The following is a 115061-nucleotide window of genomic DNA, read 5'->3' on the forward strand; positions in this document are numbered from 1 at the left end:
GTCAGGACGTCGGTCGCCGCGAGGGCGGTCAGGGCCCCGGTGGACGGATCCACGGCCGCGGTGATGACACCGCGGCCGCCCCCCGAGGTGAACGAGCCGATGTAGGCCCGGTGTCCGCCGCCGTGGTCCGTACCGTTCGTACCGTCCGTACCCCGCGCGCCGCTCACAGGTGCCTCTCTCCGCCGTCCCGGATCCTTCCGAAACGGTAACAGAAGGTCTAGACCAAGTCCCGTCTCCTGGCCCGTTCCTGGGCCCCTTCGTGGTGCACGTACGCGGTGGTGCTGGGCCGGTCCTCGTAGGTCCGGTGGAATACCGGGGTCGCGGAACCGGAGATCGGCGGGACGATCCACGACCAATCGGCGCCCACCTCGCGGCCCTTGCGCTCCTCCCGCTCCAGGTGGGACAGGAAGCGCCGGGACTCGCTGTGGTGGTCGGCGATGGTGACGCCGGCCCGGTCGAAGGAGTCCAGCACCGCCCGGTTGAGCTCGACGAGCGCGCGGTCCCGCCAGAGGGAACGCTCGCTGGACAGGTCCAGTCCGAGCCGACGGGCCACCGCCGGCAGGAGGTTGTAGCGGTCGGTGTCGGCCAGGTTGCGGGCGCCGATCTCGGTACCCATGTACCAGCCGTTGAAGGGCGCGGCCGGGTAGTGGATCCCGCCGATCTCCAGGCACATGTTGGAGATGGCCGGAACCGCGTGCCAGCGCAGGCTCCAGTCCGACCAGTCGTCCTGGGGGTCGGGGTGCCGGATCGGCACCTCCAGCACGGCGTCCGCCGGGGTGTCGAACCAGCGGGGCTTGTCGTCGACACCCTGGACCACCAGCGGAAGGAGGTCGAAGGGGGTACCGGCGCCACCGGACCACCCGAGCCGCAGGAGGGCCTCGGTGAGTTCGGCGTTGCGGGCGTCGCCCACGGTGACGGAGTGGTGGTCTCCGTAGCCGGCGTAGCGCACGAGCTGCTCGCTCCAGATCAGCGGGCCCGGGCGGCCCGGCGCGTCCGGGGCGAAGACGGTGATGGTGGGGCGGACACGGCCCCCGTTGGTCGCCTCCCGCAGGTGCTCGAAGCACTCGGCGGCGATCTCCGACCCCTCGGTCAGGCCCCGGCGGTCGCGCACCCGCAGGGAGTTCCAGTAGAGCCGGCCTATGCAGCGGTTGCTGTTGCGCCAGGCCACCCGGGCGCCGTGGACCAGCTCCTGCGGGGTGTGCCGGTAGGTGCCGGTCTCCGCCAGCTCGGCCCGTACGGCGGCGAGTCGGGCACGCGGATCACCGGCTTCCCGGTTCTCCCGATGGAAGAGCCCGATGAACTCCTCGGCTTCCTCCCACACCCGAGCGGTGTCGGAGTGCTGTTGAAGTATTTCCATTCCGGGCGGTTACCCCCTGTCCGACCAGATCCACCCTGTACGTGCCGGATGAACGTGCAATGAACACTCACCCGTTGTACATGCCGCAGGTCAGCGCCGTGCCCGTGCAAGGCCCGCTCCACACCTCCGGGTGATCTCGCTCCGTTGGACTGCGCGGAGCCTGTGAGCGCCGTATCATCCCCGCCGGTCCGGGAGTTGGGGTCGATGGGCGTCCGGACCGTGTACGTGCCGCGCCCCGAACCCGCTCAGCAGGGACGACTCATGAACAGGGCCTGCTCCCCGGCGGCCGGGGTGCCGTCGTAGAGGGTCGTGTCGAGTCCGCACAGGGTGAAGCCCATCCGACGGTAGGCGTGCACGGCCGGGGCGTTGACCGTGCTGACCTCCAGCCACAGGTGCGCCGCGCCGCGCTCGCGGGCGAAGTCGGCGGCGAGCTCCATCAGGGAGCGGCCGATGCCGCGGCCGCGGTGGGTCGGGGCGATCTCGATGTCCTCGACGACCAGGCGGCGGTTCCAGGCGGAGTGGGCGACGGCGACGAAGCCGCACAGGACGCCGCCGTCGAGGGCGACGAAGGTCCGGCGGTCCGCGTCACCGGCGTCGTCGTCGCCGTCCGCTTCGTCGTCCGGCTCGTCGTCCTGCGGGAACACCTTGCGCACCGGCGGGTCGACCGGGACCTCGCGCAGGACGAAACCGTCCTCCGGGCTGGTCACTTCGAAGACGCTGCGGGTGACGAAGGACCCGTCGAGGGCCTCGATGGCGGCGCGGTCTTCGGGGCGGGCGGTGCGGTACGCGACGGACGGGTCGGCTGTGGTGGTCATCCCGCGACGGTACCCGCGCGGGCCGGCCCCCGGGCCCTTCCCGGGGAAGGGGGGCGGGGGCCGGCCCGGGCTCAGGCGTCGACCAGCGGGGAGGGCCGGGAGCTGCGCAGCGGGTGGGCGAGGTCGACGAGGGCGCGTTCCAGGCCGTGCAGGTGCGCGAGGGCGCCTGCCGCCTCCGGGGCGTGCGGGTGCTGCTCGGGGGCGGGGGCGCCGGGGCCGCCGGCGGTGAGGGCCTCGACGGCGGCCTCGACGCGCCAGCACGCGGCGGCCAGGCGGGCGTCGTGGGAGGCGTCCGGGTCGGCGGCGACGGCGACGAGTCCGCGCACCTCGCGGGAGCAGTCGTCGAGCAGGGCGATCACCCGGCGGGCGCGGGCCTTGCGGGCGGGGAAGGGGCTGAGCGGGTGGACGAGCGGGGCGAGCGCCATCCGGACGCGGGCGAGCAGGGCCTCCAGCTCGGCGGCGTGCGGGGCGGGGTCCGCGGTCGGTGAGCCGGCGAGGCGCGCGGTGGCCTCGGCGGTCGCGGCGTGCACGCGGCGCAGGGCCCGCTGGATCCAGGCGTCGTTGGTGGCGTGGGTGGTGACGGGGAGGATCAGGACCACGGCGAGCGCGGCGCCGATCGCGCCGACGGCGGTCTCCTGGAAGCGCAGGAGGAGCAGGCCGGGGTGCAGGACGCCGAGGAGGCCGTAGAGGAGCCCCGCCATGACGGTGACGAAGAACATCATCCAGGAGTAGGAGGGGGCCGCGGTGTAGAAGATCCCGAAGACGCAGACGGCGACGAGGGCGGCGGTGGGGGCCGGAGCTCCGTGCAGGGGGACGGCGATCAGCAGTCCGGCGGCGATGCCGATCACGGTGCCGAGGACCCGGCGGAAGCCGCGGACCAGGGTCTCGCCGCGCGAGGCGGTGTTGACGAAGATCCACCAGGCGGTGCCGACGGCCCAGTACCAGCGGTCCTCGGACAGGGCCTGGCCGATGGCCAGGGCGAAGCCGCAGGCGGCGGTGGCCTGGAAGGCCTGTCGGGTGGTGGGGCGGCGCAGCCCGGTGCCGGGCAGGCCGGGCGGGGCCGGGGCGGGCGGGGTGCGGCGTTCGATGGGCCAGAGCAGGAAGCGCACCGCGCCGGACGCGACGAGGGCCAGTCCGACGGCGGCGTACAGCTCGGGGAGCTGGGCGGGGACCGCGTGCAGGAACTGGGTGACGAAGAACATCATGAAGCCGAAGATGCCGAGGGCGTGGCCGCGCGGGCCCCAGCGGCGGGCGTATACCCCGGCGAAGACCACGGCGAGGAAGGCCGCGTCGCGCAGGGGCGGCGTCCCGTGGAGGGTGGTGGCGAGGGCCAGGACGGGGAAGCCGGCGACGGGCAGCAGGGCGGTGGTCACGCGCTGGGCGCGGACGGTGGGGTCCAGGACGGTGAACAGGGCCAGCAGCGCGGCGAGCCCGCCGGTGATGGAGGCGGTGAGGGAGAGTCCCGCCAGTTCGGCGACGGCGACGGCGAGTCCCACGCCGACGACCGCGCGCAGTGAGTTCCTGAGTCTCAGGCGCCCCGGGTCCGGAGCCACGAACATCCTCTTCACGGCGGTGTGCCGCCCCCCTCGCGATGGAGCACGCCGGGCCGCCTTCCGCCCGGGGGTGGTGGGCGGTGTGGGGGCACGGCGAAGGCGCCACGGTCCGGATCGGCCTCGTTGCCGTCCGGCGCCGCGTGGCGCCGTAAGTACATGGATGGTGCACAGAAAACCATCCGGGGGTGCTTTGGCTCAAGTGACGCGGTCATGGGTGGGCCATTGGTCCAGTCCGGGCGGGGGTTCCTCGGCCGGCGGCGGGCCAGTGGACGGCCGGCGGCGGAGCGGGCCGGCCCGGCCCCGCGTGCGGGGCCGGGCCGGTGCTGCGCGTGTTCGTCGGTCGGTCGGGTGTGCGTCAGCTCACGTCGAGGGCGACGTCGTCCACGACGAAGGAGGTCTGGAGCGACTGGTCCTCCACGCCGTTGAACTTCAGGGTGACGCTCTGGCCCGCGAAGGACGCCAGGTCGTAGGTCTTCAGGGTGTAGCCGGAGTTCGCGTCCACGTTGGACAGCGTCTCCAGGGTCCGGCCGCCGACGGAGACGGTGAAGCGGTCGTAGACCACGTTCTCGGTCTCGTCGGTGTCGATGTGCAGGTGGAAGGAGAGGCGGTACGAGGAGCAGCCGGCGGGCACGGTCAGCGTCTGGGCGGCGCTGTCGGTGCGCGGCGAGCCCCAGCCGTTGAGCCACGCCTTGTAGCTGCCGCCGTGCGGGGGCTGCCCGGCCTGGTTGGTGATCACGCCCGAGGTGGTGGTCCACGGGCTGGTGCCGCTCTCGAAGCCGCCGTTGACGACGAGCTGGCGCGGGGTGCAGGTGCCGCCCCCGCCGGTGACGGTCAGGGTGTAGGTGGTGGTGTGGCTGACGGTGCCCGCACCGGTGACGGTGAGGGTGTACGTGCCGGGTACGGCACTGGCGCCGACCTGCACGGTGAGGGTCGCGGAGTCGCCGGACTGGACGGAGGCGGGGCTGACGGAGGCGCTGACGCCGGCCGGGGCGCCGGAGACGCTCAGGGCGACGGTCTGGGGGCTTCCGCTGAGGGTGGTGGTGTTCACGGTGGCGGTGGTGGACCCGCCGGGGGCGGCGCTGCCGGCGGCGGGGCTGGTGGCGAGGGAGAAGTCGCGGGCGGGGGTCTCGCCGCCGACGGCCTGCTTCCAGATCGTGTGGGCGACGCCGTCGGCGCTGCGGTCCAGGACGGTGGCGTTGATGTTGTTCGTGGTGTCGCAGGCGCTGTGGTAGCAGGGGTCGTAGGCGGCGTTCGCGGTGCCGCCCCACTTGCCGGCCTGCGCCGAGGTCTTGCGGGCGGAGGCGCCGGCCGCGTAGCCGGAGGTGGGGATGCCGGCCTGCTGGAAGGAGTAGTCGTCGCTGCGGCCCTGTCCTTCGGTGTTCTCCTCGGGGGCGAGGTTCAGCGAGGTCCAGTAGGCCTTGAGCGGGGCGGCGGCGGTGGAGTTCAGGTTGTTGATGAAGTAGCCGCCGTTGGTGGAGCCCACCATGTCGAAGTTGTAGTAGGCCTTGATGGCGGTGCGCTGGGCGGCGCTCAGCTGGCTGACGTAGAACCGGGATCCGTTGAGGCCCTGCTCCTCGTCGGTCCACCACGCGAAGCGGACGTGCTTGGTGAGGGTGGGGTTGCGCTGGGCGAGGGCGAGGGCGTTCTCCAGCAGGGTCGCGGAGCCGGAGCCGTTGTCGTTGATGCCGGGTCCGGCCGACACGCCGTCGAGGTGCGCGCCGAACATGACGGTCTGGTCGGCGGGGCCGCCCGGCCAGTCGGCGATCAGGTTGTTCGACGGGTAGGTGCAGTTCGTGCAGGTCTGCTCGGTGACCGTGTAGCCGGCGGCCTGGAGCTTGCCCTTCACGTAGGCCAGCGACTGCGTGTAGCCGGCGCTGCCGGCCCGGCGGTGGCCGCCGTTCTGCGAGGCGATGGTGTTGAACTGGGTGAGGTGCGCGCGGACGGCCGCGACGTCGATGTTCGGCGGATCGTTGCCGGGCGTGGTGCCGCCGACGTTGAGCGCGAAGTCCACGGTGTGGGAGAGGGCGGTGCCCTGGCCCTTGACGACGACGGTGGACGCGCCCGGTGCCGCGTTGGCGGTGGCGGTCAGGGTGAGGACGGAGGACTGTCCGGCCTGGACGGTGGCCGGGTTGAAGGAGGCGCTGACGCCGGCGGGGAGGCCGGAGGCGGTCAGCGTCACCGACTGGGCGACGCCGGTGGTGACCGTCGTGCCGACGGTGGTGGTGAGGGAGGCGCCCTGCTGCACGGTGCCCGAGGCGGGGTTCAGCGCGAGCGAGAAGTCGTTGTTCTGCCCGCTCGGGGTGCAGGTGGGGTCGGCGGTCTGGGCGGGGACGGTGATGGCGTCCCAGGCGGCCTTGGTCTTGAGGAACAGCTCGCAGGTGGCGTCGAGCGACTTGGCCGAGCTGAGGGTGGCCGTGCGGTACTTCTTGTACGACATGCCGCTGGTCTTGAGGAGCATGCCGCCGTAGAAGATCTTGCCGGCGTTCTGGATGCCGACGCCGGTCAGCGTGCTCTGGTTGCAGGTGCTGCTGTTCGGCTTGCCCCCGCCGGGGCTGGTGCCCTCGGCGAGCAGGTAGAACCAGTGGTTGAGCGGGCCCGCGGCGGCGTGGACCTCGGTGCCGGGTATCGCGGAGCTGTAGCAGGCCGGGTCGTTGTTGACGGCCGGCGGGTTGTACATGTTGCGGATGGGGCCGCGGCCCTGGAGGTTGATGACCTCGCCGACGGTGTAGTCGGGGACGTCGTAGGGGGCGGGCTGGTTGACGTAGGCCTCGGTGAGCGCGCCGAAGATGTCGCCGGTGCCTTCGCCGAGTCCGGCCTCCTGGCCGCTGGTGCCGCCGGGGGTGTTGCTGTCGATGGCGTGCCCGTACTCGTGGGCCACCACGTCGATGCCGGCGATCCACTCGTTCGCGCTGTTGCGGCCGATGGTGACGGAGCTGCCGTCCCAGTAGGCGTTGAGGTCGCTCAGTCCGACCTTGGCCGGGAAGGATCGGCCGTTGCCGCTGACGCCGTTGCGGCCCAGCCACTGCCCGAGCATGTCCCACTGCTTCTGGGCGGCGAACATCAGGTCGACGCAGCCGGTCTCCTTGCTCGTGGGGTTGCCGGTGCCCCAGGAGTCGGAGGACTTGGTGAAGACCGTGCCGGTGCTGTAGTCGGCGCAGCTCAGTCCGGTGCGGTTCGGGTCGCGCAGGGTGTACGTGGAGCCGGAGTTGGTGGTGTCGATGGTGATCGGGCCGGGACCGTTCCACTTGCTGTTGCCGGTGCCCGCGACCACGTCGTCGTAGGTGTCGACCACCGCGCCGGTGCGGGCGTCGACGAAGACGTGCATCCTGCTGGGCGCGTGGTCGGTGCGGCCCGAGAGGACGGTCTCCCAGGCCAGGACCGGCTTGTCGTCCTTGAGGCGGACGACCAGGCGGCTGCTGTCGACCTTGTCGACGGCGGCCAGCCTGCCGCGCGAGGTGTTCTCGGCGGTCTTGGCGGTGACCTCGGGGGCGGTCGCCACGTCGATGCGGACGGCGGAGGCGGACTGCAGGGCGCGCACCCTGCCCGCTCCGTCGGCCAGGACGACGGCGTCGCCGCCGACGACCGGCAGGCCGCGGTAGCTGCGTTCGTAGGCGACCGAGTACAGGTCCTGCACCCAGGGGGTCACCAGGCGGCGCTCGTACTGTTCCTGGGAGGAGTTGACCAGGGTGTCCAGGCCGCTGCGGACGGCCTGGTCGGCGGCGGCGACGGCGCGCGAGGCGGGGGTGTCCTGCGCGGCGGCCCGTGGGGTGGGCTGGGCGGCCGAGGCGGTGGTGGCCGCCAGGGCGCCGGCGAGGCTCGCGGTCAGCGCCATCGCCGCCACGCTCGCCGTCCATCTGTTGGGGTGCACGTCCACTCCGTTCGTGGGGGGGGGTGAGTGCTCGTTCGCCGCAGTATGGGCGTGGACATGGCGAGATTGGGACATATCGGCAGGCATAAGGCCGGAGTTATGGTCGGCGGTGCGGCGCTCTCGTACGCTGCCGGGATGCAGCTGGAGTTGAGACATCTGCAAGCCGTCTGCCGGATCGCGGAAGCGGGCAGCCTGGGGGGCGCGGCACGCCGGCTCGGCGTGTCACAGCCGGCGCTCTCGGCCCAACTGCGGCGCATCGAGCGGGTCACCGGCGGGGAGTTGTTCGTCCGGGGCCGGGCCGGCGTCGAGCCCACGGCACTGGGCCAGTTCGTCCTCGCCAAGGCGCGCCGGGTGTTGAACGAGATGGACGCGCTGGGCGCGGAGGCCCGGGCGGTGGCCGACGGCACACCGCTGCGGCTGGGATGCATCCTGCTGGTGCTGCTCGACGGTCTCCTCGCGCAGACGGACCGGTCCATGTCCGGCCGGGAGATCACCGTCGACCTGGAGGACTCGGTGACGACGCTGACCCGGATGCTGGGCGCCGGGCGGTACGACGCCATCGTGTACGGGGAGGTGGGCGACCACGAGGTGCCGCTGCCGGAAGGCGCCCGGGCCCGGACCCTGGTCGCCAAGGAGCCGTTCTGCATCCGCGTCTCGGCCCGCCACCCGCTCGCCGCCCTGGACCGCATCGCCCTGCCCGACCTGGCCGGGGAGACCTGGATGGCCCTCGTCGAGGACGACGACGGCGGCCCCGAGGCCCTGTCCGCCGCCTGCGCCGCGGCGGGGTTCACCCCGCTGCTGCGCCACCGGATCACGGACCGCAAGATGCACTACGACCTGATCGCGGCGGGCCGGGCCGTCTCCCTGAGCCAGCCCACGGCCCCCGACGTTCCCGGCACGGTGATGCGACCGCTGGTCGGCTCCCCCGTCACGGGCCGCATCCGGCTCGCCTGGATGCGCTCCGCGCTGTCGGCGGAACAGGCGGCGCTGCTCTACCGCGCCGCCGCCCGGGCCCACCTCGCCAACGTCGGCAACCACCCCTTCCACCAGGCGTGGTGGAACGCCCACCCCGAGGCGCATCCGGCGCTCGACTGACCGGGCGCGCGGGCCCCGCCGGCCCCCGCACCGCACTGCGGTGGCCGCCGCCGGCGGGCGAGGCCACCATGGAAGGGTGCACGGCGAGACGGCGGACGTACTGGTCGCGGGTGCGGGCCCGGTGGGCCTGACCGCGGCGGTGGAACTGCGTCGGCGGGGGGTGGCCTGCCGCCTGGTGGACCGGCTGCCCGCGCGGCTGCCGTACGCGAAGGCCGTCGGCGTACAACCGCGCACGCTGGAACTGTGGGACCGCGCGGGCCTGGTCCGGGAGGCGCTGGAGGTGGCCGTCCCGCTGCGCGGGCAGCTCCTGTACGTGGGCGGCGTCGAACGCGGCCGGATCGAGCTCGCCCTGCCGCCCGAGGTGCCCTACGGGTTCGCGGCGATGCCGCAGTACGAGACCGAACGGATCCTGGAGGAGTTCCTCGCCCGGTTCGGGACCCGGATCGAGCGCGGCACCGAACTCGTCGGGTTCGCGCAGGACGCCGACGGGGTCACCGCCCGACTCCTGGGCCCCGACGGGGAGGAGGAGCTGCGCACCCGCTACCTCGTGGGCTGCGACGGGGCGCACAGCACCGTCCGCAAGGGGCTGGGCCTGGACTTCGCCGGCGGGGCCTTCCCCGAGGAGTACATGCTCGGGGACGTGGAGGTCGACTGGGACCTGCCCGACGGCTGGGCGCTGCGCTCCACGCACCTCGACCACCGCGACCGCCCCGACGACGTGTTGGTGTGCGTCCCGCTGCCCGGACCGGGGCGCTACCGGATGTCGATGATGGTGCCGCCCGAGCTGGCCCCCGCGCAGGCGCCCCCGGCCGGCGGGGACGGCGTCGTACACGGCCTGGAGGGCGACCGGGCCCCCGGACTCCCCCACATCCAGGCCGTTCTGGACCGGCTGTCACCGCAGCCGGTGACCGCGCGGAACCTGCGCTGGGCCTCCGTCTTCCGGATCAGCCACCGGATCGTGGACCGGTACGGGCGGGGCCGCGTCTTCGTCGCCGGGGACGCGGCGCACATCCATCCCCCGACGGGCGCGCAGGGCATGAACACCGGGATCCAGGACGCCTGGAACCTGGCCTGGAAGCTCGCGCTCGCCGTCGAGGGGTCCGCCCGCGCGGACCTGCCCGACAGCTACGACGCCGAGCGCCGGCCCGTCGGCGAGGAGGTGGTCGGGCGGACCGTGCGCCACGCCCGCGAGGGCATGGACGTCGACCCGGCGGACGCGACCACCCCGCTGCTGCGCGAGGCGCAGCTCCTGGTCGGCTACCCCGACGGCCCGCTCGTCCCCCCGGAACCCGACGGCGACGGGCCCGCCGGGCCCGGTCCGCGGCCCGGCGCGCGCGCCCCCGACTGCGGCGGGCTGCGCGGCGCGATCCCCGCCTTCCCCCTGCGCCTGCACGACCTGCTGCGCGACCGTGATCACGTGTTGCTGCTGTACACGGACGGCGCACCGGACCCCCGGCTCCCGGAACTCGCCGCGTGGGCGGCCGGGTTGCCGCCGGGACGGCTCACGGCGTACGCGGTCCTCACCGAGGGCGGGACCGCGCCCGCCGGGGCTGCCGCGTTCCCCGTGTACCGCGACGCCCGGGGCGAGTTCGCCCGCGCCTACGGGGTGAACGGGCCGACCGCGTTCGTGGTGCGCCCGGACGGCTACGTCGGCGCCCGCGTCCATCCTCCGACGGCCGAGGGCGTGGCCGCGTACCTGGCCCGCGTCTTCGCGGACTGACTCCCGCCGGCCGGCGCGCGGCGGGCATGCTGCACAATCGGCCTTTCGAAACGATCGACGGGGGCGGGAACGGCATGCGCGTGGTGGGTATCGGCGGAGCGGCACGGCGGGTGGCGGGCTTCGCCGTGGGTGCGGCCCTGGTGGCCGCGACGGCCGGATGCGCGGGGGGCTCGGAGCCCGCCGCGGCCGGGGCCCCGGCGACGCCGGCCGCGGCGGGCGGCGGTGCGAGCGCCGCCGCGAGCCCCTCGGCCCCGGCGAGCCCGAGCCCCGTCGGCACCCCGGGCCCGGCCGCGGACCGGCTGAAGGAACTGCTGGTGGCGCCGGCGACCCGGATCGGCCGCTACCAGGTCTCCGAGCCGGTCCTCGACGAGCCCTTCAGCGAGATGTACGAGGCCGTCCCGGTCGTGTGCACGCCCCTGAGCACCCTGAGCAAGGCGGGCCACACGGCCCAGGCGTACGGCACCGTGCTCGTCCCCGAGAAGCCGCTGGAGGTGGGCACGGCGATCCTGCTGCGCTCCTACCCGCACGAGACCGCGGCCAAGGCGGCCCTGGCCTCGCTGGCGGAGGCCGGCAGGCAGTGCGCGGGCGGCTACACCGAGGACCGGGCCCTGGCCGAGGCCAAGGTGCTGCGCGTCGAGGAGGTCAAGGCCCCCGCGATCGGCGACGAGGCCCGCGCCTACCGGATCGTGACGCAGGACCTGAAGGACGAGAAGATCTCCCTGTACCAGTACCTGACGGTGGTCCGCACCGGTTCGGTGACCCTGTCCTTCGACTCCAGCATCATCGCCACGCACGACTTCGGCGGGGTCCCGCAGGAGATCGTCACGGCGCAGTGGAAGAAGCTCTCCGAGGGACTCGCCGCCTAGGTGTACTGCCCAGGGCCCCTGGCGCCCGCGGCGCGCCGCGCTACGGCTCCTCGGTCGGCACGCACAGCACCGGCACCCGGGACAGGTGCAGGAGCTTGTGCGGGGTCGAGCCGAGCAGGGCGCCGCGCAGCGGGCTGTCGCCCCAGCTGCCGACGATGATGACCCGGCCCCCGTGGCGTTCGGCGGCGTCGAGCAGGGCCTGCGCCGGCTTCTCGTCGACCACCTCGACGGTCGAGGGCACCCCGGCCTCGTCGGCGGCGGCGACGGCCCGCGCGAGGGCGCTGCGCCCGGCCTGGCGGACGGCCTCCTGGTGGGCGCGGTACTCCTCCCCGCCGGAGCCGGGGGCGGCGGCGCCGTAGACGAGGACCAGCGGTTCCCCGAAGGCGGAGGCCACCTCCAGGGCCACCCTCAGGGCGCGTTCGGCGCCCGGTGATTCGTCGTATCCCAGGACCACGGACATCGGGTCTCCTCGGCTCCTCGGTCGTGATCGGGGTCGTGATCGGGGTCGTGGTCTGCCGCGCGTCAGGTCTTCCTGCGGTGCACCAGCGCCGGGTCGACGACGCCGCGCCGCTCCTGCCAGAACCGGCCGTCGCGGACCCGCCAGAAGCACATGAGGAGCACGCCGACGACGGCGATGCCGATCCCGATGACGAGCGGCGGCCCGAGTCCGAACCAGGCCACGCCGCCGGCCGAGTTCTCCGGGTTCGACATGTCGCCGATGGACTCGACGAGCAGCCAGGCCAGCAGACCGGCGCCGACGAGGGGGCCGACGCCGATCAGCAGCAGGTTGTGCGCGCTCTCCAGCAGGTGGCGGCGGTAGTAGACGGCGCAGGCCAGGCCGGTGAGCGCGTAGTAGAAGGCGATGAGCAGGGAGAGCGCCGTCAGGGAGTCCAGGAGGGCGTTCTCGCTGATCCGGTTGACGACGACGTACCAGGCGATGGCGATGCCGGCCACCCACCAGGTGCTGACCTCGGGGGTGCGGAAGCGCGGGTGGATGTGGGCCAGCCGCGGGGGCAGCGCGTGGCGGCGGGCCATGGACAGCGCGGTCCGCGAGGCGGGGATGATCGTCGTCTGGGTGGAGGCGAGCGCGGAGGTGCAGACCGCGAGGAGCACCACCCAGTCCCAGCCGCCCATGACCTCGTGGGCGAGGACGGCGAAGACGGCCTCCTCCTCGCCGGCGTTCTCGGCGAGGAATCGGGTGCCCGCGTAGGCGACGACCGCGTAGCCGACGGACAGGTAGGTGACCAGGAGGACCACGGTCGACCAGATGCCCGCCTTGCCGGGGGCGGTCGCGGAGTCGTGGACCTCCTCGGTGAGGTTCACGGCCGACTCCCAGCCCCAGTAGATGAAGACGCCGAGCAGCAGGCCGCCGGTGAGGGCGGTGCCGCCGGCGCCGAAGGGGTTGAGCCATCCGAGGGAGGGGGTGGTGCCGTCGAGGGTGTCGGTGCCGGCGTAGACCCGGTAGAGGGCGACCACGGCGAAGACCAGCAGGAAGAACACCTGGGCCAGGATCAGGACGTCCTGGAGGCGGGCGGACATCTCGGTACCGATGACGCAGACGGCGGTCATGGCGAGGATCACCGCGACCGTGAGGCCCTGGCGGATCCACTCGTTCGCGGCCCAGCCGTCGAGGCCGGCGGCGAGCAGTCCGAAGTGCACGGCCACGTCGGCGAGCGAGCCGATGACCAGGACGCCGGTCATCGTGATGGCCCAACCGCCGAGCCAGCCCGCCCAGGGCCCCATGGCGCGGGTCACCCAGGAGAAGGTGGTCCCGCAGTCCTGGTCGACCTTGTTCAGGTAGTAGAACGCGGCGGCGATCAGCAGCATCGGGACGAAGGACGCGAGCATCACGCCGGGCGCGTAGACCCCGGCCAGGGCCACGATGGGGCCGATGACCGCGGCCAGGGAGTAGGCCGGGGAGGTGGAGTTGAGGCCGATGACCAACGCGTCGAGGAAGCCGATCGCGTCCGCCTTCAGGCCGGGCTCGGCCTCGGGTGGGGGCAGCCGGTCGGCGGTGCCCCGGCCCGGCCCGCCGCCTGCGCCGTCGTCGTCCATGTAGGCATCGTCGGGTACGCGGCCCCGCCGCGCGAGGCGGGGCCGCCCGACGGGCGACGTGCGGCGGCCTCAGTCGATGGACTGGGCGAAGCGGAAGAAGCGGTGCGGGTCGTAGGTCCGCTTGACGCTCTGCAGGCGGGCGTAGTTGCGGCCGTAGTAGGCCTCGCGCCAGTTGGTGAGCGCCGGGTCCATGTAGTTCTGGTACGAGCGGCGGCTGGAGCGCGGGTAGAGGGTTCCGTAGCCGCCGTCCACCCAGGCCTGGGCCCGTTCGCGCTGCTCTCGGGCCGGGTCGGGGACGGTGAGCCCGACCTGGAAGCCCGCCTCGAACAGCACGTCGCGGTGGACGAAGGCGGTGGCGCCGGGCGCGACGTCGTTGATCCGGCCGCCGTAGGAGAACAGGCCCAGGAAGCGGAACTGGCCGGGCTGGGGGTCGGTGTGCAGGACGGCCAGCGCGGCTTCGGCCGTGGCGCGGCTCCACCGCTGGTTGAAGTAGACGTTGCGGTAGGTCGCGTAGTTCTCGCGGGGCAGGCGGGCGCGGGGTGAGTAGCCGATGCGGTGGCACTCCTCGACGGTGGCGTCCCAGCAGCCGTACACCTTCATCATGGCCCGCTGGTACGGGAGCTCCGTGACCTCGCGGCTCGCGGTGGGCCGGCCGGCGGCCCGGACGAGGCGGTCCAGGTGGCGGTCGGCGACGTTCTGCGCGCCCAGGTACGCGCCGGAGACCACGACGGTCGGGGCGGTGCCCTCGGGCGAGTCCTCGGGGAGCAGGACGAGCAGTTCGGAGGCCAGCTCGCGGGGGCCCTCGGTGATCCAGTCCTGCCAGGCGAGGATCACGTCGGCGGCGTGGGCCCCGTCGAAGGTGAGGTTGTACACGCTCATGGAGGGCACGGAGACGGGGCGCAGCTCGACGTCGGTGAGCACGCCGAAGTTGCCTCCGCCGCCCCCGCGCAGGGCCCAGTACAGGTCGGGGTGGGAGTCGGCGGACGCGTCGACGATCGAGCCGTCGGCCAGGACGACCCGGGCGGACACCAGCCGGTCGCTGCCCATGCCGAAGGCACGGGCGGTCAGTCCGAGGCCGCCGCCCTGGACCCAGCCGCCGACGGCGACGGTGGGGCAGGTTCCGGAGCCGAGCTGGAGGCCGAGGGGGGCGAGGGTGTTGAGGATGTCGACGCCCTGGCTGCCGGGGCCGAGGCGGACGGTGCCGCGGCCGGGGCGGATGGAGTTGAGCCGGGAGACGTCGATGACGAGGCCGGTGGTGGTCGAGTAGCCGGCCTGGCTGTGGCCGCCGCTGCGGACGGCGACGGGCAGGCCGTGGTCCTGGGCGAAGCGGACGCAGTGGACGACGTCGGCGCTGTTGGCGCAGTAGGCGACGGCCTGCGGGCGGATCACGTCGTAGCGCGCCATCTGGAGCTGCTTGGCCTGGTCGTAGCCGGCGTCGGTCGGCAGGACGAGGGTGCCGGTCAGCCGGGCGCGCAGGGTGGCGAGCGGGGCGGGACCACCGGCGAAGGCCGCGCCGGCGAAGGCCATGCCGGAGGCGGCGAAGGCGGTGGCGCCGGTCGCGGCGCCGGCTCTGAGGACGGTCCGTCTGCTGATCATGTGCGGGTCTCCGGGTTCTCGTGAAGGGCCGTGCGGGGTGGGTGGGTGGTGCGGGTGCGGGTGGTGCGGGTGCGGGTGGTGCGGGTGGTGCGCTCGGGGGCACGCCGGTTCGGGGCGTGCCCCTTCGCGGGGTTCGGGGGGTGGGTCGCGGGGGCCTCGGGGGGCTCGGGGGCGGACCTCGGGGCGGTGGCTCGGGCGTTGGCTCAGGCGGTGGCGGCGCGGCGGGTGCGGAAGGCCGGGTCCGCCTGGCGCAGGAGTTCCTCGGCGTCGTCCATCGGCGGCCTGATCCACTGGGCGGTCAGGGTCCGCTTGAGGGTCTTGGCCTCGGGGCCGGTCAGCCGTACGGTGCGTTCCCAGCCGGTGGTGGACACCGCGCCCGCGGCACCGAGGTCCAGGGTGGTGACGTAGGGGGCGGGGGCGAAGGGCAGCGGCGCGGCGCCGGTGAGGTCCGCGGCGGCGTTGTGCCCGGCGTGCTTGCCGAGCGGGATGGCGTACTGGCAGCTCGGCAGCGTGGTGTGGCCGGAGTCGGCGCGCGCGGCGGCGGTGTCCCCGGCCGCGTACACCCCGGGGACGCCGCGGACCCGCAGGAACGCGTCGACCTCCAGGCGTCCGAGCGCGTCCCGGCCGGCCGGGAGCAGGGCGGTCAGGGCGCTGGCGCGGACCCCGCCGGTCCACACGACGGTACGGGCGGGCAGCCGGGTGCCGTCGGACAGGACGGCGGCGTCGGGTTCGACCCGGGCCAACGAGGTGTTCAGCCGGGTTTCGACGTCGAGGGTCTCCAGCGCCCCGGCGATCACCGGGCGGGGCCCGGGGCCGAGGCCGGGCGCGAGGGTGTCGGCGCGTTCGAGGAGCAGCACGCGGACCTCGGCGGCGGCTCCGTGCGGGGCGGCGAGCGCCCGCAGCCGGCCGACGAGTTCGGTGGCCGTCTCCAGGCCGGTGAAGCCGGAGCCGACGACCACGGCCGTGTACCGGCCGGGCCCGGGGCCGAGTGCGGGCAGGCCGCGCAGGTGGGTGTCGAGGGCGGTGGCGGTCTCCAGGGAGTCCACGTCGAACAGCAGGTCGGCGCCGGGCAGGGCCGGTCTTTCCAGTCGGCTCCCGCTGGCCAGGACGAGCCGCTCGTAGCGCAGGCCGAGGGCGCGGCCGCTCGCGTCGAGGGCGGTGATCCGGCGCCCGTCGGTGTCGAGGCCCGTGACGGTCGCGGAGGTGCGGCGGACCCCGACGGGGCCCAGGACGCGGTCGAGCGGGACGCGCATGGTGTGGGGTTCGGCTTCGTACAGGCGCGGGCGCAGGACGAGGTCGTCCCCGGGGCTGACCAGGCCGACGCTGTGGTCGGCGCCCGCCGCGCGCAGGGCGCGGACGGCCGCGGCGGCGGCCCACACCCCGGCGAACCCCCCGCCGACGACGAGGATGTCCGGCATCGGCCTCAGCCTCCCGCGCGGGCGGCGTGGAGGGCGGCGGGCCGGGTGATCAGGTCCAGCAGGGCGTGCGCCTCGTCCACGGCCCCGACGGTCGCGGGGTCGGCGCCGGGGCCCGTGAGCAGGGGCAACAGGGATCCCAGCAGGCCGGCCAGGCGGCCGTCGTTCTCGTGGATCAGGGTCATGGTCCCCTCGGCGAGCGCGGCCCGCACCCGGGGGGCGGTGAGGGTGCCGTCGCCGGCGGAGGCGGTGAGCAGCAGCTCGCAGAGCCGGTGTTCGAGGGGCGTGGGCGTCCAGTGGGCGGCCTCGATGTCCTTGCGCAGGGCCCGGACGAGGACGCGGACGCGGTCGGGTGCGGCGGTCCGCGACGCGGGGGTGCGGCGGGCCGTGGCGGAAACGTGCTGGTTCATGTGGGTCAGCGTGGGGGGCCTCGCGCAGGGCGTGACCAAGAACCGGCAAGGACCGGGAAGGGCGGGCGGGTGTGGCCGGTTATCGGCCGGCGCCCGGCGCCCCGTTGGTGTCGACGGCGAAGTGCAGGGCCCTGATGGTCAGCGCGTGCCGGTGGTAGAACCGGTGGGCGCGCTGGTTGGTGACGCCCGAGTCCAGTTCGATCCGTACGCAGTCCCGGGCGCGGGCCAACGACTTCAGCTCGTCGAGGAGCCGTTCGCCGATGCCCGCGGAGCGCAGTCGGGGGTCGGTGACGAGGTCGTCGACGAACAGCACCCGGCCGCGGCTGGTGGCGAGGACGCGGTGGCCGGCGACGCCGAGGCAGCGGTCGGACTCGTCGTAGGCGGCGGTGAACTCCAGGCCCTGTGCCTGGGCTTCGGCGCTGAAGCGCTCGAAGCCCTCGGCGTCGAGCGCGGGCCGCAGGGTCCTGATGAGCGGGCCGACGTCGGAGCCGATCCTGGGGTCGCCGGCGGGAAGCCGGCGCAGGGTCACGGGCGTGGTCATGTCGGCAGGCTAGGAGGGTCGGCCGGACGGGCGCTGGAGCGCCGACCGCGTGCGACTTGACGTGTTCCGACGGGACTTGACGGAACCGGGACGGCCGGCGGGGGCGCCGGGGCGGGGAGGTGACACACCAGCGCCGGGGAGGTGACGGACCTCGGGCGTTGATCGGCTCCGGCCACCCCGGGGCGCCTTTTCGCCACCAGACTCCGGGACATGCGAGCTGCCTACATAGATGAACTCGGCCCTCCGGACGTCATCCGCCACGGCGAACTGCCCCCGCCCGTGCCCGGAGACGACGAGGTGCTGGTCGACGTCGAGGTCACGGCCGTCAACCACGTGGACACCTTCGTGCGTTCGGGTGCCTGGCGGACGCCGGTGCCGTTCCCCTTCGTCATCGGGCGGGACCTGGTGGGCACCGTGGTGGCGGCGGGCCCGGAGGCGCCGGGCTTCGCCCCGGGCGACCGGGTCTGGTGCAACAGCCTCGGGCACGCGGGCCGGCAGGGCGCGGCGGCGGAGCGGGTGGTCGTCCCCGCGGACCGGCTGTACCACCTGCCGCCGGGCGTGGACGCCGTCGACGCGGTGGCCCTCGCCCATCCCGCGGCCACCGCCCACCTGGCCCTGTTCACGCACGGGCGGGTCCGGGCCGGCGAGACGGTGCTCGTCCTCGGGGCCGCCGGGAACGTGGGCAGCGCCGCGGTGGTGATGGGCGTACGGGCGGGTGCCCGGGTGATCGCGGTCGCCTCCGGGCGGGACGCCGCGTACGTCCGCTCGCTCGGCGCCTCGCACGTGGTCGACTACCGGACGCAGGACGTGCCGGCCGAGGTGCGACGGTTCGCGCCGGACGGGGTGGACCTGCACATCGACACCTCGGGCCGCAACGACCTGGAGACGGCGGTGGACCTGCTGGCCTCGCGCGGCCGGATCGTGATCCTCGCGGGGCTGCGCACGCGGCCGGTGCTGCCGGCCGGGGCCCTGTACCTCCAGGACCGTTCGGTGCACGGGTTCGCCATCTCCCACGCCCGGGCCCCGGAGCTGGCCGACGCGGCGGCGAACATCAACCGGCTGCTGGCCGAGGGGGTGTTGAAGCCGCACGCGACCGAGGTGCTGCCGCTGAGCGAGGCGGGTACGGCGCACCGCCGGCTCGACGAGGGTCGGGTGCGCGGGAAGCTCGTCCTGCGCGTCTCCTGAAACCACCGCGAACCCCCGGAACCTCCCCTGAGAATTCATTCCCTCTTGCGATGCACTTCCCCGGAAAAACGAACCTGACGGATCTCGTTTTCGCCCGTTGACCGCCCCGATGGATAAAGACAGGATTTCAGCCATGACGAACATCATCGAAACCTCCCCGCTCTTCGAACTCGACGCCCGCATTCACGTGAACGCCACCCCCGAAGAGGTCTACGCGGTCGTCAGCGACCTGCCGCGCAGCGCCGAGTGGAGCCCGGAGTGCATGGGCGGCGAGTGGATCTCCGGCGAGCCGTCGCAGGTCGGCTCCATCTTCCGCGGCGAGAACCTCCGCAGCGAGCAGGTCGTCGCCTGGGCCCCGCTGGTCCGCGGCACCTGGTACACCGACGCCCGCGTCACGGCGGCCGAGCAGGGCCGGACCTTCCGCTGGATGATGCTGACGCACGCCCAGGAGGACCAGGAGAGCATCTGGGGCTTCGACGTCGAGGCCGACGGCTCGGGCACCACGCTCACCCACCACTTCCGCATGGGCAAGGCGACCGCCGGCATCCACAAGATCGTCGCCGACCTCGACGAGGACGGCCGCAGGCGTTTCGTGGAGGACTGGACCGCGAAGCTGGAGAAGGACCTCGACGCCACTCTCGTCCGCATTCGGGACGTCATCGAGAAGGGCTGAACGGAATCGGGTTCCCGCCGGCGGGAATCCCGTTCCTCGACGGCCTGCACATGACCACCGAATTTCTTCGAAGATCCCCGTAGAGAATTCGCCACCGGGAATTCAAACACGAGAGAGTGACGGATGTTTCTCCAGCGCATAGGTAACAAGGGAATTCGCCTCGGCACGCTGTTCGACCGCGCCGCCGCCCGGCACCCCGGCAACTTCGTGGTCCTCGACCACGACCTCGACATCGCCCCGGAGTTCGGTCGGCGGGCCACGCTCACCGAGGTGTCCGAGCTGGTGGCCGAACTGGCCTCCCGACTGTGGTCGGTGGAGGTCCGCCCCGGCGACCACGTCGTGGTGCACAAGGGCGACGGCTTCGACATCACCCTGCTGGCCTGCGCGATCGCCCGCATCGGCGCGGTCCCGGTCCTGCTGTCGCCCAAGCTCGACGGGGCGACGGTCGCCGAACTGCTGCGCCGCGTGGGACGGCCCTTCCTGGTGACCGACCAGGAGAAGCTGGAGAACTCGCTGCCGGCCGAGGTGCTCACCCTCTCCCGCAAGGTGCTGCTCGCCTCCGGCGAGTTCGACGGCGCGACCACCTTCGCGTCGCTCGCCGGAGCCCCCCGGGTGCCGGCGGTCGCCATGCCTGCCGACCACCCCACCCTGATCACGCACACCTCCGGCACCACCGGCACCCCGAAGCTCGCCGTGCACACCGGCACCAGCTTCCAGGCCCGCTACCGGCCGCAGGCGACCGTCGTCGCCTCCGCGGTCCGGCGCAGCGAACCGATCGCGGTGCACGTGTCGTTCGTCCACTCGCGGATGTTCACGGCGATGCCCATCGCCGTCCTCCAGGGACACCCCCTGATCGTGCTGCGCGACGACGACCCGGAGACGGTCGGCGAGCTGTTCAGCCAGGTGCCGCCCGGCTTCATCGAGGCGCACCCCAACACCTTCCTGCGCTGGGAGGTGCTCGCCGAGGACCCGCGCCGGCCGCTGGCCAACGTCAAGTACTTCTCCAGCACCTTCGACGCGATCCACCCCCGGACCGTCAACCGGTTGCTCCAGGCCTCCGCCCGCAAGAACCGCCGCTTCGCCCAGGCCTACGGCCAGAGCGAGGTCGGCCCGATCGCCGCCCGTACGTACTCCCCCAAGGACGGCGCCGACTTCAACGGCCGCTGCATGGGCGTCCCCTTCCCCGGCATGACGGGCGTACGGGTCGTCAGCCGCGACGGCAACCCGCCGGACCGGGACAACCCGGGCTGGATCGAGGTCCGCAGCGACGGACGGATCATCAGCTACCTCGGCGAGCACGCGCGCTGGGAGAAGCAGGTCAACGACGGCTGGTGGCGCATGGGCGACGTCGGCTACCGCACCAAGTGGGGTTGCCTGCACCTGCTGGACCGCGAGGTCGACGAGATCCCGGGGGTCCGCAGCACCCTGGAGATCGAGGACAAGCTCTTCACCCGCGTGCCCGAGCTGGTCGAGGTCATCATCATCCCCGGCCCCGACGGCACCGCCGTGCCCGTGGTGAGCACCCGCGACGACAAGCCGCTCGACGCGGTCGCCTGGAAGGCGGCCGTGGCCGACCTGCCGCCGTTGGCAGAGCCCGTGCAGTGGCGGCTGGAGGACCTTCCGCAGACCGCCACCACCAAGATCAAGCGCCTGGAGCTGGCCCGCCTGCTCGGCGACCGGGAATCCGCCCACTGACGCCTCGCGCACCGACGCGGGAAAGGAGCACCCCCACATGACTGCCAAGAAGAGCCGGATCGAGCTCGCCGTCATCGGCGCCGGGCCGCGCGGACTGTCGGTCCTGGAGCGGCTGATGGCCGCCGAGCGGACCGCGCCCTCGCGCGAAGCCGTCGTCATCCACGTCGTGGACCCCTCGGCGCCGGGCGCCGGGACCGTGTGGCGCACCGCCCAGTCCCGGCAGCTGCTGATGAACACCGTCGCCTCGCAGATCACCGTGTTCACGGACGACAGCGTGCGCATCGACGGCCCCATCGAGCCGGGGCCGAGCCTCTACGAGTGGGCGCAGGGCCTGGCGCTGCTCGGCGACCGCGAGAGCCACGACGAGGCCACCCTCGCCGAGGCCCGCCGGATGGGCCCCAACACGTACCCGACGCGGGCCTTCTACGGGACCTACCTCGCCGACTGCTTCCGGCGGGTCGTCGAGGGCGCCCCGGGCCACGTCACCGTGCACGTGCACCGCACCCGGGCCGTGGCCATGGCCGACACCCACGGCGTGCCCGGCGGCCCGCAGGGCGTCCGACTGGAGGACGGGGTCCGCCTGAACGCCCTGGACGCCATCGTGATGGCCCAGGGGCACGTGGCGGCCCGACTGACCAGCCGCGAGGCCCGCACCGCGAGCCTGGCCCGGATCCACCACCTGACGTACCTGACCCCGGCCAACCCGGCCGACCTCGACCTGAGCGGCATCCAGGCCGGCCAGAACGTCCTGCTGCGCGGTCTGGGACTGAACTTCTTCGACCACATGGCGCTGCTGACGGCGGGCCGCGGCGGGGAGTTCGTCCGCGAGGGCGAGCGGCTCGTCTACCGGGCCTCGGGGCAGGAGCCCCGGCTGTACGCCTTCTCCCGGCGCGGGATCCCTTACCACGCGCGCGGCGAGAACGAGAAGGGCGCCCACGGGCGCTACCACCCGAGGCTGCTCACCCCCGAGTTCATCGCCGCGCTCAAGCGCGACGCCGCGGACGGCACGCCCGTCACCTTCGGCGGCGACCTGTGGCCGTTGATCTCCCGCGAGGTCGAGAGCGTCTACTACGCCACCCTCCTGGAGCGGCGCGGACGGGCCTCGGCGCGCGAGGCGTTCACCGAGGCCTACCTCGCGCTGGAGCCCGACGCCGACCCGGCGCCCCTGCTGGCCGGCCACGGCATCGAGGCGGCGGACCACTGGGACTGGGAGCGGCTCTCGCGCCCGTACGGCGACCGGGAGTTCACCGGCCGCGAGGACTTCACGGCCTGGCTGCTGGAGTACCTGGCGCGCGACGTCGTCGCCGCGAAGGAGGGCAACGTCAGCGGTCCCGTGAAGGCGGCCCTCGACGTCCTGCGCGACCTGCGCAACGAGATCCGCCTCGCCGTCGACCACGGCGGGTTGGAGGGCACCTCGCACCGCGACGACCTGGAGGGCTGGTACACCCCGCTCAACGCCTTCCTGTCGATCGGCCCGCCGGCCTCGCGCATCGAGGAGATGGCCGCGCTGATCGAGGCCGGTGTCCTGACGATCCTCGGCCCCGGCGTGCAGGTGCGCATCGACACCACCGCGCAGCTCTACGTCGCCGAGTCCTCCGTGGTGCCCGGCCCGGCGATCCGCGCGACCGCGCTGATCGAGGCCCGACTGCCCGAGCCGGACCTGCGGCGCACCGCCGACCCGCTGCTGCGCCACCTGCTCGACACCGACCAGGCGACCCCGTACCGCATCGAGGCCCAGCAGGGCGGCAGCTACGAGACCGGCGGCCTCGCCGTCACCGAGCGGCCGTTCCACATGCTCGACGCGCGCGGCCGGGCGCACCCGAGGCGGTTCGCCTACGGGGTGCCCACCGAATCCGTGCACTGGGTGACGGCGGCCGGCATCCGTCCGGGCGTCGACTCGGTCACCCTCGGCGACTCGGACGCCATCGCCCGCGCGGTGCTGTCGCTGCCGACGGTCACGCACGTGCCCACCGGGCTGGCGCCGGTGGACGCGGGCACCGACCTCACGGGAGTGATCGTCTGATGCCGGGCGGCCTGGGCGGTACGGGCGGGCTGCGCCTGGTGGGCGCGGCCGGGTCCACGGGGCCCGCCGGCTCCCGCGGCGCCGGGGGCGTCCGGGCGACGGGAAGTCCCGACGGGGTCGCGACCGCGGCCGGTCCGACCGGCCCGGCCGTCGCCCCCGACGCGGGGCTCCTGTCACCGGTGCGCGCCGGCACCCCCGTCGAGGCGGCGACCGGCGACCCGGCCTGGCTCCAGGCCATGCTGGACGCCGAGGCCGCCCTCGCCCGGGCCCAGGCCCGGCTGGGCACCCTGCCGTGGCCGGCCGCCGACGCCATCACGGAGGCGGCCCGCGCCGAACGGCTGGACCTGCGCGCCCTGGCCCTGGCAGCCCGGGAGACCGCGAACCCGGTCGTCGGGCTGGTCCGGGCGCTGACGGCGGTGGTCGCCTCCGACGCCCCGGAGGCCGCCGAGTACGTCCACCGGGGCTCCACCAGCCAGGACATCTTCGACACCGGGGCCATGCTGGTGGCGTTCCGCGCCCTGGCCCTCGTACGGGACGACCTGGAACGCACCGCCAAGGCGCTGGCCGTCCTCGCCGGGGAACACCGCGACACCCTGATCGCGGGCCGGACCATGGCCCTCCAGGCCGTGCCGACCACCTTCGGTCTGAAGGCGGCGGGCTGGCTGCGGCTGGTCAAGGAGGCCGAGCAGCGCCTGATCCGGGTCCAGGAGCAGGGACTGCCCGTCTCCCTGGGCGGCGCGGCCGGCACGGTGGCCGGGTACGTCCAGTACGCGGTGCTCGACGCCGCGGACGGCCCCGGCGGCCTGCACGAGCCGGGCTCCTACTACGACCGGCTGACCGCCGCGTACGCCGCCGAGACGGGTCTGGCGCGGCCGGTGCTTCCCTGGCACAGCCTGCGCACCCCGCTCGCGGACCTGGCGGCGGCGCTGGCCTTCACCGCGGGCGCCCTCGGCAAGATCGCCGTGGACGTCCAGGGGATGGCCCGCACCGAGGTCGGCGAGGTCGCCGAGCCGGGCGGCGCCGGACGGGGCAGCTCCTCCGCCATGCCCCACAAGCGCAACCCCGTGCTGTCCACGCTGATCCGCAGCGCGGCCCTCCAGGTGCCGGCGCTCGCGGGGGCCCTGACGGCCTCGCTGGTGTCGGAGGACGAGCGCTCGGCGGGCGCCTGGCACGCCGAGTGGCTGCTGCTGCGCGAGTGTCTGCGCCTGGTCGGCGGGGCCTCGTACACCGCGGCCGAGCTGGCCGAGGGGCTGGAGGTCCGGCCGGACCGGATGCGCGCCAACCTCGACCTGACCGGTGGCCAGGTCGTCTCGGAGCGGGTCGCCGCCGTCCTCGCACCCCGGTTGGGCAAGGCCGAGGCGCGGAGGCTGCTGAACGAGGCCGCCGCCACGGCCGCCGACGAGGGCCGGCCGCTGGCCGAGGTGTTGGCCGGCTCCGCCGAACTCGTGGGGGTGCTGAGCCCCGAGGCCGTGGCCGCCCTGTGCGACCCGGCCGGGTACACCGGCGCGGCGGGCGCCCTCGTCGACCGGGCGCTGCGGTCCTGACCGTCCCCGACGGCCCCGTCCCCGCCCGGCGTGCCGTGCGGACCCCGTCCGGTCCGCACGGCACGCCCGTGCCGTCCCCCCTTTCGCCGTGCCCCTTGCCATCCCCTTTTGCCATCCCCCCTTTTTGCCATCACCCCTTTGAGCGAGCCGAGGAGACCGAGGAGACCATGAAGACCCGACGACCCGCTTCCGGGCGGTGGATCGAAGGCTGGGACCCGGAGAACGAGGAGCAGTGGGAACGCTCCGGTCGCCGGATCGCCCGCCGCAACCTGGTGCTGTCGGTGCTCTCCGAGCACATCGGTTTCTCGGTGTGGAGCATGTGGTCGGTCCTGGTGCTGTTCATGTCACCGGAGATCGGCCTCGGGTTCACCCCCGGGGAGAAGTTCCTCCTGGTGGTCGTGCCCACCCTGGTGGGGGCGGTGCTGCGGCTGCCCTACAGCTACGCGGTGACCCGCTTCGGGGGCCGCAACTGGACGGTGTTCGCCTCGACCGTCCTGCTCGTGCCGGCCGTCCTCGCCTTCGTGTTCGTCCAGCGCCCCGGCACCCCGCTGTGGGTGTTCCTGCTGATCGGGGCCACGGCCGGGGCGGGCGGGGCCAACTTCGCCTCCTCGATGACGAACATCACCACCTTCTTCCCGCAGCGCCGGCAGGGCTGGGCCCTCGGTGTCAACGCGGGCGGAGGCAATCTCGGGGTCGCGGTGGTGCAACTGCTGGGCCTGCTGGTCATCTCCACCGTCGGCGACACCCACCCCGCCTACGTGGCGGCCGTCTACCTGCCTCTGATCGCGGTCTCGGCGCTGCTGTCGGCCCTGCTGATGGACAACGTCGACGCGGTCCGCGCGGAGCCCGGCGCCCTGCGGGAGGCCGCCGCCAACCGACACACCTGGTGGATCTCCTTCCTCTACATCGGCACCTTCGGCTCCTTCATCGGCTACGGCTTCGCCTTCGGCCTGGTGCTCCGCTACGAGTTCGGCTCGACCCCGCTGGAAGCGGCCTCGTACACCTTCATCGGCCCCCTCCTCGGCTCGGTCTCGCGCCCGCTGGGCGGCAAACTGGCCGACCGGTGGGGCGGCGCCCGCGTCACCCTGTGGTCCTTCGTGGCCCTGGCCCTCGGCACCGCCGGACTGCTGCTGGCCTCGTGGGCGCAGTCCTTCGGGGCGTTCGTCGCCGCGTTCACGGTGCTGTTCGTGCTCAGCGGCCTCGGCAACGGCTCGACGTACAAGCTGATCCCGGCCGCGGCGGCCGCCGAGGCCGAGGCCACCATCACCTCGGGCGGCGAGGCCACGGCGGCGTTCGCCCGCGCCCGCCGGATCTCCGGCGCCACCATCGGCATCGCCGGCGCGGTCGGCGCCCTCGGCGGCGTCGCCATCAACCTGGCCTTCCGTTCCGCCTACGAGGGCGAGGGCGGCAGCGGCACGGTCGCCTTCGCCTGCTTCCTCGGCTACTACGCCCTGTGCATGGCCGTCACCTGGTACGTGTACCTGCGCCCCGCGCGGCGTACGCCCGGCGTCCCGGCGCCGGCGCGGGAACCGAGGCCGGCCCATGTCCGTTGACCTGACAGCCTCCGTCCCCGTCCCCGCTCCCGCCGCCGGCACCGCCGTCGGGCCCGACACCGCCGGCACCGCGACGCACTGCGCGTACTGCGCGCTCCAGTGCGCGACCGTCCTCGCCCGCGAGGGCGACGGGGTCACCGTGCGGCCCGCCGACCCCGCCGAGGGCGGCCTGTGCCGCAAGGGCTGGACGGCCCCCGAGGTGCTGCGCGCCCCGGACCGCCTGCGCACCCCGCTGCTGCGCGGCCCCGACGGGGAACTGGCCCCCACCGACTGGGACACCGCGCTGGACTTCGTCGCGGACCGGCTGCGCGCGCTGCGCGCCGGGCACGGCGCCGACGCGGTGGCCGTGTTCGGCAGCGGCGGCCTGACCAACGAGAAGGCCTACCAGCTGGGCAAGTTCGCCCGGGTCGCCCTGGGCACCAGTCGGATCGACTACAACGGACGCTTCTGCATGTCCTCGGCCGCGGCGGCCGGGAACGCCGCCTTCGGGCTCGACCGGGGCCTGCCGTTCCCCACCGCCGACCTCGGCCGGGCCGACGTGATCATGCTGGCGGGCGCCAACCCCGCCGAGACGATGCCGCCGTTGATGCGGCACCTGACGCGCGCCGACCTCATCGTCATCGACCCGCGCCGCACCCGTACCGCCGAACTGGCCGCACTGCACCTCCAGCCGGTGCCCGGCACCGACCTGGCCCTGGCCCTGGGCCTGTTCCACCTCGCCGTCACCGAGGGCCTGCTCGACCGGGCCTACCTCGACGAGCGCACCTCCGGCTTCGACGCGGCCTGGCAACGCGCCCTGCCCTGGTGGCCCGAACGCGTCGAGGCCGTCACCGGGGTCCCCGTCGCCGACATGCGGCGGGCCGTCACCATGCTGGCCGGGGCCGGACGCCGCTACGTGCTCACCGGGCGCGGCGCCGAACAGCACAGCCGGGGCACCGACACCGTCGCCGCCTTCGTCAACCTGTCGCTGGCCCTGGGCCTGCCCGGCCGCGAGGGCAGCGGCTACGGCTGCCTGACCGGCCAGGGAAACGGGCAGGGCGGGCGCGAGCACGGGCAGAAGGCCGACCAGCTGCCCGGCTACCGGACGATCACCGACCCCGCCGCGCGGGCCCACGTCGCCGGCGTGTGGGGCGTGGACCCCGACTCGCTGCCCGGACCGGGACTCGACGCCTACCGTCTCCTCGACTCCCTCGGAACCCCCGGCGGACCGAAGGCCCTGCTGGTCTTCGGCTCCAACCCCGCCGTGTCCGCCCCCCGCGCCGGCCACGTCGGCGAGCGGCTGGCCGCCCTGGACCTGCTCGTCGTCGCCGACTTCGTCCCCTCGGAGACGGCCCTCCTGGCCGACGTGGTCCTCCCCGTGACCCAGTGGGCCGAGGAGGAGGGCACCCTGACCAACATGGAGGGCCGGGTCCTGCGCCGCCGACCCGTCCTGCCCCCGCCGCCGGGGGTGCGCACCGACCTGGAGGTGCTGCGCGAACTGGCGGTGCGCCTCGGGCAGGATCCCGCGCGCTTCCCCGCCGCCCCGCGCCTCGTCTTCGAGGAGCTGCGCCGGGCCTCGGCCGGGGGCCGCGCCGACTACGCGGGCGTCAGCTGGGAACGGCTGGACGCGGGCGAGGAGTTGCACTGGCCCTGCCCCGCACCCGACGCCTCCGGCACCCCGCACCCGGGCACGCCCCGGATGTTCCTGGACCGCTTCGCGCACCCCGACGGACGGGCCCGCTTCGCGCCCGTCGAGTACCGGGGGTCCGCCGAGGAACCGAACGCCGAGCTGCCGCTGTACGCGACGACGGGCCGCGTGCTCGCCCACTACCAGTCCGGGGCCCAGACCCGCCGGGTGCCCGAACTGGCCGCCGCCGCACCGGAGGCCTTCGTCGAGGTGCACCCCGACACGGCCGGCCGCCACGGGCTCACCGAGGGCGCCCTCGCCCGGGTCGTCTCGGCGCACGGGGCCGTCGTCGCCCGCGTCCGACACGCCCCCGACCTGCGCACCGACACCGTCTTCGTGCCCTTCCACTTCCCGGGCGAGGGTCGGGCCAACCTGGTGACCGGGGCCGCGCTGGACCCCGTGAGCGCCATGCCCGAGTTCAAGCTCGCCGCCGTGCGCGTCGAACCGCTGCGGGGGGCGTCGTGAGCACCACCGCCGCCGTGCCGTCGGCCGGAGCGGGGGCGGGGACCGGGGCCGGGGCCGTGGTCGTCGTCGGCAACGGGCCCGCCGCCCACCGGTTCGTGGAGGCCCTGCGCCGCCGGGGCCACCGGGGGCCGGTGACCGTGCTCGGGGCCGAGCCCACCCCCGCCTACCACCGGCCCCTGCTGCTCTCGGTCCTCGACGGCACGCTGCCGGCGGGGGCCCTGGCCCTCGCCCCGCCCCCGGACGGCGTGAGCGTGCGCACCTCGACCGCCGTGACCGGCGTCGACCGGCGCCGCCGCCTGGTGCGCACCGCCGACGGCGCCGACCACCCCTACGACACGCTCGTGTTGGCCACCGGCTCCCGGCCCCGGTCTCCCGGCTTCGAGGGCCCCGACGTGCGCGTCGCGCGCACCCTCGACGGGGCCGCGCCGCCCGCCGAGGGCCCCGTGGTGATCGCCGGCGGCGGCCTGCGCGGCATCGCGACCGCCGCCGCCCTGCGGCGCGCCGGGCACGAGGTCACCCTCGTCCACCCCGACCCGCGCCTCGCCCACCGCGACCTGGACGCGGCCGCCTCCGCCGTCGTCGCCGCGGCCCTGGAACGGGCCGGGGTGGTGCTCGAGACGGGGCGGCGGGTCGTCGGCCGGGAGGAGGGCAAGGCCCTCCTGGACGACGGCCGGCTGTCCGCCGCTTCGACCCTGCTGGTGTGCGCCGGCGAGGTCCCCGAGACGGGGCCCGCCCGGGCCGCGGGCCTGCCGGTGCGCCGGGGCGTCCTGGTGGACGAACGGCTGCGCACCGCGGACCCGTACGTCCGCGCCATCGGCGACTGCGCCGAGCCCGCCGGACCGTACCCGGAGGCGGCCGCGGGCCCCTCCCTGGCTTCCGCGTGGGAGCAGGCCGAGGCCCTCGCGACGCTCCTCACCGGCGGCGACGCCGCCCACCGGCCGGCCCGCCGCGTGCTGCGCCCGGACATCGCGGGCCTGGACCTGACGGTGGTCGGGCCGCGCGGCGCCCTGCTCGCCGAACCGGAGCCGGGCGAGGAGAGCGTGACCCTGTCCGACCCCGCCCGCGGCCGCTACGCCCGCCTCCTGCTGCGCGGGGAGCGGATCCACGCCGGGATCGTCGTCGGCCTCCCGCGCGCCGGCGCCGCCGTCGGACGGCTGTACTCCGAGGACCGCCCCGTGCAGAGCGACCGACTGGCGCTGCTCCTCGGCACCGCCGGGGGCTACGCCGCGTCCGGGGAGCTCCCGGACACGGCCGTGGTCTGCCAGTGCAACGGCGTGACCGTGGGCACCCTGAAGCTCGCCTGGCGCGAGGGCGCGCGCGAGCCGGCCGACCTGGCCGCGGCCACCCGCGCCACCACCGGCTGCGGCACCTGCGGACCGGCGGTGGGCCGGCTGTGCGAGCGACTCGCCCGCACCCCCGGCGCAGCCGGGACCGCCGAAGCCGAGGCCGGCGACACCCCCGACACCGGCGCGGACCCCGCACACCCCACGGAAGGACGCGCGAGCGCATGAAACGCACCCTGGTCGTCGTCGGGTACGGGATGACGGCGCACCGGCTCGTCGAACACCTGCGGGCCGGTGACCGCTCCGCCCGGTGGCGGGTCGTCGTGGCCGCCGAGGAATCGCGCCCCGCGTACGACCGCGTGGCGCTGTCCTCGTACCTGGACGGCAAGAGCGCCGAGGACCTCACCCTGGCCGGCCCCGACGTGGGCCTCGACCCGCGGATCGACGTCCGGCTGTCCTCCCCCGTCGTCTCCGTGGACCAGGGGGCCCGTACGGTCACCTTCGCCGACGGCTCCCTCGTCCGCTACGACGCGCTCGTCCTGGCCACCGGATCGCGGCCCTTCGTCCCGCCGGTGCCGGGCCACGACCTGCCCGGCACGTTCACGTACCGCACCTTCGACGACCTCGACGCCCTGCGCGAGGCCTCCGCGCCCGGTGAGGCCGGAGTGGTCATCGGCGGCGGACTCCTCGGGCTGGAGGCGGCCCAGGCGCTGCGCTCCCTGGGCATGCGCCCGCACGTGGTGGAGCTCTCCCCGCACCTGATGCCCCTCCAGATCGACGAGGGCGGCGGCGCGGTGCTGGCCCGGCTCGTCGGGGAGCTGGGCATGCGGGTGCACTGCGGGGTGAGCGTCGCCTCCGTGGACGCCGGCCCGGACGGCCGGGTGCGCGGGGTGACCCTCTCCGACGGCACGGTCCTGGAGGCCCGGGCCGTGGTGTTCTCGGCGGGGGTGCGCCCCCGCGACGAACTCGCGGAGCCGGCCGGTCTGGAGCGCGGCGAGCGCGGGGGCTTCCTGGTGGACGCCTTCTGCCGCACCGCCGACGCCCGCGTCTGGGCGATCGGCGAGTGCGCGGCCGTCCTGGGGCGCTGCCACGGGCTGGTGGCCCCCGGCTACCTGATGGCCGAGAGCGTGGCCCGTCAGCTCCTGGCGGGGCCGCCCGCGGCGCCGTTCCCGGGCGCGGACACCTCGGCGAAGCTGAAGGTGTTCGGGGTGGAGGTGGCCGGTTTCGGCGACGTCCACGGCCGTACGGAGGGCGCGTTGTCCTTCGTACGGGAGGACCGGGCGGCGGCCACGTACGCCAAGCTGGTCCTCTCCCCCGACGGCCGTACCCTGCTCGGCGGCGTCCTGGCCGGTGACGCGCACGCCTACGGCGAGCTGCGCGCGATGCTGGGCCACGAGCTCACCGGCCCGCCGGAACTGTTGCTGGCCTGACCCGAACGCCCCGAAGCGGCGCCCCCCTTGTGCGACGGGGGCGCCGCTTCGGCATGTCCGGACCCGCTCCGCGGGCGCCGGCCGGCCGGGGAACCGGGCCCCGAAGGCCCCGGGAAGGCCCGGGAAGGCCTCTCTACGCGCCGGCGACCACCAGACGGTAGCCGTAGTCGACGGCCTCCCGGTCGAGGAGCCCGGCGTGCCGGCGGTGCCACAGGCCCGAGTCGAGGTCCGCGCGCAGCCGGTCCATCGCCGGTTCCACGACGGACGGCGGCAGTTGGGCGAAGGTGGAGCTCGCCAGGCGGATCGCGGGGTCGAGGTAGGACTCGGGCCGGCGCCAGTGGGCGGTCTGGAAGGCGTCGGTGAAGTCGTGCGGGATCGGGAAGGGCAGCACGGTGTGCGCGTCCAGCGCGTCGACGATCTCGGCCAGGGGCGTACAGCGGGCCTCGTCGAGCGCGCCGATCTCCGGTAGGTACTCCTCCAGCCACAGCCATGGCCGGTGGGCGGGGTCCCAGGTGAAGACGACCTGTTTGCGGGCCACCCGCCGCAACTCGGCGAGCCCGCGGTGCGGATCGGTCCAGTGGTGGACGGTCAGGACCGCCATGGCCGCGTCGAAGGCGCCGTCGGTGAAGGGCAGTCGTTCCGCCCGCGCCTTGATCCTCGCCGGCCCCGGGTGCTGGTCGAGCATGACCCCGGAGGGGTCGACGGCCGTGACGTCGGTGCCCTCGGGTTCGTAGGAACCGGCGCCCGCGCCGACGTTCACGATGCGGCGGGCCCCCTCCAACGCCTTTCCGATCAGGGCGTGCAGGCGGGGGTCGGGGCGCCGGACCCGGCTGTAGCCGGTCCCGATGCGGTCGTAGACGGCCCGCGTCGGGCCGGGTGTGGTGGTGTCCATGGGGCAAGCCCACCACGGCGGCCCCGCCGGGCGACGGGCCTGTGACGCGAACCTCACGACCCGCGGCGCGACCGGGGCCCGGACACGCGAAAGGGCCGGACGCGACTTCGGTGTCGAAGTCGCGTCCGGCTGTCCGCCCCGCCCGCGGGGGACGGTGGTGTACGGGGCGGACGATCAGTGGGCGGCCGCGGTCTCGCGCTCCGCGGCCTGGTCGGTGGCGGCGGCGGGGGTTCCGCCGCGGCGACCGACGAACAGGAGGGTGACGAGGGCCAGACCGGCGCCGATGTACAGGACGCTGACGGTGGCCAGGTTGTCCACCGCGAAGCCGCCGAAGAGGGCGCCGAGGGCGATGGAGAGGTTGAAGGTGGAGACGTAGAGGGAGGACGCGGCCTCGGTCGCCTCGGGGGCGGCGTCGAGGATCCAGGTCTGGAAGGTCACCGGCACGGCGCCGTAGCCCAGGCCCCACAGGACCAGGATGATCGCGGCCGTCAGGGTGGTGTTGCCGACGAAGGCGAGGAGCAGCATGGCCACGGTGAGGACCACCGCGATGCCGACGACCGTCTGCCGCAGCCGCTTGGCGATCAGGGCGCCGGCGATGAAGTTGCCCGTGATGCCGGCGATGCCGAAGACCAGGAGCAGGACGCCGATCATGCTGTCGCTGACGCCGTCGTCCTGGAGGAGCGGACGGACGAAGGTGTAGGCGAGGAAGTGGCCGGTGATGACGAGGAAGGTGATGGCGATGCCGATGCGGACGCCGGCGTTGGACTTCCAGACCTTGGGCAGGTCGCCGAAGGTGATGGTGCGCTCGGCGGGGACCTTCGGCATCAGGAACAGCATGGCGACGAGGGCGACCAGGCCCAGTCCGCCGACGGCGGCGAAGGCGGTGCGCCAGCCGGAGAGGTCGCCGAGGAAGGTGCCGGTGGGCACGCCGAGGACGGACGCGGTCTCGACGCCGCCGAAGATGACGGCGGTGGCGCGGGCCACGTGTCGTTCGGGCACGAGGCGCAGGGCGATGCCGCCGGCGATGGACCAGAAGCCACCGACGCTGATGCCGATGAGGAAGCGGGCGACGAGGACGACGGCGAAGCTGGTCGCGAAGGCGGAGGCGAGGTTCGCCAGGCCCACGATGGCGATCAGGATGACCAGGACGAGCCTTCGGTCGAACTTCCCGGTGGCGACGGTCACCAGGGGGGCCGAGATCGCGGCGACCAGACCGGGGATGGTCACCATGAGGGCCGCGGTGCCCTCGGAGACGTCGAGGGCGGAGCCGACCGGCGTGAGCAGGCCCACGGGCAGCAGCTCGGAGGTCATCAGGGAGAAGATGCCGAGGGTCACCGCCAGGACGGCGAGCCAGCCGCGGAGCGCGGACGGCTCCTTCTGGGGGGTGTTCGGTACGGATTCGAGCGTGGTCACGGTGTCATTCCTTCGTCGGCGGTCCCCCTCAGGTGCCGGGAGACGGAATTCGGGGTGGTGCGCGGGGACGGGTGGTGCGGGGGTGCGTGGAGCGGGGGTGCGTCGTACGGGGGCGGGTCGCGCGGAGGCGTTCCGTTCGGCGGTCCGCGGTGGGTGGTCGCGTCCCGCGGGGGTGTGCGGGCATGACGGGGGCGGTGGCCTGGCCGATCAGGCGGAGGCCACCGCCCTGGTGCGTCGTTATGGGGTCTGGAAGGGTCGTGGACCGGGTGGCCTACTCGGTTCCGGGGGTCTTGCGGGTGGTGGCGTTCATCCGGTTCCACACGTTGGTGGTGAAGATGAGGGCGATGATGTGGGCCAGCTCCTCCTCGCCGAAGTGGCGGGCGGCCTCGTCGTAGACGGAGTCCGGGACACCGTGGGGCAGGAGGGTGACGGCCTCGGTCAGGGCGAGGGCCGCGCGCTCCTTGACGGTGAAGAGGCTCGACTCCTCCCACGCGCTGAGCTGGTAGATCCGCTCCTCGGACTCGCCGCCCTTGCGGGCGTCGCCCGTGTGGTAGTCGATGCAGTACGCACAGCGGTTGATCTGCGAGGCGCGGATCTGGATGAGCTCCAGGAGGACCGGGTCGATGCCCTGGCGGGAGGCCCCGTCGAGGGCCAGGACGGCCTTGAAGATCTTGGGGGCGACGGCGGAGAAGTTCATTCGCTCAGGAACCTGAAAAGTTGTCATGTGAAGAATCTAAGGGCCCAATCGGCCCCGAGTAGGGTTCATTCCCATGCAGAGATCATGGGTCAATTCCCCTTCCGACGAACCCTCCGAACAGCCCGCCGAGGACCCCGCCGAAACGGCCTCCGCCCCGCTGACCCGGGCCGCCGCGCAGGCCCTTCCGGAGCCCCCCGGCACCGGCAGTGACCTGCACCTGGAGCTGACCGGCGAGGGCAGTCTGCGCAACCGGCTGATGCACGCGTTACGCGAGGCCATCCACTCGGGCCGGCTGGCCCCCGGCACCCGGTTGCCGCCCTACCGGGCCCTGGCCGTCGACCTCGGGATCGCCCGCAACACCGTCGCCGACGCCTACGCCGAGCTGGTCGAGGAGGGCTGGCTGTCCGCCCGCCAGGGCTCCGGGACCCGGGTCGCCAAGCGGGCGACGCCGCTGCGGGGCGACACCGCGCGCGGCCCGGCCCGGCCCACCCACCGGCGTACCGTCCACGACCTGATGCCCAGCTCGCCCGACGCCTCCGCCTTCCCCCGCACCGCGTGGATCGGCGCCGCCCGCAGGGCCCTGGCCGCCGCCCCGCACGACGCCTTCGGGGTCGGCGACCCGCGCGGCCGGATCGAGCTGCGCCGCACGCTGACGGAGTACCTCGCACGGGTCAGGGGCGTACGGACCTCCGCGGACCGGATCGTGCTGTGCGCCGGGTTCGCGCACGGACTGGGGCTGCTCGGGCAGGTGTTGGAGGGGCCGATCGCCGTGGAGTCGTACGGGCTGGGCTTCCACCGGGAGGTGCTGGAGGGGGTCGGGCTGGAGACCGTGCCGCTGACCGTGGACGACAGCGGGGCGTGCGTCGAGGAACTCCCGGGGACGAAGGCCCGCGCGGTGCTCCTGACCCCGGCCCACCAGTTCCCCACCGGCGGGCCGCTGCACCCCGAGCGCAGGGCGGCGGTGGTGGACTGGGCACGGGCGAGCGGTGGAGTGGTGGTCGAGGACGACTACGACGGCGAGTTCCGCTACGACCGCCAGCCGGTCGGCGCCGTCCAGGGCCTGGACCCGGACCGGATCGTGTACATCGGCTCCGTCAGCAAGAGCCTGTCGCCGGCGCTGCGGCTGGGCTGGATGGTGCTGCCGGGGTGGCTCGTGGACGACGTGCTGGCCGTCAAGGGCTCGCGCGAGATGTGGTCCGGGGTGACGGACCAGCTCACCCTCGCGGAGTTCATCTCCTCGGGCGGCTACGACCGCCACCTGCGCCGGATGCGGCAGATCTACCGGCGCCGGCGCGACCTGCTGGCGGCCCGGCTCGCGGCGGAGGCGCCGCACGTCAACGTGAGCGGGGTCGCGGCCGGGCTGCACGCCGTGCTGGAGCTTCCCCCGGACACCGAGGAGGCCGCCCTGCGCGCGGCCCGCAGGCAGGGCCTGGCCCTGGACGGGCTGAAGCCCTACCTGCACCCGGACAGCTCCATGACCCCGCGCGACGGGTTGGTCATCGGCTACGGCACCCCGCCCGACCACGCCTTCGCCGCGGCCCTGGACGCGCTGTGCCTGGCCCTGCCCGATCCGCCGCAGGGGCCGGAGGAGCCCGACGAGCCGGTGCCGGTGCGCCGGCGGGGCTGAGGGGCCGCGCGCGGGCGGCCAGCCGGGGAGGCCGCCCCGGGGCTGCCGCGCGGCCGCCGGAGGGCCGTCAAGAGGCGCCGGAAGGCCGGTGCGAGGCGCCCAGGGGCTTGCGCGCGGCCCGGGGCCGCCGGGGGGGGGCTGCCGCCGGGCACCCGGAGGCTTGCCGCGAGGTGCCGCGAGGCCGCCGGAGCGCGTTCGAGGGGCCCGTGAACGCGCGAGCGCCGCCTCCCGGTGTTCGGGGAGGCGGCGCTCGGGGCGGTGCGGTCGTACGGCGGTGCGGTCGTACGGCGGTGCGGCGGTGCGCGCGGGGATCAGGCCTTCAGGAGTGCCTGGCCCAGTTCCGCGTCGAGGCGGTCGAGGTCCTCGGTGTGCCCGTGGGCCGCGATGTGGCCGTCGGGGCGGATCAGGAGGTAGCCCGGGTGGTCGCACAGGGCTCCCGCGCCGGGCAGGGCCGGGGTGGCCCGCAGGATCCGCAGGCCCGGCCAGGGCGCCGCGGCCGCCTCCGCGGCGGCCGCCCAGGCGGTGTCACGGGCGGGCGGGCGCAGCAACAGCGTCCAGCCGGCGGGTTCCGTGCCCGGCCCGGCGAGGCCCAGGGCGAGGGCGGCCGGGCGGGGGAAGACGGAGCCCGCTCCGAGCCCGCCGGGCAGGCGGTCGCGTACCCGACAGGCACCGGTCGAGGGCCCCTGTGTGGGGCGGACCGGGGTGTAGGCCAGCCGCCGCCCGGCCATGACCGGGGCGTAGAGGCGGGCCGCGGCCCCCGAGTGGTCGAGCAGCCGCATGGCGGCGTCGCGCAGGACGACGCGGCGGCGGGTGCGGGCGGTGAGGGCCCGCGTGTGCAGGTCGGTGTCGCGGACGATCCGGCCGGTGGCCTCGATCCGCTCCCGGCCGTAGCTCTCCAGGAGGCTCGCGGGGGCTTCCCCGGCGAGGACGGCGGCGAGCTTCCAGGCCAGGTTGTGCGCGTCCTGGAGGCCGTTGTTCATGCCCTGCCCGCCGGCCGGGCTGTGCACGTGGGCGGAGTCCCCGGCCAGGAAGACCCGGCCGCGCTGGAACTCGGTGGCCCGTCGGGCGTGCACCCGGAAGACGGTCTCCCACACCGGTTCGGTGATCCGTACCCCGTGCGGGCCCCGGGTGTCGATCAGGGCCTGCATGTCGGCGCGGGTCAGGCGGGTGCCCTCGGGCATGACGGACAGGAACCGGAAGACGCCGTCGGGCTGCGGGACGACGACCAGGGTGCCGGAGGTGCTCTGGTAGTAGGAGATCTCGTCCGGCGGCAGGTACCCGTCGATGCGGGTGTCCAGCAGCGCGAAGGCCATCTCGTACGTGGACCCCTCGAAGCCGATGCCCAGCTGCCGGCGGACGTCGCTGCCGGCGCCGTCGGCGCCGATGACGAACGGGGCGGCGAACCGTTCGACGAGGCCGTCGCCGTGTTCCAGGACGGCCGTCACGGTGCCCCCGGGCTCGATCCGCCCGGAGTAGTCGACGTCCTCCAGGCACAGCAGGCGCACGCCGCGTTCGATCTTCCCGCCGAGGGAGTGCAGCCGCTCGGTGAGGATGCGCTCGGTCTCGGGCTGCGGGAGTTGGCGGGCGGCCAGCGCGTCGGTGAAGGTCAGCGAGGCGACGGGCTGCCGGTCGGAGAAGTAGCGGAACGCCCGGACGGGGACGGAGGCCGCCTCGACATCCTCACCGACGCCGAGGTCGGTGAGGATGTCGCGGACCCGGGGCCACAGGGACAGGGCCTTGGGGACGGAGGCCGCCTCCGCGGCCCGGTCGACGATGCGGACCCGTACGCCGCGCCGCAGCAGTTCGCAGGCGGCCAGCAGACCGGTGGGGCCGGCTCCGACGACCAGGACGTCCACGTCGGCGGGGGTGCTCACCGGGCGGCCTGTCGCTTGAGGCGCGCGCTCAGCTCGATGCGCTGGACCTTCATGGTGGCGGTGCGGGGCAGCTCGGAGAGCTTCATCTGGACGGGGGCGGCGAGCTGGGGCCATTCGGCGACGGCGGTGCGCCAGCGGTCCAGGTCGAGCGGCAGGTCGTCGCGGGTGCTGACGACGGGGACGCCGATCTCCCCCGGGCCGGGGACGACGACGAGTTCGGTGATCTCGTCGAGCCGGCCGATGACGGTGTCCTCGATCTCCAGGGTGGAGGCGATGCCGGGGATGGAGTCGACCTCGCGGTCCAGCAGGTGCAGGCAGCCCTCGTCGGTGCGGTAGCCGAGGTCCATGCCGCGCCACCAACCGCCGTGCACCTGGGTGTCGTAGCGCTCGCGCTCGCCGAAGTAGCCGAGGGCCCGGCCGGCGGCCTGGACGTCGATGTAGCCGGGGTTCTCGCGGGTGACAGGCTGTCCGTTGCGGCTGACGAGACGGAACTTGGTGTCGGAGGGGAAGGAGTGGCCCTGGCAGCGGCCGTCGGCGCCGAGGGCGGTGGCGCGGGTGAAGCCGCGGCCGACGAGCGGGCCCGTCTCGCTCTGCCCGTAGATCTGGTAGAAGAGCGGCGAGCTGCGGTCGGTGGCGTGCAGCAGCTTGTGCATGGTGCTGGGGTGGATGGCGTCGAAGGTGGTGCTGAAGTACTTGACGTTGGCCAGGGGACGCAGCGGGTGCTCGGTGAGGACCTCCCACTCCATGAAGGAGTTGGGGTGCGACTCGATGAAGCCGGGGCGGGTCTCGGCCCACAGCTTCGCGGCGTGCTCGGGCTCGGCGTCGTTCATGATGACCATCGGGTTGCCGCGGGGCAGCAGCACGGCGAGGGCCAGCGGCATGCGGGAGTGGACGTAGCTGACGTGCAGCGCGACCGTCTCGTGCTCGCGGATCATGTCGAAGAGCTTGGCCTGGGGGCGGTAGCGGCCGTGCAGGGTGCGGGCGGAGTGGACGACGAGCTTGGGCAGGCCGGTGGTGCCCGAGGTGTGCGTCATCAGCGCCGGCAGGTCGAGGTGCGGGACGACGGGGGCCTGGCGCGGGGAGCCCGCGAGGTCGGCGAGGGAGACGGTGCCGGGGCGCGAGCCCGCGACGATGATCACCTGGGCGGTGATCTCGGCCAGGGGGGCGTCGGCGAAGGAGCCGTCCAGCTTGTCGGTGTCGGTGACCAGGAAGGGGGCGCCGAGGCGGCGCAGCAGGGCGAGCACGCTGTCGGCGTCGAGGTAGGGCGAGAGCTGGACCGGCACCGCGCCGAGGCGGGCCACGGCGGAGGAGACGATGTTGATGTCGAAGCCGTTGGACTTGTGGATGGCGACGTGCTCGCCGCGGCGCACGCCCGCCGCGTACAGCCGGGCGGCGGTGTCGTCGATGTGCTCGGCGAGTTCGGCGAAGGTCATGCGGCGGCCGGCGTCGGGGAGCAGGTCCAGGTCGTGGTCGAGGATGATCAGCTGGTCGCCGTGGTCCTCGGCGGCGCGCTCGGCCACGAGTCCCATGTAGAGGCCCTTGTCACTGCCGTTGACGGGAAGCATTGCGGAGCTCCTTCGGTGCGGGGTGCGCGGTGGAATGGGTCGGTGTACGGGGTGTACGGGGTGTACGGGTCAGACGAGGTCGTTGAGCAGGGACTCGACGATGCGGACGCCGTCCCGCGTGAGTACGGACTCGGGGTGGAACTGGACGGAGGCGAAGTGGGGTCCGCGCAGGGCGTGGACCTCGTCGGTGGCGGGGTCGCGGCTGACCTCGACGACGCCGACGCCCTCGCACTCGACCTTCTCCTCGGCGCTGCGGGCGGCGAAGGTGTTGTAGAAGCCGACGTGTTCGGTGTGGCCGAACAGCTTGATCTTTCGCTGGACGCCCTGGTTGGGGGTGTCGCGGCGGGCGAGTTCGAGGCCCAGTCGGCGGGAGAGGACCTGGTGGCTGAGGCAGACGGCGAGGAAGGGCCGCTGTCCGGCGAGGAGCCGGTGGATGTCGCCGGTCAGCCGGTCGATCTTGGGGTGGGCGGTGTCGCGGGGGTCGCCGGGGCCGGGGCCCATGACGACGAGGTCGTGCGCCTCCAGCTCGTAGGGCTCGTCGAACCGGCTGACCGTCACCTTCAGCCCCATGGAGCGCAGTTGGTGGGCGATCATCGAGGTGAAGGTGTCCTCGGCGTCCACGACGAGCACGGACCGGCCGGCCAGTCGGGCCCGGGGCAGGGCCCGGTCGGCCTCGCCGGCGAGCCAGTAGCCGGCGATGGAGTCGTTGCGGCGGGCGAGGGCGGCCCGTACGTCGGGGTGGGTGGAGAACCCGCCGACGCGGTCGGCCTCCAGGGCGGCGAGCAGGCCGGCCGCCTTGGCCTTGGTCTCGGCGACCTCGGACTCGGGGTCGGAGTGGCGCACGAGGGTGGCGCCGACGCCGATCCGGACCCGGCCGGAGTCGTCGATGTCGGCGGTGCGGATGAGGATGGCCGAGTCGAGCGCGGGCGCGCCGTCGTCGTCGCGGCCGATGAGGGCGGCGACGCCGCTGTAGTAGCCGCGTCCCTGGGGTTCGTAGCGGCTGATGACCCGGGAGGCGCTCTCCAGGGGGCTGCCGGTGACGGTGGGGGCGAACATGGTCTCGCGGAGGATCTCGCGCGGGTCCCGGGTGGTGTGGCCCTCGATCAGGTACTCGGTGTGCGCGAGGCGGGCCATCTCCTTGAGGTAGGGGCCGACGACGCGGCCACCCCCCTCGCAGATGCGGGCCATCATCTTCAGTTCCTCGTCGACGACCATGTACAGCTCGTCGGTCTCCTTGCGGTCCGCGAGGAAGTCCATGACCTGCGGCAGCGTGGGGCCGGTGGCGGGGTAGCGGTAGGTTCCGCTGATGGGGTTCATGACGGCGGTGCCGGCGTGGACGCTGATGTGCCGTTCGGGGGTGGCGCCGACGAAGGTGCGGCCCCCGGTGTGGGCGACGAAGGTCCAGTAGCCGCCGGACTCCCGCTCGAGCAGCCGGCGGAAGAGGGTGAGCGCGTCGTACGGGGTGTAGCCGTCGATCTCGGTGGTGAAGGAGCGCTTGATGACGAAGTTGGCGCCCTCGCCGGTGCCGATCTCGTCCGCGATGACGCGGCGCACGATGTCGGCGTACTCGGCGTCGTCGATGTCGAAGCCGCCTCCGGAGAGCCGGATGGGCCGGTCCTCGATGCGGGCGACGGCCTCGGCGAGGGGGAGGCGTTCCTGGGCGGTGACGGTCAGGGCGATCAGCGGGGAGCCGTCGTCGGGGGCCTCGAAGCCGCGTTCGGTGATCTGTCGGAACGGTACGAGGACCAGTGCCTCGTGCCGGCCGCCGGAGCCGGGGGCGGGCGGGGTCTCGTCCAGGGGGACGGCGGCCAGGGTCTCGGGGTGGGACACCTCGCCCACCAGGATCTCCAGGATCCCGGGCCCGGTGGTCTCGGGGCGGTGCAGCAGGGCGAACGGTGGTGGCTCGGGGGCCAGGATCCGGGCGAGGAGGTCCTGTCGGTCGGCGCTCACGCGAGGACCTCCTTGGCGGTGGTGACCACGGCGCAGCGCTGGGCGGCGTAGGTGAGGGTCCGGTGGTGGTCCTCCTCGGTGAAGTCGGCGAGGGCGTCGGCGACGAGGAAGGTCTCGATGTCGTGGCTGAAGGATTCGACGGCGGTGGCCAGCACCCCGACGTGGGCGTACACCCCGCACACCACCAGCTGGTCGCGGCCCGAGTCGCGCATGCGGGCCAGCAGGTCGGTGTGGTGGAAGGCGCTGTAGCGCCACTTGGTGAGCATCCAGTCGTCGGGGCGGGGGGCGAGGGGGTCGACGATCTCGCGGTCGGACCGCGAGGTGCGCATCCCCGGTCCCCAGAAGTCCTTGAGCAGTCCGCGCTGTCGGTCGGTCATCCCGCCCGGCTGGGCGGTGTAGGCGACGGGGACGCCGAGTGCGGCGCAACGCTCGCGCAGCAGGGTGGCGTTGTCGACGAGCTCGGTGCGCAGGGGCTCGGGCAGGGGGGCCAGGAAGTAGCGCTGCATGTCGTGGACCAGCAACACGGCGCGGTCCGGGTCCACGGACCAGGTGGCGGTGTTGAGGGGCAGGTCCCCCGATGTCGGCATCGGGTAGGCCTCGATGGTCGGGATGCCGGCCATGGCCGTCCTCTCGTTGTCTCGTGAAGAACGCGGAAGGAAGGGGGGCGGTCAGGCGCCGAGGGTGGCGCCGCCGTCGACGGTGAGCGTGTGCAGGGTGATGTGCGAGGCCTCGTCGGACAGCAGGAAGACGACGGCGTCGGCGATGTGCCAGGGCTGGGCGAGGCGGCCGAGCGGGATGCCCACGCGGAACGTCTCGCCGTTGCCCTGGATGGAGGCCGTGGGTCCGGACTCGTCGTGCCACATCGAGCGGAGCATCGGGGTGTCGGTGGAGCCGGGGGCGACCACGTTGCAGCGGATGCCGTGGCGGGCGACCTCCAGGCCGAGGCTCTTGGTGAACATGGTGGCCGCGGCCTTGGAGGCGGCGTAGGCGGACATGTCGCTGCGCGGGGTGCCGGCCGCGTTGGAGGCCACGGTGACGAGGGAGCCCCCGCCGCGTTCGGCCATGCGGTTGACGACGGCGCGCGAGACGTGGAAGACACCGGTCGCGTTGACGGCGAAGGTGGCGTTCCAGTCCTCGTCGGTGAACTCGCGGGCCTGGCCGAGGCGCAGGACGCCGGCGGCGTTGACGAGGTGGCCGATGGGGCCGAGTTCGCGTTCGACGGTCTCGACGGTGCGCTCGACGTCGGCGCTGTCGGTGACGTCGGTGGGGTAGGCGGTGGCCTTGACGCCCTGGGCGTTCAGTTCCTCGACGGCCCGGGCGAGCTGCTCGGGGTCGCGGTCGACGGCGGCGACGAGGACCCCGCGCCGGCCGAGTGCCTGGGCCACGGCGCTGCCGATGCCGCCGGCGGCGCCGGTGACCAGGGCGATGGTGCCGTCCATGCCGTCCATCAGTAGCTCCAGCTGGACACGACCGAGATGGCCTGTCCGGGGTTGAGGCGCGGGTCGCAGTGACTGGTGTAGAACTCGCCGACGCGGTCGATGGCGCTGGGGTCGGAGACGCATTCGGTGACGGCGTCCGGCGTGGTCTCCAGGTGGAAGCCGCCGGCGACGCCGCCGGCCTCGGTGACCGCGAAGTGGAAGGCGACCGCCTCGCGTTCGACGGTGGCGACGTAGCGGGTCTTGTAGCCGTCGGGGGTGCTGACGGTGTTGCCGTGCATCGGGTCGGTCAGCCAGATCACCGGGTGGCCGGCCTCGCGGACGGCGGTGACCAGGGGCGGCAGGGCGTCGGGCAGCGCGTCGGCGCCCATGCGGGAGATGAGGGTGAGGCGGCCGGGCTCGCGGTGGGGGTCGAGGCGTTCGCACAGGGCGAGCAGCTCGGCCGGGGTCATGTTGGGGCCGACCTTGCAGGCGACCGGGTTGCTGACGCGGGAGAGCAGTTCGACGTGCGCGCCGTCGACCTGACGGGTGCGCTCGCCGATCCAGGGCCAGTGGGTGGAGGCCAGCATGGTGCCGCCCGCGTCGTCGGGGCGCAGCATGGAGACCTCGTAGTCGAGGAGCAGGGCCTCGTGGCTGGTCCACACCCTGGCGTCGATTCCGGCGCCCGCGGCGCCGGCGCGCCAGCCGAGGTTGCGGATGACGTCGTCGGCGGCCATGTAGCCGGTGAGCAGGCGCAGCGGGTCGGGGCGGCGGCTGTCGGGGTCGGCCTCGGGCCCGTTGACCATGTGGCCGCGGAAGACGGGCAGTTCGACGCCGTCGACGTCCTCGGTGGGCTTGGAGCGGGGCTTGGCGTACTGGCCGGCGATCCGGCCGACGCGCAGGACGGGCTTGCCGGTGATCAGGCGCAGGGAGCCGGCGAGCAGGTCGAGGACGGCGGCCTTGCGGGAGACGTGGTCCGGGGTGCATTCGGCGGGGTCCTCCGCGCAGTCGCCGACCTGGACCACGTGGGCCTGGCCCGCGGCGACGCGTGCGAGGAGGCCGCGCAGGGTGCGGACGTCCTCGCCGTCGACGAGGGGGGGCCGGACCAGGAGTTCCTCGCGCACCCGGCGCAGTTGTGCGGGGTCGTCCCAGTCCGGCTGCTGTAGCGCGGGTTTCAGCCGGATGCCGATGTCGGCGTTGTCCACGGAGTTCCTCCGAGTAGATGGGCGGGGCGGCGCTCGCGCGGACGGTGCGCGCGGCGGCGGAGTGAAGGAGAGGGGGAGCGCGAGGAGCGGAGCGGTACGGAGCCGTGCGGAGCGCGAGGGGGCTCCGGGACCCGGCGGTGCGAAGGGGCCGGGTGTCTCGTGGTGCGAAGGGGGCGCGTGCCGGGGCGGCCGGGTGGGGGCCGTGCGGCAGCGCCGGCGCCTGCCGTGGGGGAACGGCGGCGGGGTGGGGCGACGGGCGCCGGGAGGGAGGTTCCCGGCGCCCCGTGGTGCGGGGCGGGGCCGAGCCGGCGGGGACGGCGCCGGCGTGGACGTCGGCGTCCCGGCCCCGCCGGGTCAGGAGGCCGCGAGGCCCGCGCGGAGCGCGGTGGTGATCTCGACGGTGCGACGCGCCTGGTACTCGATGGCGGCCAGGTTGTCCTCGGTGACGTTGCCCGCCTCGTTGCGCGAGACGCTGCTGACGCCGTACGGGTTCCCGTTGGTCGGCGCGAGCTGGATCGGGTCGGCGACGCCGGGCGGGACGATGATCGCGCCCCAGTGGTAGAAGGCGTTGTTCAGCGCGAGCAGGGTGCTCTCCTGGCCGCCGTGGAGGGTGGCGGTGGAGGTGAACGAGGACATCACCTTGTTCAGCAGCCCGCGCTTGGAGTGCAGCGGGAGGGTCTGGTCGATGAACTGCTTGAGGGAGGCGGCGGGCAGGCCGTAGCGGCCCGGGGTGCCCCACAGCACGGCGTCGGCCCATTCGAGGTCGTCGAGCGTGGCCTCGGGGATGTCGGCGACGGCGTCCAGGTGCTGGGCCCAGTTCGCGTTCCAGGTGTCGTTGCCCGGGACGACCGTCTCGGTGGTGAGTTCGGCGGTGCGGCGCAGCCGCACCTCCGCGCCCGCCTTCTCGGCCGCGGCCGCGGCGGCCACGGCGAGCTGGTGGACGTTCCCCTGCGAGGAGTAGTAGATGACGGCGACCTTGGTCATATCCGGGGTTCCCTCGGTTTCGTTCGGCTGGAATGCACCGATCCTGTGCGAGGAGGCGGACGCGGCCAACGGCCCGCCGGACTTTCCGTCAACTGCTCAGCTCGCTAGGTCAGGTCGGTCACCGAGGTCCGTCAGGTACCCGTGGTCGAGCCCCTCCTGCCGGCCCGAATCGGTCAGGTCCACGATGTCGCCGTCGACTCCGCGACGGGCCTGCGGTCGGCCGCTGAGCAGGGCGATGGCGTGCGCGGCGGAGGCCAGGGTGGCGTGCCGGTGCCAGCCGTTGAAGGAGCGTCCGGAGAAGTCGCGGATGCCGACCTGGTCGGCTACCTCGGTCAGGTCGCGGTCGACGCGGTGGGTGAGGCGGATCAACTGGGTCAGCTCGGCCGGGCGCAGTGCCGTCAGGTCGGTGAGCCACAGCTCGGCCGGCCACTGTCCGGTGTCGGTGACGCCGAGCAGCAGGAGTTCCTCGGGGCGGCCGCCGGGGCGGCCCACGGGGGTGCGGGTGTCGGCGGTGAGGGTGGCGGAGACGGAGACCAGGGAGCCGGGCCGGCGGACGGCCCGCAGGTGCGGCGCCTGGCCCGGCGGCCCGGCCTGGCCGGTCGTGCCGGCGCCCTGCCGGCGGGGATCGGGGCGGCGCATGTGCCAGGCGGTGGACATGATCTGCTGGGCCGTCATGCTGGCGCCGCGTCTGGGGAACGTCGGCTCCAGTACGGTCAGGCGCACGGAGGGGTCGACGCGCAGCAGCCAGGGCGTGCCGGCGGCCCGGAGCCGGTGGACGGTGGTGAGGACGTCGGCGTTGCGGGCGTCCATCACCAGGGGGCGGATGGGCAGGCCCGACCCGCGGATCATCCCGAGGTAGGCCTCGACCGAGCACTGGGCGAGGCTTTCCTGCACGGTGGTCTCGGGAATGGAGGCCTGGCTGCGCCGGTTGTGGTCCTCCAGCCAGCGGGACGTCAGGTGCAGCCGCCAGTGCAGGGGCGAGCTCCAGTCCTCGGCGGCGGCCCAGACGCCCACCGCCTGCTGCGCGTTGATGACCTGACCCAGTTCCGGCACGAAGCGGCGTTCGACGCCCACGGAGGTCTCCCCCGCCTTCGGGATGATCATCGGCCGTACGACGTAGGCCTGGGGCGGCGCCATGCGTTCGATGTGCTGGGCCAGGGCCCGGCGGACCGGCGTCCAGTCCCAGGTGGAGCTGGAGATGAAGTGGTGCAGGCTCTGTTCGGCGGCGTCGCCGCCGAGCAGGGTCGCGATGTTGCGGATGGACTTGCGGCCCTCGGCGCCGAGCAGTCCCCGGACGTAGTGGATGGCCTTCACGCGCTGGTCGGTGCGCGGCATGGACGCGAAGAGGCCCGAGCACAGCTCGAACACCACCGCGTCCTGACCGTCGGCGCGTCGGGTGGTGCGCGGTCCGGCGCACTCGACGGCTCCGTGGTCGTCGCCGTCGTGCTCCGCCGGCCGGATCTCGCCGCCGGTGACGGCCCCGCCGGTGGTGCGGTCGGGCGTCCTCGTGCCGGCCCCGGCGACGCTGCCGGTTGCCCCGTTGACGCCGGTCGAACCGGTCGTGTCGTCGTGCCGCAGGATCGTGCTCCTCATGGAAGTCTCCCCTCCGGCCGGGGGTCCGCCCCGGCCAGCCCGCCTGCCTGTGTCTGCTGGGCGACTGCCGTGTCGGGGCACGACGGTCGCAAGGACGCAGCCTCATGCCAGGCGACCAAGCGGAGGCAAAGGAACGGAAAATCCGGACTACGTGAGGGGGCGCCCGGCGTACGCCGCCTCCCGTCCCGGCACCGGCAGGGGCGCCTGCTCCCGACCCGACTGCTCCGCGCCGCCCATGAGCGCGAGCCGGATCAGTTCCGGGATCCGGAAGGTCGGTACGGCCGCTTCCGGGGACGCGGTGTAGGTCAACGGCCCCAGTTCCACCGCGTGGTGGTCGAGCAGGATGCCCAGCACCTGCTCGGCGGCGTCGGAGGGGACGCCCAGCAGTTGCGCCGCGTCGCGGACGCCGAACGTGCCGACGACCGAGCGGCTGAGCACGGTCAGTGCCTCGCGCGCGCGGCCGGGGAGCCTGGCGCAGGACTGTTCCACCCGGGCGAGGACGTCCCAGGTGCCTGCGCGCAGTTCTACCCGCCTTTGGCTCTCGTTCGCCAGTCGTTCGGCGAAATCGGTCGCCGACCACATGGGGCGGGCGTCGAGGGTCTCGCCCATCGCCCGGATGCCGAGCGGGACGTGACCCATGAGGCGCACGATGCTCCGCACGGCGGCGGGGTGGCCCGAGGCCCGCTCGGGGCCGATCACCGAGGAGAACAGGGCGGCCCCGTCGTCGGTGCTCATCGGTCCCACCGTCAGGTGCGCGGCGCCGGGCAGTCCGGGCAGCCGCACCCGTGAGGTGGCGATGACCGTGCTGCGGTCGCCGCCGGGCAGCAGCGGCAGGATCTGCCGGGCGGACGCGGCGTCCTCCAGGAGCAGCAGCAGGGCCCGGCCCGCCGTGTGGTCGCGGAACCGGCGGGCGAGTTCGTCCTCGGCCCAGCCGCCGGGGTCACCGTCCGCGGTCGGTACGGAGTCCAGGTGCAGGTCGCGCAGGAACGAGCGCAGGATCAGCGTCGGGTTGAGCGGGGTCTCCCGGTCGCTGTGCAGGCGCGCGTAGAGCTGCCCGTCGGGGAACCGGCCGCTGAGCAGGTGCGCGGCCCGTACCGCGAGGACGCTCTTGCCCGCGCCGATGCCGCCGAGGACGGTCACGATGCGCGGGGCGGTGCGCCGCTGCGCGTCGTCCCCGGGGGCGGCGAGCGCCAGCAGCCGGTCGAGCTCCTGGCGGCGGCCGGTGAAGTCGGGCGTGTCGGAGGGGAGCTGGGACAGTCGGGGCAGGGTCGGGGCCGGCCGCGCGGACACGGTGAGGGGCGCGGGCGCCCCCGGCGACGCCTGCGCGAGGGGGACCGCGAGCGGCGGCGCGAGCGGGTCGGGGCCGGCCTGCGCCGGCGCCATGGCGAGGGGGGCCGCCAGCGCCGCGCCCCCGGCCGCGAGCGCCCCCGGGAGCGCGCCCGGCTGCGTCGGGAGGGGCTGCCCCGGACGGCCGCCGGGGTCGCCCGCGCGCACGAGGTGGGCGGGGGTTGCCACGCCGAGCGAGGGCGCGGCGCTGAGCACCTCCTGCTGGAGCTTGCGCACCCAGTCGGAGGGCTCGATGCCGAGCTCCCGCACGAGGTTGCGGCGCAGCCGGGTGAAGGCGTCGAGGGCCGTGGCGCGCTGTCCGGAGCGGTGCGCGGCGAGCACCAGGTCGGCGGCGAGCCGCTCGTTGAGCGGGTGTTCGGCGGTGAGCTGACGCAGTTCGTCGAGGAGCGCGCCGTGCCGGCCGAGCTGGAGGTCGGCCTGGATCCGCATCTCCAGGGCGCTGATCCTCGTCGCCTCGATCCGGGTGATCCGGGCGGCCAGTTCGGGCCCCGCGGGGACGTCGGCGAAGGCGTCTCCGCGCCACAGGGCGAGGGCGCCGCGCAAGGTGGCGGCCGCCTCTTCCGCGCGACCCGCGTCAAGGGCGGTTCGGGCCGTTCCCACCCGGCGTTCGAAGTCCCAGAGGTCGACCTCCTCCGGGCGCAGTCGCAGGAGGTAGCCGTTGCTGCGGGTCTCCAGGCGTTCCGGATCCTGCCGGCCGAGGGGTCGGTCGAGGGCCCGGCGCAGTTGGTAGACGTACGTCTGGACGGTCTTGCGGGCCAGCCGCGGCGGGTCCGCCTCCCAGAGTTCCTCGATCAGCGCGGTGAGCGGGACCGGTCGGCCGGCGCGCAGCAGGAGGACCGCGAGGACCCGCCTGACCTGCGGGGCCGTGGGGGTTCGGGACGCTCCGTCCAGGCTCACTTCGAGGGGGCCCAGCACACCGATGCGCAGCGCCGGCTCCCCGGGTGCGGCGGGTTCCCGCGAGACCAGCGCGATGGACTCCATGGACGGCTCCTCTCTGCACGGTGCGCCCTACCGGCCCGCCGCTTCGAAAACATACGCGAGCGGCGGTATACGGCCGGTCACTCCTCGCTATGGTCCGGCTCGCGTTCCCCGAAGAGCCCCGACGGGCCCGGTCGCAGGGGCGGATCGACGGTTTCAGGGGCGCGTGTTCCAGCCGGCCACCACCGGAAGTCCGTGCTCCGTGGACAGCACGCCCACCGTGCCGGTGCGCAGCAGGAACAGCCCTCCGCCCGCGGGGGGCAGGCCGAGGTAGCGGGCCGTCAGCACGCGCAGGAAGTGGCCGTGGGCGACGAGCACGGCCTCGCCCCGGTCGGCGGCCAGGACCGGGGCGACCCGGGCCAGGACCCGGTCCGCCCGGGCGCCGACCTGCTCGGCGCTCTCGCCCGGGTGGTCGGCGTCGCCCGGGGGCACCCCGTCGCTCCACAGGGACCAGTCGGGGTGGGTGCGTCGGATCTCGGCGGTGGTGACGCCCTCGTAGCCGCCGTAGTCCCATTCGTGGAGGTCGGGGTCGGGGACGCCGCCGCTCAGCCCGGCGAGTTGCGCCGTGGCCACGGCCCGGCTGAGGGGGCTGGTGAGCACCAGGGCGGGGTGGCGGTCGCGGAAGTACGGGGCCAGGGAGAGGGCCTCGTCGACCCCTCGCGCGGTCAGCGGGACGTCCGTCAGCCCGGTGTGGCGTCCCGTGGCGCTCCAGTCCGTCTCACCGTGTCGTACCAGCAGCAGATCACTCATGGTGGGGACCCTAGGTCGTGACGGGGTCGGGCCCGGCATGTCGGCGGGGGCGGGGCGGGTCGGCGTGTCACGCTCGGGCGTCATGAACGGTGCGCAATCCCCGGAGCCCTGCGCCCCGCGCCCGTCCCCGGTGCGGCTGACGTGGCCGCTGCTGGTGCTGACCTGGGTGACGGGGGTCGTCGAGGCCGTCAGTCTGCTCGCGCTGGGGCCGGTCTTCACCGCGATGCAGACCGGGAACGTGCTCTTCCTGGCCTTCGGCGCCGCCCACGTGGGCGACCTCCCCGCCCTGGCGCCGGCCCTGTCGCTGCTCTCGTTCGCCGTGGGCGCCGTGTGCGCCGCGCGCCTGGAGGCTGCGGCGGAGTCCCGGGGCGCGCATTGGTTCGTGAGGGGGCTGGCCGTCGAGGGGACGCTGCTCCTGGGCGCGGCGGCCGTCGCCTGGGGCCTCGAACCCCGCTACGGGGCGCCGGCCGCCCGGCACCTGGCCGCGGCGGCCCTCCTCGCGATGGCCATGGGGTTCCGCAACGTCACGAGCATGCGGGTGAACCTGCCCGGGGTCCCGACCACCCTGGTCACCCGCTCGATGACCGCCTTCCTGGGCGGCTCGGCCCTCGGCCGCGACAGCGCCTTCGGCTACGGCACGGGCGCGTGGGGGCGACGGGCCTGGGCGATCGCGGCGATGTTCACGGGCGGGCTCACCGGTGGCCTCCTGATCCGCGCGGGCTGGACGGTGAACTGGCTGCTGCTGCCCGCCGCCGTCCTGGTCCTGGGCGTGGCGCTGACCCACCGGCGCGGGCCCGCCCTGCGCAGCGCGCGCTGATCCCCGCTCCCCCGCGCACGGGGCCGGCCGCACCGCTTCGGGATTCGCTGCGAAATCGATGCGAGTTGGTGGGGGCGCCCCTCCTCGCGAGGCTCGTGTCATGGACGACGACCCCTCCGAGGACCGGGGCACCGCCCTCGCCGACACCGTCCTCGCCACCGGCTTCGCGGCGGGGGACGAGGACTGCGTGGCGGCCGCCTACCGGCGCTGGCGGCCCCTGGTGCTCTCCCTGGCCCGGCGCGCGCTCGGCGACGAGGGCGAGGCCGAGGACGTGACCCAGCAGGTGTTCCTGGCGGCCTGGCGCGGCCGGGGCGGCTACCGCCCCTCGCCGGGCGGGCTCGGGGCCTGGCTCACCGGCATCACCCGGCACAAGATCGCCGACGCCCTGGAGGCGCGGACCCGCCGGGCCCGCGCGGCGGCGGCCGCGGCGGCCACGCACGGGGTGCCCGCGCTCCGGGACGGCCCCGCCGCCGTCACCGACCGGTCCCGCGACCCGGAACGGGCGCTGGACCGGGTCCTGGTCCTCGGGGAACTGGCCCGATTGCCTTCGGCGCAGCGGCGCGTCCTGTGCCTCGCCTTCTACGCCGACCTGACCCAGAGCCAGATCGCCGACCGGACCGGGATCCCGCTGGGCACCGTCAAGAGCCACATGCGGCGGGCTCTGGGGGTCCTGCGCCTGTCCCTGGGGCCGGTCCCGGAGCCGGCGGGGGCGCTGTCGGGTCCACCGGCGGCGACACCAGTGCCGAGATGACCTCCAGCCCCGAGCGCAGCCCGAACAGCCGCTCCGTGCGCGGCGCCCGCGTCCGCGGGTCCCAGCCCGGCCCCGCCAGCAGCAGCGCCGAGTGGCCGCGCGCCCCGCGCAGCCCCCATTCGATGCCGGCCACCGACCGGGCGAGGGCCCCGTCGGCGGTGGTCCGCGACTGCGACCAGAGCACGGCGGCCCTCGGCCCCGTACGCCGCACCGCGTCGCGCAGCGCCTCGGCGGGCAGCGCGGCGCCGAACATCCGTACCGGCAGGCCCCGTTCGCCGAGGGCCGCGGCCAACGCCTCGATGGGCAGGCTGTGCAGCTCCCCGGGCACGCACGCGAGGAGCACCGGCGCCACGTCGGGCCGTCGCGGGGCGGGCCTGATCCGGTGCAGGGCGGCCGAGACGTGCCAGGACAGCAGGTGTTCCACCTCGACGTAACGCTCCCCCGCCGAGGCCCACTTGCGGCCCACCGCGTGCAGGGTCGGGGTGATGACCTCCTCCCACGTGGTGACCAGCCCGAACTCGGTCAGGGCGGCTTCGAGGAGGTCGGCCACGACCTGCGCGTCCAGGCGTACGGCGGCCCGTGCGAGCCCCCGCGCCTCCGGCCGGACCTCCCCGAGCGGGAGGGTGCCGGGCCCGCCCGGGGTCACCCTCGCGCCGGGGGTCGAGGGGAGGGCGGCGGGGGCGGCGCCGAGCGCGGCCCGGGCCGCCTCGGACGGGGGGACGCCGCGCGCGGTGAGGCGGCACATCTCCTCCAGCCGGGCGATGTCGGCCGGGGTCCACCGCCGGTGGCGGCCGTCCTCGCGCAGGGCGGGGCCGATGGCGTAGCGGCGTTCCCAGGAACGCAGCGTCGTCGGGGACACCCCCAGGCGGCGGGCGACGGCTCCGGTGCTCAGCGCGGCCCCGCCGGGCCCGTGCGCGGCGGCCTCGGCGGCGCCGGCGAGGGCCGGTTCGACGGAGGGCGGTCCGGCGAGGGGCGGTCGGGTGGAGGGCGGCGGTGCGGGGTCCACCCGGTCACGATACGTCGCCGGAGCGCCCCCGGCGGAACCGGTCGAGGCCGTCGGCGAGGTCGACCAACGGCGGCGGGTAGTCGTAGGCCGCCCGCTCGGCCTCGGGCAGCCGCCACGGCTCGTGCACGCCCGGGGCCGCGAGTCCCGCCAACTCCGGTACCCAGCGGTGCACGTAGCGGCCCTCGGGGTCGTAGCGCAGGCCCTGGCGGACGGGGTTGAGGACCCGGTTGGGGCGGGTGTCGGTGCCGGTGCCGGCCACCCACTGCCAGTTGAGCTGGTTGTTGGCCACGTCGCCGTCCACGAGGAGGTCCAGGAAGTGGCGGGCCCCGACGCGCCAGTCCACGTAGAGGGTCTTGGTCAGGAAGCTCGCGGCCAGCAGGCGGGCCCGGTTGTGCATCCAGCCCTCGTGGCGCAGTTGACGCATGGCGGCGTCGACCACCGGGTAGCCGGTGCGGCCCTCCTTCCAGGCCCGGATCTCCTCCTCGGCGGCCGGTCCGGTGCGCCAGGCGTCCCGGCGCGGCCGGTAGTCCAGGCGGGCCGCGCCGGGGCGGGCGGCGAGCACCTGGTGGTGGAAGTCGCGCCAGCACAGTTGGCGGACGAAGGCGTCGGCCCCGGGGCCCGGTGCGCCGGCGCAGCGGTGGACGACCTCGGTGGGCGAGAGGGTGCCGAAGTGCAGGTGCGGGGAGAAGCGGGAGGTGGCGTCGGCGGCGAGGTCGTCGTGGACCTCCTCGTAGGAACGGACCCCGGAGCGCAGCCAGTTGGTCAGCAGCCGGCGGGCGAGCGTCTCGCCTCCCCGCGCGAGGCCCGGGGAGGTTCCGCTCACGTCCGAGCGCCGGGGCACCTCCTCGGAGCGGATGTCCTCGGGGACGCGTACGAGGCGCGGGGCGGCGGCCACGGCCCGCGGTGGTAGTTCCGTCCAGCGGCGCAGGTAGGGCGTGAACACGGCGAAGTGGTCGGCCCCGGAGCCGCTGGGGAGCACCGCCCCGGGTGCCACGGCCGTGACGACCGTGTCGTGGACGTACAGTCGCCGGCCGCGCGCCTCCAGGGCGGTGCGCAGGCGTTCCTCCCGGGCGTGGGCGTAGGCGCTGACGCCGGCGGCCATGTGGACCTCGTCGGCGTCGGCCTCCTCCACGAGGGCCGTGACCTCGTCGACCACGTCCCCGGAGCGGATGACGAGGCGGCCGCCGCGTTCGCGCAGGCCCGCGTCGAGGTCGGCGAGGCAGTCGGCGAGGAAGGCGAGCCGGTTGGGCGCGGCGAACCCGGCGGCGTCGACGGCCCGGTCGCGGACGAAGAGGGGGACGACGCGGTCGCAGGCGGACTGTGCGGCGCGCAGCGGCGGGTGGTCGTGCAGGCGCAGGTCCGAGGTGTACAGGACCACGGCGGTGTTCATGGGGCTCGGCTCCGGGTCAGGGGCGGGGGCGGCTGTCGCCCGGTACTTCCCGGGCGGGGCCGCCGGCGGATGCGCCGGCGGCGGACGCGTCACGGTCGGACGCGTCGCCTTCGGCGGCCTCCCGCGCGGCCCGTTCCGCGCGCTCGGCGGCGCCCGCGATGTTGCGGGCCATTCCGCCGAAGACGACGGCGTGGAAGGGCGACACGCTCCACCAGTACAGGTGCCCGAGGAGGCCGTGGGGGTGGAACAGGGCCCGCTGCCGGTAGCGCGAGCGCACGCCCGGGCCGCCGACGGGCCCCGCCCCCTCCTCGCCCCCGGCGGCGCGGTCGCCGGCCACGCGTCCGTCACTCCCGGCATGTCCGTCACTCCCGGCAACGCCGTCGCGCCCGCCGCCGTCGCCGTCGCCCTCGTCGCCGGTCTCGTCCGCCGCGTACAGCTCCAGCCAGGCCAGGCCGGGCAGCCGCATCTCGGCGCGCAGCCGCAGCAGGCGGCCCGGCTCGATCTCCTCCACCCGCCAGAAGTCGAGCGAGTCGCCGACCCGCAGCCGGGCGGCGTCACGGCGTCCGCGGCGGATGCCGACGCCGCCGAAGAGGCGGTCCAGCCAGCCCCGTACGGCCCAGGCGAGCGGGAAGGAGTACCAGCCGTTCTCCCCGCCGATGCCCTCGACGACCTGCCACAGGGCGGCCCGCGAGGCCTCGACGTCCCGTTCCCGCTCGTCCTTGTAGAGGCTGCCGCCCGCCCAGTCGGGGTCGGTGGGCAGCGGGTCGCTGGGCGCGCCGGGCAGCGAGGCGGAGGACCAGCGGGTGGTGACGCGCGCCTCCCGCACCCGTTGGAGGGCGAGGTCGAGGGCCAGGTCGAAGCCGATCGGGGTGCCGGACGGATCGGGGACCCACCGGGCGATGTCGTGCTCGTCGCAGACCACCTCGTGGCGCAGCGATTCGGCGAGGGGGCGGGCGAGCCCCCTCGGGACGGGGGTGACCAGGCCGATCCAATGGCTGGACAGGCGCGGGGTGAGCATGGGGACGCGCAGGATGAGCCGCTTGGGCAGCCCCGCGACGACGGCGTAGCGGCGCATCATCTCCTCGTACGTGACCACGTCCGGGCCGCCGATGTCGAAGGCCCGGCTGACCTCCGGCGGCATGGTGGCGCTGCCGACGAGGTAGCGCAGCACGTCACGGACGGCGATGGGCTGGATCCGGGTCCCGACCCAGCTGGGGGTGACCATGACGGGCAGCCGTTCGGTGAGGTAGCGCAGCATCTCGAAGGAGGCGGAGCCCGAGCCGATGATGACGGCGGCGCGCAGGGCGGTGGTGGGCACCCCGGAGCCGAGGAGGATGCCGGCGACCTCGGCGCGCGAGCGCAGGTGCGGGGAGAGGTCCCGGGCGGGCACGTCCGAGGGGGTGAGGCCGCCGAGGTAGACAATGCGGCGCACCCCGGCGGCGCGGGCCTGCTCGGCGAAGATCCGGGCGGCGGCCCGGTCGCGCTCCTCGAAGCGGGGTCCGGTGCCGAGGGAGTGCACGAGGTAGTAGGCGACGTCGATGCCCTCCAGGGCCGCCGCGACGGAAGCCGCGTCGGTGACGTCGCCCCGGACCACCTCGGCGCGCCCCGCCCAGGGGTGGTCGCGCAGCTTCTCCGGGGTGCGGGCCAGGCACCTCACGCGGTGTCCGACGTCGAGGAGTTCGGGCACCAGACGGCCGCCGATGTAGCCGGTGGCCCCGGTGACCAGGCAGTGCAGGCCGGTCATGGACGTCTCCGCTCCTCGTGGGCCGCCGGCCCGTCCGCCGCCGGCCCCGCCGATGCCGTTCCCTCCCCGGGACATTTCCGTTCGCGGGTCGTGGTCGGATGCGCCGTACGCGCGGAAGGCCGCGTCCGCCCCCGAGGGGCGGCGCCGGAGGGTGGCCGACGGCGCACGACGACCGTAACCGGCGCGGGCCGCCCCGGCCCCTCGGGCCGCCGGACCCCCGCCCCCGGCTCCGCCCCCGGCTCCGCCACCGGCCCCGGCCCCGGCCCCGGGCCACCGACCACCGGCCGGCCGGCTCCTGGACGGCCCCGCGAGGGGGCCATTGGTACAGTCCAGGCATGGCGGTGGACGAGCTCGACACCCGAATCCTGCGCCTGCTGATCGAGCAGCCGCGCACCAGCGTCCGCGAGTACGCCCGGATCCTCGGCGTGGCACGCGGCACCCTCCAGGCCCGACTGGACAGGCTGGAACGCACCGGGGTGATCACCGGCACCGGCCCCGTCCTCTCCCCCGCCGCGCTGGGCCACCCGGTGCTGGCCTTCGTGCACATCGAGGTCACCCAGGGCCGGCTGGACGAGGTGGGCGACGCGCTGGCCTCCGTACCCGAGATCATCGAGGCGTTCTCGATCACCGGTGGCGGGGACCTCCTCACCCGGGTGGCGGCCCGCGACAACGCCCACCTGGAGGACGTGATCCAGCGCCTGATCCGGCTGCCCGGCGTGGTCCGCACCCGAACCGAGGTCGCCCTGCGCGAACGGGTGGCGCACCGGCTGCTGCCGCTGGTCGAATCCGTGGGACGGGCCGCCCGCAAACCCTGACAGGATGGTCGGGACAGGCATACGACCGGCAGGACGGGCACAACGGATGATTTCCGTCATATTCGATCTCGACGGCACCCTCGTGGACAGCGAGCCCAACTACTACGCGTCGGGCCGCCTCACCCTGGAGCGGCACGGAGTCCCCGATTTCACCTGGGAGCAGCACTCCCGGTTCATCGGCATCGGCACCCTCGAGACGCTGGAGATCCTCAAGGAGCGCTACGGCCTGTCGGCCCCGGTGGAACAGCTGCTGGCGGAGCAGAACGCCGCCTACCTGGAACTGGCCCGCACCGCCACGCCGGCCTTCCCCCGGATGCGCGCCTTCGTGGAGCGGCTGCACGCCGAGGGGATCCCCATGGCGGTGGCGTCCGGGTCCTCCCGTGAGGCGATCGACGCCGTCCTGGCGGGCACCGGCCTGGACGCGCTGCTGACCACGGTGGTCTCCGCCGAGGAGGTCGAGCACGGCAAGCCGGCCCCGGACGTGTTCCTGGAGGCGGCCCGCCGGCTGGGCGCGGCCCCCGCGGACTGCGTGGTCGTCGAGGACGCGGCGCCCGGCGCCCTGGCCGCCCGGGCCGCGGGGATGGCCTGCGTGGCGGTGCCCTACGTGGCGGAGACCGCGGGGGACCCGGCCTTCACCGGCGCCGGGCTGCTGTTCGCGGGCGGTCAGGCGGAGTTCAGCGCGGACGCGGCGTACGACTGGCTGAGCGCGCGGGCCGTCGGCTGATCCGCCCGGTCCGCCCGACCGGGAAGATCCGGGCACTGCCGCCAGTTGGTAGAACCGTGAACGATATGGCGCGGGGTGCGACGGACGCGGAAGCGACGGATGTCGACGTGGTGGTCATCGGTGCCGGGCAGGCGGGCCTGTCCGGGGCCTACCACCTGGCACGGGCGGGGATCGAGCACGTGGTCCTGGACCACGCGCCGCGCCCCGGCGGGGCCTGGCAGTTCCGCTGGCCCTCGCTGACCTACGGCAAGGTGCACGGCATGCACGCGCTGCCGGGCATGGAACTCGTCGGAGCCGACCCGCTGCGGCCCTCCTCCGAGGTCATCGGCGCGTACTTCGCGGCCTACGAGGAGCGCTTCGACCTTCGCGTACGCCGCCCCGTGGACGTGAGCGCGGTGCGCGACGCGGGGAGCAGGCTGCTGGTGGAGTCCTCGGGCGGCCTCTGGTCGGCGCGGGCCCTGATCAACGCCACCGGTACCTGGGACAGGCCGTTCTGGCCCCGCTACCCGGGGCAGGAGCTGTTCCGGGGTCGACAGCTGCACACGGCGAACTATCCGGGTCCCGAGGAGTTCGCGGGCGCCCGGGTCTTGGTCGTGGGCGGTGGCACCTCGGCCGTGCAGCACCTGCTGGAGATCTCCGAGGGTGCCGCGCGGACGACCTGGGTGACCCGCAGGCCGCCGGTGTTCCGCGAGGGGCCGTTCGGCGAGGCCGACGGACGCGCGGCGGTCGCCCTGGTGGAGGAGCGGGTGCGGCGGGGCCTGCCGCCCCGCAGCGTGGTCAGCGTGACCGGACTCGCCCTGACCGAGGCCGTGCGCGCCGGGCGGGAATCGGGCGTGCTGGACCGGCTCCCGATGTTCGACCGCGTCACCCCGACCGGGGTGGCCTGGGCGGACGGACGGATCCTGGACGTCGACGTCATCCTGTGGGCCACCGGGTTCCGGGCCGCCGTCGACCACCTGGCGCCGCTGCGGCTGCGCGAGAGCGGGGGCGGCATCCGCGTCGAGGGCACGCGGGCGGTCCGCGACGAGCGGGTCCACCTGGTCGGCTACGGCCCCTCGGCCTCCACCATCGGCGCCAACCGCGCGGGCGGCGCCGCCGTCCGCGAGATCCGCCGCCTCCTGGCGGCACCGGCCGGGGCCCCGGCCCCGGGGGGTGCGCAGGCGCCGGCGACGGTCTGAGCCGTCCGAGCCGGCGGCGCCTCGACCGCCGGTGGGAGCGGGACCCGGAACGGATCGGCGGCCACGGCCGCCGAAGGCGGGGCCGGGCCGGGGCCGCCCCCGGATCACCGCCCGGGGGCGGCCCCGGCGGCGGGCGGGCCCGCCGGGGCGCGTGGCGGCGTACCGGCCGCGGCCCGGAGCCGGTTGAACTCCGCGACGTGCTTCCTGTGCTCGTCGTACGTGGCGGAGAACCGGGTGTCGCCGGGCTTGACGGTGACGAAGAACAACCAGTCGCCGGGGGTCGGGGCGACCGCCGCCGCCATCGCCCGCAGCCCGGGGCTGTCGATGGGGGTGGGGGGCAGGCCCTGGCGCGCGTAGGTGTTGAAGGGGTGGTCGATGCGGGTGTCGGCGATCGTGGTGTCCACGGTGCTGCGCCCCAGGGCGTAGTTGAGCGTGGAGTCCATCTGGAGCGGCATCGACCTGGCCAGCCGGTTGTGCACCACCCGCGCGACCTTGCCCATGTCGGCCGGGGAATCGACCTCCGCCTCGATGACGCTGGCGAGGGTGGCCGTCTGGTACGGGGTCATGCCGTGCGCCTTGCCGCCGTCCGCGACGGCCCGGGTGGCGAGGTTCCGGTTGGCGGTCCGCACCATGTCGGCGAGCAGCGAGGCCGGGGTGGACTTCGAGGTCACCGGGTACGTCGCCGGGAAGAGGTAGCCCTCCGGGTTGCCCTTCGCCTCGGCGGGCAGGGCCAGTGCGGCCGTGGCCGCGGCGGCCTTGGTGGATCCGGCGGGGAGCTTCAGCTCGCGGTCGACGGCGGCGTACACCTGTGGGGCGCGCCAGCCCTCGGGGATCACCATCCGGCGCGGCTTCTCCGGCGCCTCCTCGTGGTGCAGGAGCGGGACCAGGGTGATGACCCCGAGCCCGAGCAGCGTACCGAGGAAGAGCGCCAGGCGGCCTCGGCGGGTCAGCCGGGAGCGGCTCTGTGGCGGCAGGTGCTCATGAGGCATACGGGCAAGCTAACCCCCGTATCGCCACATTCGAGTCAGAACACCCTCCGGTCCGTCATACGATCACACGTTCACCGGAGTGGGTACGGGCCCCTGCGCCTCGTCCCGCCCGGACGGCCGGCCCTCCGACCCGGCGGAGGTCCGCGCGGCGTCCCGGTCCCGGCGCACGAGGGCGGCGTACCGGCCGCCGGCACCGATCAGCTCCTCGTGGGTACCGCGCTCGGCGATCCGGCCGGCGTCGAGGACCACGATCTGATCGGCGTCGCGGATCGTGGAGAGGCGGTGCGCGATCGTGATGGTGGTCCGTCCCTGCGAGAGGTTGTCGATGGCGCGCTGCACGGCGTGCTCGGTGCGGGTGTCGAGGGCGCTGGTGGCCTCGTCGAGGATGAGCACCGGCGGGTCGCGCAGGATGGTGCGGGCGATCGCGAGGCGCTGCTTCTCGCCGCCGGAGAAGCGGTAGCCGCGCTCGCCGACGAGGGTGTCGTAGCCGTCCGGCAGCGAGGCGATGTGGTCGTGGATCTGGGCCGCGCGGGCGGCCTCGACGATCTCCTCGTCGGTGGCGTCGGGCTTGGCGAAGCGCAGGTTGTCGCCGACCGAGGCGTGGAAGAGGTAGGTCTCCTGGGAGACCACGCCGATGGAGCGGGCGAGGGAGTCGAAGTCGAGGTCGCGTACGTCCACCCCGTCGAGGGCGACCCGGCCGCCGGTCACGTCGTAGAGGCGCGGCACGAGGTAGCTGAGGGTGCTCTTGCCGGATCCGGTCGGGCCGACCACGGCCAGGGAGCCGCCGGCGGGGACGGTGATGTCGATGCCGCTGAGGGTGGGGCCGCCCTTGGCCTCGTAGGCGAAGTGCACGTCCTCCAGGCGGACCTCCCCCTTGGCCCGGTCCAGGCGCATCGGCTCGGCGCGCTCGGTGATGTCCACGGGCAGGTCGAGGTACTCGAAGATGCGGGCGAACAGGGCGAGCGAGGTCTGGATCTGCACGCCGGTCGACAGCAGGCTGACGGTGGGGCGGAAGAGACCCTGCTGGAGGGTGACGAAGGCGACGAGGGTGCCGACGGAGAGCGAGGGCGCGCCCGTCTGGAGGGCCAGACCGGCGGCCCAGTAGATCAGCGCGGGCATGGCGGCCATGACGATGCCGATGGTGGACATCCGCCACCGGCCGGCCATGCTGGAGCGCACCTCCAGCCCGACGAGCTTCTCGGACTCCTCGGCGAAGGCGTCGGTCAGGGACGCGGAGCGGCCCATGGTGCGGCCGAGCAGGATTCCGCTCACCGAGAGGGACTCGGTGACGGTGGCGGCCATCGCCGCCATCTGGCGCTGGCGCTGCATGGTGATCCGCTTGCGCTCGCGGCCGACCCGGCGGCTGATCCACACGAACAGCGGCAGCAGGAGCAGCGAGACCACGGTCAGGCGCCAGTCGAGCGCGAGCATCGCGACGACGGAGGCGATGACGGCGGTCAGGTTCGAGACGAGGGAGGTCGCGGTCGAGGTGACCGTGGCCTGCATGCCCCCGATGTCGTTGGCGATGCGGGACTGCACCTCACCGGTGCGGGTGCGGGTGAAGAAGGCCAGCGGCATGCGCTGGAGCTGCGCGTACACGGCGGTCCGCAGGTCGTGCATGACGCGCTGACCGACCGTGGTGGAGATCAGGGTCTGGAGCACGCCGAAGACGCTGGTGACGACGGCGGTCAGGATCATGCCGAGCGCGAGCAGGCTGAGCAGGCCCGTGCGCCCCTGGGGTATCGCGACGTCCAGGATCTCCTTGAGCAGGAACGGCGACGCCACGCCGACCAGCGAGGAGGCGGCCACGAGGGCGCCGACGAGCGCGAGCCGGCCGCGGTAGGGGCGGAACAGGGCGACGATGCGGCGCAGTTCGCGCGGGCGGTCCGACGGAGCCGGGCGGGAGGGGTCGAGGGCTTCGTTCGATGGTGTCCAAGTCGGTTCTTCGGGGCGCATGGGCCTCCTTCTGACGAGACTCCGATGAGCTTAGCTCATTGTTACCTATGCTCACAATGAATCCGGTCCTGGTACTGTTCCCAGTATGAGCACCGGTTCCCAGACCGACACCCGCGAGAGCGACACCCGCGACACCACCGACGGGGTCCTCGCGGAGCAGCTGCTGCGCCTCACGCGCAGGCTCCACCGCATCCAGAAGCGGTACATGGAACCCCTCGGGATCACCCCGGCCCAGGGCAGGCTGTTGCGCCTCGTCTCGCACCACGGCGGCGACCGGCCGCCCCGGATGGCCGATCTGGCCGCCCGCCTGGAGGTCGTGCCGCGCGCCGTGACCACGCTGGTCGACGGCCTGGAGGCGGCCGACTGCGTGCGCCGCGTGCCCGACCCGGCGAACCGCCGCGTCATCCGGATCGAGCTCACCGAGACCGGCCGCGCCACGCTACGCCGTCTGCGCAACGCGCGGACCGACGCGGCAGAGGAGATCCTGGCTCCATTGACCGCCGAACAGCGCGAGGTGCTCGGCGGCCTGCTGAACGCGCTGACGGACGCCCCGGCGGAACGTCACTGCTGAGCCGGCCGTCCCCGCCCCCGCGCCGACGGACCGCGCCGGCGCCCGATCGCGCCGTGCGCGCCGTACGAGGGGATGCCGCCCATGCCGCTCCTGGAACCGAAGCCGGGCGCGCTGCGCCCGCGCACCCCCCGCGGCCCCGCTCCCGACCGCGTCCCCGACCGGCTGGCGGCCGGCACCCCCGAGACCCTGCGCACCGAGCTGGCCGAGCTGCTGGGGCCGGAGAAGGTGCTGTGGAAGGTCTCCGACCTGGTCCGCTACGCCACCGACGCCTCCCCGTACCGCTTCGTGCCCCAGGTCGTGGTGGTCGCCGAGGACATCGACGACGTCTCCGCGGTGCTGTCGTACGCCCACGGCAGGCAGCGCGAGGTCGTCTTCCGGGCCGCCGGGACCTCCCTCAACGGGCAGGCCCAGGGCGAGGACATCCTGGTCGACGTACGCCGCCACTGGGTCGGCGTCGAGGTCCTCGACGAGGGCCGGCGCGCCCGGATCCGCCCCGGCACCACCGTGGCGCGGGCCAACGTCGCGCTCGCCCGGCACGGCCGGGTCCTGGGGCCCGACCCGGCCAGCGCCCTCGCCTGCACCCTCGGCGGCGTCGTCGCGAACAACGCCTCGGGCATGACGGCGGGCACCACCCGGAACTCGTACCGCACCCTGTCCTCGCTGACCCTCGTCCTGCCGACCGGCACCGTCGTCGACACCGCCGACCCGCTGGCCGACGAGGAGCTGGCCCGCGCGGAACCCGCGCTGTGCCGCGGACTGCTGGAGATCAAACGGGAGATCGAGGCCGATGCCGCGCTGACGGCCCGGATCCGCGCCAAGTACGAGATCAAGAACACCACCGGCTACCGACTGGACGCCTACCTCGACGGCACGACGCCGGTGGAGATCCTGCGGGGCCTCATGGTCGGCTCCGAGGGCACCCTCGGCTTCATCTCCGAGGTCGTCTTCGACACCCTGCCCTTGGACCGCGAGACCACGACCGCGCTGCTGTTCTTCCCCTCCCTGCCGGCGGCGGCCGCCGCCGTGCCGCTGTTCAACGAGGCGGGCGCGCTCGCCGTCGAGCTGATGGACGGGAACACCCTGCGCGCCTGCGTCGGCGTCCCGGGGGTGCCCGCCGACTGGGCGGAGCTGCCCCGGGACACCACGGCGCTGCTGGTCGAGTTCCGGGCCGCGGACCGGACGGGGCGCGAGGCCCACGAGCGGCGGGCGGCGCGGGTGCTGGGCCGGCTCGACCCGGTGGCGCCGGTCGCCTCGATCACCAACGCCTTCACCCACGACCCCGCCGTCGTCTCCGGCTACTGGAAGGCCCGCAAGGCGTTCGTGACCGCCGTCGGCGGAGCCCGCCCCCCGGGCACCACCCTGATCACCGAGGACTTCGCCGTCCCCCCGTCCCGGCTCGCCGAGGCCTGCGAGGCCCTCCTCGCGCTCCAGGAACGGCACGGGTTCGACGCGGCCGTCGCCGGCCACGCCGCCCACGGCAACCTGCACTTCCTGCTGGCCTTCGACGCGGCCGACCCGGCCGACGTGGCCCGCTACGGGGCCTTCATGGAGGACTTCTGCCGGACGACGGTCGAGCGGTTCGACGGTTCGCTGAAGGCCGAGCACTCCACCGGCCGCAACATGGCCCCCTTCCTGGAACTGGAGTGGGGGCCGCTCGCCACCGAGCTGATGTGGCGCACCAAGCGGCTCGTCGACCCGGAGTGCGTCCTCGCCCCGCGCGTCCTGCTCGACCGCGACCCCCGCGCCCACCTGCGGGGCCTGAAGACGATCCCGCGGGTGGAGGCCGTGGTCGATCCCTGCATCGAGTGCGGGTTCTGCGAACCGACCTGCCCCAGCGAGGACCTGACCACCACTCCCCGCCAACGGATCGCGCTGCGCCGCGAGATGATGCGCCAGACCTCGGGCTCGCCCGTCCTCGACGGGCTGCTGGACGCCTACGGCTACGACGCCGTCGACACCTGCGCGGGCGATTCCACCTGCCGGCTCGCCTGCCCGGTCGGGATCGACACCGGCGCGCTGATGAAGGACTTCCGCCACCGGCGGCACTCCGCCCGCGAGGAGCGGGTCGCCGCCCTGGCCGCCCGGCGCTTCGGGGCCGTGGAGGCCGCCGCGCGCCTCGCCGTCGGCGCCGCCGCCACGATCACCGCCCGGGTCGGGGACCGGCCCCTGACCGCCGTGACCGACGCCGCGCGCAGGATCGTACGCCCCGACCTGGTCCCCCGGTGGCTGCCGCAGGTGCCCGGCGCCGCCGCCGGCACGCTGCCGCCGACCCGGCGCGCGGGCGCGTCCGCCGTCTACTACCCGGCCTGCGTGAACCGCGTCTTCGGCGGCCCCGAGGGCGATCCGGGCCCCTCCCTGCCCGAGGCGGTGGTCGCCGTGTCGGAGCGGGCCGGCAGACCGGTGTGGATCCCGGACGACGTGGGCGGGACCTGCTGCGCGACGATCTGGCACTCCAAGGGCTACGAGGAGGGCGCCCGTCTGATGGCCAACCGGATCGTGGACGCCGCCTGGGGTTGGACGGCCGGGGGCCGGCTGCCGCTCGTGGTCGACGCCTCCTCCTGCACGCTGGGCCTCGCCCACGAGGTGGTCCCGTACCTGACCGAGGAGAACCTCGCCCTCCACCGCGAGCTGCGGATCGTGGACTCCGTGGTGTGGGCGGCGGAGGAGCTGCTGCCGCGCCTGGAGGTCCTGCGCACGGTCGGGTCGGCCGTCCTGCACCCCACCTGCTCCATGCGCCACCTGGGCGACGAGGCGCAGCTGCGCGCGGTCGCCGCGGCCTGCGCCGAGGAGGTGGTGGTCCCGGACGACGCCGGCTGCTGCGCCTTCGCCGGGGACCGGGGGATGCTGCACCCGGAGCTGACGGCCTCGGCGACGGCCCGCGAGGCGGCGGAGGTGACGGCCCGGACCTACGACGCCCACCTGTCCGCGAACCGGATGTGCGAGGTCGGGATGGAGGGGGCGACCGGGCACGCGTACCGGTCGGTGCTGCTCGAACTGGAGCGCGCCACGCGCCCCTGATCCCGGACGCGCCCCCGCGTACGCCCTCCCCGACCTGCCCGGCCGGGGAGCGGGCGTACCGCGAACCCCGTCGCGCGAGGCCCTGGCCAACGCAAAATCGATTGCCCGACGCCCGCCCGGAAGGCGAACCTTGCTCGGTTTGGACCACTCGACCAGTCATGGGGCGTCATGCAGATCAGCGATCTTCCGTATCCGGATCCCGGGGTACCCGACGCCCGCTCCGGCCCCCGCCTGCTGCTGTGGCTCGGCCGGGGACAGCTCGGCGGACAGGCCAAGAGCCTGGCGTGGGGGGTGCTGCACTTCTGCGGGGTCACGGCCCTGCCCTACGCGGTGGGCCTGGGCGTCGAGGCGGTCGTACGGCGCGACGGGCGGGGGTTGTTGCTCGTCGGCGCCCTGATGGTCGCCCTCGGGATCGCGATCTCCGTCGGCGACGCCATGCTGCACCGCACGGCCGTCACGAACTGGATCACCGCCGCCGCGCGGGTGCAGCAGTTGCTCGCCCGCAAGACCGCCGAGCTGGGCTCCGCCCTGACCCGACGCGTCGCGGCCGGCGAGGTGGTCGCGGTCTCCACGGCCGACGTCGAGAAGATCGGCTGGTTCGTCGAGGCGGTCTCCCGCTTCCTCGCCGCCGTGGTCGCCGTCGTCGCCATCTGCGTCGGCCTGCTCTTCTACGCGCCCGCCATCGGCGTGGTCGTCGCCGTCGGCGTTCCGGTGCTGGCCCTGTCCGTCCTGCCGCTGCTGCCGCGCGCCACGCGACGCGCCGACGTGCAGCGCGAGAAGGCCGGCAAGGCCACCGAGCTGGCCTCCGACACCGTGGCGGGCCTGCGGGTGCTGCGGGGCATCGGCGGCGAGGAACTGTTCCTGGGCCGCTACCGCGAGGCCTCGCAGCAGGTCCGCGAGGCCGCCGTGCGCAGTGCCCGGATGTGGGCCCTGATCGCGGCGATCCAGGTGATGCTGCCGGGCGTCCTGCTGATCGTGGTCGTCTGGTACGGCGCGGGACTCGTCCTGGACGGGCGGCTGGAGGTGGGCGAACTCGTCGCCGCCTTCAGCGCGGTGGCCACCCTGCTGTACCCGCTGCGGCACTTCCAGGAGATCGCCATGGCGTACTCCTTCTCGCGGCCGTCCGCCGCGCGCGCGGCCCGCGTCCTGGCGCTGACGCGCACCGAGACCGAAGCCGAAGCCGACGCCGGGACCGCTGCCGGGACCGCTGCCGGAGCCGGAGCCCTCGCCGGGGACACCGCGCCCCCGGCGCCCCCGGCGCCGGGCGGGGACCTGTACGACCCCGTGACGGGGCTGGTGGCCCCGGCCGGACGGTTCACCGCCGTGGTGTGCGGGGACCCGGACCTGGCGGGCCGACTCGCCGAGCGCCTGGGCGGGCACCCGCTGGAGGGACCCGCGGGCCCCTCGGGCCCCGTCGCCGCCGAGGAGCCCTCGGTGCTGCTCGGCGGGGTGGCGCTGGACGCCCTCGCGCTGGACACGGCGCGCGAGCTGGTCCTCGTACAGGACAAGGAGCCGGTGCTGCTGTCCGGGACCCTGCGCGAGCTGCTCGACGTACCGGCCTCGGGTGCGGTGGAGCCCGGGCGGGCCCTGACGGCGGCGCAGTGCGGCGACGTCCTGGACGCCCTGCTCCAGTCCGCGCCCGACGGGGTGGACGACCCCATGGACGCCCGGATCACCGAACGCGGCCGGTCCCTGTCCGGCGGGCAGCGCCAACGCCTCGCCCTGGCACGGTCCCTGGTCACCGACCCGGAGGTGCTGGTGCTGGACGAGCCGACCTCCGCGGTCGACTCCCACACCGAGGCCCGGATCGCCGACGGGATCGGCTCCCTGCGCGCCGGACGCACCACCGTGGTCCTGGCCTCGTCCCCGCTGCTGTTGGACCGCGCCGATCGGGTCGTCCTCGTCCACGAGGGCCGGGCGACGGCCACCGGCACGCACCGCGAACTGCTGCGCACCGAGCCGCGCTACCGGGCCGTCGTCACCCGCGAGACCGACGAGGAACAGCGGCTGGCGGAGATGGAAGAAGCACTCACAGAGATCGAGGAATCCGCATGATCGGCGTGGCACCGCCGCAATACGATCCGGCGGCCCCCGAGACCGCCGCCACCCTGCCCGTGGGCACGTCGGCGACGGTACGGGGCTACGTGCGCGACCTGTTCCTGCGCCACCGGCGGGCCTTCGTGCTGCTGGTGACCGTCAACGCGGTCGCCGTGGTCGCCTCCATGGTCGGCCCGTACCTGCTGGGACGGGTCGTGGACGAGCTCGCGCGCGGCGCGCGGGACCTCCACCTCGGGTGGGTGGCGCTCGCGTTCACCGCGGCGCTGACCGTGCAGACCGTGTTCACCCGCATGGTGCGGCTGCGCGGGGCGATGCTCGGCGAGGAGATGCTCGCCGATCTGCGCGAGGACTTCCTGGTGCGTTCCGTGGGCCTGCCGCCGGGGGTGCTGGAGCGCGCCGGCACCGGCGACCTGCTGTCGCGGATCACCACCGACATCGACCGGCTGGCCAACGCGATGCGCGAGGCCGTGCCGCAGCTGGCCATCGGCGTGGTGTGGGCGGGGCTGCTCTTCGGGGCGCTCGCGCTGACCGCCCCGCCCCTGGCCCTGGCCGCGCTGCTGTCGCTGCCCGTCCTGGTGATCGGCTGCCGGTGGTACTTCCGGCGGGCGCCCTCCGCGTACCGTTCGGAGGCGGCCGGGTACGCGGCCGTCGCCGCGGCGCTCACCGAGACGGTGGACGCGGGCCGCACGGTGGAGGCGCACCGCCTGGGCGGGCGCCGGATCGAGCTGTCGGAGCGGCGGATCAAGGAGTGGACGGCCTGGGAGCGGTACACGCTGTTCCTGCGCACGGTCCTCTTCCCGGTCGTCAACGTCACCTACGTGACCATCCTCGGCGCGGTGCTCCTGATCGGCGGCTACTGCGTGCTGCGGGGCTGGATGTCGGTGGGGCAGCTGACGACGGGGGCGCTGCTGGCGCAGATGATGGTCGACCCGATCGGGCTGATCCTGCGCTGGTACGACGAACTGCAGATCGCGCAGGTCTCGCTGGGCCGGCTCGTGGGGGTCCACGAGATCGAACCGGACGCCGGTGACGAGACCGTCGCCCCGCAGGGGCGCGGCGTGCGCGCGGACGAGGTGCGCTTCGGGTACCGCGAGGGCGTGGACGTCCTGCACCGGGTGTCGATGTCCGTGCCGCCGGGCACCCGGATGGCGCTGGTCGGGCCCTCCGGGGCGGGCAAGTCCACCCTCGGCCGGCTGTTGGCGGGCATCTACGCGCCGCGGACCGGCGAGGTCACCCTCGGTGGCGCGCGGCTGTCGCGGATGCCGGCGGAACGGGTCCGTGAGCACGTGGCGCTGGTCAACCAGGAGCACCACGTCTTCGTCGGCTCCCTGCGCGACAACCTGCGCCTGGCGCGGGCCGGCGCGGCGGACACCGAGCTGTGGGCGGCGCTGACCGCGGTGGACGCGGACGGCTGGGCGCGCGCCCTGGAGGCCGGTCTGGACACCGAGGTCGGTTCCGGCGGGAGCGCGCTGACGCCGGCGCAGGCGCAGCAGGTGGCCCTGGCCCGGCTGGTCCTGGCGGATCCGCACACGCTGGTGCTGGACGAGGCGACGTCGCTGCTGGACCCGAGGGCGGCCCGGCACCTGGAGCGTTCCCTGGCCCGGGTGCTGGACGGCCGGACGGTCATCGCCATCGCCCACCGCCTGCACACCGCGCACGACGCGGACGTGATCGCGGTCGTGGAGGAGGGCCGCATCAGCGAGCTGGGCTCCCACGACGAGCTGGTGGCCGCCGACGGCGCGTACGCGGCGCTGTGGCGCTCCTGGCACGGCTGAGCCCCACGGCTGAGCCCGTCCCGGCTGAGCCCGTCCCCCCACCGGATCCCGCCCGACCGGCGGGCTCCGGTGGGGGCGGCCGTCCGGGGGCGCCGGTCCGGTGGGCCCGCCCGGTAAGCCCGCCGGGGGACGGCTCAGATGAACCCGAGGGCCGAGGCGCCGCCCACACCGCCGAGCAGCATGAACGCCGGCATGAGGACCTTCAGCTCCACCCAGCTGCCCGCCCGGAACCGCATCCCCTTCGGGGGGCCCACCGGGTACCAGCGCTTGCCGGCGATCGGCAGGGGCCACAGGATCGGGCAGCCGGAGACCGTGAGCGCGTCGCCGATGTCGTGGACGAGGGCCCCGAGCAGGATCGGCAGGCCGAGCCAGAGGTACTCCTGGCCGGGGGCGGTGAACAGCCAACCGGCGCCGTTGCCCGGCTCGTCCAGGACCCCCGCGAGGATCCAGGCGCTGGTCGCGCCGAGGAGCCAGACGAGGATGTCGCTGGACATCCGGGCGGCCCGCCACAGCAGCCCCTCCACGGCCAGGACCAGGTGGACGAAGAGCAGGAGGAGCACGCCCCAGCGGTCGATGCTCACGGCGAGGGCGGAGGAGCCGGCGCCGATCAGCACCGCCCAGAGCCAGGTGTGGGTCAGGGTGCGGTGGCCGCCGGTGCGGCGGGCGTCGCGCGGGGCGCGGGTGGCCTTGTAGACGGCGTAGGAGAGCTTGTCGACCACCTCGCACAGGCCCCGGGAGAGGGGGCCGAAGGCGCGGGAGATCGTCGCCGACTTGTGGTCGAGGTCGGGTGCGAGGGCGGCGCCCGCGCAGATCAGCGCGCCGACGACGAGGACGGGCCAGGGCATCGGGTGTCCCGCGGCGGCGGTCGCCGCGCCCACCCCCAGCCAGGCGGCCGCCCCGGACAGTGAGTGCGCCGGACCCATCATGCTCGTTTCCCGCCCCGGTCCCGTCGTGGTGGGGCCCCGTCGATGGTTTCGTTCGGGCCGCCTCGACGGCACAGAGTACCTGCGATGATCTTCCTTGCGTCCGCCGGTTCCCTCTTCCGGTGAGAAGCCAGGCAAGATGGGGGGCGTGACCCTCATTGATCAGCTCCCGCCGAACGCCGACCCCGACGCCCTCTTCGAGGCTTTCTCCTCGTGGGCGGAGGACCAGGGCATCACCCTGTACCCGGCGCAGGAGGAGGCGCTGATCGAGGTCGTCTCCGGGGCGAACGTGATCCTTTCCACCCCGACGGGCTCCGGCAAGAGCCTCGTCGCCGCCGGCGCGCACTTCACCGCGCTGGCCCAGGACAAGGTGACCTTCTACACGGCGCCGATCAAGGCCCTGGTGTCGGAGAAGTTCTTCGACCTGTGCAAGCTGTTCGGCACCGAGAACGTCGGCATGCTGACCGGCGACGCCTCCGTGAACGCCGACGCCCCCGTCATCTGCTGCACCGCCGAGGTGCTGGCCTCCATCGCGCTGCGGGACGGCAAGTACGCCGACATCGGCCAGGTCGTGATGGACGAGTTCCACTTCTACGCCGAGGCGGACCGCGGCTGGGCGTGGCAGATCCCGCTGCTGGAGCTGCCGCAGGCGCAGTTCGTCCTGATGTCGGCGACCCTCGGCGACGTGAAGCGGTTCGAGGAGGACCTGACCCGCCGCACGGGCCGGCCGACCTCGGTGGTCCGCTCCGCGACCCGGCCCGTTCCGCTGTCGTACGAGTACGTCACCACGCCGATCACCGACACCATCACCGAGCTGCTGGAGACCCGGCAGTCCCCGGTGTACATCGTGCACTTCACCCAGGCGCAGGCGGTCGAGCGGGCGCAGTCGTTGATGAGCATCAACATGTGCACCCGTGAGGAGAAGGACAAGATCGCCGATCTGATCGGCAACTTCCGCTTCACCACGAAGTTCGGCCAGAACCTGTCCCGGTACGTGCGGCACGGCATCGGCGTGCACCACGCGGGCATGCTGCCCAAGTACCGGCGGCTCGTGGAGAAGCTGGCGCAGGCCGGTCTGCTGAAGGTGATCTGCGGTACCGACACCCTGGGCGTGGGCGTCAACGTCCCCATCCGCACGGTGCTGTTCACGGCCCTCACCAAGTACGACGGCAACCGGGTCCGCACGCTGCGGGCCCGCGAGTTCCACCAGATCGCCGGCCGCGCCGGCCGCGCCGGTTTCGACACGGCGGGCTTCGTGGTGGCGCAGGCCCCCGAACACGTCATCGAGAACGAGAAGGCCCTCGCGAAGGCGGGCGACGACCCGAAGAAGCGCCGCAAGGTCGTCCGCAAGAAGGCTCCCGAGGGGTTCGTCGCCTGGTCGGACACCACCTTCGAGAAGCTGATCGCGGCCGACCCGGAGCCGCTGACCTCGCGTTTCAAGGTCACGAACATCATGCTGCTGTCGGTCATCGCGCGGCCGGGCGACGCCTTCAAGGCGATGCGCCACCTGTTGGAGGACAACCACGAGCCCCGCAAGGCCCAGCTGCGGCACATCCGTCGGGCCATCGCGATCTACCGGTCCCTGCTGGACGGCGGTGTCGTGGAGAAGCTCGACACCCCGGACGCCGAGGGCCGCACGATCCGGCTCACCGTCGACCTCCAGCAGGACTTCGCGCTGAACCAGCCGCTGTCCACGTTCGCGCTGGCCTCCTTCGACCTGCTGGACCCCGAGTCCCCGTCCTACGCGCTGGACATGGTCTCCGTGGTCGAGTCCACCCTCGACGACCCGCGTCAGATCCTGGCCGCGCAGCAGAACAAGGAGCGCGGCATCGCCGTCGGGGCGATGAAGGCGGACGGGATCGAGTACGAGGAGCGCATGGAGCGCCTCCAGGAGGTCACCTACCCCAAGCCGCTCGAAGAGCTGCTGCTCCACGCGTACGACGTGTACAGCAAGAGCCACCCGTGGGTCCGCGACCACCCCGTCTCCCCGAAGTCGATCATCCGCGACATGTACGAGCGCGCGATGACCTTCAGCGAGTTCACCTCCTTCTACGAGCTGGCCCGCACCGAGGGCATCGTGCTGCGCTACCTGGCGAGCGCGTACAAGGCGCTCGACCACACCATCCCCGACGACCTGAAGTCCGAGGACCTCCAGGACCTCATCGCCTGGCTGGGCGAGCTGGTCCGCCAGGTCGACTCCAGCCTGCTCGACGAGTGGGAGCAGCTGGCGAACCCGGAGGTGGAGACGGCGGAGCAGGCCCAGGAGAAGGCCGACCAGGTCAAGCCGGTCACGGCGAACGCCCGCGCCTTCCGCGTGCTGGTCCGCAACGCCATGTTCCGCCGGGTGGAGCTGGCCGCCCTGGACCACGTCGACCAGTTGGGCGAGCTGGACGCCGAGTCCGGCTGGGACGCCGACGCCTGGGGCGAGGCCATGGACGGCTACTGGGACGAGTACGACGACCTGGGCACCGGCCCCGACGCGCGCGGCCCGAAGCTCCTGCAGATCGAGGAGGACCCGGCGCACGGCCTGTGGCGCGTCCGCCAGACCTTCGCCGACCCGAACGGCGACCATGGCTGGGGCATCAGCGCCGAGGTCGACCTCGCGGCCTCCGACGAGGAGGGCCGGGCCGTCCTGCGGGTCACCTCGGTGGGCGAGCTCGGCGCCCTCTGACCGCGACGGCCCCGCGGCCGGCCCCACGGGGCCGGCCCGGTCCGCCCGACCCGTCACCCCCACCCCTTCCCCGGCACGCGCGACACCCGCCGGACCCGACAGCGGAGAACGTGGAGAACCCGTGATGACGAACCCTGCCGAGAGACTGGTCGATCTGCTCGACCTGGAGCAGATCGAGGTCAACATCTTCCGGGGCGCCAGTCCCCAGGAGTCCCTCCAGCGCGTGTTCGGCGGACAGGTGGCCGGCCAGGCCCTGGTGGCCGCCGGCCGCACCACCGAGAGCGACCGCCCGGTCCATTCGCTGCACGCGTACTTCCTGCGCCCCGGCATTCCCGGGGTGCCGATCGTGTACCAGGTGGAACGGGTGCGCGACGGGCGTTCCTTCACCACGCGCCGCGTCACCGCGGTCCAGCAGGGCAAGACCATCTTCAACCTGACCGCCTCCTTCCATCACCCGGAGGAGGGCAGCATCGAGCACCAGCTGCCTCCCCGCCTCGACTTCCCCCACCCGGACACGCTCCCGAAGGTCGCCGACGAGATCCGCGAGCACCTCGGCGCGCTGCCCGAGGCCCTGGAGCGGATGGCCCGCCGGCAGCCCTTCGACATCCGGTACGTGGACCGGCTCCGCTGGACCCCGCAGGAGCTCAAGGACGCCGATCCGCGCAGCGCGGTGTGGATGCGGGCGGTCGGCCCCCTGGGCGACGACCCGCTCGTGCACACCTGCGCCCTCACCTACGCCAGCGACATGACCCTCCTCGACGCCGTGCGCATCCCCGTGGAACCGCTGTGGGGCATGCGCGGATTCGACATGGCCTCGCTGGACCACGCCATGTGGTTCCACCGGCCCTTCCGGGCGGACGAGTGGTTCCTCTACGACCAGGAGTCACCCATCGCGCACGGCGGCCGGGGCCTGGCCCGCGGCCGCATCTACGACCTGGAGGGCAGGCTGCTGGTCTCCGTGGTCCAGGAGGGACTCTTCCGCCCCTACTCCCCCAAGACGCACCCGGCCGGCCCGACCGTCTGAGCCACGGGCCTCCCCCAAGGCCGGCCCGCCCCCACCGTCACCGCCTTCCCTCCCGGAGAACAGAACCGCCATGTCCACCCCCGACCGTCCCTGCCCCTGCGGGCTGCCCGCCACCTACGCGGCGTGCTGCGGCCGTTTCCACTCGGGCGCCCAGGCGGCCCCCACGGCGGAGCTGCTGATGCGCTCGCGCTTCAGCGCCTTCGCCGTCGGCGACACCGCCTACCTGCTCCGCTCCTGGCACTCCACGACCCGGCCGCCCCGGCTGGAACTGGACCCCGGACAGCTTTGGGAACGGCTGGAGATCCTCGCCACCGAGCGCGGCGGGATGTTCGAGACCCGGGGGGCGGTGGAGTTCCGCGCCCACTACCGCGAGGGGCGGCACACGGGCTCCCTGCGCGAGCACAGCGACTTCTCCCGCGAGGACGGCGCCTGGGTCTACGTCGGCCCCCTCTCGCCCGTCGAGTTCGACTGAGCGCGCGCTCCCCGCAGCGCGAAGTCGAGGCTGGTGCGGTACCAGTCGGCCTCCTCCGGGAGGTCGGCCGTCAACAGCGCCCGGGCCACCGCCTCGGCCGCCGGGACCCGCGGGTGGCCGTACGGCGGGGGCGGTGCGAGGGCGGCGAGCACGATGCGCTCGGCCGGATCGGGCACGGCCGCCCGTACCGCCTCCTCGGGCAGGACGGACGCGAGCACCGCGGCCCGCTCCCAGGGGTCGGCGGTCGCTCTGAGCGACAGCCCCACGTGCCGGGCCCGCCACCGGCGCGGGCGCAGGTCCGCCCGGGCCTCGACGAGCTCCCGGTCCCTCGGGGAGGCGACCCCCCGCAGCATCCCCGGCTCCCGGGCCGCGAACTCCCGCAACTCCGCGACCGGGTACGACCAGACGACGACCCGGTAGCGGTTGATCCGGTAGCCGAGCGGTGTGAGGTGCCCGCAGCGCGCGAGCCGGGTGAAGCGGCTCGGCCCGATGCCCAGCACCTCCGCGCCCGCGTCGGCGCCGGCCACGGTCTCCAACCGGGCGCGCAGCGCCTCGGGGAACCCCTCCCGTGCCCGGACCCGCTCCACCTCGGCCCGCAGGAACCTCGCCGGTCCCGCCGGGGCGCGCGGGACGGGCCGTACCAACCCCAACTGCACGGCCCGGACGAACTCGCCTCGGCCCAGACCCAGTTCAAGAGCCGCCCGGACCCCACCGAGCAGTGGCTGCGGCCGCGGTCCCCCGGCTCCGCGCGGTCCCGGCCCCGGCCCCGTCCCCGGAGGCGTCCGGTCCTGTTCGGGGCACCGCTCGGCGACGCCCCGCACGTCTTCCCGATCGCCGTCCGCTCCCCTGCCCACGGACGTACACACCGGCGCTTCCACCTTCATCACGGTCCTCCCCCACGAGTGCCGATCACCCTGGCGGCGATCACTCTGTGTGAAGACCGTAACTCCCCGCGACCGAACCGCGCGAGGCCTGTGGATAACCCTCACCCCGCCCCGCGACGCCCCGCCCCGCGACGCCCCGACTCCGGCTCGGAGCCCGACTCCGGCTCGGCGCCCGCTCAGCCCCCGGTGATCCGCCGCTCCGCGACCCCCAGGTGCTCCCCGACCCGGTTGACCAGCAGCGTCATCTCGTAGGCCACCTGCACGATGTCGGCCTCGGCGGCGCTGAGCGCGCACAGGCAACTGCCCGATCCGGCCGCCACGACGAAGAGGAAGCCCTCGTCGTACTCGACCATCGTCTGGCGCACCTCACCCGCCCGGAAGTGTCGCCCCGACCCCTTGGCCAGGCTCTGCAACCCGGCGGCGACGGCCGCCAGGTGCTCGGCGTCCTCCCGCGCGAGGCCCGCGCTCGCGGCCGTCACCAGCCCGTCGTTCGACAACACCACCGCGTGCCGGACCTGTTGCACCCTGCGCGTCAGATCGTCCAGAAGCCAGTCGAGCTGCTTGTCCAGTGCCATTTCCAGCCCCTCCCCGTCGACGCGGCCGACGTGGCCGCGCCCCACCCCGCGTAGTCGTGCCGCCAGCCTTCCCCACCAGCGGCTTTCCGGCAAGGAGGATGGACCCATGGCACAGAAGATGACTCAAGAGGAATGGCGGGCGTTCGTCTCGCACTCGACCCGCACCGGGAAGCTCTCCACGGTCCGCGCGGACGGGAGCCCGCACATCGCTCCCATCTGGTTCGTTCTCGACGGCGACTCCTTCGTGTTCAACACCGGTGCGGACACCGTCAAGGGGCGGAATCTGGCCCGGGACGGCCGGGTCGCCCTCTGCGTGGACGACGACCGCCCGCCCTTCTCCTACGTCGTCCTCCAGGGCCGGGCCCGGATCAGCGGCCACGAGGACGACCCCGAGGGGCTGCTCCACTGGGCGACCCGGATCGGCGCCCGGTACATGGGCGAGGAGCGCGGCGAGGCCTTCGGTCGCCGCAACGGCGTCCCCGGCGAACTCCTCGTCCGGGTGCCGATCGACAAGGTGATCGCCCTGGCCGGCATCGCCGACTGAGCGCTCGCCGAGCCGACCGGTTCCGCCTCATGCGGAACCGGCCCGGGGCGCCACCGAGTCGAGCAGCCGGGCGGTGTGCACCCGCCCGGCGTACTCGACCAGCCGGATCAGCACCTCCTTCCCCGAGTCCTTGTCCCGCGCGTCACACAGCACCACCGGTGTCCCCTGCTCCAGGTCCAGTGCGCGCGCCACCTCGGTCTCCCCGTAACGCCGCGCCTCGGTGAAGCAGTTGACGGCCACCACGAACGGGATCCGCCGGTGCTCGAAGTAGTCGACGGCCGGGAAGCAGTCCTCCAGCCGCCGGGTGTCGGCCAGCACCACCGCCCCGAGCGCGCCCTGCGAGAGTTCGTCCCACAGGAACCAGAACCGGTCCTGGCCGGGCGTCCCGAACAGGTACAGCGACAGGCCGGAGCGGATGGTGATCCGCCCGAAGTCCATCGCGACCGTGGTCGTGGTCTTCCGGTCGACGCCGGCCGTGTCGTCGATCAGTTCGCCCGCCTCGCTCAGCGCCTCCTCCGTGCGCAGCGGCCGGATCTCGCTGACCGCGCCGACGAGCGTGGTCTTGCCGACGCCGAACCCCCCGGCCACCAGGATCTTCAGCGCGAGTGCGGACGTCTCCTCCTCGTCCGCCTCCGAACCCGCCCGCCCCGCCGGTCCGTTGTCCCGCAGTCCCATCACAGTGCTCGCAATCCCTCGATGACTTCCCGCAGAATCCGCTCGTCGGGCAGCCGCGCGGGCGGCACCGGGCGGCTGACCTTGACGTGCCCCGCCTCCAGCAGGTCCCCCAGCAGGACCCGTACGACACCCACCGGAAGGTCCGCGTCCGCCGCGAGTTCGGCCACCGACTGGGTCTCGGCGCGGCAGAGCCCGAGCAGCGCGAGGTGTTCGGGGCCCAACAGCGACTCGTCCGCCCCGCCCGCCGCCGGGTCCACCACGACCAGCGCGATCAGGTCGAAGCGGACCCCGTGCGGTCCGGGCTTCGTCCGTCCGCCGGTCAGGGCGTACGGACGCACGAGCGGGCCCGCCTCGGCGTCGTACCACTGGTCCTCCACGGCCCGGACCGCCGCGCTCACCCGGCGGCCGGCGGGCGGACCGCGAAGCGGGGCGGGGCGTAGAGGTGCTCGCCGACCCGCTTGACCAGGCGGGCCATCTCGTAGGCGATCAGGCCGATGTCGGCCCCGGCCCCGCTGAGGACGGCCAGGCAGGAACCGTCTCCGGCGGCGGCGACGAAGAGGAACCCCTCGTCCATCTCCACCATCGTCTGGCGCACGCCCCCGGCGTGGAAGTGGCGTCCCGCACCCTTGGCGAGGCTGTGGAATCCCGAGGCCACCGCCGCCAGGTGCTCGGCGTCCTCCCGGCTCAGGGCGCTGGAGGAGCCGACCGCGAGGCCGTCGTTGGACAGGACGACCGCGTGCCGGACCTCGCGGACCCGCACCACCATGTCGTCCAGGAGCCAGTCCAGTTCGCCGGTGCGGCGCAACCCGTCGAGGTCGACCCTGTGGTGTTCGATCATCACACTTCTCCTTCGCTGCCTGCGTGGGGGGAGTTCTCCCGGGAGCCGCGTGCCCACCCGTCGCGGTAGGCGGCCATCCGGTCGCGGGCCTCTTCGGGGCTACGGGCCTTCGACGCCCCGGTGTGGCCCCCGCCGTCCATGCCCCCGGCCCCGTGGGCCTCGCGCAGCTGCGGGACGAGGCTGGCCTGGCGCACCCGGCGCGGCAGTTCGGTCACCGAAGCCGCCCCGCCCGACGTCCCGGCCGAGGCCCCAGCCTGCGGGGCGGGCTGCGCCGCTAAGGGCGCGGACGGGGACGGCGGCGCGGGCGTGGCCGCGGCCGGGGCCGGGGACGGCGTACGGGGCTGCGTACGCGGCGGTGTGCCGCCGGGGCCGCGCGGGCGCAGCGCCGCCACCGGTGCGGGGCGCGGCTCCTCGACCTCGGGGGCCGGCCGGGGATCCGCTCCCGCCGGCCGGGGTCGAGGGCCCGCCGGGGGCTGCCGCGGGGGCGTCGGCCGTGCGGCCGGTTCGGCGTGCCGCTCCGGCCGCGCGGCGCCCGCGGGCGGGGGCTCGATGGCCGCCTGGAGCAGCACGCCCGGCAGCAGCACCACGGCGGTGGTGCCGCCGTAGGGCGAGGTCCTCAGGTGGACCCGTACCCCGTGGCGGGCCGCGAGGCGGCTCACCACGAAGAGGCCGAGTCGGTCGCTGTCGAAGAGGTCCAGGTCCTCGGACTGCTCGATGCGGCGGTTGGCGTCGGCCAGCGCCTCGCGGCCCATGCCGAGCCCCCGGTCCTCCACCTCCAGGACGTACCCGGCGCCGACGGTCTCCCCGCTGACGCGGACCTTGGTGTGCGGCGGGGAGAACTGCGCCGCGTTCTCGATCAGTTCCGCGAGGAGGTGGGTGAGGTCCGCGACGGCCGAGCCGACGACGGCGGCCTCGGCGAGACCGCGCACGTCGACGCGCGGGTAGTCCTCGATCTCGGATACGGCCGCGCGGACCACGTTGGTCAGCGGCACCGGAGTCCGCCAGGCGCGGCCGGGGGCGGCTCCCGAGAGGATGATCAGGCTCTCCGCGTGGCGGCGCATCCGGGTGGTGAGGTGGTCGAGGCGGAAGAGGTCGCCGAGTTCGGCCGGATCGTCCGCGCGCCGTTCCATCGAGTCGAGCAGGTTGAGCTGCCGGTGGACGAGGACCTGACTGCGGCGGGCGAGGTTGACGAAGACGCCGCTGATCCCGTCGGCCAGTTCGGCGCGTTCGACGGCGGCGCTGAGGGCGGCCCGGTGGACGGTGTTCAGGGCCGCGCCGACCTGCGTGATCTCGTCGTCGGCGACCGCGCCGGTCGGCGCCTCGGCCGCCACGTCGATGTCCTGCCCGGACCGCAACCGGTCCATGGCGTGCGGCAGTTTGCGGTGGGCGATCTCCAGGGCCGTGTTGCGCAGGGAGACCAGCTCGACGACCAACGCGCGGCCGATGCGGACGGAGATGACGAGCGAGGCGGCGACGGCGACGAGCCCCAGCAGCACGGCGGCGCCCGCCGGCCCCATCGCGCCCTCGGTGAAGGGGTCGGCGTCCCCGACGAGGCGGGCGTGCGCGGCGCCGGCGATCTCGCGCATGGAGGAGCCGACGCTCGCGTGGGCGGCGTCCCAACCGGCGGGGGTGCCGCCTGCCTCCTCGGCCTTCCTCGGGTCCCGCGCGTCCTTCGGGTCCTTCGCGCCGTTGCCGCCCGCGCCCGCGCCCGTGCCCGCGCCCGTGCCCGTGCCCGCGGGCGTCGGGGCGTACGCCGCCAGGGCCTTGTCCTCGGCGGTCGTGAGCTCCTCGTACGCCGCGCTCCTCACCACCGTCTCCCACGCGGCGCGCGGGCCGGCGGGCAGGTCCCGGGCGGCGGCTCCGGACAGGGCGCGCCGGGTCTCGACGGCTCCGGCCAGGCGGCGGAGCGTTTCGGCGGAGCGCGGCGCGGCGGGGACGGCGAGCAGCGCGTCCTCCCGCGACAGCATCTCCCCGGCTCGGGCGAACTCCAGCAGGACGCGGGCCCCGGGGCCCAGCGCGGGGTGTTCGCCGCCGGAGAGGGCGCCTTCGGCGGCGAGGGCGGCCTCGGTGACGCGGGTGTACGTCTCGTACGCGGCGTCGGGGCCCATGCGGCGGGCGGCGACGTCCGTCCGGGCGCCGGTGAGCGCTTCGGCGGCGGTGACGAAGGCACCGAGTCGGGCGACGACCTCGGTGGGGTGGTCGCCGGTGTCGGCGACGGTGTGCCGGTCGCCGAGGCGCAGCCGCTTCACGGCGGCGTCGGTGCGGCGGGCCTGCTGCTCCAGGGCGGGGCCCTGGTCGGAGGCGGGGTCGGCCAGGAAGCGGACGGCGGCCCGGCGTTCGGCCTGGAGCTCGGTGAGGGCGGCCGCGAGGGGGGTGCGCAGGGTGGCGTCGACCTGGCGGACGTCGCCGAGCCTCGCGATCTCGCGGGCGGTGCTGACGGTGGCGAAGCCCCAGAGGGCGAGGAGGGAGACCACGGGGAGCATGAGCAGCGAGATGATCTTCGCCCGGACCGTCGCGGGCCGCAGCCGGACCCGTCGGCGGGCGGGCGCCGCCTCCCCGACCGGGTGGGTCGTACGGAGGGGATCCGGCGCGGCGGCCTCGTCGGCAGGCGGACCGGCGTGCGCCCGGCGGCCGCGCGGCGCGGGCTGTCGTGGTGGCGCGGCCGCCTCGGGTCTGGTGCGGGGTGTGCGCATGGACTCCTCGTTCCGGGCGGTGCACGGATGCGGTGGCGGGCTTCGGGTCGACCGATCGCGGCGGGGGGACCGGGCGACGCGGGTGGGGCGGTGCGGTCGGGGCGGGTCGGCGACGGGCGGGTCGGCGACGGGCGGGCGGAGGCGGGCCGCGGGCGGAGGCCGCCGCCGCCCGGGGTCAGTGGACGGGCGCGGCGCTGGCGCCGGGACCTCGCACGGTCGCGGCGGAGGCCGTGGCGGCCCGCTCGTCCGCCGTCGGGGAGAGCGCCACGAAGGCGGCGGTCAGGAAGAGGTAGGAGCCCAGTCCGACCGCGAGCGGGAAGATGAACTGCATGGCGGTGGCTCCGGGCAGGGCCTGGTCGGAGGGGGTGACGCGGACGGTGACGGCCAGCATCCCGGTGTAGTGCATGCTGCTGACGGCCAGGCCCATGACGAGCGAGGCGGCGGCGACGGCCACCGGGGCCTTGATGTTGAGCGCGGCCCACAGGGCGGCGGTGGCCGCGACGACGGCGATGGCGATCGAGAGCCCGACGGCGAGGGGATCGTAGGAGACCCGGCCGTGCAGTCGCAGGGCGGCCATGCCCAGGTAGTGCATGCTGGCGACGCCGAGCCCGGTGGTGAGCCCGCCGAGCACGAGGGCCCGGCCGCGGTTCCTGCCGTAGCCGACGGCGAACACCCCCGCGCCCACGACGAGCATGGCGACGAACAGGCTCAGGAGCGTGAGCGGTACGTCGTAGTGGATCTCGGTGCCGGTGACGTGGAAGCCGAGCACGGCGACGAAGTGCATCGTCCAGATGCCGGTGCCGATGGCGGAGGCCGCGGTGAGGAGCCAGTTGCGGCGGGTGGCTCCGGTGGCCGCGAGCGCGCGAACGGTGCAGCGCAGGCCGAGGGCGGCGCCGATCGACGCCATCACGTATGACAGCACGGGCGTAAGCCACCCGTAGGCTGCGTGGTCCAGGTGTCCCATGGCCACGGGACGCTAGTCCGGGTGAGGGCACGAACAAGGGGAGCATTCCGAAAGCCGCTGCAACTGCTGGAATATGACAGAGATACGTTCGTCTTCGATCACACGGCGCGCCACCTTGCGCACGGTCCGCAGCCGGCCCCGGGAGGGGAGTGCGGGATCATGACCGCATGAGCCGTAATGACCGAAAGAGCGAGGACCCCGCACGCGTGCAGGAGTTCTTCGGGGTGCGCGCCGACGACTGGGACCGCAAGTTCCCCGACGACGGGCCCGCCTTCACGACCGCCGTCACCGAGTTCGGCCTCGCCCCGGGCGACCGGGTGCTGGACGCGGGGTGCGGCACCGGCCGGGCGCTGCCCGCGCTGCGCGCCGCGGTCGGACCAGGGGGAACCGTGCTCGGCGTCGACGTCACCGCCCCGATGCTGGCCGCTGCCGCGCGGGCCGGCCGGGCCGGGGCCGGCGCCCTGCTGCGCGCGGACGTCGCCCGGCTCCCGCTGCGCGACGGCGCCCTCGACGCGGTGTTCGCCGCCGGACTGATCGCGCACCTGCCCGACCCCGGGGCGAACCTGGGCGAACTCGCCCGCGTGGTGCGCCCGGGAGGCCGGCTCGCGCTGTTCCACCCGATCGGGCGGGCGGCGCTCGCCGCGCGCCACGGCCGCGCGCTCACCCCGGACGACCTGCGCGCCGAGCCCAACCTCCGCCCCCTGCTGTCCGCCTCGGGCTGGGAGCTGACCTCGTACGCCGACGAGGACTCCCGCTTCCTGGTCCTGGCGACCCGCCGGGACTGACGCCGCCGGCACCGGCGCCGGGACCGGTACGTGACCGGTACGTGACCGGTCGCGGCTAAGCGGGCGGCTGCGCCTCGGCTCCGGCGGGGCGGCGCGGAGGGGGCACGGGGCAGCCGCCCGCGCCGGGGACGGGGAAGGTGCCGAGCTCGCCCACGTCGTAGCCGTCGCGGTAGCCCTTGATCTCCGGGTTCTGGCGGGCGTGGTGCGGGGCGCGGCGCGGCGGCATCAGGCGCACCGCCCGACCGCGCAGCCGCAGGGCTCCCCGGACCAGCCGGCGGACGCGGGGGTGCGGGGCCTCGTAGCGGAAGGCGTCGATCAGGGAGTCGTCGAGCAGGGCGAGACCGCCGCCGCGCACCGCCGGGGCGAGCGGGCTCGGGTACCAGGAGGCCATCAGGTCGAGGGTGGCGTCGGCGACCTCGCGGCCGCCCTCGGACGGGCCGAAGTGGGCCTTCTCGTAGGCGTCGAGGGTCTCCTCGAACTCCTCGTAGGTGCCCGGGACCTCCTTGACGCCCAGGTGACGGCCGAGGGTGGCGTAGTAGTTGGCGCAGGCCCGGCGTTCGTGGTGGGTGAGGGGGCGCCAGCCGTAGGCGTCGATCCAGCGGGCGGGGATCACCACGAAGGTGCACAGGACGTAGCGCATGTCGTCGTCGGAGATGTCGTAGCCGCGGTGCATCTGGTTGACGCGCCGGATCGCGGTGCGGCCCGTGTCGCTGTCGAAGCCGTGCTCGACGACCGCGTCGAGGAGCAGGGCCGTGTCGTCGTAGCGCTTCTGCGTGCGTTCGGTGAACTCGGCGGTCTCGGCGAGCAGGCCGCCGATGGCGGGGACGGCGTAGGTCCGGAAGAGGGCCAGTTCGAGGGCCCGGGTGAAGTCCCAGGGGAACTCGTAGGTGGCGGTGAGCCGGTAGATGGTCAGGAAGTCCTTGTCGGGGTCGAGACGGAGGATCTCCCTCAGCCGATCGTAACGACGCACCGGTCTCCCTTTCTGTCGCGGGGCCCCAACTCTACGTGCGGGCGGCGACCGTGGGCGTGAGGGCCTGACCGGCACGGATGGACGCGGATCGGCGTGCGGAAACCCTCGACGGCTCCGCCGGTCGCTGGTTAAGGTGCGCCGACGAGACGGCGTCGGAATCGGGAGGGCACGTGTCCGACGAGGAGGACGGGGGCTCGCTGTACGTGCTGACCGCCGTACTGCTGACCCCCACGCGGTTCCCGACGATGCTCGGTGACGACTTCCCGGAGGCCTGCGCGCTGCTGGGGATCCCGCCGGCCCCCGACGGGTACGGGCTGGTGCTCGGGCAGGACCAGGAGGGGGCCCGCTGGACGGTCGTCGTGGACGACGTGGCGCTGGTGGCCTCCGCCGTCGCCGCCTGGGACTGCGGGATCGACCACGAGCTGTCGCCGGACGAGCGGAGCATCGTGGTGTCGCTGGCGGGTTGGCCGCTGGACCTGACCGTGGCGGCGCCCGGGATACCGGAACCGCACGACCCGGAACAGGGCGCGGACGGTACCGGTCGGGTGCCGTTGGCGCCGCCCTCGGCGGACGCGTGGGGCCCGGTGCAACGGCGTCTCGGCGCGGACCAGATCGCCCGTGAGTGGGCGGACTGGGGCGGGCGGGAGGCGGAGGACGGCGGGGCGGCCTCGGCGGCACACCCCGGTCTGGCGCGGGCGCTGCGCGAGGCCGTGGCCTACGCACGGGAGACGCCGCCCCCGGGCCGGGTGCGGTCCTCCTTCGCCGGCGAGGGCACGCGGACGCTGCGCGCGGACGGGCCCGGCTGGTCGCTGGTGGCCCGGACCGACGGCGCGGCCTTCGTCCTGCTGGACGAGCTGCCGGGCGAGGTGTTGAGCGTCCCGCGTACGGGCGCACCCGCGCTGCGCGAGGGCCCCGCCGACCTGCCCGCGCTGGCGGACCTGCTGACGGCACTGGACCGGGTCGCCCTCCGGCCGGCGTGAGCCCGGCCGCCCGGCGTCGGGAGCGCGCGGGTGTCCCCGGGCGCCCACCGGGGCCGGACGCGTCGGACACGCCCGGCCCCGCCAAGACCCGTCCGGCCCCGTCAGACCCGTTCGAGCGGGACGTGCGGGAGCGGCGGGAGGGTGACCGTGATGACGTCCCCCGGGCGGATCGTGCCGCCCCGGCGGACGACGCCCATGATCCCGGCCCTGCGGACGAGACGGCCCTCCTCGTCCCGTCCGACGACCTGCTTGAGCAGTCCGCCTCGGAAGTCGTCGATCTGCCGGCAGGGGTTGCGCAGGCCGGTCACCTCGACCACGGCTTCCCCGCCGAGGCCCAGCAGCGCGCCGGTCGGCAGGGCGAGCAGGTCCAGGCCCTGCGTGGTCACGTTCTCCCCGAGACCGCCCGGTCCGACGTCGAAGCCGGCCGCGGCCACCTCGTCGAACAGCTCGCGGTGGATCAGGTGTACCTGGCGCAGGTTCGGCCGGGTCGGGTCCTGGGCCACGCGCGAGCGGTGCCGGACGGTGACCCCGGCGTGCACGTCCCCCTCCACGCCCAGTCCGGTGAGCAGGGTGATGCTCTCCCGGACGGGCTTGGTGAAGGAGTACACGCCGTTGCTGCTGACCGCCGCCACCCGTGCGGTGCCGGTGTCCATCGAAGATTCCCCCCTCGTCGGCCTCAGCGGCCGAGTTGCCTTCTGGAACCGCCCCGCAGTCGACGCCGCTGGGAGGGGTCCAGCAGGAGGTAGGCGACGGCCGGAACCCCGATGAGGACCACCAGTCCCGCCCAGAATCCGACCAACCAGAACAGCACGACGGCCGCCGCGACTCCGGCGACCGCGACCTTCCCGTTCCTCGACACCCTCGAACACCTCCTCCGGACCCTGCCCGCCCGCTCGGGCGGCTGTCCGGTGAACGCCCGGGCCCTCCCGTACGTTCCCACGCCGCCGACGTTCACGGACGGGGACGGGACCCGCCAGGCCCCGTCCCAGCCCGGCCGGGTTTCGGCGCGGACTGGCCGACGCGGCGCTTGTCGGGCTCGCGGGGCGGCACGACGATGAGGGCGCCCACGCCCGCCCACGCCCGCCCACTGCCCGCCCACGCCCCGCCCGCGCGGACGCGCCCGCCCCGCCCGCGCGGACCCGCTTCCCGCACAGCCCCGCATTCCCGCGTTCCCGCGCACCACCGTCCCCGGGAGGACGCATGGCCGATCCGTCGTTGGCACTGCCGGGCGGGGCCGATCCCGCCGAACGCGGTCGCGTCCTGCGGCGGGCCCACACCGCCTTCACCCGGGACGGGCGCGTGGAGCCGCCGGTGCGGTCGGTGATCGCCACGTCCTGGCGGCGGTGCGCGCGGGCGCGCGTCAGTCCCGAGTGCGCTCCCCGGCTGGAGCTGGCGGAGCCTGACCTGCGGGCCTACCGGGACGAGCATCCGCTGGCCCGGGTGATGCCCCTGTTCCGCGACCTCGTCGGGGCGTTCGCCGCGCACGGCGCGCACCTGCTGGCGGTGTGCGACGCGCGGGGCGGGCTGCTGTGGGTGGAGGGCGAACCGGCCACCCTGCGCAGGGCCGAGCGCCTGGGCTTCGTTCCGGGCTCGCGCTGGGCGGAGGCGACGATGGGCACCAACGCGCCGGGTACGGCGGTCGCCGTCGGCCGGCCCGTGCAGGTCTTCGGGGCGGAGCACTTCAGCCGCCGCGTCCACCCCTGGACCTGCGCCGCGGCGCCGGTGCGGGACCCGGCGACCGGTCTGGTGCTGGGCGCGGTGGACATCACGGGCGGCGACGGGCTGGCCCACCCCCATTCGCTGGCCTTCGTCCAGGCGGTGGCGCGGGCCGCCGAGGGGCAGTTGGCGCTGCTCGCCCCGCCGCCGGCCGGCGACCGCGACACCCTGGCCGCGCTCGGTCGGGACGAGGCGCTGCTGGTGCTCGGCGGCCGGCGGATCCCGCTCGGGCGGCGGCACAGCGAGATCCTGACGCTGCTCGCGCACCATCCGGAGGGCCTGTCCGGGGAGGAACTGGCCCACGCCCTGTACGAGGAGGAGGAGTCGGTGTCCGCGGTGACCGTGCGCGCGGAGCTGTCACGGTTGCGGGCCCTGCTCGGCGCCGGCGCGCTGTCGAGCCGCCCGTACCGGACCGCGGTGCCGCTGGAGGCCGACTTCACGGCCGTGACCCGGCACCTGGCGGCCGGCGCCGTCTCGGCGGCCCTCACCCGCTACCCGGGACCGCTGCTGCCCGCCTCCCGCGCGCCCGGCGTCGTACGGCTGCGGCGGCGCATCGAGGACCAGGCGAGGGCGGCGGTGATCGCGCGGGCGGACGCGGGGCTGCTGGCCGACTGGGTGTGCCGGCCGTGGGGCGCGGAGGACCGCGACGTGTGGCGGGCCCTGGCGGACGCCGCGCCCGCGGCCGGTCGGCCGGCGGCCCTGGCCCGCGTACGGGCGCTCGACGCGGAGCTGGGCGCGGACCCGCTCCGGCCGGCGCCGCGGCAGCCGGCGCCGGGATCGCTCCCCGCCCGCCCCTCCACCGGGCGTGCAACGTCCCCGCAACCCCGGCGCCCCTAGCCTGCCCGCGAGCGCCGCCCGACGGCGGGCGGCGCCCGGCCAGGGGAGGACACCATGACCCGATACGCCGCGCCCGGTACCGAGGGCGCCCTGATGTCGTACGCGTCCCGCTACGACCACTACATCGGCGGCGCGTACGTGGAGCCCGCGCGCGGCCGCTACTTCGAGAACCGCTCCCCCGTCACCGGGCTGCCCTTCACCGAGGTGGCGCGCGGTACGGCCGAGGACGTGGAGCGCGCCCTGGACGCGGCGCACGCGGCGGCTCCCGCCTGGGGGCGCACGTCGGCGACCGAGCGCTCGGCGATCCTGCTGCGCGTCGCGGACCGCATGGAGCGGAACCTGGAGGCGCTGGCCGTCGCGGAGAGCTGGGAGAACGGCAAGCCGATCCGCGAGACCCTGGCCGCCGACATGCCGCTGGCCATCGACCAGTTCCGGTACTTCGCGGGCGCGCTGCGCGCCCAGGAGGGCGCGCTCAGCCAGCTCGACGAGGACACCGTCGCCTACCACTTCCACGAGCCGTTGGGCGTGGTCGGGCAGATCATCCCGTGGAACTTCCCGATCCTGATGGCGGTGTGGAAGCTCGCCCCGGCGTTGGCGGCCGGCAACACGGTCGTCCTCAAGCCGGCCGAGCAGACCCCGGTCTCGGTGCACTACTGGCTCAGCCTGGTGGCGGACCTGCTGCCTCCGGGCGTGGTGAACATCGTCAACGGCTTCGGCGAGGAGGCCGGCAAGCCGCTGGCGTCGAGTCCGCGCGTGGCGAAGGTGGCCTTCACCGGGGAGACCTCCACCGGCCGGCTGATCATGCGGTACGCGGCCGAGCACCTGGTCCCGGTCACCCTGGAACTCGGCGGCAAGAGCCCGAACCTCTTCTTCGACGACATCTGGACCACCGACGACGACCTGCGCGACAAGGCCCTGGAGGGCTTCACGATGTTCGCGCTGAACCAGGGCGAGGTGTGTACGAGCCCGTCGCGCGCGCTGATCGAACGGGGCCGGTACGCCGACTTCCTGGACGCGGCCGTGGCGCGCACCGAGCTGATCGTGCCGGGGCACCCGCTGGACACGGACACCATGATCGGCGCGCAGGCCTCCGAGGAGCAGCTGAGGAAGGTGCTCTCGTACGTGGAGATCGGGCAGCGGGAGGGCGCGAAGATCCTCACGGGCGGCGAGCGGATCGAGCACGGCGGGGAGTTGGCGGGGGGCTTCTACGTCCGGCCGACCATCTTCGAGGGCGACAACCGGATGCGGATCTTCCAGGAGGAGATCTTCGGCCCGGTGGTGTCGGTGACCTCCTTCCAGGACTTCGACGACGCGATCCGCATCGCGAACGACACCTCGTACGGCCTGGGCGCGGGGGTGTGGACCCGCGACGTCAACACGGCCTACCGCGCGGGCCGCTCGATCCAGGCCGGCCGCGTCTGGACGAACTGCTACCACGCCTACCCGGCGCACGCCGCCTTCGGCGGCTACAAGCAGTCGGGCATCGGCCGCGAGACCCACAAGATGATGCTGGAGCACTACCAGCAGACGAAGAACCTGCTGGTCAGCTACTCCCCGAAGAAGCTCGGCCTCTTCTAGGGGAGGCCGACCGCCAGGGTGAGTTCGAGGACCCGGTGGGGCGAGGCGAGGTCCGGGAACAGGTCCCGCAGCTGGGCCATCCGGTAGCGGACCGTCTGGGGGTGGACGAACAGCGCCGCCGCCACCTCGTCCCGCCTGCCCTGGTGCAGCAGCCACGCCCGCAGCGTCTCCTCCAGCCGCCGCGCGGTCGCGACGGGCAGGGTCCGCAGCGGGGCGAGGGCCCGGGCGCGCAGGTCCGCGAACGCGTCCCCGTCGGCGCTCAGCACCAGCTCGGGCAGGTGTTCCTCGGTGTCGCGGATGGCGGAGGACAGGGAGCGCGCGCGTGCGGCTCGCGCGTACGAGGCGCAGGCGCGGGTCCACGGCCGGGCCGGGCCGACCACGGCGGTGCGGTCGGTCAGCTGCCGCAGGAGGTGGGGCCGGTCGGCGTCGGGGACGAGCAGCACGCCGAAGGCGTCCGGCAGGTCGTCCAGGACGAGGGTGCTCGGGTCGAGCGTGCGGTAGGCGGGCCGGGCCTGGGCGGCGGGCAGCAGGACGGCGGTCAGCGAGACCGGGGGCTGCCACCCGGCCCGCTGGACGGAGGCCAGCAGCACGTCGGGGCTCGCGCCGGCGAGGAGGTCGCGGGCCAGGTGTTCCAGGTGGCGCTCGTGTTCCCGGCCCCGGGCGGCCAGCTCGTCGGCGTGGCCGGCGGCGCTCGCGGCGGAGAGCTCGTCGATGTAGGCGAAGGTCAGCTCGGCGAACCTGGCGACCTCGGCGGCGGGCAGACCCGCGGGTACGGCGCCCGCCGCCAGGCACCGCCAGGCCACGCGGGCGCCGACGCGGTAGGCGCTGAGCAGGGCGTCCATCGAGCGCCCGTCGCGCACCTCGCCGCGGCCGAGCTCGTAGGCCGCGTCACCGGCGTCGCCGCCCGTGGCGTTCCCGCTCGCGAGGTCCAGGTAGTGCCCCAGGGCGGTGCGGACGGCCCGGCGGATGGTGACGCCCATGCGGCCCGACAGGGCGTTCGCGTAGGGAGGGACCTCGTCGATGATCGCCTGGACGACCTCGTCCGCGGTGGTCCTCAGCGCGGCCCGAAGTGCGGTGACGGTTGTCCGATCCAGGGCCGGTTCGGTGACCATCCGGATGGGGTGACTCATATTTTATTCCCTGCGAACAATTCAGCCGACGAAATTTACGTCTTGTGGTCAGGACTTTACGCCTCGCGGCGCATCAAGCTGGAGTCATGACGAGTACAACCCTCCGCAGTAGGGCGTGGAAACTGCTGGAGATGATCACGACGCCGCTGCTGCCGTCGGACTACCTCGACCTGGTCAGCCCGCTGCGGGCGGGTGCCGACCTGCGCGGGCGCATCGAGGCCGTGCACCCCGAGACGGGGGACGCCGCGACCGTCGTGATCAGGCCGGGCAAGGGCTGGCGCGGCCACACGGCCGGCCAGTACGTGCGCATCGGGGTCGACGTCGACGGGAGGCGCCTGTGGCGCGCCTACTCCCTCACCTCGCCAACGGACCGCCGGGACGGTCGCGTCACGATCACTGTGAAGGCGATCCCGGACGGCAAGGTCAGCAACCACCTGGTCCGCAGGGCGAAACCGGGCACGCTGATCCGGCTCGACCAGCCGACCGGTGACTTCGTCCTGCCGGAGGTCAAGCCCGCCAAGGTGCTCTACCTGACCGCGGGCAGCGGCATCACGCCCGTGATGGGCATGCTGCGCGACACCGGGTTCGACGACGTCGTCATGGTGCACTGCGCGCCGCGGCCGCAGGACGTGATCTTCCGCGGCGAGCTGCACGACCTGGTCGCGGAGGGCAGGCTGCGGCTCACCGAGGTGCACACCGACACGGAGGGCGTGCTCGACATCGCCCGTCTCGACGAACTGGTACCCGACTGGGCCGAGCGCGAGACCTGGGCCTGCGGGCCCGCGGGCCTGCTCGACGCCGCCGAGGGGTTCTGGCGCGGGCGCGGCGTCGCGGAGCGCCTGCACACCGAACGCTTCCGCGCCGGCGTCGGCGTCGTCGCCGGTGACGGCGGCGAGGTCACGTTCAGCGCCACCGGCAGGACCGTCGACGCGGACGGCGCCACGCCGTTGTTGGACGTCGGCGAGGAGGCCGGCGTGCTGATGCCGTCCGGGTGCCGCATGGGCATCTGCTTCGGCTGCGTCACGCCGCTCAAGGCGGGCGCCGTCCGCGACCTGCGCACCGGCGAGATCACCGAGGCCGAGCCGGGCGTCCTCATCCAGACCTGCGTGTCCGCCGCGGCGGGCCCCTGCGACATCGAACGGTAGGAGCACCTTGACCGCCATCGACCCCACCGCCCACCTCACCGCGGAGCAGATCGAGGAGCTCGGCCGCGAGCTGGACGCGATCCGCGACGCGGTGATCGCCGACCGCGGCGAGAAGGACGCCGCCTACATCCGGAAGGTCATCTCGGCGCAGCGCAAGCTGGAGCTGGCCAGCAGGGGCGTGCTGCTGTTCTCGTTCTTCCCGCCCGCCTGGCTGATCGGCACAGCCGGGCTCTCCGTGGCGAAGATCATGGACAACATGGAGATCGGCCACAACGTCCTGCACGGCCAGTGGGACTGGATGCGGGACCCGAAGATCCATTCCACCACCTGGGAGTGGGACCACGTCTCGCCGTCCGATCAGTGGCGGCACTCGCACAACGAGCTGCACCACACGTACACCAACGTGATCGGCAAGGACAACGACCTCGGCTACGGCATCATGCGCGTCGACGAGGACCAGAAGTGGCACCCGTTCCACCTCGGCCAGCCGCTGTGGAACTTCATCAACGCCTGCTTCTTCGAGTACGGGATCGCGGCCTACGACCTGGAGCTCGGCAAGAACCTGCACAAGCGCCGCCGCAAGAACCCGGAGTTCCGCGCGCGGGCCCGGGCCGTCGGCCGCAAGATCCGCAAGCAGGTGCTCAAGGACTACGTGATCCACCCGCTGCTGTCGGGCCCGTCCTTCCTCACCACGCTCGCCGCCACGTTCACCGCGAACCTGGTCCGCAACCTCTGGTCCCACTCGGTGATCATGTGCGGGCACTTCCCCGAGGGCGTGCAGGTCTTCGAGCGCCGGTCGATCAAGGGCGAGACGCGCGGCCAGTGGTACCTGCGCCAGATGATGGGCTCGGCGAACATCAGCGGCAGCAAGGCCATGCACTTCATGACGGGCAACCTGTCGCACCAGATCGAGCACCACCTCTTCCCGGACCTGCCGAGCAACCGGTACGCCGAGGTCGCGGTCGAGGTGCGCGCGCTGTTCGAGAAGTACGAGCTGGAGTACGTCACCGGGCCGCTGCCCAAGCAGGTGTTCTCCGCGTGGCGCAAGGTCTTCCGGCTCTCCCTGCCGAACAGGAAGCCCAAGGTCGACGCCCCGGACCGCGAGAAGGAGCTCGTCGCCGCCTGACGTCCGACATCGGTACCGAGCGGGGTGCGCACATGTTTTCGGCATACTCGAACGGGCGATAACCGTCTTGATGATGCCCGTGTGTCGGCAGGGGGGTGAGATGAAGTACGACCTGTCCCACCGCGTCGTCATCGGGATCGCCTCCAGCGCCCTGTTCGACCTCTCCGAGTGCGACGCGGTGTTCCGGCAGCAGGGCGAGGACGCGTACCGGAGGTACCAGGAGGCCCACGTGGACGACGTCCTGGGCAAGGGGGTGGCCTTCCCCTTCGTCCGGCGTCTGCTGTCGCTGAACGACCTCGCGGATCCCCTCGATCCGCTGGTCGAGGTCATCATCCTGTCGCGCAACGACCCGGACACGGGCCTGCGCGTCATGCGTTCCGTCGCCGCGCACGGCCTGCACATCAGCCGGGCCGTGTTCCGGCCGGGCCGGTCGTCACACCGCTTCATACCCGCCCTGAACATGTCCCTGTTCCTGTCGGCCAACGGCTCCGACGTTCGGGAAGCGGTGGCCGACGGCCTGCCGGCGGGGCACGTGCTCCAGACCGAGCGGGTCGACGACGACACCGACCGGGAACTGCGCATCGCCTTCGACTTCGACGGCGTACTGGCGGGCGACTCCTCGGAGCGGATCTACCGCACCGCCGGCATCGACGGGTTCCGCGCGCACGAGGTCCTCAACGCGGCCACCCCTCACGACCCGGGCCCCCTGAAGGACTTCCTCGCGGGCATCAACCGCATCCAGCTCCGCGAGGAGGAGGAACGCCGCGAGGACCCCACCTATCGGCCCCGCCTGCGCGTGTCCCTGGTAACCGCCCGGGACGCCCCCGCGCACGAACGCGCCCTGCACAGCCTCAAGCAGTGGGGGCTGCGCGTCGACGACGCCTTCTTCCTCGGCGGCATCGACAAGGCCGCCGTGATGCGCGCCCTCGACCCGCACATCTTCTTCGACGACCAGGTCGCCCACCTGGCCGGCACCGCGCCCGCCACCCCGAGCGTCCACGTACCGTTCGGGGTCGTCAACGCACCCCTTCCGGGGCCTGAATGAGTGGCGTGCCCGCGGCCGCGCCCGGTGCGCCGACGCACCGCACCGGAGGTCGATCGGCCCACTCGGTAGCGTGATCGTCCACCGCGTGGAGCGACCACGCGACCGGCCGGTCCCCGCGAGGGGGCCGGCGGAGAGGAGCGAGCCGCGATGAGCGAACCGACCAAGCCGGAGATCGAACTCCCCGAGGGCGAGGCACCCGAGGAGTTGACCGTCCGCGACCTCGTCGTCGGGGACGGGCCGGAGGCGAAGCCCGGCCGGGTGGTCCGGGTCCACTACGTCGGGGTCACCTTCGCCACGGGCAGGGAGTTCGACTCCTCCTGGGAGCGGGACCAGCCGTTCAAGTTCGCCGTGGGCGGCGGCCGGGTCATCAAGGGCTGGGACCGGGGCATCAGGGGGATGAAGGTCGGCGGACGGCGCGAGATCATCGTTCCGCCGCGCCTCGGCTACGGCGGGCAGTCCCCCTCGCCGCTGATCCCGGCGGGCTCCACGCTCGTCTTCGTGGTGGACCTGCTCTCGGTGGTCTGAGGACGTGAGCGGTGGGATCCGTGGAAAGCCGCGTGCGGGCGCACGTGCTTCTGGCACGATCCGTCCATGCACACCAAGGGGGAGGGGCTCCGCGCCTGGGTGACCGGGCTGGACGACCGCGCGCTGCGGGAACTCCTCGCGATTCCGGGCATGTTGGCGCAGATACCGGGCATCGCCACCACCGGGAACGGGCCGGCGCCGCGCCTGCGGCGCCGTGAGGTCCTCGCCGCCCGTACGTGGCTCAACCGTACGAGCGCGGCCGGCCTCACGGCGATCGCGCACTACGCGTCCGGTTGGACGATGTACCGCCTGGAGCGGTGCTACGGGCATCCGCCCGCGCGGTTGGCGAGGCCGGAGGCGGAACAGCTGCGGCGGATGCTCCGGGAGGTCGATCCGGTGCTCGCGCAGATCACCCTGTACGGCCTCGCCGACGACCGGCTCGCCGAGGGCGGATCGGTCGAGGAGCGGTGGGAGGACCTGTGGGAGGCCGCCACGGCCCCCGGGACCCCGTGCGGGTGCGAACCGGGCGGCGGACCCTGCCGCCCGGCCGGCGCGAGCGCCGAGGACGGATCGGACGCCGACGAGGAAGCCGTCGGGACGGACGACGTACAGGAGGAGGGCGGCCCGTTGGCCGTGGAGATCAGCGAGGACCGACTGCGCGCGTCGCGGCGGATGCTGGGCGAGCGATCGGCGGAGCTCGACCGCGTGTTGGAGGAGACGCTCGGGCGGGTGCGGGCCGGACGGGCCGTTCCGGACCTCCTGGCCGTCCGGTTGGAGGAATGGCGGCGGGAACGCGCCCTGATCGCGGACCTGCTCGCCGCCGACGGCCGTACGTGGCCCGGGGAGGCGGGTTTCGCCGAACTCGACGCGCTCGCGCGGGAGCTCCGGGACGCGGCCGCGCGGCGCGCCGAGGAGCTGCTCCGGCTGGACGAGGACCGCGCGGACATCCTCGTCCTCCTGGACAAGACGGCGCCCGACGCGCCGCACCACGTCCTGTTGCAGCAGTCGCTGACCGCGCTGGAGACCCGCATCGGCGAGCTCCTGGCGGCCGGAGCGGCCGGCGCGCTCCCGGACGGCGCCCCGCCCCCGTCGGCGTCCGTGCCCGCACAGGGACGGGCGCCCGACGCGGCCGCGCCGTCGTCCGGGCCGGCTACGGAAACGGAAGCACGGCCGGAGGCGGAGTCGGAGGCGGAACCGGAGTCGTTGCCGGAGCCCGAGCCGGAGCCCGAACCCGAGCCGGAGGCGGACCCCGCGGCGGAACGGAGCGGCCCGTCCGACGCGACGCCCGAACCGGTGGCCGGGGCGGCCCGGACCGCGGCCCGGACCGAGGCGCCGACCGCGCCCTCGGAGCCGGAACCGGAGCCGGAGCCCGAATCGCTTCCCGAACCGCTTCCCGAACCGCTGCCGGAACCGGAAGCGGAACCCCGAACGGCCCCGGACGCGCAGGCGCCCGCCCCGCCCCCGGAAGCGGTCGCGGAGCCCGTCTCCGCACCGGAGCCGCAGCCCGCCCCGGCGCCCGCGCCGCAGCCCGCGCCCGCCCCCGCCGCGGCCCCGGCCCCGGCCCCCGAGGCGGCGCCGGCGGCCGAACGCTCCGGCGCGGACGCCTCCGGCGCCCCGGAGGACACGGCGGCCCCGAACACCGGCCCCAAGGCCCCGGAGCACTCGCGCTTCACGCCCTGGACGCCGCCGGAGGCGCCCGACGGCGCGGAGGCCGCGGTGGCCCGGCTGATCGCCCAGGGCCGCTTCCAGGAGGCCTACTGGACGACGGTCGGCTCGGCGGAGCCCCCGCACCGCGCCGAGACCCTCGCCTTCGCCGAGGCCGCCTTCGCCTGCGGCGACGAGGGAGAGGCCGCGGCGGTGATGACCGGCTTCGCCCTGGAGATCGAGGCGCTCCAGGCCGACCGCCCCGCCCTGGTGCTCGCCGCCGTGGCCTCGCTGCGGGCCGGCCTGTTGGTGGGGTGGCCCAACGACCTCCTGATCCAGGCCGAGCTCTCCTCCAGCGTGCCCGGGAACTGGGGCAAGCTCCTCGAACGGGCCGTCGACGCGCTGCGCCGCTACCACCGGCTCGACCTCAGCGCGACCCGCCTGGCCACCGACACCGTGGTCGGGCTCACCCCGGAGCAGCTCTCCTCCGAGGCCGACGAACTGCGCGACGCCCTGCGGCGCCAGCGCATCGGCTACACCCGCGCGACCCAGGTCAGGACCCGTCTGATCGACTCGGACCAGCCCCTGGGGAAGGCGCTGGAAGCGGTCGGCCACTGGGCCGCCGGCACGGCCGGGCCGGCCGAGCTCGACCGGGCGTGGGAACTCTTCCGCAAGCGCGGCTCCGCCGAGCGCATGATCGAGGAGGCCGACGCCGAGATCCGTACGCCGAAACAGGCGAAGGAGCACATCGAGGCCGCCGCCAAACGGGCCCTGCTGCGCAGCATCGAGCAGGTCTGCGACCTGCTGTCGCGCGCCCGGGCGCTGGCCGCGCCCGTCGTCGACGAGCGCGCGGACGGTGCCGCCACCACCCTGCGCCACGCCCTCGAACAGGTACGCGACGAGACGCCCCCGCCGGGCGTCGAGGGGGCCGCCCTGCTGCGGCTGCGCACGTGGCTCCTCGAAGGCGACCGTTCGCCCGGCACCGCCGTCCCGGCGCGGGACCCCGATGCCGTACGGGTGATGGACCAGCCCCGGACCGAGGCCCTCCTGGCCGCATCGGGACTCCCCCGGTCCCCCGAGGGGGCGCCGCTGCCCGCCGAGGAGGGGTTCGAGGAGGCGGTGCTCACGCTGCTGGACCCCGTCGACGCCCGCGCGGTGCTCCGGCGCTACTTCGAGCAGGGCGACCTGCACCTCGCCGACGCCCTGGTCGCGGCGCTGGAACAGGACCTCGTCCCGGCGCTCCCCGCGGGGCCCGACGCCGTGCCCCGCGACTGGCGGCAACTGCGCGACCCCGAGTGGACGCGCTGGAGCGCCGTCCACCGCAAGGCCCACGCCGCCGCGAGCGGTCTCCTCGCCGAACTGCGCACCCAGCAGCTCGACATGCAGACGGAACGCGAAGTCGTCGGCCGGCTCGAAGAGCTGCGCCGGCCCGCCCCGGAGGGCGCGTTCGGTCGGGCCTGCGCCGGCATCACCGTCCTGGAGGGCGAGATGCGGGCGGCGGTCCGGGCCTACGTGGAGCGCCTCCACGAGAGCGTGACGGCGCTGAACCCGTCGGACGAGGAACTGCGTCGGCTCACCTCGCTGCTGGACCTCGGGGACACGGTCACCGCCGAGGAGTGTCTGGCGCTGCTGCGGGAGGGCAAGCCCCTGCCCGACTGGAGCACCACGGACTCGGGCGCGGAGCTGGAGCGCTTCACCGCCGGGATCGAGCTGGCCGGGGTGCGCAGGACATCCGGCGCCCAGGGCTACTCCGCCCGCCCGTGGGCCGAGTCCTATCTGGACGGCAACCCCCTGACCGAGGGGGCCCGCAGCGGGCTGGACTCGTGGGACGCCCTGTGCCGGCCCTCGACCCGGGGCTCGGAGTGGCAGCGGCACATCCCCTCGGTCCTGCGCGTGCTGGGGCTGGAGTGCCCGCACACGCCGGTCCGCGACCAGCAGGGCCAGGTGCGCGGGGTGCTGCGGCTCACCGCCCGGGCGCGGGCGAGCGAGACGGCTCCCGGGTACGTGGCCGCCCTGGGGTCGGCCGCGTCCTCGTACACCATCCTCGTGGTCTCCGACGAGCAGCGGGGTCGCAGCCCGCTGGAGCTGCTGGACAGCAGCGACTCCGGGGCCTGCCTGATCCTCTACCTGTACCCGCTCGGGCTCGGCGGGCGGCGGGAGATGGCGGGGCGGGCGCGCACCGCCGCCTCCCAGCAGGCGCTGGTGGTGGACCCCGCCGTGTTCGGCTGGGTGGCCGCGCGCTCCCCGCGGTCCTTCCGGGCCACCCAGCGGGTCACCCTTCCCTGGACGGCGTACAACCCGTACACGCCCTTCGTGGCCGGGCTCGTGCCCCCCGAGGTGTTCTACGGGCGGCAGGAGGAGATCGCCGCCGTGACGGACCCGCTCGGGGCGCTGTTCCTTTACGGCGGGCGCCAGTTGGGCAAGTCCGCCCTGCTGCGCAAGGTCCAGGCGTCCTTCCCCGGCACGCCCGGCCACAAGGCCATCTACGTCGACCTCAAGGCGCGCGGGGTGGGTGAGGCCGAGCCGGCCGAACGCGTCTGGGCCGTGCTGGAGGACGAGCTGCGGCGCGTGGGCGTGCTGGACGCGTCGGCGCGTTCGGACGACACGCCGGACGCCATGCTCGCCCGGGTGGAGCGGTGGTTGGAGGAGGGGCACGACCGGCGGGTGCTGGTGCTGGCGGACGAGGCCGACGCCTTCCTGACGGCGGATTCCAAGGCGGTGCGCGGGCGGGGCGGGGAGGCCACCTTCGCCAACGTGCTGCGGCTCAAGGGCCTGATGGACCGCACCGACCGGCGGTTCAAGATCGTCTTCGCGGGTCTGCACCAGGTGCAGCGCTTCGGCCACCTCTCCAACGTGCCCCTGACGCACGGCGGTCCGGACGTGCTGATCAGTACGCTGAAGCCGGCCGAGGCGCAGCGTCTGGTCGTCGAGCCGATGGCGGCCTTCGGATACCGCTTCGAGCGGCCCGAGCTGGTCTGGCGGGTGCTCGCCGCGACGAACTACCAGGCGTGTCTGGTCCAGATCTTCTGCGAGCGGCTCGTGGCGACCCTGCGGACCAAGTCGGTGGCCTCGGCGAACTGGCCGATCACGGTGACGGACGAGGACGTCCGGTCCGTGACCGGGTCCGCCCAGGTCCACCGGCACATCGCGGAGCGGCATCGCATCACGATCAACCTGGAGGACCGCTACCGGGTGCTGGCCCTGGTGATCGCCTTGCGCAGTCAGGAGGACCTCTACCGGTACGGCTACGACGCCGACGAGCTGTTGAGGGCGGCCAAGGAGCGCTGGCGGGAGGGTTTCGGTTCGCTCACCGCGACCGACGTACGGATCTACCTGGACGAGATGGTCGGCCTGGGCCTGCTCATCCAGCTGGCCGACGGGCGCAGCTACGCCGTGCGCAGCCCCAACGTCGTCAGCATGCTCGGTACCCGCGAGGACCTCGAACTGGAACTGCGCCAAACGGAGTTCGGGCTCCCGTACGACTACAACCCGCGCTTCTCGCGGCGGTTCGTCGGCACGGACCGCGCGAACATCGCCCGCTACAGTCCGCTGACGGAGCACCAGCTCCACACGGTGACGGCCCCGGGCGTGGCCGCGGTGTGCCTGACCGAGGCACACGGTCCGGCGCTCGTGAAGGCCGCGGTGAAGTCGTACTCCACCGCGCGCGGGCTGGAGTTCCGGGAGGCGCCCGCCGACGCCCCGCCGCGGGCCGTGGCGCGGGACGCGGACGACCGACCGCTCCTGATCCTGGCCGACGTCCGGGGCAGGGGCCCCGCCGAGGTCGCGGACTGGACGAAGGCCCTGCACGCCCGTACCTCCCCGCCCGAGGGCGGGATGCCCCACCGGACGGCCGTCCTTCTGGTGGGTCCGTCCGAGTGGGGCCGCAAGGACGAGGTCATCACCGGCGTCGTGCGTCCCGAGCGGTGGACGACGGACAGCCTGCGCGCCTGGCCGGAGTGTCCGTTCGACACCCCGGACAAGCGGCGCAGGGTCATCGAACTCACCGGCGGCTGGCCGCACCTGCTGGAGCGGACGGTGCACCGCATCACCCGTGAGGGCTCCCCGCTCGAAGCGGCCCTGGAGGACGCCGGGGACTTCGCGGGACGGGTGGACTTCGCCCGTTCGCACCTGGAGCGGGTCGGGCTCGACAGCGGACTGACGGCGGTGCTGACCGACTGGATCCAGTACGTGGAGCCGGGCGAGGCGTGCGCGTACGCCGACATCGCGGCGGTCACCGGGCTGCGGATCGAGGAGGTCGGACCGCTCGTGGGCCGGCTGCTCGACCACGGCGTACTGGACGACGGACCGGACGGCTGCTCGCTCGACCGGATCACCTTCCGGGCGCTCCAGGTCCTGTCGGAACCGACGTGACCCCCGAGCCGCCCGGGGCCCCCGAGCCGCCCGCGCCCCACGGCTCGCCCGGGGCCGCCGAGCCGCCCGGGGCCCTCGGGACCCCGTTGGCCGCGCTGCCCGGGGCTCGGTTGTGGACGCGCCGACTGCTGGAGGACCTGCGGTCGGGCCGGAGCTGCGTGTGCCTGTTCCCCCAGGGCCGGTCGCCCGGGGTGCCGACCGTCGCCGGCGCCCTGCTGGACGAGCTGCTCCACGAGTTGGCGGACTTCGTCCTCGTCCCCGCGCCCGGCGACGGCGCACGGGCCGAAGTCCGCGCCCCCGCCCCGTCGGCGCGGGTGGCGGCGGCCGCCTGGGGAGACGGCGACCCGGTCCTGGACTACGACGACGGACTGTCCGCCTTCTCGACCGCGCGGACGCCGACCGCGGCGCTCCCCGCGCCCCGCGCGCCCTCGGCAGCGGCCGTCCGCCACGAGGAGCCGGGCTACGGCTCCCTGGCCGACCGGATCGTGAAGGAACTGGGCGATCCGGCCTTCGACCGGGGCGGGGACACCGGGATAGAGGGGCTCCTCGCCCTCCTCACCGACGCCACGCGGCACCCCGGGGAGAACCGGGTGATCGTGGTGCGGGGTTGGTTGGAGGCGGCGCCGGTCGCCGCCACCGACCTGCTGCGGCGACTGGCCGCCACGGTCAAGGCGGCTGGCATGCCCCCGGAGCGGCGGCCGCGGCTGCTGTTGCTGGCCACGGCGACGGAACTGCCCGTGGAGCTGCCGGAGGAGATCGCGCGCGAGGACGTCGGCGTGCACTGGTGGTGGGGCGCCCTCGGCCGGCTGGACACCGCGACGGTGGTGGCCATGTCCCGGCCCCGCCCGCCCGGTCCGGCCGCCCGCCACCAGCTCCTCGAAGCGGTGGCCCAGGCCACCGTCGTCGAGGTGTGCGGGCCCTTCCTCGATCTGGCGGAGCGGCTGGCGGTCGAGTGGGACGGGCTCCCGGACGGCCTCCCGGAGCGGTTGCGCCGGCTCGTGGCGCCGGCCGCCCCGGCGTCCGGGACGGCGGCCCCCGTGCCCGGCCCGCGCGAGGCGGAGCCCACCGCCGCCGCCCTCCATCCGAACGCCGCCCTGCGCCCCGCGTGGAACCTGGGCGCGCTCGACCGGTGGGACGGCCGCCTGCGCCGCCGCCCGGACGCCCCGGCCGGGCACGAGGACGGTGCGGACGGTGTGCGCACCGGCATCTGGCTGGCCCAGAACCACGCCCTGTTGCCCCTGCTCGACACCGCCCGCGAGCGGTTCACCCACGTGATCGTGGTCCGGTCGCGCCTTCGCGGGGCCGAACTCGTCGCGCTCTACGGCCGGTCCGCCGACATGGAGCTCGGCGCGATGTGGAGCGCGCACCTCCAGGGTCACGTACGGCTCACCCGACCCGAGGCCGACCGGCTGCGCACCCTGTGGAGTTCCCGCAACAAGCTCGCCCACCGCACCCCGCTGGACAACCGGGCGCTGGCGGCCCTGGTGGACGTCCTGTGCTCCTGAGGGGGCGCGGGCGCCGTCACGCGTACGGGTCCGGGAGGTCGGTGGGGGTCCCGGGCGGGTGGGGGTGGTCGTCCTCGACGCGGTCGACGAGGATGACCGCCACGTCGTCCGCCAGCCGGCCCCGGGTGTGCCGCGTCAGGGCCTGCCTCAGCCCCTCCAGGAAGGCCTTGCGGCTGTGGCCGCGCATCGCCTCCATGGCCCGCGGCAGGTCGAAGAAGGCGTCGTCCTCGTCGCGGGCCTCGATGACCCCGTCGGTGTGCAGCAGCAGCCGGTCCCCCACCCCGAACGGGTAGCGGTCGGTCCGCCCGGCGGGGCCGGTCATGAACTCCTCCAGACCGAGCGGTGGCAGGGGGGTGCCCGGCTCCAGGGGCCGGACCGTCCCGTCGCGCAGCAGGAGCGGCGGCGGGTGGCCCCGGTTGACGACCTCGACGTCGGGGGTCGGCGGGATCTGGGCCACGAGCACGGTGACGAACCCCTCCAGGAGGACGTCCCCGTCGGCCAGGCCCGCGCCGGGGACGGCGGCGTCCCGCCTCAGGGCCGCTCCGCAGTGGTTGACGACCTCCACCAGGTCGTCCTCGTAGTGCACGGCCTCGCGGAACGCGCCGAGGACGACCGCCGCGGCCCGTACGGCGGGCAGCCCCTTGCCGCGGACGTCACCGATGATCATCCGGACCCCGTAGCGGGTCTGGACGGCCTCGTAGAGGTCCCCGCCGATCTGGGCGCCCGTCTCGGCCGCCAGGTACATGCTGGCCGCCCGTACGGGACCCAGCCGGGCGGCGACGGGGCGCAGGAGGACGTCCTGGGCGGCGGCGGCGATCCGGCGGACCTGGTTGAGCTCGTTGTCGTGGCGCGTGCGCACGGCGCGGCTGGTCATGACGCTCGCCACCGACACCAGGGTCAGCGCGAAGAGGTTCGTGTAGACCTGCTGGCCGCCCCAGGCCCGGTTGTGGGTGGCGGTGACCACGCTGACGGCCACGGCGAGGGCCGTCGCGGCGAGGGTGCCCCGGGGGCCCATCGTGACGGCCGCGAGCGCGGGGGTGGCCACGAGGAGGGGGCCCGTGTAGACGAAGTGCGCCGGGGTGAGTTCCACGAGGAGCACCAGCAGGGCGAGCGCGAAGGGCAGGCACTCCGCGAGCGCGTAGAGGGCCTGGTGGTGGCCGCCGGCTCCCGGTCCCGGGGGCGAGCGCGGGGGCGCTCTCATGACTACAGCCTGCCCCTGACGGGCGTACGGCCGCCACTCATGGGTCCATCGGCGGGTACGGGCGGCCGGCCCGGGCCGCGGGCGGGTAGGGATGCGCGGAGCGGGGCGCCGGCCCCGCCCCGCCACCCCTTCGAGTCGGGAGCCCCCATGTCGACGAGCAGCGGTCCCGCGGAGGTCCCCGAGGTCTCGCGGCGGGAGTTCGACGCCCTCTTCGCCTCGGTCCGTACGTGGGGCCGCTGGGTCCCCGCCGATCGGGGGGCCTGGAACCGGGTCACCGCGGAGCACGTCAGGCGGGCCGCGGCCCTGGTCCGCGACGGTACGCCGGTGGCCCTGGGGCTGCCCTGGAACACCCGTCCCGGCCCCGACAACGCCCGGCCCGCGCTGCACCACATGTCCGACCTGGGCGACGTGGAGCCCCCGGAGCCGACCGCGCACAAGGACTTCCTGGCCGTCGACTACCACGGCAAGGCCGTCAGCCACCTGGACGCGCTGTCCCACATCGCCTACCGGGGGCGGCTCTACGAGGGGTACCCGGCCCGCGAGGCGATCGGTTCGGAGGGCGCCCGTTTCGGCGCGGTGGCGGCGCTCGGCCCCCTCGTCGCCAAGGGCGTGCTGCTGGACCTGCCCGCGGTCCTGGGCGTGGACTGGCTGGAGCCCGGGCACGCCGTGCGGGCCCGTGACGTGGTCGCCGCCGAGCGGGCCCTCGGGATCCGGATCGACGACGGGTGCGCGGTGCTGCTGCGCACCGGCCGGTTCCGGCGGCGGCGCGAGCGGGGTCCCTGGGACGTCGACGCGGCGAGCGCGGGCCTCCACGTGGACGCGGTGCCCCTGCTGGCCGAGCGGGGCATCTGCCTGCTCGGCGCCGACGGGGACAGCGACGTACGCCCCTCCCCCGTCGAGGGGCTGCACTCCCCGGTGCACGCCCTGGCGATCGCCGCCATGGGGGTGCCCCTGCTGGACAACCTGGACCTGGAGGCGCTGTCGGCCGCCTGCGCCGGGGCGGGACGCCACGAGTTCATGATCGTGGTGAGCCCGCTCGACGTTCCCGGCGGGACGGGCTCTCCGGTCAATCCCGTCGCCGTCCTGTGAAGCGACAAATAACCGGGAATATACTCAAAAAGCACTGTTCGCCTTCACCTCACGGAGCACGCACGTCACGCGGCACGGACCACAGCGAACGAACGTCCCGCCACGGCCGAGGGCCGGGGGCAGCCGGGCAAGGGGAAGTGATGCAGATGGGGGTCACGGGAGACGAAATCGGCCCCGCGCGCTCCCGTGAGCGCTTCCTGGTGGGCGAAACCGTCGAGGCCGGGGCGCGCGGCGTACGCGGTCCGATCCTGAACTCGTGGCTGCGCTGCCGGCTGCTGGGCCTGTCCCCGGACCAGACCGAGCTGCCGTACCGGGACGACTTCGAACCGGACAGCCGGCTCGTGCGCGCGGCCTCGCCCGTGCTCGACCGGCTGCGGACCCGCTTCTCGGGCGGCCTGGTCAACATCTCGCTCGCCGACGCCGACGGCACGGTCGTACAACGCCGCTTCGGCGAACCCTCCATGGTCCGGAGCCTGCCCCCCATCCAGAGCCTGCCCGGCTTCGTCTTCGCCGAACGGGTCGCGGGGACCAACGGCATCGGTCTCGCGTTGGCCGAGCGGCACCTGATCCAGGTCTACGGCGCCGAGCACTTCGCCGAACGCTCCCAGGCGAGCGCCTGCTCCGCCGTGCCCATCCGCGACCAGCTCAGCGGGCACATCGTGGGCGTGCTCTGCCTCGGGTACCCGCACGCCTACCAGGACCCCTCCCTGGCCGTCCTGGTCTCCCGGGCCGCCGAGTCGATCGAGCGGCGGCTGATGGAGCAGAGCTCGGCGCGCGAGCGCGGGCTGTTGCGCGCGTACCTCGACGCCGAGCGGCGGGCCGGTGCGGGCGCCGGGAACGGGCGCCCCGTCGAACCCGCCCGGCACGTCGAGCTGACCTGGCCGCCCGGGGCCGCCGGAGCCGAGCGCGGTGACGTCGACCCGGTCGGCCTCGAACCCGTCGACGCCGGACTCGTCGAGAACGTCGAGCTGGACCCGCAGGACCGGACGATCCTCAAGGAGAGGGCCACCGAGCTGATCTCCTCCTCCCGCCGGGCCGCCGTCGAGGTGGCCCTCACCCACGGCAGGGGGGCCACCCTGCTGAGCCGGCCGGTCACGAGCGCCTCCGGGGTGGAGGGCATGGTCGTCGAGGCCGTTCTCGGCGGGGACTCCCCACCGGTCCACCACCTCTCCGTCGCCCCCCGCGCCGGACCGCGCCCCGTCGGGCCGGCCCCCGGTCCCGCGGGGCACGGCCGCGGCCCGGTCCGCGGCCTGGTGCTGGTGGGCGAGCCCGAGGTCGGCAAGTACGCCATCGCGGCGAGGCGCCGCCTGGAGCTGCTCGCCGAGGCCAGCACCCGCATCGGCACCACCCTGGACGTGGGACGCACCGCCCGGGAGCTCGCCGAGACGGCCGTCCCGAGCCTCGCGGACTACGTCACCATCGACCTGCCCGAGGCGGTGCTGCGCGGCGACGAGTCCACCGACCCCGGCACCGACCTGCACCGCGTCGTGGTGCACGGCATCCGCGACGACTGCCCGTTCTACCCGGCCGGCGAGCGCGTGGAGCTGCTGCCCGGGACCCCCCACATGCGGTGTCTGGCGGGCGGGCACCCGATCCTGGAACCCGAACTGGGCGCCGCGGCCGGCTTCGTCGCCCAGAACCCCGAGCGCGCCCGCCGGCTGCTGGAGTACGGGGTGCACTCGCTGATCGTCGTCCCCCTCCTGGCCCGCGGGGTCCTGCTGGGCATCGCGGCCTTCTACCGCTCGCGGGACCCGGCCCCCTTCGGCGACGACGACCTGCGCCTGGCCCAGGAACTCGGCGCCCGCGCCGCCCTGTGCGTCGACAACGCCCGCCGCTACACCCGCGAACACACCCTCGCGCTGGCCCTGCAGCGCAGCCTGCTGCCGCGCGGGCTGCCCGAACAGGGCGCCGTCGAGGTCGCCCACCGCTACCTGCCCGCCGAATCCGGCGTGGGCGGCGACTGGTTCGACGTCATCCCCCTGTCCGGTACCCGCGTCGCCCTCCTCGTCGGCGACGTCGTCGGCCACGGCCTGCACGCCGCCGCCACCATGGGCCGACTGCGCACCGCCGCCCGCAACTTCGCCGAGCTGGAGATGGCCCCCGACGAGCTCCTCACCCACCTCGACAACCTCCTGGTGCGCCTGGACCGCGAGGAGGGCGACGGCAGCGCGACGGGCAGCACCGGGATCGTCGGCGCCACCTGCCTGTACGTCGTCTACGACCCCACCTCGCGCCGCGCCGCCATGGCCCGGGCCGGCCACCTCCCCCCGGCACTGGTGCGCCCCGACGGCAGAGTGACCTTCCCCGACCTGCCCGCCGGGCCACCGCTCGGCCTGGGCGGCCTGCCCTTCGAGACGGCCGAGATCGAGCTGCCCGAGGACAGCACGCTGGTCCTCTACACCGACGGCCTCGTCGAGGACCGCCACCGCCCCGTCGACATCGACGTCGCCCTCGACCGGCTGAGCCGGGCCCTGGCCCACCGGGACCGCAGCCCCGAGGACACCTGTCAGGCCGTCATGGAGGCCATGGCGCCCGAACACCCCGGCGACGACATCGCCCTGCTCGTCGCCCGCACGCACACCCTGCCGGCCGACCGGATCGCGACCTGGGACCTGCCCGCCGATCCCGCCCGGGTCTCCGACGTCCGCAACGCCGCCGCCCGACGGCTGGTCGACTGGGGACTGGAGGAGCTCTCCTTCGCGGTGGAACTGCTGCTGAGCGAACTGGTCACCAACGCGCTGCGCTACGGCAGCGAGCCGATCCAGGTCCGCCTGATCCACGACCGCTCCCACGACCACGCGCTGATCTGCGAGGTCTCCGACGGCAGCAGCACCGCCCCGCACCTGAGGCGGGCCGCCAACACGGACGAGGGCGGGCGCGGCCTGTTCCTCGTCGCGCAACTCGCCCAGGCGTGGGGCACCCGCTACACCCCACGGGGAAAGGTCATCTGGGCCGAATGCGCCGTGAACGCGGCGTAACCGGCCGGATGCCATGAAATGCCGCACACCTGCACGTAGCATCCTCCTGACCCACCTCCCGTGGGTCAGACCCGAGGCCGGCCCCGGAGACGTCCGTGCACGATCCCCATGGCACCCCCGACACCCCGACGGACCGCCCGCCCCGGCCCCTCGCAGGGGAGCCCCTCGTGCGGATACGGGGTCTGGGCAAACGGTTCGGCGGCACCGTGGCGCTGGACTCCGTCAGCCTCGACCTGCACCGCGGCAGCGTCCTCGCCCTCCTGGGACCCAACGGCGCGGGGAAGTCCACGATCGTCAGGGTGCTCGCCGGGGTGCTCCGGGCCGACGAGGGCGAGGTGACGGTGGCCGGGCACCCGATCGGGTCGCAGGCCGCGTCCGCGCGCACGGCCTTCATCCACCAGGACCTCGGACTCGTCGAGTGGATGACGGTGGCCGAGAACATCGCGCTGGTGACCGGCTACCCGCGGCGCCACGGCCTGATCTCCTGGAGGCGCGCCCGGGCGCGCTGCGCCGAGGCCCTCGACACCCTCGCCGGGCACCTGGACGCCGACGCCCGGATCGCGGACCTCGCACCCGCCGAGCGTTCCCTGGTCGCCATCGCCCGGGCCCTGGCCCGACGGGCCGAGCTCCTCGTCCTCGACGAGCCGACGGCCACGCTCCCCGCCGCCGACTGCGCCCGGCTCTTCGAGGTCCTGCACGCGCTGCGCGACCGGGGCCACGGCATCCTCTACGTCAGCCACCGCCTCGACGAGGTCTACCGGGTGGCCGACGCCTTCGCCGTCCTGCGCGACGGCCGCCTGGTCAGCCGGGGGCCGCTCGCCGGATACGGTCCCGACCACCTGATCCGCGACATCACCGGCGGCGCACCGGTGCGCCGCGCGCCCGCGTCCGCGCCCGCGACCGCCACCGCGGCCTCCGCCGGAGCCGTCGGCGTCCGGGCCGCCCGCCGGCCGACCGTCCTGCGCCTGGAATCCGTGACCACCGAGCGCACCGGGCCGGTGAGCCTGGAGCTGCGCGCCGGGGAGATCCTCGGCATGGTGGGGCTGACCGGCGCCGGCCACATGCACCTGGGCCGCGCCCTGGCCGGCGCGCTGCCCCTGCTCGGCGGACGGGCGCTGCTCGACGGCCGCCCGTACCGCCCGCGCACCGTGGCCGCCGCCCTCGGCCGGGGGGTCGGGTTCGTCGCCGCCAACCGGCAGGAGGAGGGCTGCGCCCTTGATCTGACGGTCCGGGAGAACTTCCTGGCCAATCCCCGGGCGGCCGGGGTGCCGGCCTGGCGGCCGCTGCTGCCGCGGCGCGAGCGGCGCGAGGCCGCGGGCCTCGTCGAACGGTTCTCGGTGCGCCCGCGCGACAGCGAGGTGCCCATCGCCACCCTCTCCGGCGGCAACCAGCAGAAGGTGGTCCTCGGCCGGTGGCTGCGCGGCCGGCTGCGGGTGCTGGTCCTGGAGGAGCCCACGGCGAGCGTGGACGTCGGCGCGAAGGCGGCGATCCACCGGCTGCTGGACGAGGCGGCCGCGGAGGGCCTGGCGATCCTGCTCGTGTCGACCGACTTCGAGGAGGTCGCCGACCTGTGCGGGCGGGCCCTGGTCTTCGTGCGCGGAGCGGTGACCGCCGAACCGGCGGGGGCCGACCTGACGCCCGCCGAGCTCACCCGGGCCGCCTCCGCCATGCCCGCCGTCACCGGAAGCGCGACGGCCCCGTGACCCGCCGGCCCTCGCGCGGGCACCTCATCGGGAGCTACGGCCTGCCGGCCCTGGCCGTCCTGCTCTTCCTCGTCTTCTCCCTCGTCCTTCCGGACACCTTCCCGACCCGGGACAACGTCACCTCGATCCTCTCCAACCAGTCGATCCCCGCCCTCCTCGCGCTCGGCGCGACCCTCCCGATCGCCACCGGCAAGTTCGACCTGTCGATCGGCTACGGGCTGGGGCTCGCCCACGTCGTGGTGATGCACCTGATCGTCGAGGAGGGGACGCCCTGGCCACTGGCCTGCCTCGCGGTCGTCCTCGGGGGGACGCTGGTCGGGGCCCTGAACGGCGTCATCGTCGAGTTCGCCCGGATCGACTCCCTCATCGCCACCCTCGGCACGGGCAGCATCATGTACGCCGTCACCGGATGGCTCACCGACGGCGGCCGGATCGTGCCCGGCCCCGACGGCCTGCCCCCCGCCTTCACCGGCCTCTACGACGCCCGCTTCCTCGGGCTTCCGCTGCCCGCCTGGTACGTCCTGGCCGTCGCCGGCGCCCTGTGGGTCGTGTTGGAGCGGCTGCCGCTCGGACGGTACCTGTACGTCATCGGCTCCAACCCCCGTACCGCCGCGGTGATCGGCATCCCCACCCACCGGTACTCCGTCTACGCCTTCGCCGGCTCGGGCACGGTCGTGGGGCTCGCCGGGGTCCTGCTCGCCGCGCAGCAGCAGATCGGCAACCCGAGCGTCGGCCTCGACTACCTGCTGCCCGCGTTCGTCGGCGCGCTGCTCGGCTCGACGACGATCAGGCCCGGCCGCGCCAACGCGGTGGGGACGCTGGTGGCCGTCGGCGTGCTCGCCATCGGGCTCGCCGGGATCGGCCAGCTCGGCGCCCAGTTCTGGGCCACTCCCCTGTTCAACGGCGGCACGCTGCTGCTGGCGGTCGGTCTGGCCGGCTGGGCCGCCCGCCGGCGCCTGCGGACACGGGCCGCGGCGGAGGGGCACCGCCCGCCCGCGGACCGCCCGCCGCCGGACCGCCCGCCGCCCGAGCCGGCGCGGACGGACGGGGGCGCCCCCTGACCGTCCCGCTCGCCGTCGCCGTCCCCCGTCGCCGTCCGCCGTCCCCGTCGCCGTCCCCCGTCGCGCCGTCCCCGTAGCCGTCCCCGTCGCCCCCGGTCCCCGCGCACCCCGGTCAGGAGCACCGTGTACCCGTACCGCCCGAACCTCCTCGCGGTCGCGGCCCTCGCGGCCGCCGCCGCCCTCGTCGCGGGTTGCGCCGGCGGCCCGTCGCGGTCCCCGGCGTCGGAGGGGCGCTCCCCGGAGGCCTCGGCCGGCGGGTGCCCGGCCGTGGTGGCGAAGGCGAGGGAGGCGGTCGGGCGGGCCGAACGCACCGACACGGCCTGGAGCGGTCCCACGACGGGCCCGCGCGCCGTTCCCGGCAAGGACCTCGTCTACGTCGCGCAGACCATGACCAACCCCGGTGTCGCCGCCGTGGCCAAGGGCGTCCAGGAGGCCGCGGCGGCCATCGGCTGGCGGGTCCGGGTGATCGACGGGGACGGCACGCCCGCGGGTATCCAGGCCGCGCTCAGCCAGGCCGTCACCCTGAAGCCGTCGGGCATCGTGATCGGCGGCTTCGACCCGCGGATCACCGCGCAGCAGACGGCGCGGGCCGCCGCCGCCAAGGTCCCGCTGATCGGCTGGCACGCGGTCGCCTCCCCCGGCCCGAGCACCAGTCCCCCGCTGTTCACGAACGTCACCACGAGGGTGGAGGAGGTCGCGGGCATCAGCGCGGACTGGGTGATCGCCGGCTCCGACGGCCGGGCCGGGGTGGTCGTCTTCACCGACGACTCGATCCCCTTCGCCCGCAACAAGTCCGAGCTGATCAAGCGGCGGCTCGACGACTGCCCGGGAGTGCGCCTGCTGGCGACGGCGAACATCCCCATCCCGGACGCCAGTCAGCGCACCCCCCAGCAGGTGTCGTCCCTGCTGTCCCGCTTCCGGGACCGTTGGACCCACTCCGTCGCGATCAACGACCTCTACTTCGCCGACGCCGCCCCCGCGTTGCGGGCCGCCGGACGCCCGGGCGGGGGCCCGCCGCTGAACATCGGGGCGGGCGACGGGGACCCCTCGGCCTTCCGGCGGATCGACAGCCGGCAGTTCCAGGCCGCCACCGTCCCCGAACCCCTGGACCAGCAGGGGTGGCAGATCGTCGACGAGTTCAACCGCGCCTTCGCCGGCCGGCCGGCCAGCGGCTACGTCGCCCCCGTGCACGTGGTGACGTCCGGGAACAGCGGCGGGGCCGACTCCTGGAACCCGCCGGGCTACCGGGAGGCGTACGAAAGGATCTGGAGCGGCGAGTGAGGACGCCCCCTCCCTCCTCCCCTCCCGACGGGCGTCGGTCGGATTCCGGTGCCAGGCTGGGGGCGTACAGGACCCGTGAAAGGCCATCGCCATGATCACCACCGACTTCGTCCCCGGTTCCCCCTGTTGGCTCGACCTCGGAGCCCCCGACGTGCCGGCCGCCGCGGCCTTCTACGGCGCCGTCCTCGGGTGGGAGTACGAGGCCATGCCCGTCGAGGAGGAGGACGTGGAGGGCGGGATGTTCCGCAGGGACGGGAAGATCGTCGCCGGGCTCGGGAAGCTCACCGAGGAGGGCGCCCGCCCGGCCTGGATGATCTACCACAGCGTCACCGACGCGGACGCCACCACGCGGGCGGTGGAACGCGCGGGCGGCACCGTCCGGGTGGCTCCGCGCGATCTCGACGAGTGGGGTCGGATGGCCCAGTACAGCGACCCCCTCGGCGGCCAGTTCGCCGTCTGGCAGCCCGGTACGGACCGGGGCGTCGAGCTGGTGGACGAGCCGGGCTCGCTGTGCTGGACCGAGCTGTACACGACCGACGCCGCCGCGGCGAAGGAGTTCTACGGCGGCGTCCTCGGCTGGCGGTTCGGCGACATGCCGATGCCCGGCGGCGGCGAGGGCGGGGGCACGTACACCCTCATCACTCCCGAGGGGCTTCCCGACGAGCGCATGCACGGGGGGCTCATGCAGCTGCCGGCGGAGCAGCTCGACCTCACGGGCGGGCGCCCCTACTGGCACCCCGTCTTCGCCGTCGCCGACTGCGACGCGGCGGTCGCGAAGGTCCGGGAGAACGGCGGCTCCGTGCAGATGGGCCCCGAGGACGCCGAGGGCGTGGGACGCCTCGCCGTCTGCCTCGACCCCGCGAACGCCGACTTCGTCCTCCTCGCCCCGAGCGGCGGCCGATAGGTCCGCCCCGAGCGCCCGCTTGAACATCCGCTTGAACATCCGCTTGAACACGCCCGCGGTCCTTCGCGGCGGTGGGCGGCGAAGCCGGCCGAAGGCGCGCACGCCGGCCCCCGTTTTGGCAAGGGGTGACTTGCCGATGTGCGCGGGAGTCCCTGAACAGCGCAGGTACGAGAGCAATCTGGAAGATGTCGCACCCCGGAGACGTGGCTACTTTCCTAAGTACCGGGCCGCGCGGAGGCACGGTCCGGCCGACGGAATACCGGAGTTGGGGATGCGTACATTCGCTGTGCGGGCACAGAACGGAGTGGTCTGTTTCTCACCGGTGCGGGCGCTGATAGGCACCGGTGTCACGGAGGCGTGGCCGATGCCGGCCCGGGTCGGGCTGAGGTTGGTCGCGCCCGACGATCCGGCGTGCGCCGCGGACGGGGAGAGGGCGGAGGGGAGCCGGGCCGGTCCGGGAGGGCCCTCGCACTCCGAGTGGGTGGTCCGCGCGCTGGGCGCGGTCGGTCGGGCCTGGATCGACCAGGTCGGCCCGTGTCGGGTCGACGTGATCGACGTGGAACTCCTCGACGACGGGAGCCGGTTGTTCTTCTCGACGCTGGCCGACGTGTCGGGGGGCCTGGTCACGGTCCGCTGCCGGGCGCGGTCCTCCGACGGTCCGGCGCCGCTGGCCCCGAGGGCGAGCGCGCGGGAGCGGCGGATCGAGGACCTGGCGTCCTCGTCCGGCAGGCTGGACGGGGAGGAGGTCGACTTCCTGTACCGGCAGGCCCTCGGCTACCTCCGCGACGGGGACGGCTGGACGGCGGAGCGGCTGCTGCGCGCGGTGTTGCCGCGGCGTCCGACGCCCGCCGTCCGGCGGGGGCTCCTCGCCGCCGGCGAGCTGCTGGGACGCCCGTCGGGCGCCGGCCCGGACCTCGGCGACCGGGCGCGCGGGGGCGCGGCCGGCGGCGAACCGGCCCTCGGCCGTCCGGGGCCGGATCGTCCCGGGCCGGCTCGTCCCGGGCCGGATCGTCCCGGGCCGGGTCGTCCGGCTCCCGACGGGCAGGCCCCCGTACGCCCGGAGCCCGACCGGCCCGCGGACCGGACCGGGGAGCGGACCGGGGAGCGGCGCGGCGGCACGCTACGACTGGGAGCGGGTTGGGAGCGGCTGGAGCGGTGGTCCGACAGGGCGGGCCAGATCGAGCGGAACGCCGTGCACAAGGCGCTGTTCGCCGTCGCCGACCGATCGGTGTTCCGGTCGTACGAGACGTACGACGATCCCGTCGAACCGCTGGATCTTTTCGTGCGCGTCAGGGAGGGGCTCGTCCTGAAGGTCCGCGTCCGCGATCTCGACACGTTCGACATCGCTCATGTGGGTCCGGTCGGGGAGGCTCCCGGCCTCGATGCGGAAACCGGCCGATTGGCCTGAATCGGTTCCCCGGCGGGCCGGTGGGTGACGTTCAACACCGGCCCGCACCAACGTGGTTGAGTCGTTCAAGTGTCCTTGACAGGGTCCATGACCTGTGGAAATGTCGGCTGCGCTCGTGATACCTGGGCTTTCTCTTTCATGAACTCGGGGGGATTTCCGATGCCGCCTCTGGATGTTTCCGGAATAGACGTCTCATCGCGGGTCCGGGCCCGCGACATTCAAATGGCGGGTGTCGCGGACATTCGCCGCCGGGTCCTGATGATCTCCGGCGCCATCGACACCGTCGACCACGACGTCTCGGTCTGCGTCAACCTCCCCGAACCGGGGCGCTGGCAGATCATCAAGTCCGAGACCAACCTGACGGACCGCACGTGGGTGGCCATGCAGGCCGCCACCGACGAGGACTCCGTCTTCGTCAACGACGCCGAGACCCTCGTGATGTCACGACAGTTCTCCAAGTCCTTCATCACCCCCGACCAGCGCCGCCTGACCTTCTTCGGCGGCGAGGTGCGCCCCGGCGAGGCCGTGGTGAAGATGTACTCGCTGGAGACCACCGGCCGGAAGCCCACCTACGCCTACTCGCGGTACAGCCCGATCGCGACGGACAGCCCCGAGGTCACCGCGAAGACCGTCGAGCGGTTGGTCGCCGAGGGCCTGCCGCAGCGCCCGGTCATCGAGGTCATCGTCCCGGTGACGGTCATCGGGTGATCACCTTCGTTCCGCCGCCGCACCTGCTGGACTCGCCCCGGGGCCGCCACTGGCCGCCCTCGCCCACGGCCGGCCCGCCGTCCGCCCCGCCGCCCACCGGGGTGGACGTGGCCATCGTCGGGGCCGGCCCCGCCGGACTCGCGATGGCCTCCGCCCTGTGGCACCTCGGCGTGCGCGACGTGGCCCTCCTCGACCGCGACGGGCGGCCCTGCGGCCGGTTCTTCGACCGCGTCGACACCCTCCGCCAGCGCGTGCTGCGCTCCCCCTACGAGCACCACCCCGGGGTCGAGGGCTACCGCGACTGCGAGCTGCTCGACTTCGCGCGCCTGCACTGGTCGCTGCTCACCCCCGTCGAGCGCCGCGAGATACGCATGGCCCAGTCCGGGCACCGCTCCGTCGTGCCCGTCGACGTCTTCGAGGCCTACTGCCGGCACGTCGCCACCCTCCACCACGTGGAGGAGCGGACCTGGAAGGCCGACGTCGGCGAGGTCCGTCCGGCGGACGACGGGGTCACCGTCCTCGGCGACGGGTTCGCGCTGCACGCCCCGTACGTCGTCCTGTGCCTCGGCGAGGAGCGCCGCGAGGCGCCCGCCGACTGGTGGGACGGCGCGGGCACGCCCCCCGGGGTGAGCCACTGGGACCGGCCGGTGCCCTCCGACGCCCGGCGCGTGGTCGTCGTCGGCGCCGGTCTGAGCGCGGCGCACCTGGTCGCCAACGCCCTGGGCGAGGGCAAGGAGGTGCACTGGGTGGTGCGCGCGGCCGAGGAGCGCTACCAGTGCGCGGACGTCAACGCCTCCTTCTTCCGCGCCGAGGGCCGGGCCCGTTTCGACGGGACGGACTGGCAGGACCGGCTGGCTCTGATGGGCGGGCACCGTCGGGCGTCGGTCATGTTCGAGTTCCGGCCGCTGTTGGAGCGCGCCGAGGCGGAGGGACGGCTCACCGTGCACCGGGGCCGCGCCGTGACCGCCGTGGCCCCCGGGCGGGCCGGCAGCCGCGCCGTCGTGCTGGAGGACGGCGAGCGGGTCGTCGGCGATCACGTGGTCCTGGCGCTGGGCACCTCCGTCTCCAACGGCGAGGGGTTGCTGCCCGCGGAGGTCGTCGGGGCCCGTGACGGCTGGCCCGACCTCGACGAGCGGACCCTCGCCTACCGGAACGCGCCCCGGGTGTTCGCCGTCGGCGCGGCGGCCTGCATGGTGCTGGGCCCCGCCGCGCGCAACATCGACGGCCACCGGGTGGCCACCGCGCGGGTGGCCGGCGCGATCGCCGCCCGCCTGGAGGGGACCTTCGAGGCCCGTCCCGTCGGGGGCGTCGAGGACAGGGAGATCGCCCGTGTCTGACCCCCTGTACGAGGCCGCCCTCGAACTCGACGCGTACGACCCGCGGTTCTCCTTCACCCCGATCGACGAGCCCGCGTTCACCGAGATCGGCGTGATGCTGATGGGGCTGGACGCGGACCGTCTGCTGGCCGGGCTCGGCATGGCGGCCCTCGCCGACGATCCGGCGCAGGTGGCCCTGGCCGTGGACCGCGTCCGGCACGGGGTGACGGCCGCCCTCGGCTTCGACGCCCTCGTCGAGGCGGGCCTGCACCGCTGGCGCTCGGCCCGCGGGGCCATCGAGGCCGCGGGAGCGCAGCCGCCCGCCCCGGTGTCGCTGCGCCGGGCCTGGGACCAGGCCATGCGCCTGCTGACCTACTGCGACCTCGGCGACGTGGGCCCCGCCACGCTGGCGCACCTGGCGGCCTGCCGGCTGCGTCAGGACGAGATCGACCGGTACGACCGAAGCCCCCTCACCTCAGGGATCTGACACCGCGATGTCCTATCTGAACTCCCGGCCCGCCGGCGCGACGCTCCTCGACGTGTTCCGGAGCTTCCCGGAGACCTCGGGCCCGCTGCTCGAACTCCACGAGCGCCTGCTGCGCGGCCCGTCCCCGTTCACCGTCGCCGAGCGCGAGCTCATGGCGGCCTACGTGTCGGGGCTGAACGACTGCGCCTACTGCCACGGCATCCACACCGCGACCGCCGAGGCCTTCGGCGTACCGGAGGGCCTCCTCGCCGCGGCCCTGGAGGACCTCGACGGCTCCCCCGTCGAGGAGCGGCTCAAGCCGGTGCTGCGCTACCTCTCCGTGTTGACCCGCACCCCGGCCGCGCTGACGGAGAAGGACGCCGAGGCCGTCCGCGCGGCGGGCTGGGACGACCACGCCCTGCACGACGCGGTGCTGGTCGCGGCCCTGTTCAACTTCATGAACCGGATGGTGGAGGGCCTCGGCATCGCGGCGGACCCGGCCTACGTGCCGATCTCCGCGGCCCGCCTCCACGAGCACGGTTACGCCGCCCTGACCAAGCCCCCCACCACCTGACGCGGAGGCGCGGGAACGGCCGCCCGGCGCGGAGGGATCGTGCCGGGCGGCCGCCGCGATGCGGGACGGGCCCTCGCGGGCGCGCCGTCGGGAGCGGGCGCGCCCTTGGGGGCGGGCGCGCCCTTGGGGGCGGGCCGTTACGGCACGGGCTGCTGCTGGGTGACGCAGTGGATGCCGCCGCCGCCCGTGCCGAGCCGGTCGATGTTCAGCTGCTCGACGACGCGGCCGGGGTAGAGGCGGGCCAGGGTGGCCCTGGCCTCCGTGTCGGCGCGGGTGTCGCCGAAGTGCGCGCTGATGACGGCCCCGTTGCAGACGTAGTAGTTGGCGTAGGAGGCGAGGAAGTCGGGGTTGGACGAGCGGATCTTGTAGTAGTCGGGGCCCTGGATCCGATCGACGCTCATGCGCGCGCCGCCGGCGGAGGTGGCCGCGGACAGGATCTGGTACTGCTGCCGGGCGTCCTTGGCGTAGACGTCGTTGTCGCTCGCCAGGGGCATCTGGACGGTGGCCCGGCCGGGGGCGAGGAAGCGGGAGGTCGCGTCGACGTGGTCGTCGGTGATGTCCTGGCCGACCACGCCGTCGAACCAGATGACCTTGGTGGCGCCGTAGGCGGCGAGCATGGCCGCCTCGATCTGGGCCTGTGACCGGTTGGGGTTGCGGTTGCGGTTCACCAGGCTGCTGCGGGTGGCCATCAGGGTGCCGGCGCCGTCCTGTTCGATGGCCCCGCCCTCCCCGACGAGACCGGCCGAGGTGAACGGCACCCCGACGTGGGAGGCGATCCGGCCGGCGACCAGGGCGTCCCGCGCGTGGGTCTGCTTGTTGCCCCAGCCGTTGAAGTTCAGGCCGACGGCGTCGAGACGACCGG

General features: G+C 74.4%; 89 protein-coding genes and 1 pseudogene (2 of these 90 cut by a window edge). 47 read left to right on the top strand and 43 right to left on the bottom strand.

What is annotated here, in order from left to right; all coding sequences use genetic code 11:
- From ACZ6ZI_RS07390 to ACZ6ZI_RS07410, 5 genes are all read right to left on the bottom strand, one after another.
- Positions 1 to 167: the 5' portion of a lactonase family protein gene (locus ACZ6ZI_RS07390; RefSeq protein ID WP_469517327.1), read on the bottom strand. It extends 919 nt beyond the left edge of the window; only the first 167 of its 1086 coding nucleotides appear in the window; it begins with the start codon at positions 165 to 167; its stop codon lies beyond the left edge, outside the window.
- A 50-nt stretch (positions 168 to 217) separates the two neighbouring features.
- The gene (locus tag ACZ6ZI_RS07395) at positions 218 to 1357 is read right to left on the bottom strand and encodes a nitric oxide synthase oxygenase (RefSeq protein ID WP_469517330.1); all 1140 of its coding nucleotides are present in this window, start codon (positions 1355 to 1357) and stop codon (positions 218 to 220) included.
- A 245-nt stretch (positions 1358 to 1602) separates the two neighbouring features.
- Positions 1603 to 2172: a GNAT family N-acetyltransferase gene (locus ACZ6ZI_RS07400; protein ID WP_469517333.1), complete on the bottom strand. Its 570-nt coding sequence runs from the start codon at positions 2170 to 2172 to the stop codon at positions 1603 to 1605.
- 71 nt (positions 2173 to 2243) lie between these two features.
- The gene (locus tag ACZ6ZI_RS07405) at positions 2244 to 3731 is read right to left on the bottom strand and encodes an FUSC family protein (RefSeq protein ID WP_469517687.1); all 1488 of its coding nucleotides are present in this window, start codon (positions 3729 to 3731) and stop codon (positions 2244 to 2246) included.
- Positions 3732 to 4080: 349 nt separating this feature from the next.
- Complete coding sequence (locus tag ACZ6ZI_RS07410) at positions 4081 to 7557, bottom strand: M28 family peptidase (protein WP_469517690.1); 3477 nt, start codon at positions 7555 to 7557, stop codon at positions 4081 to 4083.
- A 171-nt stretch (positions 7558 to 7728) separates the two neighbouring features.
- On the opposite strand from ACZ6ZI_RS07410, the gene ACZ6ZI_RS07415 reads away from it, so the two are divergent.
- From ACZ6ZI_RS07415 to ACZ6ZI_RS07425, 3 genes are all read left to right on the top strand, one after another.
- Positions 7729 to 8688 (top strand): LysR family transcriptional regulator, encoded by a 960-nt coding sequence (locus ACZ6ZI_RS07415; RefSeq protein WP_469517336.1) that lies wholly within the window; start codon positions 7729 to 7731, stop codon positions 8686 to 8688.
- 76 nt (positions 8689 to 8764) lie between these two features.
- The gene (locus ACZ6ZI_RS07420; RefSeq protein ID WP_469517339.1) at positions 8765 to 10408 is read left to right on the top strand and encodes an FAD-dependent monooxygenase; all 1644 of its coding nucleotides are present in this window, start codon (positions 8765 to 8767) and stop codon (positions 10406 to 10408) included.
- 74 nt (positions 10409 to 10482) lie between these two features.
- On the top strand, positions 10483 to 11274 hold the full coding sequence (locus ACZ6ZI_RS07425; RefSeq protein ID WP_469517342.1) for a hypothetical protein: 792 nt from the start codon (positions 10483 to 10485) through the stop codon (positions 11272 to 11274).
- A gap of 40 nt (positions 11275 to 11314) precedes the next feature.
- On the opposite strand, the gene ACZ6ZI_RS07430 is transcribed toward ACZ6ZI_RS07425, so the two are convergent.
- The 6 genes from ACZ6ZI_RS07430 to ACZ6ZI_RS07455 form a co-directional block, all read right to left on the bottom strand.
- Positions 11315 to 11734, bottom strand: a complete 420-nt coding sequence (locus ACZ6ZI_RS07430) for a universal stress protein (RefSeq protein WP_469517346.1) — start codon at positions 11732 to 11734, stop codon at positions 11315 to 11317.
- A 62-nt stretch (positions 11735 to 11796) separates the two neighbouring features.
- On the bottom strand, positions 11797 to 13329 hold the full coding sequence (locus ACZ6ZI_RS07435; protein WP_363054270.1) for an APC family permease: 1533 nt from the start codon (positions 13327 to 13329) through the stop codon (positions 11797 to 11799).
- Positions 13330 to 13398: 69 nt separating this feature from the next.
- Positions 13399 to 14925: an FAD-binding oxidoreductase gene (locus ACZ6ZI_RS07440; RefSeq protein WP_469517349.1), complete on the bottom strand. Its 1527-nt coding sequence runs from the start codon at positions 14923 to 14925 to the stop codon at positions 13399 to 13401.
- Between the two features lie 203 nt (positions 14926 to 15128).
- Complete coding sequence (locus ACZ6ZI_RS07445) at positions 15129 to 16343, bottom strand: NAD(P)/FAD-dependent oxidoreductase (RefSeq protein WP_469517352.1); 1215 nt, start codon at positions 16341 to 16343, stop codon at positions 15129 to 15131.
- Positions 16344 to 16348: 5 nt separating this feature from the next.
- Positions 16349 to 16750, bottom strand: a complete 402-nt coding sequence (locus tag ACZ6ZI_RS07450; RefSeq protein ID WP_469517355.1) for a hypothetical protein — start codon at positions 16748 to 16750, stop codon at positions 16349 to 16351.
- Between the two features lie 79 nt (positions 16751 to 16829).
- The gene (locus ACZ6ZI_RS07455) at positions 16830 to 17291 is read right to left on the bottom strand and encodes a GNAT family N-acetyltransferase (RefSeq protein ID WP_469517358.1); all 462 of its coding nucleotides are present in this window, start codon (positions 17289 to 17291) and stop codon (positions 16830 to 16832) included.
- A gap of 210 nt (positions 17292 to 17501) precedes the next feature.
- Here ACZ6ZI_RS07455 and ACZ6ZI_RS07460 point away from each other — a divergent pair, with 210 nt between their 5' ends.
- The 9 genes from ACZ6ZI_RS07460 to ACZ6ZI_RS07500 all read left to right on the top strand — a co-directional run bounded on the left by ACZ6ZI_RS07460 (position 17502) and on the right by ACZ6ZI_RS07500 (position 30808).
- Complete coding sequence (locus ACZ6ZI_RS07460) at positions 17502 to 18476, top strand: NADPH:quinone reductase (RefSeq protein ID WP_469517361.1); 975 nt, start codon at positions 17502 to 17504, stop codon at positions 18474 to 18476.
- Between the two features lie 133 nt (positions 18477 to 18609).
- A complete protein-coding gene (locus ACZ6ZI_RS07465; protein ID WP_363054276.1) occupies positions 18610 to 19149 on the top strand; it encodes an SRPBCC family protein in 540 nt (179 codons plus the stop codon).
- A gap of 123 nt (positions 19150 to 19272) precedes the next feature.
- The gene (locus tag ACZ6ZI_RS07470) at positions 19273 to 20844 is read left to right on the top strand and encodes a class I adenylate-forming enzyme family protein (protein WP_469517365.1); all 1572 of its coding nucleotides are present in this window, start codon (positions 19273 to 19275) and stop codon (positions 20842 to 20844) included.
- A 37-nt stretch (positions 20845 to 20881) separates the two neighbouring features.
- The gene (locus ACZ6ZI_RS07475) at positions 20882 to 22867 is read left to right on the top strand and encodes an FAD/NAD(P)-binding protein (protein ID WP_469517368.1); all 1986 of its coding nucleotides are present in this window, start codon (positions 20882 to 20884) and stop codon (positions 22865 to 22867) included.
- Positions 22867 to 24411: a nitrosuccinate lyase gene (locus ACZ6ZI_RS07480; protein ID WP_469517371.1), complete on the top strand. Its 1545-nt coding sequence runs from the start codon at positions 22867 to 22869 to the stop codon at positions 24409 to 24411. The genes ACZ6ZI_RS07475 and ACZ6ZI_RS07480 overlap by 1 nt, the downstream gene beginning before the upstream one ends.
- Before the next feature lie 167 nt (positions 24412 to 24578).
- Positions 24579 to 25964 carry a nitrate/nitrite transporter gene (locus ACZ6ZI_RS07485; RefSeq protein WP_469517375.1) on the top strand — a complete coding sequence of 462 codons (1386 nt, stop codon included), beginning with the start codon at positions 24579 to 24581 and terminating at the stop codon, positions 25962 to 25964.
- The gene (locus ACZ6ZI_RS07490) at positions 25954 to 28095 is read left to right on the top strand and encodes a molybdopterin oxidoreductase family protein (RefSeq protein WP_469517378.1); all 2142 of its coding nucleotides are present in this window, start codon (positions 25954 to 25956) and stop codon (positions 28093 to 28095) included. The genes ACZ6ZI_RS07485 and ACZ6ZI_RS07490 overlap by 11 nt, the downstream gene beginning before the upstream one ends.
- A complete protein-coding gene (locus ACZ6ZI_RS07495) occupies positions 28092 to 29606 on the top strand; it encodes an FAD-dependent oxidoreductase (protein WP_469517381.1) in 1515 nt (504 codons plus the stop codon). Before ACZ6ZI_RS07490 ends, ACZ6ZI_RS07495 begins: the two co-directional genes overlap by 4 nt.
- Positions 29603 to 30808 (top strand): NAD(P)/FAD-dependent oxidoreductase, encoded by a 1206-nt coding sequence (locus ACZ6ZI_RS07500; RefSeq protein WP_469517385.1) that lies wholly within the window; start codon positions 29603 to 29605, stop codon positions 30806 to 30808. Before ACZ6ZI_RS07495 ends, ACZ6ZI_RS07500 begins: the two co-directional genes overlap by 4 nt.
- 133 nt (positions 30809 to 30941) lie before the next feature.
- Here the strand turns inward: ACZ6ZI_RS07500 and ACZ6ZI_RS07505 are convergent, their stop codons facing one another.
- The 3 genes from ACZ6ZI_RS07505 to ACZ6ZI_RS07515 all read right to left on the bottom strand — a co-directional run bounded on the left by ACZ6ZI_RS07505 (position 30942) and on the right by ACZ6ZI_RS07515 (position 33837).
- Entirely contained in the window at positions 30942 to 31700 is a 759-nt protein-coding gene (locus tag ACZ6ZI_RS07505) for a class I SAM-dependent methyltransferase (RefSeq protein WP_469517388.1), read from the bottom strand.
- Positions 31701 to 31874: 174 nt separating this feature from the next.
- Positions 31875 to 33113: an MFS transporter gene (locus ACZ6ZI_RS07510; RefSeq protein WP_469517391.1), complete on the bottom strand. Its 1239-nt coding sequence runs from the start codon at positions 33111 to 33113 to the stop codon at positions 31875 to 31877.
- 271 nt (positions 33114 to 33384) lie between these two features.
- Complete coding sequence (locus tag ACZ6ZI_RS07515) at positions 33385 to 33837, bottom strand: carboxymuconolactone decarboxylase family protein (protein ID WP_469517394.1); 453 nt, start codon at positions 33835 to 33837, stop codon at positions 33385 to 33387.
- A 46-nt stretch (positions 33838 to 33883) separates the two neighbouring features.
- Between ACZ6ZI_RS07515 and pdxR the strand changes: the two genes are divergently transcribed.
- A complete protein-coding gene (gene pdxR / locus ACZ6ZI_RS07520) occupies positions 33884 to 35437 on the top strand; it encodes a MocR-like pyridoxine biosynthesis transcription factor PdxR (protein WP_469517398.1) in 1554 nt (517 codons plus the stop codon).
- Positions 35438 to 35748: 311 nt separating this feature from the next.
- Here the strand turns inward: pdxR and ACZ6ZI_RS07525 are convergent, their stop codons facing one another.
- The 10 genes and pseudogenes from ACZ6ZI_RS07525 to ACZ6ZI_RS07570 all read right to left on the bottom strand — a co-directional run bounded on the left by ACZ6ZI_RS07525 (position 35749) and on the right by ACZ6ZI_RS07570 (position 49098).
- Positions 35749 to 37311 carry an FAD-dependent monooxygenase gene (locus ACZ6ZI_RS07525; RefSeq protein WP_469517402.1) on the bottom strand — a complete coding sequence of 521 codons (1563 nt, stop codon included), beginning with the start codon at positions 37309 to 37311 and terminating at the stop codon, positions 35749 to 35751.
- Complete coding sequence (locus ACZ6ZI_RS07530; protein ID WP_469517405.1) at positions 37308 to 38876, bottom strand: class I adenylate-forming enzyme family protein; 1569 nt, start codon at positions 38874 to 38876, stop codon at positions 37308 to 37310. Before ACZ6ZI_RS07530 ends, ACZ6ZI_RS07525 begins: the two co-directional genes overlap by 4 nt.
- 69 nt (positions 38877 to 38945) lie before the next feature.
- The gene (locus ACZ6ZI_RS07535; RefSeq protein ID WP_469517407.1) at positions 38946 to 40826 is read right to left on the bottom strand and encodes an anthranilate synthase family protein; all 1881 of its coding nucleotides are present in this window, start codon (positions 40824 to 40826) and stop codon (positions 38946 to 38948) included.
- On the bottom strand, positions 40823 to 41446 hold the full coding sequence (locus ACZ6ZI_RS07540; protein WP_363055376.1) for an isochorismatase family protein: 624 nt from the start codon (positions 41444 to 41446) through the stop codon (positions 40823 to 40825). The genes ACZ6ZI_RS07535 and ACZ6ZI_RS07540 overlap by 4 nt, the downstream gene beginning before the upstream one ends.
- 48 nt (positions 41447 to 41494) lie before the next feature.
- Positions 41495 to 42265 (bottom strand): 2,3-dihydro-2,3-dihydroxybenzoate dehydrogenase, encoded by a 771-nt coding sequence (locus tag ACZ6ZI_RS07545; protein WP_363055403.1) that lies wholly within the window; start codon positions 42263 to 42265, stop codon positions 41495 to 41497.
- Between the two features lie 8 nt (positions 42266 to 42273).
- On the bottom strand, positions 42274 to 43446 hold the full coding sequence (locus ACZ6ZI_RS07550; protein ID WP_363055375.1) for a 3-deoxy-7-phosphoheptulonate synthase: 1173 nt from the start codon (positions 43444 to 43446) through the stop codon (positions 42274 to 42276).
- Between the two features lie 354 nt (positions 43447 to 43800).
- Positions 43801 to 44430: an NAD(P)H-dependent oxidoreductase gene (locus tag ACZ6ZI_RS07555; RefSeq protein WP_363055374.1), complete on the bottom strand. Its 630-nt coding sequence runs from the start codon at positions 44428 to 44430 to the stop codon at positions 43801 to 43803.
- A gap of 213 nt (positions 44431 to 44643) precedes the next feature.
- Positions 44644 to 46023, bottom strand: a pseudogene (locus ACZ6ZI_RS07560) (IS701 family transposase); the annotation flags it as partial.
- Between the two features lie 147 nt (positions 46024 to 46170).
- Positions 46171 to 48351, bottom strand: a complete 2181-nt coding sequence (locus ACZ6ZI_RS07565) for a BTAD domain-containing putative transcriptional regulator (RefSeq protein WP_469517413.1) — start codon at positions 48349 to 48351, stop codon at positions 46171 to 46173.
- A gap of 153 nt (positions 48352 to 48504) precedes the next feature.
- Positions 48505 to 49098 carry a histidine phosphatase family protein gene (locus tag ACZ6ZI_RS07570; protein ID WP_469517415.1) on the bottom strand — a complete coding sequence of 198 codons (594 nt, stop codon included), beginning with the start codon at positions 49096 to 49098 and terminating at the stop codon, positions 48505 to 48507.
- Between the two features lie 82 nt (positions 49099 to 49180).
- On the opposite strand from ACZ6ZI_RS07570, the gene ACZ6ZI_RS07575 reads away from it, so the two are divergent.
- Together ACZ6ZI_RS07575 and ACZ6ZI_RS07580 are read left to right on the top strand one after the other, a co-directional pair.
- On the top strand, positions 49181 to 49915 hold the full coding sequence (locus ACZ6ZI_RS07575; protein ID WP_469517418.1) for a YoaK family protein: 735 nt from the start codon (positions 49181 to 49183) through the stop codon (positions 49913 to 49915).
- A 100-nt stretch (positions 49916 to 50015) separates the two neighbouring features.
- Complete coding sequence (locus ACZ6ZI_RS07580; protein WP_469517422.1) at positions 50016 to 50666, top strand: RNA polymerase sigma factor; 651 nt, start codon at positions 50016 to 50018, stop codon at positions 50664 to 50666.
- Here the strand turns inward: ACZ6ZI_RS07580 and ACZ6ZI_RS07585 are convergent.
- From ACZ6ZI_RS07585 to ACZ6ZI_RS07595, 3 genes are all read right to left on the bottom strand, one after another.
- Positions 50554 to 51558, bottom strand: a complete 1005-nt coding sequence (locus ACZ6ZI_RS07585; RefSeq protein ID WP_469517694.1) for a MerR family transcriptional regulator — start codon at positions 51556 to 51558, stop codon at positions 50554 to 50556. The two genes, ACZ6ZI_RS07580 and ACZ6ZI_RS07585, sit on opposite strands and share 113 nt — an antisense overlap.
- Before the next feature lie 118 nt (positions 51559 to 51676).
- Entirely contained in the window at positions 51677 to 53062 is a 1386-nt protein-coding gene (locus tag ACZ6ZI_RS07590; RefSeq protein WP_469517425.1) for a cryptochrome/photolyase family protein, read from the bottom strand.
- Between the two features lie 16 nt (positions 53063 to 53078).
- A complete protein-coding gene (locus ACZ6ZI_RS07595) occupies positions 53079 to 54806 on the bottom strand; it encodes an SDR family oxidoreductase (RefSeq protein ID WP_469517427.1) in 1728 nt (575 codons plus the stop codon).
- Positions 54807 to 55141: 335 nt separating this feature from the next.
- On the opposite strand from ACZ6ZI_RS07595, the gene ACZ6ZI_RS07600 reads away from it, so the two are divergent.
- The 3 genes from ACZ6ZI_RS07600 (at position 55142) to ACZ6ZI_RS07610 (ending at position 57523) form a co-directional block, all read left to right on the top strand.
- Positions 55142 to 55621: an Lrp/AsnC family transcriptional regulator gene (locus ACZ6ZI_RS07600; protein WP_363055366.1), complete on the top strand. Its 480-nt coding sequence runs from the start codon at positions 55142 to 55144 to the stop codon at positions 55619 to 55621.
- 46 nt (positions 55622 to 55667) lie between these two features.
- Positions 55668 to 56345 (top strand): HAD family hydrolase, encoded by a 678-nt coding sequence (locus tag ACZ6ZI_RS07605; protein ID WP_469517432.1) that lies wholly within the window; start codon positions 55668 to 55670, stop codon positions 56343 to 56345.
- A gap of 65 nt (positions 56346 to 56410) precedes the next feature.
- Positions 56411 to 57523, top strand: coding sequence for an FAD-dependent oxidoreductase (locus tag ACZ6ZI_RS07610; RefSeq protein ID WP_469517698.1), 1113 nt, complete (start codon positions 56411 to 56413; stop codon positions 57521 to 57523).
- Positions 57524 to 57627: 104 nt separating this feature from the next.
- Here the strand turns inward: ACZ6ZI_RS07610 and mltG are convergent, their stop codons facing one another.
- Both mltG and ACZ6ZI_RS07620 read right to left on the bottom strand, forming a co-directional pair.
- Complete coding sequence (mltG, locus tag ACZ6ZI_RS07615) at positions 57628 to 58512, bottom strand: endolytic transglycosylase MltG (protein ID WP_469517435.1); 885 nt, start codon at positions 58510 to 58512, stop codon at positions 57628 to 57630.
- 63 nt (positions 58513 to 58575) lie between these two features.
- Positions 58576 to 60468 (bottom strand): ABC transporter ATP-binding protein, encoded by a 1893-nt coding sequence (locus tag ACZ6ZI_RS07620; RefSeq protein WP_469517437.1) that lies wholly within the window; start codon positions 60466 to 60468, stop codon positions 58576 to 58578.
- Between the two features lie 85 nt (positions 60469 to 60553).
- On the opposite strand from ACZ6ZI_RS07620, the gene ACZ6ZI_RS07625 reads away from it, so the two are divergent.
- The 4 genes from ACZ6ZI_RS07625 to ACZ6ZI_RS07640 all read left to right on the top strand — a co-directional run bounded on the left by ACZ6ZI_RS07625 (position 60554) and on the right by ACZ6ZI_RS07640 (position 67890).
- Positions 60554 to 61039 (top strand): MarR family winged helix-turn-helix transcriptional regulator, encoded by a 486-nt coding sequence (locus ACZ6ZI_RS07625; RefSeq protein WP_363055362.1) that lies wholly within the window; start codon positions 60554 to 60556, stop codon positions 61037 to 61039.
- A gap of 81 nt (positions 61040 to 61120) precedes the next feature.
- Complete coding sequence (locus ACZ6ZI_RS07630) at positions 61121 to 64057, top strand: FAD-binding and (Fe-S)-binding domain-containing protein (RefSeq protein WP_469517440.1); 2937 nt, start codon at positions 61121 to 61123, stop codon at positions 64055 to 64057.
- 168 nt (positions 64058 to 64225) lie between these two features.
- Positions 64226 to 66112 carry an ABC transporter transmembrane domain-containing protein gene (locus ACZ6ZI_RS07635; protein WP_469517443.1) on the top strand — a complete coding sequence of 629 codons (1887 nt, stop codon included), beginning with the start codon at positions 64226 to 64228 and terminating at the stop codon, positions 66110 to 66112.
- Positions 66109 to 67890 (top strand): ABC transporter ATP-binding protein, encoded by a 1782-nt coding sequence (locus tag ACZ6ZI_RS07640; protein ID WP_469517445.1) that lies wholly within the window; start codon positions 66109 to 66111, stop codon positions 67888 to 67890. The genes ACZ6ZI_RS07635 and ACZ6ZI_RS07640 overlap by 4 nt, the downstream gene beginning before the upstream one ends.
- Before the next feature lie 134 nt (positions 67891 to 68024).
- Here the strand turns inward: ACZ6ZI_RS07640 and ACZ6ZI_RS07645 are convergent, their stop codons facing one another.
- A complete protein-coding gene (locus ACZ6ZI_RS07645) occupies positions 68025 to 68816 on the bottom strand; it encodes a metal-dependent hydrolase (protein WP_363055358.1) in 792 nt (263 codons plus the stop codon).
- A gap of 145 nt (positions 68817 to 68961) precedes the next feature.
- Here ACZ6ZI_RS07645 and ACZ6ZI_RS07650 point away from each other — a divergent pair, with 145 nt between their 5' ends.
- The 3 genes from ACZ6ZI_RS07650 (at position 68962) to ACZ6ZI_RS07660 (ending at position 72980) form a co-directional block, all read left to right on the top strand.
- Positions 68962 to 71484, top strand: a complete 2523-nt coding sequence (locus ACZ6ZI_RS07650; protein WP_469517449.1) for a DEAD/DEAH box helicase — start codon at positions 68962 to 68964, stop codon at positions 71482 to 71484.
- 124 nt (positions 71485 to 71608) lie between these two features.
- Positions 71609 to 72508, top strand: coding sequence for an acyl-CoA thioesterase (locus ACZ6ZI_RS07655; protein WP_469517452.1), 900 nt, complete (start codon positions 71609 to 71611; stop codon positions 72506 to 72508).
- A 70-nt stretch (positions 72509 to 72578) separates the two neighbouring features.
- On the top strand, positions 72579 to 72980 hold the full coding sequence (locus ACZ6ZI_RS07660; protein ID WP_469517455.1) for a YchJ family protein: 402 nt from the start codon (positions 72579 to 72581) through the stop codon (positions 72978 to 72980).
- Here ACZ6ZI_RS07660 and ACZ6ZI_RS07665 read toward each other — a convergent pair.
- The gene (locus ACZ6ZI_RS07665; protein WP_469517458.1) at positions 72944 to 73636 is read right to left on the bottom strand and encodes a DUF6397 family protein; all 693 of its coding nucleotides are present in this window, start codon (positions 73634 to 73636) and stop codon (positions 72944 to 72946) included. The genes ACZ6ZI_RS07660 and ACZ6ZI_RS07665 overlap by 37 nt on opposite strands.
- A 404-nt stretch (positions 73637 to 74040) precedes the next feature.
- Positions 74041 to 74439 carry a roadblock/LC7 domain-containing protein gene (locus ACZ6ZI_RS07670; RefSeq protein WP_042800536.1) on the bottom strand — a complete coding sequence of 133 codons (399 nt, stop codon included), beginning with the start codon at positions 74437 to 74439 and terminating at the stop codon, positions 74041 to 74043.
- A gap of 106 nt (positions 74440 to 74545) precedes the next feature.
- Between ACZ6ZI_RS07670 and ACZ6ZI_RS07675 the strand changes: the two genes are divergently transcribed.
- Positions 74546 to 74983, top strand: coding sequence for a PPOX class F420-dependent oxidoreductase (locus tag ACZ6ZI_RS07675; protein ID WP_469517461.1), 438 nt, complete (start codon positions 74546 to 74548; stop codon positions 74981 to 74983).
- A gap of 27 nt (positions 74984 to 75010) precedes the next feature.
- Here ACZ6ZI_RS07675 and ACZ6ZI_RS07680 read toward each other — a convergent pair whose 3' ends face one another.
- The 5 genes from ACZ6ZI_RS07680 to ACZ6ZI_RS07700 form a co-directional block, all read right to left on the bottom strand.
- Positions 75011 to 75658 carry a GTP-binding protein gene (locus tag ACZ6ZI_RS07680; RefSeq protein ID WP_469517464.1) on the bottom strand — a complete coding sequence of 216 codons (648 nt, stop codon included), beginning with the start codon at positions 75656 to 75658 and terminating at the stop codon, positions 75011 to 75013.
- Positions 75658 to 76056, bottom strand: a complete 399-nt coding sequence (locus ACZ6ZI_RS07685; protein WP_469517468.1) for a DUF742 domain-containing protein — start codon at positions 76054 to 76056, stop codon at positions 75658 to 75660. Before ACZ6ZI_RS07685 ends, ACZ6ZI_RS07680 begins: the two co-directional genes overlap by 1 nt.
- Positions 76053 to 76496, bottom strand: coding sequence for a roadblock/LC7 domain-containing protein (locus tag ACZ6ZI_RS07690; RefSeq protein ID WP_469517471.1), 444 nt, complete (start codon positions 76494 to 76496; stop codon positions 76053 to 76055). Before ACZ6ZI_RS07690 ends, ACZ6ZI_RS07685 begins: the two co-directional genes overlap by 4 nt.
- Positions 76496 to 79189, bottom strand: coding sequence for a sensor histidine kinase (locus ACZ6ZI_RS07695; protein ID WP_469517473.1), 2694 nt, complete (start codon positions 79187 to 79189; stop codon positions 76496 to 76498). Before ACZ6ZI_RS07695 ends, ACZ6ZI_RS07690 begins: the two co-directional genes overlap by 1 nt.
- Before the next feature lie 175 nt (positions 79190 to 79364).
- A complete protein-coding gene (locus ACZ6ZI_RS07700) occupies positions 79365 to 80153 on the bottom strand; it encodes an MHYT domain-containing protein (protein ID WP_469517475.1) in 789 nt (262 codons plus the stop codon).
- Positions 80154 to 80320: 167 nt separating this feature from the next.
- Between ACZ6ZI_RS07700 and ACZ6ZI_RS07705 the strand changes: the two genes are divergently transcribed.
- Positions 80321 to 80938 (top strand): class I SAM-dependent methyltransferase, encoded by a 618-nt coding sequence (locus tag ACZ6ZI_RS07705; protein ID WP_469517478.1) that lies wholly within the window; start codon positions 80321 to 80323, stop codon positions 80936 to 80938.
- 55 nt (positions 80939 to 80993) lie between these two features.
- Here ACZ6ZI_RS07705 and ACZ6ZI_RS07710 read toward each other — a convergent pair whose 3' ends face one another.
- Positions 80994 to 81908, bottom strand: coding sequence for an oxygenase MpaB family protein (locus ACZ6ZI_RS07710; protein WP_469517480.1), 915 nt, complete (start codon positions 81906 to 81908; stop codon positions 80994 to 80996).
- A 170-nt stretch (positions 81909 to 82078) separates the two neighbouring features.
- Here ACZ6ZI_RS07710 and ACZ6ZI_RS07715 point away from each other — a divergent pair, with 170 nt between their 5' ends.
- Positions 82079 to 82888, top strand: coding sequence for a hypothetical protein (locus ACZ6ZI_RS07715; protein ID WP_469517485.1), 810 nt, complete (start codon positions 82079 to 82081; stop codon positions 82886 to 82888).
- 101 nt (positions 82889 to 82989) lie between these two features.
- On the opposite strand, the gene ACZ6ZI_RS07720 is transcribed toward ACZ6ZI_RS07715, so the two are convergent.
- Together ACZ6ZI_RS07720 and ACZ6ZI_RS07725 are read right to left on the bottom strand one after the other, a co-directional pair.
- Positions 82990 to 83541, bottom strand: coding sequence for an MOSC domain-containing protein (locus tag ACZ6ZI_RS07720; protein ID WP_469517488.1), 552 nt, complete (start codon positions 83539 to 83541; stop codon positions 82990 to 82992).
- 23 nt (positions 83542 to 83564) lie between these two features.
- Complete coding sequence (locus tag ACZ6ZI_RS07725; protein WP_363055343.1) at positions 83565 to 83747, bottom strand: hypothetical protein; 183 nt, start codon at positions 83745 to 83747, stop codon at positions 83565 to 83567.
- Between the two features lie 341 nt (positions 83748 to 84088).
- Between ACZ6ZI_RS07725 and ACZ6ZI_RS07730 the strand changes: the two genes are divergently transcribed.
- Positions 84089 to 85441, top strand: a complete 1353-nt coding sequence (locus ACZ6ZI_RS07730) for a GAF domain-containing protein (protein ID WP_469517492.1) — start codon at positions 84089 to 84091, stop codon at positions 85439 to 85441.
- Positions 85442 to 85495: 54 nt separating this feature from the next.
- Positions 85496 to 87019 (top strand): acetaldehyde dehydrogenase ExaC, encoded by a 1524-nt coding sequence (gene exaC / locus ACZ6ZI_RS07735; protein WP_469517495.1) that lies wholly within the window; start codon positions 85496 to 85498, stop codon positions 87017 to 87019.
- Here the strand turns inward: exaC and ACZ6ZI_RS07740 are convergent.
- A complete protein-coding gene (locus ACZ6ZI_RS07740) occupies positions 87016 to 88149 on the bottom strand; it encodes a PucR-like N-terminal domain-containing protein (RefSeq protein ID WP_469517498.1) in 1134 nt (377 codons plus the stop codon). The genes exaC and ACZ6ZI_RS07740 overlap by 4 nt on opposite strands.
- 86 nt (positions 88150 to 88235) lie before the next feature.
- On the opposite strand from ACZ6ZI_RS07740, the gene ACZ6ZI_RS07745 reads away from it, so the two are divergent.
- From ACZ6ZI_RS07745 to ACZ6ZI_RS07770, 6 genes are all read left to right on the top strand, one after another.
- The gene (locus ACZ6ZI_RS07745) at positions 88236 to 89294 is read left to right on the top strand and encodes a ferredoxin reductase (RefSeq protein WP_469517501.1); all 1059 of its coding nucleotides are present in this window, start codon (positions 88236 to 88238) and stop codon (positions 89292 to 89294) included.
- Positions 89295 to 89301: 7 nt separating this feature from the next.
- Positions 89302 to 90420: a fatty acid desaturase family protein gene (locus ACZ6ZI_RS07750; protein ID WP_469517504.1), complete on the top strand. Its 1119-nt coding sequence runs from the start codon at positions 89302 to 89304 to the stop codon at positions 90418 to 90420.
- Between the two features lie 100 nt (positions 90421 to 90520).
- Positions 90521 to 91465, top strand: a complete 945-nt coding sequence (locus ACZ6ZI_RS07755) for a 5'-nucleotidase (RefSeq protein ID WP_469517507.1) — start codon at positions 90521 to 90523, stop codon at positions 91463 to 91465.
- A gap of 147 nt (positions 91466 to 91612) precedes the next feature.
- Positions 91613 to 91990, top strand: coding sequence for an FKBP-type peptidyl-prolyl cis-trans isomerase (locus tag ACZ6ZI_RS07760; RefSeq protein ID WP_469517510.1), 378 nt, complete (start codon positions 91613 to 91615; stop codon positions 91988 to 91990).
- 66 nt (positions 91991 to 92056) lie between these two features.
- On the top strand, positions 92057 to 98005 hold the full coding sequence (locus ACZ6ZI_RS07765; RefSeq protein ID WP_469517513.1) for a hypothetical protein: 5949 nt from the start codon (positions 92057 to 92059) through the stop codon (positions 98003 to 98005).
- Positions 98002 to 99510, top strand: a complete 1509-nt coding sequence (locus ACZ6ZI_RS07770; RefSeq protein ID WP_469517516.1) for a hypothetical protein — start codon at positions 98002 to 98004, stop codon at positions 99508 to 99510. The genes ACZ6ZI_RS07765 and ACZ6ZI_RS07770 overlap by 4 nt, the downstream gene beginning before the upstream one ends.
- Before the next feature lie 16 nt (positions 99511 to 99526).
- Here ACZ6ZI_RS07770 and ACZ6ZI_RS07775 read toward each other — a convergent pair whose 3' ends face one another.
- Positions 99527 to 100711 carry a PP2C family protein-serine/threonine phosphatase gene (locus ACZ6ZI_RS07775; protein ID WP_469517519.1) on the bottom strand — a complete coding sequence of 395 codons (1185 nt, stop codon included), beginning with the start codon at positions 100709 to 100711 and terminating at the stop codon, positions 99527 to 99529.
- 147 nt (positions 100712 to 100858) lie between these two features.
- On the opposite strand from ACZ6ZI_RS07775, the gene ACZ6ZI_RS07780 reads away from it, so the two are divergent.
- From ACZ6ZI_RS07780 to ACZ6ZI_RS07830, 11 genes are all read left to right on the top strand, one after another.
- Positions 100859 to 101800: a cyclase family protein gene (locus ACZ6ZI_RS07780; protein ID WP_469517522.1), complete on the top strand. Its 942-nt coding sequence runs from the start codon at positions 100859 to 100861 to the stop codon at positions 101798 to 101800.
- Between the two features lie 146 nt (positions 101801 to 101946).
- Positions 101947 to 104778: an ATP-binding SpoIIE family protein phosphatase gene (locus ACZ6ZI_RS07785; protein WP_469517701.1), complete on the top strand. Its 2832-nt coding sequence runs from the start codon at positions 101947 to 101949 to the stop codon at positions 104776 to 104778.
- Positions 104779 to 104945: 167 nt separating this feature from the next.
- The gene (locus ACZ6ZI_RS07790) at positions 104946 to 106481 is read left to right on the top strand and encodes a sugar ABC transporter ATP-binding protein (RefSeq protein WP_469517526.1); all 1536 of its coding nucleotides are present in this window, start codon (positions 104946 to 104948) and stop codon (positions 106479 to 106481) included.
- Positions 106478 to 107542, top strand: a complete 1065-nt coding sequence (locus tag ACZ6ZI_RS07795; protein ID WP_469517529.1) for an ABC transporter permease — start codon at positions 106478 to 106480, stop codon at positions 107540 to 107542. The genes ACZ6ZI_RS07790 and ACZ6ZI_RS07795 overlap by 4 nt, the downstream gene beginning before the upstream one ends.
- Before the next feature lie 123 nt (positions 107543 to 107665).
- Complete coding sequence (locus ACZ6ZI_RS07800) at positions 107666 to 108823, top strand: substrate-binding domain-containing protein (RefSeq protein ID WP_469517532.1); 1158 nt, start codon at positions 107666 to 107668, stop codon at positions 108821 to 108823.
- 91 nt (positions 108824 to 108914) lie between these two features.
- Positions 108915 to 109727 carry a VOC family protein gene (locus tag ACZ6ZI_RS07805; RefSeq protein ID WP_469517536.1) on the top strand — a complete coding sequence of 271 codons (813 nt, stop codon included), beginning with the start codon at positions 108915 to 108917 and terminating at the stop codon, positions 109725 to 109727.
- Positions 109728 to 109998: 271 nt separating this feature from the next.
- Positions 109999 to 111135 (top strand): DUF6235 family protein, encoded by a 1137-nt coding sequence (locus ACZ6ZI_RS07810; protein ID WP_469517539.1) that lies wholly within the window; start codon positions 109999 to 110001, stop codon positions 111133 to 111135.
- 222 nt (positions 111136 to 111357) lie between these two features.
- Positions 111358 to 111843: a DUF6423 family protein gene (locus ACZ6ZI_RS07815; protein WP_363055326.1), complete on the top strand. Its 486-nt coding sequence runs from the start codon at positions 111358 to 111360 to the stop codon at positions 111841 to 111843.
- Positions 111840 to 113180, top strand: coding sequence for an FAD-dependent oxidoreductase (locus tag ACZ6ZI_RS07820; RefSeq protein WP_469517542.1), 1341 nt, complete (start codon positions 111840 to 111842; stop codon positions 113178 to 113180). The genes ACZ6ZI_RS07815 and ACZ6ZI_RS07820 overlap by 4 nt, the downstream gene beginning before the upstream one ends.
- Positions 113173 to 113646, top strand: coding sequence for a DUF6187 family protein (locus ACZ6ZI_RS07825; RefSeq protein ID WP_469517545.1), 474 nt, complete (start codon positions 113173 to 113175; stop codon positions 113644 to 113646). The genes ACZ6ZI_RS07820 and ACZ6ZI_RS07825 overlap by 8 nt, the downstream gene beginning before the upstream one ends.
- 7 nt (positions 113647 to 113653) lie before the next feature.
- A complete protein-coding gene (locus ACZ6ZI_RS07830; protein ID WP_469517547.1) occupies positions 113654 to 114199 on the top strand; it encodes a carboxymuconolactone decarboxylase family protein in 546 nt (181 codons plus the stop codon).
- Positions 114200 to 114336: 137 nt separating this feature from the next.
- Here the strand turns inward: ACZ6ZI_RS07830 and ACZ6ZI_RS07835 are convergent, their stop codons facing one another.
- Positions 114337 to 115061, bottom strand: the 3' portion of a protein-coding gene (locus tag ACZ6ZI_RS07835; protein WP_469517550.1) for an agmatine deiminase family protein. It continues 442 nt past the right edge of the window; the window shows 725 of its 1167 coding nt (coding positions 443-1167); the start codon falls outside the window, past its right edge; its stop codon occupies positions 114337 to 114339.

The organism is Streptomyces sp. NPDC103540 (assembly GCF_055584445.1).

Excerpts from the sequence above, each read along its gene's own strand:
- ACZ6ZI_RS07395 (WP_469517330.1), bottom strand. The coding sequence starts at position 1,357 with ATGGAAATACTTCAACAGCACTCCGACACCGCTCGGGTGTGGGAGGAA.
- ACZ6ZI_RS07400 (WP_469517333.1), bottom strand. The coding sequence starts at position 2,172 with ATGACCACCACAGCCGACCCGTCCGTCGCGTACCGCACCGCCCGCCCC.
- ACZ6ZI_RS07405 (WP_469517687.1), bottom strand. The coding sequence starts at position 3,731 with ATGTTCGTGGCTCCGGACCCGGGGCGCCTGAGACTCAGGAACTCACTG.
- ACZ6ZI_RS07410 (WP_469517690.1), bottom strand. The coding sequence starts at position 7,557 with ATGGCGCTGACCGCGAGCCTCGCCGGCGCCCTGGCGGCCACCACCGCC.
- ACZ6ZI_RS07415 (WP_469517336.1), top strand. The coding sequence starts at position 7,729 with ATGCAGCTGGAGTTGAGACATCTGCAAGCCGTCTGCCGGATCGCGGAA.
- ACZ6ZI_RS07425 (WP_469517342.1), top strand. The coding sequence starts at position 10,483 with ATGCGCGTGGTGGGTATCGGCGGAGCGGCACGGCGGGTGGCGGGCTTC.
- ACZ6ZI_RS07430 (WP_469517346.1), bottom strand. The coding sequence starts at position 11,734 with ATGTCCGTGGTCCTGGGATACGACGAATCACCGGGCGCCGAACGCGCC.
- ACZ6ZI_RS07435 (WP_363054270.1), bottom strand. The coding sequence starts at position 13,329 with ATGGACGACGACGGCGCAGGCGGCGGGCCGGGCCGGGGCACCGCCGAC.
- ACZ6ZI_RS07440 (WP_469517349.1), bottom strand. The coding sequence starts at position 14,925 with ATGATCAGCAGACGGACCGTCCTCAGAGCCGGCGCCGCGACCGGCGCC.
- ACZ6ZI_RS07445 (WP_469517352.1), bottom strand. The coding sequence starts at position 16,343 with ATGCCGGACATCCTCGTCGTCGGCGGGGGGTTCGCCGGGGTGTGGGCC.
- ACZ6ZI_RS07450 (WP_469517355.1), bottom strand. The coding sequence starts at position 16,750 with ATGAACCAGCACGTTTCCGCCACGGCCCGCCGCACCCCCGCGTCGCGG.
- ACZ6ZI_RS07455 (WP_469517358.1), bottom strand. The coding sequence starts at position 17,291 with ATGACCACGCCCGTGACCCTGCGCCGGCTTCCCGCCGGCGACCCCAGG.
- ACZ6ZI_RS07460 (WP_469517361.1), top strand. The coding sequence starts at position 17,502 with ATGCGAGCTGCCTACATAGATGAACTCGGCCCTCCGGACGTCATCCGC.
- ACZ6ZI_RS07465 (WP_363054276.1), top strand. The coding sequence starts at position 18,610 with ATGACGAACATCATCGAAACCTCCCCGCTCTTCGAACTCGACGCCCGC.
- ACZ6ZI_RS07470 (WP_469517365.1), top strand. The coding sequence starts at position 19,273 with ATGTTTCTCCAGCGCATAGGTAACAAGGGAATTCGCCTCGGCACGCTG.
- ACZ6ZI_RS07475 (WP_469517368.1), top strand. The coding sequence starts at position 20,882 with ATGACTGCCAAGAAGAGCCGGATCGAGCTCGCCGTCATCGGCGCCGGG.
- ACZ6ZI_RS07480 (WP_469517371.1), top strand. The coding sequence starts at position 22,867 with ATGCCGGGCGGCCTGGGCGGTACGGGCGGGCTGCGCCTGGTGGGCGCG.
- ACZ6ZI_RS07485 (WP_469517375.1), top strand. The coding sequence starts at position 24,579 with ATGAAGACCCGACGACCCGCTTCCGGGCGGTGGATCGAAGGCTGGGAC.
- ACZ6ZI_RS07490 (WP_469517378.1), top strand. The coding sequence starts at position 25,954 with ATGTCCGTTGACCTGACAGCCTCCGTCCCCGTCCCCGCTCCCGCCGCC.
- ACZ6ZI_RS07500 (WP_469517385.1), top strand. The coding sequence starts at position 29,603 with ATGAAACGCACCCTGGTCGTCGTCGGGTACGGGATGACGGCGCACCGG.
- ACZ6ZI_RS07505 (WP_469517388.1), bottom strand. The coding sequence starts at position 31,700 with ATGGACACCACCACACCCGGCCCGACGCGGGCCGTCTACGACCGCATC.
- ACZ6ZI_RS07515 (WP_469517394.1), bottom strand. The coding sequence starts at position 33,837 with ATGACAACTTTTCAGGTTCCTGAGCGAATGAACTTCTCCGCCGTCGCC.
- pdxR (WP_469517398.1), top strand. The coding sequence starts at position 33,884 with ATGCAGAGATCATGGGTCAATTCCCCTTCCGACGAACCCTCCGAACAG.
- ACZ6ZI_RS07530 (WP_469517405.1), bottom strand. The coding sequence starts at position 38,876 with ATGCTTCCCGTCAACGGCAGTGACAAGGGCCTCTACATGGGACTCGTG.
- ACZ6ZI_RS07540 (WP_363055376.1), bottom strand. The coding sequence starts at position 41,446 with ATGGCCGGCATCCCGACCATCGAGGCCTACCCGATGCCGACATCGGGG.
- ACZ6ZI_RS07545 (WP_363055403.1), bottom strand. The coding sequence starts at position 42,265 with ATGGACGGCACCATCGCCCTGGTCACCGGCGCCGCCGGCGGCATCGGC.
- ACZ6ZI_RS07555 (WP_363055374.1), bottom strand. The coding sequence starts at position 44,430 with ATGACCAAGGTCGCCGTCATCTACTACTCCTCGCAGGGGAACGTCCAC.
- ACZ6ZI_RS07565 (WP_469517413.1), bottom strand. The coding sequence starts at position 48,351 with ATGGAGTCCATCGCGCTGGTCTCGCGGGAACCCGCCGCACCCGGGGAG.
- ACZ6ZI_RS07570 (WP_469517415.1), bottom strand. The coding sequence starts at position 49,098 with ATGAGTGATCTGCTGCTGGTACGACACGGTGAGACGGACTGGAGCGCC.
- ACZ6ZI_RS07575 (WP_469517418.1), top strand. The coding sequence starts at position 49,181 with ATGAACGGTGCGCAATCCCCGGAGCCCTGCGCCCCGCGCCCGTCCCCG.
- ACZ6ZI_RS07580 (WP_469517422.1), top strand. The coding sequence starts at position 50,016 with ATGGACGACGACCCCTCCGAGGACCGGGGCACCGCCCTCGCCGACACC.
- ACZ6ZI_RS07590 (WP_469517425.1), bottom strand. The coding sequence starts at position 53,062 with ATGAACACCGCCGTGGTCCTGTACACCTCGGACCTGCGCCTGCACGAC.
- ACZ6ZI_RS07595 (WP_469517427.1), bottom strand. The coding sequence starts at position 54,806 with ATGACCGGCCTGCACTGCCTGGTCACCGGGGCCACCGGCTACATCGGC.
- ACZ6ZI_RS07600 (WP_363055366.1), top strand. The coding sequence starts at position 55,142 with ATGGCGGTGGACGAGCTCGACACCCGAATCCTGCGCCTGCTGATCGAG.
- ACZ6ZI_RS07605 (WP_469517432.1), top strand. The coding sequence starts at position 55,668 with ATGATTTCCGTCATATTCGATCTCGACGGCACCCTCGTGGACAGCGAG.
- ACZ6ZI_RS07610 (WP_469517698.1), top strand. The coding sequence starts at position 56,411 with ATGGCGCGGGGTGCGACGGACGCGGAAGCGACGGATGTCGACGTGGTG.
- mltG (WP_469517435.1), bottom strand. The coding sequence starts at position 58,512 with ATGCCTCATGAGCACCTGCCGCCACAGAGCCGCTCCCGGCTGACCCGC.
- ACZ6ZI_RS07620 (WP_469517437.1), bottom strand. The coding sequence starts at position 60,468 with ATGCGCCCCGAAGAACCGACTTGGACACCATCGAACGAAGCCCTCGAC.
- ACZ6ZI_RS07625 (WP_363055362.1), top strand. The coding sequence starts at position 60,554 with ATGAGCACCGGTTCCCAGACCGACACCCGCGAGAGCGACACCCGCGAC.
- ACZ6ZI_RS07630 (WP_469517440.1), top strand. The coding sequence starts at position 61,121 with ATGCCGCTCCTGGAACCGAAGCCGGGCGCGCTGCGCCCGCGCACCCCC.
- ACZ6ZI_RS07635 (WP_469517443.1), top strand. The coding sequence starts at position 64,226 with ATGCAGATCAGCGATCTTCCGTATCCGGATCCCGGGGTACCCGACGCC.
- ACZ6ZI_RS07640 (WP_469517445.1), top strand. The coding sequence starts at position 66,109 with ATGATCGGCGTGGCACCGCCGCAATACGATCCGGCGGCCCCCGAGACC.
- ACZ6ZI_RS07645 (WP_363055358.1), bottom strand. The coding sequence starts at position 68,816 with ATGATGGGTCCGGCGCACTCACTGTCCGGGGCGGCCGCCTGGCTGGGG.
- ACZ6ZI_RS07655 (WP_469517452.1), top strand. The coding sequence starts at position 71,609 with ATGACGAACCCTGCCGAGAGACTGGTCGATCTGCTCGACCTGGAGCAG.
- ACZ6ZI_RS07660 (WP_469517455.1), top strand. The coding sequence starts at position 72,579 with ATGTCCACCCCCGACCGTCCCTGCCCCTGCGGGCTGCCCGCCACCTAC.
- ACZ6ZI_RS07670 (WP_042800536.1), bottom strand. The coding sequence starts at position 74,439 with ATGGCACTGGACAAGCAGCTCGACTGGCTTCTGGACGATCTGACGCGC.
- ACZ6ZI_RS07675 (WP_469517461.1), top strand. The coding sequence starts at position 74,546 with ATGGCACAGAAGATGACTCAAGAGGAATGGCGGGCGTTCGTCTCGCAC.
- ACZ6ZI_RS07680 (WP_469517464.1), bottom strand. The coding sequence starts at position 75,658 with ATGGGACTGCGGGACAACGGACCGGCGGGGCGGGCGGGTTCGGAGGCG.
- ACZ6ZI_RS07690 (WP_469517471.1), bottom strand. The coding sequence starts at position 76,496 with ATGATCGAACACCACAGGGTCGACCTCGACGGGTTGCGCCGCACCGGC.
- ACZ6ZI_RS07695 (WP_469517473.1), bottom strand. The coding sequence starts at position 79,189 with ATGCGCACACCCCGCACCAGACCCGAGGCGGCCGCGCCACCACGACAG.
- ACZ6ZI_RS07700 (WP_469517475.1), bottom strand. The coding sequence starts at position 80,153 with ATGGGACACCTGGACCACGCAGCCTACGGGTGGCTTACGCCCGTGCTG.
- ACZ6ZI_RS07705 (WP_469517478.1), top strand. The coding sequence starts at position 80,321 with ATGAGCCGTAATGACCGAAAGAGCGAGGACCCCGCACGCGTGCAGGAG.
- ACZ6ZI_RS07720 (WP_469517488.1), bottom strand. The coding sequence starts at position 83,541 with ATGGACACCGGCACCGCACGGGTGGCGGCGGTCAGCAGCAACGGCGTG.
- ACZ6ZI_RS07730 (WP_469517492.1), top strand. The coding sequence starts at position 84,089 with ATGGCCGATCCGTCGTTGGCACTGCCGGGCGGGGCCGATCCCGCCGAA.
- exaC (WP_469517495.1), top strand. The coding sequence starts at position 85,496 with ATGACCCGATACGCCGCGCCCGGTACCGAGGGCGCCCTGATGTCGTAC.
- ACZ6ZI_RS07740 (WP_469517498.1), bottom strand. The coding sequence starts at position 88,149 with ATGAGTCACCCCATCCGGATGGTCACCGAACCGGCCCTGGATCGGACA.
- ACZ6ZI_RS07745 (WP_469517501.1), top strand. The coding sequence starts at position 88,236 with ATGACGAGTACAACCCTCCGCAGTAGGGCGTGGAAACTGCTGGAGATG.
- ACZ6ZI_RS07755 (WP_469517507.1), top strand. The coding sequence starts at position 90,521 with ATGAAGTACGACCTGTCCCACCGCGTCGTCATCGGGATCGCCTCCAGC.
- ACZ6ZI_RS07760 (WP_469517510.1), top strand. The coding sequence starts at position 91,613 with ATGAGCGAACCGACCAAGCCGGAGATCGAACTCCCCGAGGGCGAGGCA.
- ACZ6ZI_RS07765 (WP_469517513.1), top strand. The coding sequence starts at position 92,057 with ATGCACACCAAGGGGGAGGGGCTCCGCGCCTGGGTGACCGGGCTGGAC.
- ACZ6ZI_RS07775 (WP_469517519.1), bottom strand. The coding sequence starts at position 100,711 with ATGAGAGCGCCCCCGCGCTCGCCCCCGGGACCGGGAGCCGGCGGCCAC.
- ACZ6ZI_RS07780 (WP_469517522.1), top strand. The coding sequence starts at position 100,859 with ATGTCGACGAGCAGCGGTCCCGCGGAGGTCCCCGAGGTCTCGCGGCGG.
- ACZ6ZI_RS07785 (WP_469517701.1), top strand. The coding sequence starts at position 101,947 with ATGGGGGTCACGGGAGACGAAATCGGCCCCGCGCGCTCCCGTGAGCGC.
- ACZ6ZI_RS07805 (WP_469517536.1), top strand. The coding sequence starts at position 108,915 with ATGATCACCACCGACTTCGTCCCCGGTTCCCCCTGTTGGCTCGACCTC.
- ACZ6ZI_RS07810 (WP_469517539.1), top strand. The coding sequence starts at position 109,999 with ATGCGTACATTCGCTGTGCGGGCACAGAACGGAGTGGTCTGTTTCTCA.
- ACZ6ZI_RS07815 (WP_363055326.1), top strand. The coding sequence starts at position 111,358 with ATGGCGGGTGTCGCGGACATTCGCCGCCGGGTCCTGATGATCTCCGGC.
- ACZ6ZI_RS07830 (WP_469517547.1), top strand. The coding sequence starts at position 113,654 with ATGTCCTATCTGAACTCCCGGCCCGCCGGCGCGACGCTCCTCGACGTG.